The organism is Klebsiella sp. BDA134-6, from assembly GCF_015601345.1.
In the GTDB taxonomy this organism is placed as follows: domain Bacteria; phylum Pseudomonadota; class Gammaproteobacteria; order Enterobacterales; family Enterobacteriaceae; genus Klebsiella; species Klebsiella grimontii.
Map to the genome: position 1 here is coordinate 2,988,177 of NZ_CP064784.1, position 112,103 is coordinate 3,100,279.

Consider the following 112,103-nt stretch of genomic DNA (forward strand, 5'->3'; position numbering starts at 1 on the left):
GTTTACCAGCATGCTGGGGATGACGCTGGAAGGAATGGCTATCGACCGGGCAATGAGTCATCTGTTCGGCGAACCCTGCTATGTCTTTACGCAAACGCCGCAGGTCTGGCTGGATCATCAGGTGATGGAGAGCGATGGCGCGTTGACGTTTAGCTGGTACTGCATGGACAACGTACTGGAACCGGGCGCAGCTGAAGCGATGTTTAATGACTACTGCACCATCCTGCAGGCCGCCATTACCAACCCTGAAGGCCTGAAGACCATTGACAGCGGCATTGCCGAACACATTCCCCGCCGCCGCTGGCCGCTGAACGCGCAAACGGACTACGATCTGCGGGATATTGAGCAAGCGGCGCAGGAATACCCCGGCATCCAACAGGCCAGAGCGGAATTTAGCGAAAATGGCGCGTTAACCCTGGATATCGTTATGACCGAGGATCCGCCGTCCTCAGCGCCGTTATATGATAAGCATGATCTCGCCTCTCTGGCGCTGCCGTTGCCTGAACAGACGCAACTTGACGAGCTGGAAGCGACCTGGCGCTGGCTGGAGGCGCGCGCGCTGCAGGGGATCGCCGCCACGCTACATCGCCACCGTCTGTTCACCACCCCGGAGGTTGCCCACCCATTTGGCGAAATAGTACAGGCGCTGGGCGCGCAAGCGTCACACCGGCGCCTGCTACGCCAGTGGCTGCAGTGTCTGGCGGAAAGGGAATGGTTAGTGCGCGAGGGGGGTAGCTGGCGCTGCCGCATTCCGCTCAGCGACATTCCCGAGCCTCACGAGGCGTGCCCGCAAACCCACTGGAGCCAGGCGCTGGCGCAGTATCTGGGCGCCTGCATCGCCCGGCACGACGACCTCTTCTCCGGGCAGTGTTCGCCGCTGGAACTGCTGTTCAACGAGTCGTTGCGCGTAACCGACGCGCTGTATCGCGAAAACCCCGCGAGCGCTTGTCTGAATCGCTATACCGCGCAGATTGCCGCCCTTTGCGGCGCAGAACGGATCCTCGAGGTGGGCGCCGGAACCGCGGCCACCGCGGAACCAGTGCTGAAGGCCACGCGAAACACGCGCCTGTCATACCATTTCACGGATGTCTCCGCGCAGTTCCTCAACGACGCCCGAACCCGTTTCAACGATGAATCGCGGGTGTCTTACGCTTTATTCGATATCAACCAGCCGCTGGATTTTACCGCCCACCCCGAGTCGGGTTACGACCTGATTATTGCCGTCAACGTGCTTCACGACGCCAGCCATGTCGTACAGTCGTTGCGCCGATTAAAGCGGTTGCTGAAAGCCGGCGGACGCTTGCTGATCGTTGAAGCGACGGAACGAAACAGCGTATTCCAGCTGGCGAGCGTCGGCTTTATCGAAGGGTTAAGCGGATACCGCGATTTCCGCCGCCGGGATGAAAAACCTATGCTCACCCGTTCAGCGTGGCAGGAAGTGCTTGCGCAGGCCGGTTTTGCCAACGAACTGGCCTGGCCGCCGCAGGAATCGTCGCCGCTGCGCCAGCATCTGCTGGTCGCACGTTCGCCTGGGGTGAATCGCCCGGATACAGCAGCCATGAGCCGCTATCTGCAGCAGCGTTTTGGCGCCACCCTGCCCGCGTTGCAGATCCGGCAGCGAGAAACGTTATTTACTCCGCTATCGGCCCCGCCTGACGCACAGATTGCGCCAGCCGAATCGACACCGAGCTCCGGGGGAGATCCGGCGCTGGAAAAACAGGTCGCTGAACTCTGGCAAACGCTGCTGTCTCGCCCCGTGGCCAGACATCACGACTTTTTCGCGCTGGGCGGCGACAGCCTGATGGCGACAAGGATGGTCGCGCAGTTGAACCGCAGAGGGATTGCCAGCGCCAGCCTTCAGGATCTGTTCACCCATTCAACGCTCAGCGACTTCTGCGCCCATCTGCAGGCCTGTTCGTCAGGAGAGGAGAATCCTGTGCCCATTTGCCAGGGAGGTGGCGACGAAACGTTGTTTGTTTTCCATGCTTCAGACGGCGGTATCAGCGCCTGGCTGCCGCTCGCCAGCGCACTGAATATGCCCGTTTTCGGCCTGCAGGCAAAATCGCCGCAGCGTTTTGCCACGCTTGATCGAATGATCGATGAGTATGTTGCGAGTATCCGCCGCCAGCAGCCGCACGGCCCTTATGCGCTGGCGGGTTGGTCGTATGGCGCTTTTCTTGCGGCGGGCGCCGCGCAGCGCCTGGATGCCAAAGGCGAGCAGGTACGGCTGGCGTTAATCGATCCCGTGTGTCGACAGGATTTTCGTTGCGCAAACCGGACGGCCCTGCTGCGGCTGTTAGCCGAAGGCGATACGCCGCTGGCGCTGCCGGAACATTTCGATCGGCTGACGCCCGACCGCCAGCTTGCCGTCTTCATCGACCTTGCCAGAACGGCGGGAATAATGGCGCAAAACCTGACGCTACAGGCGGCGGAAGCGTGGATCGACAACATCGCGCATCTGCTGCGCTTACTGACCGAGCATACGCCGGACGAAACCGTTCCGCTCCCCTGTCTCATCGTGCATGCCGCGATGAGACCCGCGCGCTGGACGCCAGCGGAAACCGAATGGCAAACCTGGATAGACCGCGCCGACAGCTATGCGATTAAAGCCAGCCATTGGCAAATCATGCTGGAGCCCCCCCACGTTCAGACCTGCGCGCAGCATATCAAGCGCTGGTTCGGCGCAACCTCAACGCAACCGGAGAACACGTTATGATGCCGTCCGCCGCCCCTAAGCAACGCGTACTGATTGTGGGCGCTAAATTTGGCGAAATGTACCTCAACGCCTTTATGCAGCCCCAGGAGGGGCTGGAACTGGTTGGTCTTCTGTCCCAGGGAAGCGCGCGATCGAGAGAGCTGGCCTATGCGTTTGGAATCCCCCTGTATACCTCGCCGGAACAGATCGCCGAGATGCCGGATATCGCCTGTATCGTCGTGCGCTCAACCGTCGCCGGCGGGAGCGGAACCCAGCTTGCCCGGCACTTTTTGACCCGCGGCGTGCACGTGATTCAGGAGCATCCCCTCCACCCGGATGACGTCCGTTCTTTACAAGCGCTGGCGCAGGAACGGGGCCGCTGCTATTGGGTCAACACGTTTTATCCGCACGCGCGTGCGGGTCGCGCCTGGCTCGGGGATGCGCAGCGGTTACGTCGCAGCCTGGATCAGGCGCCGTCGGTTGCTCACGCTACCACCAGCCGACAGTTGCTCTACTCCACGCTGGATTTGTTGTTGCTGGCGTTAGAGGTTGATGCCGCCAGCGTGGAGTGTGAAGTGGTCGGTAGCTTTCGCGACTTTCACTGTCTGAGACTTTTCTGGCCGGCGGGAGAAGCCTGTCTGCTGCTTCAGCGCTATCTCGATCCTGACGATCCTGATATGCACAGCCTGATTATGCACCGTTTGCTGCTGGGCTGGCCGGAAGGTCATCTTTCGCTGGAGGCAAGCTACGGCCCCGTGGTCTGGTCATCCAGCCTGTTTGTCGCAGAACATCAGGCGAATGTTCGTAGTCTCTACCGCAGGCCGGAGATCCTGCGCGACCCGCCGGGTCAGACGCGCAGCGCGGCTCCCCTGAGCTGGCGTGATTGCTGCGAAACCGCCGGACCGGAGGGGGTCGGCAGGTTGCTACAGCAGCTGCGCTGCCATCTGGCGGGCGGAAATCTGCCGGCGGCCTGCCACTCCGCTCATCAGCTCGCGTTATCACATTTATGGCAGCAGATTTTACGTAAGACCGGCCATGCGGAGATCCGACATCTGACGCCGCCGCGTCACGACCGGTTACCGGCTTTCTACCGCCACGATGAGGAGTCCCGGTGATGCAATCTGCCATGTGTATACCGTTATGGCCCGCCCGCAACGCCAGTACGGCGCATCTGGTAATGTGCCCCTTCGCGGGCGGCAGCAGTAGCGCGTTTCGCCGCTGGCGAGACCACCCCATGGCGGAGATCGCGCTTTCCCTGGTGACCTGGCCGGGACGCGATCGCCTGCGCCATCTGGCGCCGCTCAGCAGCATTACGCAACTGGCGTCGCTGCTGGCGGACGAACTGGAAGAGAGCGTATTGCCTGACGCCCCGCTTTTACTTGCCGGGCACAGCATGGGCGCGCAGGTGGCGTTTGAAACATGCCGGCTTCTGGAACAACGGGGTCTTCCCCCACAAGGGCTGATTATTTCCGGATGCCATGCCCCTCATCTGCATTCCCGGCGCAGGCTCAGCGACCGCGAGGATGCCGACTTTATCGCTGAACTGATTGATATCGGCGGATGTTCGCCTGAACTACAGGAAAACAAAGAGCTACTGTCGCTATTTCTTCCTCTTCTTCGCGCTGATTTTTACGCTACTGAGCACTATCACTACGACTCGCTCGATGATTTCACGCCGCTGCGCACGCCTGCGCTGCTGGTATGCGGCAGCCGCGATCGTGAAGCCTCCTGGCCGGAGATGGAGGCCTGGCGTCCGTGGCTGAACCACATCGCAGGCGAGGTGGTGATTGACGGCGACCATTTTTATCTGCTGCAACAATCCAGGGCCTTTTTTAAGCAGATTATTCACCATTTTCCCCACGTATTTTCTGCGACGACCGCTTTGCAAAATCGGTCCTGCACTTCAGAAAGGTGACGCATGCACTCTTCCTTTGATTCTCTGATAAAACAGTATCCCTTCCCCATTGCTGAACAGCTGCGCCACTGGGCGGCTCGCTATCCCTCACGAATTGCTGTCGTTGATGCCAAAGGCTCGCTGACCTACAGCGCGCTCGATCTTCGGGTCGATGAGCTTGCTGCAGGGTTATACTCGCTGGGTTTGCGTCCGGGAGAACATGTGCTTATCCAGCTCCCCAACGGCAACGCATTTGTGATCCTGCTGTTCGCGCTGTTAAGACTGGGCGTTATCCCTGTTCTGGCGATGCCCTCGCAGCGGGCGCTGGATATCGACGCGCTGATTGCGCTGGCGCAACCGGCCGCTTATGTGATTCACGGAGAAAACCACGCGGACCTGGCCCGCCAGATGGCGCGCAAACACGCCTGCCTGCGGCAAGTTCTGGTCGCAAGTGAGACCGAAGGCGGCGATTTTACGCCGCTCTTCTCGCTGCGCGGCGAACGGCAGACGTGGCCGCAGCCCGATGCTGGCGCCACTGCGCTGCTGCTGCTCTCAGGCGGCACCACCGGGACGCCAAAGCTTATCCCGCGACGGCACGCTGACTATAGCTATAACTTCAGCGCCTCTGCCGAACTGTGCGGCCTTAATCCACAGAGCGTGTATCTCGCCGTCCTCCCCGTGGCGCATAACTTTCCGCTGGCCTGTCCCGGTATTCTGGGAACGCTTGCCTGCGGCGGAAAGGTGGTATTAACCGACAGCGCCAGCTGCGATGAGGTGATGCCTTTAATCGCGGAACAAGGTGTGACCCACGTCGCCCTGGTACCGGCGCTGGCGCAGCTCTGGGTGCAGGCCAGAGAGTGGGAAGACAGCGATCTCTCTTCGCTACGCGTCATTCAGGTGGGCGGCGCCCGGCTTGACCCAACGCTTGCTGAGCAGGTTATCTCGACGTTTGATTGTCCCCTGCAACAGGTATTCGGTATGGCGGAAGGCCTGCTCTGCTTTACCCGGTTGGACGATCCTCTGGTCACCGTTCTTCACAGCCAAGGGCGCCCTATGTCTCCCCTGGATGAAATTCACGTCGTTGACGAAGAGGAAAACGACGTTGCGCCTGGCGAAACGGGACAGTTATTAACGCGCGGTCCTTATACTATTACGGGCTATTATCGCGCTCCCGAGCACAATGCGCGGGCCTTTACCGCGCAAGGATTTTACCGTACTGGCGACAATGTCAGGCTCGATGAGGCGGGAAATCTGTACGTTGAGGGGCGTATAAAAGAGCAGATCAACCGCGCCGGAGAGAAAATAGCCGCTGCGGAAGTGGAATCGGTACTGATGCGTCTGGAAGACGTAAAGGATTGCGCCGTGGTCGCCGCGCCGGACACGCTGCTTGGCGAGCGGATATGCGCGTTTATCATCGCGCAACGCACTCCCTCTGACTATCAACAGCTGCGTCAAAAGCTGGTCCAAATGGGGATCAGCGCGTGGAAGATTCCCGATCAAATTGAGTTTCTGACCCACTGGCCGCTCACCGCCGTCGGCAAGGTAGATAAAAAGCGCCTGACGGCGCTCGCCATTGATCGTTATCGCCATTCAGCCCAATAAGCGCCCCGCTACCCGAAACAGGTGGAAATAAACCCGTTTCGGGTAGCAGTGCAATTAGAAATAGTTATCATTTTCAATTCACCATTGTCGGTATTTTGGCGTCTCGCCGTTTTTCAGGGATTCATCACAATGAAAATGACACAATTTTATCCTCTGGTTCTGGGGGGATTTTTACTCCCGGCCGCTGCTCATAGCCAAACCTCACAGCAAGACGAAAGCACGTTGGTGGTCACCGCCAGTAAACAGTCTTCCCGCTCGGCATCAGCCAATAATGTTTCTTCTACCGTTATCAGCGCGACGGAGTTAAGCGACGCGGGCGTTACCGCCAGTGACAAACTCCCCAGAGTGTTGCCAGGGCTGAATATTGAAAATAGCGGCAACATGCTTTTTTCAACGATCTCGCTACGCGGCATCTCTTCGGCCCAGGACTTTTATAACCCCGCCGTTACCCTGTATGTCGACGGGGTTCCCCAGCTGTCTACCAACACCATCCAGGCACTGACCGATGTGCAGAGCGTAGAGCTGCTGCGCGGACCGCAGGGAACCTTGTATGGCAAAAGCGCCCAGGGCGGGATCATTAACATCGTCACCCAGCAGCCGGACAGCACACCGCGCGGCTATATTGAGGGTGGCGTCAGCAGTCGTGACAGTTATCGAAGCAAACTCAACCTGAGCGGCCCGATTCAGGATGGCCTGTTATACGGCAGCGTGACTCTTTTACGCCAGGTTGATGACGGCGAGATGATTAACCCCTCGACCGGTAGCGATGATTTAGGCGGTACCCGTGCCAGTATCGGGAATGTGAAATTGCGTCTGGCGCCGGACGACCAGCCCTGGGAAATGGGGTTTTCCGCCTCGCGCGAATGCACTCGCGCTACACAGGATGCCTATGTGGCATGGAATGATCTCAAGAGCCGTACGCTGTCTCTTAGCGAGGGTTCACCGGACCCGTACCTACGGCGCTGTACTGACAGCCAGACGCTAAGCGGTAAATACGCTACCGATGACTGGGTTTTCAATCTGATCGGCGCCTGGCAGCAGCAGAATTATTCCCGGACCTTCCCTTCCGGCTCGTTGATCGTCAATATGCCCCAGCGCTGGAACCAGGATGTGCAGGAGCTACGCGCCGCCACCCTCGGCGATACGCGTACCGTGGATATGGTATTTGGGTTGTACCGGCAGAACACCCGCGAAAAGCTAAATTCCGCCTATGATATGCCGACGATGCCCTATTTAAGCAGCACCGGCTATACCACCGCTGAAACCCTTGCCGCCTACAGCGATCTGACCTGGCATTTAACCGAGCGTTTTGACATCGGCGGCGGCGTGCGTTTCTCGCATGATAAAGCCAGCACGCAGTATCACGGCAGCATGCTGGGAAACCCATTTGGCGACCAGGGTAAAAGCAATGACGACCGGGTGCTCGGACAGCTCTCCGCAGGCTATCTGCTGACCGACGACTGGCGAGTATATACCCGCGTCGCCCAGGGATATAAACCTTCCGGATACAATATCGTGCCAACCGCAGGTCTTGATGCCAAACCGTTCAACGCGGAAAAATCCATCAACTATGAAATTGGCACCCGTTACGAAACCGCCGACGTCACGCTGCAAGCCGCCACCTTTTATACCCACACCAAAGATATGCAGCTCTACTCTGGCCCGGTCGGAATGCAGACCTTAAGCAATGCGGGGAGAGCCAACGCCACCGGCGTTGAGCTGGAAGCGAAATGGCGGTTTGCCCAAGGCTGGTCATGGGATATCAATGGCAACATGATCCATTCCGAATTCACCAACGACAGCGAGCTGTACCACGGCAACCGGGTGCCGTTCGTACCGCGTTACGGCGCGGGAAGCAGTGTGAATGGCGTGATTGATACGCGCTATGGCGCACTGATGCCCCGGCTGGCGGTTAATCTGGTGGGGCCGCATTATTTCGATGGCGACAACCAGCTGCGGCAAGGCACCTACGCCACCCTGGACAGCAGCATTGGCTGGCAGGCGACGGAACGGATGAATATTTCCGTCTATGTCGATAACCTGTTCGACCGTCGTTACCGTACCTATGGATATATGAACGGCAGCAGCGCCGTCGCGCAGGTTAATATGGGCCGCACTGTCGGTATCAATACGCGAATTGATTTCTTCTGATCCAACGATGCAGGGATGCAATAATCGCATCCCTGCCATCACGGAATTTAACGCGTTGACGTCAGGAGAATGCCCGAACCCTAGCCAGCAACAAAATCTATATTGTCACTGGCCGGCCTTGAAGATAATTCCATCTGCCTGTAGCCCAAGGAATTCACCGCTTACTTCGTCGGAATAATCAGCACCTGGCCCGGATAGATTTTATCGGGATGCGTCAGCATTGGTTTGTTGGCTTCAAAAATACGTTGATACTCATTGGCGGAGCCATACATCGCTTTGGAGATGGCGCTCAGGGTGTCGCCGGATTTGACCGTGTAATAACGACTTTCCGCCCCGCTTTGCGTCACCTTCACGCTGTCATTAACCTGACCAACGCCGGTGACATTCCCTACCGCCACCAGAATTTTTTCCTTATCTTCTTGCGAACCGACATCGCCGGTAACCGTCGCGGTGCCGTCGTCCGCAACATCGATATTGACCTTTTCGGCGCCGGGAAGATTAAGACCATCAATATGTTTTTTCAGCTTGTCGGCCTTATCTTCCTTGCTGCCGCCGGAGACGGCGTCCCATATTTTCTCGCCCGCTTCTTTGACAAAATTTAATAATCCCATCGTTCCATACCTCCATTACTGTTTCACGATCGAATATTCATCGGAACGGTTAAGCCCATTTCCAGGATGTCGGTTGTGCTACCCCATAGCGGGCCAGCACAACCTGCCATCAAAGTATAATCAATAAGCGTCAACGTGCAGGATATTTGCCCGGCAATGGCAGGAAAGTCTGTATTCTGACCGGGCGACATGACATGAAATCTGTAGTTGACCCGCATCGTATAAGGCGTGTAGTTTTAAGCGGTTCCGTTAGTTTCTGGTTATTTATCTTCAACGAATAATAAGGTCAGAAAATGATTCATCCAGCCCGTTCAACAACGACACGTACCACCGCAACCTGCGGCGGCGTGTGCGTATCTGTGGCTGGAACCTGATAGAACAGAACCACACTCCCCGTTAAACCGGACGGGGACAAACAGCTCTCCGTTCATCACACACTGAATGGAGACACGCCCCATGATTTCATCTGAACATGCGCTAGTGATTATTGATATGCAGGAGGGACTTTTCCGCGGCCCTGCTTCCCCTCATTGCGCTGATGCCGTTCTGACAAATATTCTTCTGCTGATCGCTAAAGCCAGGCAGTCACAGGTACCGATCTTTTTTATTCGCCACGTCGGGCCTGACGGCTCCCCATTCTCTGCGAGCAGCCCGTTAACCAGGCTGATAGCTGAGCTGGATGTGGACGTTGAACGGGATATCGTCTTGACCAAAAAGTATCCCAGCTGCTTTCGCGACACCGAATTACAGCGCCAGCTTATGCTGAGAGGCGTGAAGCAGCTGGTGATTGCCGGGATGAAAACAGAGTTTTGCGTCGATACCACCTGCCGGGCAGCGCCGGAGCTGGGATTCACGACTGTGCTGATTTCTGATGCGCATACCACAATCGATAATCCCCATTTATCCGCTCATGAAATCATTGGCCATCACAACCGAACGCTGGCGGGTCCGTTTTTCGCACTTTCAACTGCGGCCGACTGGCGCTTTTGACGAACACCAGGCGAACAGCGGCTTTGCGTTATGTCGGGACGAGAAGCCGCAGGCCGGGATAACGCTGTAGCCAGCGTTTTTCCACGACGCGCTGGCGGAAAATAGCCAGCTTATGCTGCGCAAATACCGGCGTTGGCCGCAGACGGAGCTCAAAGAGATCGTCCAGCCCGTAGGGCGCGATAATCTCAATATGGTCTGTTCCTCCCATTCTGACCGCCATAGCCGTCGCGGTTTCAGGCCAGTACAGCAGCGCATTCTCCGTTGAGTGATAAGGTTGATGTCCGTTGCGTTGATGCATTCTTGCCTGATTTTTCACCGACCAGTTAAAGGCGGAATTTTGCTGGCTCAGCCTCTCTTCCAGCGCGCTATCGCAGGCGGAAGTCGCGCTTTTCGCGTCGAACCAGACAACATCCACATCACCCGAAACTGGCCTTAGCCCGTAGCCGTGCAGATGATCCCAGACAGCATCTCTGACAAAGCCGGCGCCAATCCAGCCATCGTTGAGTTCCAGCGCCTGCACAGCGTACAGCGCGTTCATTCTTATCGGGTCGTTTAACAACACGCTTTGCAAGAGGTCCTGATATTTCATGGTTTCCGTGTAAACGGCGATCGGTCCGCTAAGTGTATCAGCGTTCAGGAGGCGCCGCTTCAGGCGCCCCCTGTTATTCACCTCGCGGCTACGCTTCGTACGCGGCGTGATGGAAATCAATTTCCCACTGCAGTACATCGCCGTAAAGCGCCGACAGCGCCTGCTTTTCGCTTTCACTCAGCGTCATGGCGCAGCGGTCGAGTTCGTTCTTCAGCCAGAGAGCCTGCTGATAGAATGCGTCCTCGGCGTGCAATTCCACCCAGCAGCGCACGTCAGCATCGCTCTGCCGATGTTCGCTCGCCCGTCGGCACCAGAAATAATACATCCACTCCGCGCCGAACATCATCGTCACGATCTGCTCGTAGCTGCCCTCCCGGGCGGTTCGCAGCATACCGTCGCGAAAGCGCCGCACGCCGGGCAGATCGTCCGGATAATCAGCAGGAGTTATCCGCCGTTCTGATAAAACCTGTTCAAACCATGCAATCTGCGTGTCAACCAGAGCATTCAGGACGCCAATCAGCCAGCGCTGCTGATGAATACCTGGCGCCTTGCTGACTCCGAGGGCAAAAATCGCGATTGCCGTCGCGACGAAGTTGCCCTCAAACACCAGATAGCGGTTGAAGACGGCAGGCGGCAGACGATCCTCTTCGATATCCGTCACAAAACGGTGCCGCTGCATTGCCTGCCACACCGGCTGATGCTCGCGCAGCAGGCGTTCGCTAAACGCTTCCATTATGCCTCCTCCAGCGCGGCCTGCGCGATCGACATGAAATGCTTCACCCGGGCCAGTTCAACATCGTTCCACCACACGCCATCGACCTTCATCGTACTGGCCACGATGACCCCCTGAGTCCGCTCGAGGATCTGGCGCACGTTGGCTGGCGTCACCCCGGAGCCTACCAACAGCGGTAGTTCCGTCGCCGCGCGGATCTCGTCAATTTCCGCCATCGTGGCGCTATCGCCCGTACGCTGGCCGGTGGCGATCACCGCGTCAGCCTCGAAGAAATCGACGTCGCGCGTCAGCTCCTGAATCGAACGATCGGCAACGATGGCATGGCTACCGTGCTTGACGTGGCTATCGGCAAAAACGCGAATATGCTCAGCGCGCAGCATACTGCGGTAGCGCAGCGCCTTAGCCGCTGCCCCTTCAATAAACCCTTCATTGGCGATATAGGCGTTGGCCCACTGGTTTACGCGAACGAAATCGGCTCCGCCCGCCAGGGCGATAGCCATCGCCGGGATCGCCGCGTTCGCCAGGACGTTAATGCCCAGTGGCACAGCAAAACGCTCGCGCACTTTCTCAGTAATCACCGCCATCAGCGCGGAAGTTTCGTGACCAATATCCTCAGGTTTGGAAAAAGGAATATCCCCGTGATTTTCAATAATCAGGCCGTGAACGCCGCCTGAAACATAATTTTCAGCATCGCGAAGCGCGCGCTCAATAATATCACGGACTGATTTCCCTCGATATTTAGGCGCACCAGGAAAAGGATCGCAATGAATAACTCCAATAACCGCTTTGCTACGTAAAAAAATAGCTTGTATTGCATTCGTTTTTTCTGCTGAGATAGCAACCATCTTATCCATCCTGTTAAGGGAACACTATGCGTGTTTACGTTACCGGTAATATTACCGTAGATGAAACCTGGTCCATTCCGGATATACCGAAAAAAGGCGCTTCAATTCACGGCGTTAAAGTTTCGCAGGATATCGGCGGTAAAGGCGCGAACCAGGCGATTATATTAGCCCGCTGCGGAATAGAAACACGCTTAATTGCCGCCACGGGAAATGACAGCAACGGCGTGTGGATCCGTCAGCAGATAAAAAATGAACCACTGACCTTGCTACCCGACGGTCATTTCAATCAACATAGCGATACCTCGATTATTTTAAATAGCGCTGATGGCGACAATGCCATTATTACCACTACCGCCGCCGCGGATACATTCCGCCTGGATGACATCATTCCGCATATCGCGGATGCCGTCGCCGGCGATATTCTGCTGCAGCAGGGCAATTTCTCCCTGGACAAAACGCGGGCGCTGTTCCAGTACGCCAAAAGCCACGGTATGACGACGGTATTCAACCCCTCGCCCGTCAATTCTGACTTTTGCCACCTGTGGCCGCTCATCGACATCGCGGTGGTCAATGAATCTGAGGCCGAGCTGCTCCAGCCATACGGGGTGAAAACTTTAGTGATTACCCAGGGGGCCGCAGGTGCCTGGCTGGTCCAGCAGGGCCAGCGCCAGTTTTGCCCCGCCGTGCCCGCCGAGGCGCTTGATACAACCGGCGCGGGCGACACCTTCCTCGCCGTGATGCTGGCTTCCGCCCTGCTGCGCGACGTCGCGCCGGATGCGCTGGCGCTGGCGCATGCCAGCCGGGCTGCCGCCATTACCGTTAGCCGCCGGGGGACGCTCAGCGCGTTTCCCGGCAGCCATGAGCTCGCCGCCCTGTTAACCACGGGCGGCGCGCACTGACCTACTTAAACAGCGAACGGTAGGTATCGACGTTCGCTTTGGTTACCACCGTGGCCGGAACCAGAATGGTTTTCGGCACGGTTTTACCCGAAGTGATGCTGTTCAGCGCCTTCAGGGCTTCGGCGCCCATCTTTTCCGGGTCCTGCTGCAGTACAGCGGTCACGTAGCCGCCGTCAATACCGGAAATCGCCTTCGCCGTCAGATCCCAGCCAAACACTTTAATGTCCTTCTGGCGCCCCTGGTTTTCCACGGCGGCAATCGCGCCGAGCAGCGCGGGTTCGCCGGTGGCATATATCGCCGTCAGGTCCGGATTACCGGTGATCAGGTTTTCCGCCGCGGTCATTGCTTTATCCTGCACATTCTGCCCATCAACAACGTTAGCGATGGTGATCTTCGGATTGCTTTTCAGCGTCTCTTCGAACCCTTTCTGCCGCTGGTTCTGAATAGCCGAGTTCAGCGCGCCGACGATACCCAGCCGCGCCTGGCCGCCCATCTCTTTCTGCACGTAGTCCACGAAGTATTGACCAATAATTCTGCCGCCTTCAATATTATCAACGCCGACCTGGGCTGCCTGTGGCCCGGCCGGTAATACGGCATCAATCGCAATCACCGGAATGTTAGCGGCGGCGGCTTCTTTTACCGCGGGCATAATTCCGTTAACATCGATAGCGGCAACCAGAATGCCTTTAACGCCTTGCTGAATATAGTTTTCAATCGCGTCATTTTGCGCCACGGGATTATCGTTAGAGTTAAATATCACTAAATCTTTGCCGCTGGCTTTTGCCGCATCCTGCGCGCCTTTATTCATCAGATTAAAGAACAGCGCCTGCTGATTGATTTGGACCAGCGCATAAGTCGGAGCGGCCGCGCCGGCGGTAGAAATAAAACTCATTGATGCCAGCATCGTCGTGGCGACAGTAAGTAAACGTAGTTTTCCGGTGTTAAATAACATCATCAGTATCCTCGTCGGGAATAAGTGATAACCAGCAGAGTTCCGCGCCGCATGCGAACGCAGAAGGATTATTTTTTTGGCGGGCAAATATCGTCTATGTGGCCAGAACCATCATCGATCGTTCGGCGAATACCTGCTTAACTTCATTCCGGCAACCGGTCCGTGTCGGTGCGCGACTGGAATGACTTAAACGGGTTTGGGAATGACTTCCCGGATGATGCGGTAAACTGCCTATACAATTCTCCGCAGATTAAAATTTGTCAAGCATTTATTTATGGCGATTATGAGCGGAGAAATTGCTGTATCCACCGCGCTTAACTATGTTACAGATAGCCGATTCTGGCAGAAATGGCGCAGGAAATGAGTATAAAACGCGTATTGTTATCCGATGTCGCAAAGCTGGCGGGACTGTCGAAAGCCACCCTGTCGCGCTATATGAACAACAGTATTGTGCTGCCGCAGGACACCATCGACCGTATCGAAACGGCGATTCGCGAACTGGACTATCGCGGTAATAGCCTGGCGCGTCGTCTGAGCAAAGGCGGCAGCGAGACGCTCGGCCTGGTGCTCCCCGATATTACCAACCCCTTTTTTGCCGAGTTGGCCGACGCCGCCGAAGAGGCCGCCTCCGCCAGCGGTTATAGCCTGGTGCTGTGCATCACCCGCAATAATCCTGAAAAGGAGTGTCAGTTCATCCGCTGGCTGGATACCTGTCAGGTCGATGGCCTGCTGTTCACCACTAACCGCCCCGATAACGGCCTGCTGCGCAAAGAGGTCCAGCGTCACGAACGCATTGTCCTGCTGGATGAAGATATACCCGGCAGTACGGTGCCGAAGGTGTTTGCCGATAACGTTCAGGGCGGGCGGATCGCCACCGAAATGCTGATCGCCGCCGGACACCGCCATATCGCCTTCGTCGGCGGTCCTGACAAGCTGATGAGCGTCCGCGAGCGCTATCAGGGCTTCTGCACCGCGATGGAGCAGGCCGGTCTGAGCTGGCCGCCCGAATGGGTGATGTACGGCGACTACCAGCGCGAGTTCGGCCAACAGGCGCTGCGCTACCTGTTTAGCCAGCCGCTTCGCCCGACCGCCGTCTTCGCCGCCAGCGACTACCTGGTGCTTGGCCTGCTTGACGGGCTGCGCGCCAGCGGGCTTCAGGCGCCGGAGGCGCTGTCGCTGGTCGGCTTCGACGACGCCAACTATGCCGATTTCACCCAGCCGCGTATCTCAACTATCCGCCAGCCCGCCCGTGAACTGGGCCGCACCGCGGTGAATATCATGATGCGCCTGCTGAACAATGACCAGGATATCCCGGCAGAAACCCGCCTACCGGTAGAATGGATCGGTCGCGACTCAATCAAGATTTGTTAAGCGCGTCCCAAAATGGCGCAAAAGCGCCCAGTTTTGGCGCAAAAAACGATCAATTCACAATCTGTTCACTATAATCAGTAAACCGGTTTACCGGAATGTAACCAATAAAATCTATTGATTACATATGGTTAAGTTACAGGGCTGCTGTGTAGTTCCTGCCCTGGCACGGATGCTGCAACGTTCTTACTGGCGAACAAATATCTTACGTAGCGTTTGTCCTGACTGTGTTGGCGAGTGCTCTATTCCGCAGGTAAACCGGTTTACTAGCATGTAAACCGTGTCGGATAGCATCTCTCCCGCAGGATGGCGAACATTTTCCCGGCAACAGCGATGGGAGTTATCAGATGCAGCAGCCACACACTACCCCGCCAAGGGTGGAGATGATCAACATCACCAAGACCTACGGGTCGATACGTTCATTGCGCGGAGTCAACCTCGAGCTGGCTCCGGGCGAGGTGCTGGGCTTGGTGGGCGATAACGGCGCGGGGAAATCCACCCTGACCAAAGTACTCTCGGGGGCGGTGATCCCCTCCAGCGGCACGATTCGCATCGATGGCGAACAGCAGCATTTCGCTAATCCGGCCGATTCGCGCCGCTGCCATATCGAGATGGTCTACCAGGATCTGTCGCTGTGCGACACGGTCGACGTCGCGGGCAATCTGTTTATGGGCCGCGAGCCAATGAAATCGGTCCTCGGCATCCCCTTTCTCGACGAGGCCAAAATGCACGCCGACGCCCGGGAGATGCTTAAAGGTCTCGGGATCTCCATTCCGGATACCCGCCTGCTGGTGCGAAATCTCTCCGGCGGCCAGCGTCAGGCCATTGCCATCGCCCGCGCGGCGGCCTTTGACCCGAAAGTGTTGATTATGGATGAACCCACCGCCGCGCTGGCCGTCGCGGAAGTTGAAGCGGTGCTGGAGTTGATTCGCCGCGTTTCCGCTCGCGGCGTGAGCGTGATTCTGATTACCCACCGCCTGCAGGACCTGTTTTTGGTCTGCGACCGGATCATGGTGATGTACGAAGGTACCAACGTCGCCGACAGACGAGTGGCCGACACTAGCCTGAGCGATATCGTTAACCTGATTGTGGGCGAAAAATTCACCGCCCGCTCTGCGGCCGCACATTGAGGTAACAGGATGAGTATCATGAACTTAAGCAGTTCCCGCATGATCCAGCATTCGCTGCCGCGCCGCCTGCTGCATAACCACTCCGGCGTGGTCAGCATCGCGCTCTTTTTCGTTTTCTGCTGCGTGGTGTTCTCGCTGATCACCAGCAACTTTCTCACCGGCACCAACTGGCTCAACATTATCCGTCAGAGCGCCCCGCTGCTGATCGTCGCGACGGCAATGACCCTGGTCATTACCACCGGCGGCATCGATCTGTCGGTGGGTTCCACCCTCGCGCTGGTCGGCGCGCTTTCCGCTATCGCCCTTAACAACTGGGGACTGCCGTGGCCGGTGGTTTTGCTCGGCGGCTTGTTGCTCGGCGGCGTCGTTGGCGCCATCAACGGCTTCTTTATCGCCTATGAGGGCATACCGGCGTTTATCGTCACCCTCGCCACCCTGGCCGTGGTTCGCGGCATCGCGCTATTGGTCACCCAGGGCTACTCGATCCCGGTTCCGGCTGACAGCCTGTTTACCTTTATAGGCCGCGCGTGGGTTGTGGGAATCCCTATGCCTGCGCTGATCGGCATTATGATTTTGGTTATCGGGCACATCGTTCTCAACCATATGCGTTTTGGCCGCTACGTGACGGCTATCGGCGCCAACGCCGAAGGCGCGCGACGCAGCGGGATTAACACCAAAGCGGTCACCATGAAGGTCTATATCATCAGCGGCATGGCCGCCGCGCTGGCGGGGATGATTATCACCGCTCGCCTCGGCAGCGGCTCCTCCAACCAGGGCGAAGGTTTTGAACTGCAGGTCATCGCCGCCGTGGTGCTCGGCAGTACCAGTCTGTTTGGCGGCTTCGGCACTATTATCGGCACGCTGCTGGGCGCGCTGTCGATTGCGGTGATCCAGAACGGTCTGATCCTGTCGCATATTTCTCCGTTCTACACCCAGATTGCCACCGGCACTATTATCCTGCTGGCTATCTGGCTGAACACCCGCATTCTCAACCCGGCGCGCTCCGCGGCAAAAGGATAGCAGATGAAAGGATCAATTTTTCGCCATCCCGACCCGCTGCCGGTCGGCGTCAGCAGCGGTTACGTGATGACGGTGGTCGGCCCGCTGCCGATAAGTGAAATGGGCGTTACGCTGATGCATGAGCATATTCTGCTGGATGCCTCCGGCAAATGGGTGCCGCCCTGCTGCTGCAGCGATCGCCATCTTGCCGAAATGCCGGTGAAAATGGAAAACCTCGGCGAACTGTCGCTGAACCCGCTGATGAGCCGCGATAATTGTCAACTGTTTGACGTCGACGTCGCGATTGAAGAGCTGACGAAATATCGCGCCCTCGGCGGGGAAACGGTGGTCGATCCGACCAATATCGGTATTGGCCGCGATCCCAAAGCGCTGGCGCGTATCGCCCGTCTGACCGGCCTGAACATTATTATGGGCACCGGCCTCTATCTGGAACCCTCGCACCCCGAGTGGGTAAGAACCAGCAGCGTTGAACAGCTGACCGAGCGGCTAATCTACGATCTCGGCGGCGCAGAGGAGAAACCGGAGGTGCTCGCCGGGCTCATCGGCGAAATCGGTATCTCAAGCCGTTTTACCCCGGATGAGGAGAAATCCCTGCGCGCTGCGGGCCGGGCCAGCGCCGTGACCGGGGTACCGATCGAGGTCCACCTGCCCGGCTGGGAACGGCTGGGTCACCGTGTACTGGACATTCTCGAGCAGGAAGGCGCCGATCTGCGCCATACGGTGCTGTGCCACATGAATCCCAGCTTTGCCGATAAGCGCTACCAGCGGGAACTGGCGCAGCGCGGGGCGTTTCTCGAATACGACATGATCGGCATGAGCTATTACTACGCCGACGAGTCGGCGCAGTCGCCCTCCGATGAGGAAAACGCCCGCGCGATTCGCGAGCTGATTGACGACGGCTATATCCAGCAAATTTTGCTGTCGCAGGACGTCTTTCTGAAAACCATGCTCACCCGCTACGGCGGCCACGGTTACGGCTACATACTCAAGCATTTTGTTCCCCGCCTGCGGCGCCACGGCGTCAGCGGCGAACAGCTTGAAACCTTGATGATTGGAAATCCCCAACGGGTCTTTGGCGGATAAAAGGAAAGTCATAATGCAGAAAAAAATCTTACTGGTTGGGGAATCCTGGACCAGCACTTCAACACACGTTAAAGGCTTCGATCAGTTCGCCACCGCCACCTGGCATACCGGCGCGACGGATTTTCTGGCGGCGCTCGCGGACAGTGCCTACGCCATTACCTACATGCCCGCCCACGCGGCGGCGACAGACTTTCCGCTGACGCTGGACGCGCTGCAGCAGTGGGATGCGATTATTTTGTCAGATATCGGCGCCAATACGCTGCTGCTGCATCCGGACACCTGGCTGAGAAGCCGCCGAACCGCCAACCGTCTGACGCTTTTGCATGACTATGTGGCCGGCGGCGGGTCGCTGATGATGATCGGCGGCTATTACAGCTTCCAGGGAATCAACGGCGGCGCGCGTTATCGCCATACCGCGGTGGAGAAAGTGCTGCCGGTCCGCTGCCTGGCATGGGACGATCGCATTGAAACGCCGGAAGGTTGTTATGCCGAGGTGACGGAATCCCACGCCCTGTTCAACGATATTCCGGGCGAATGGCCGTGGTTGCTGGGCTATAACGAAGTAGAAATGCATCCGGAAGGCAAACTGCTGGCGACCGTGGCCGGTACCGGTCATCCGCTGCTGGCTATTCGCGAATATCAACAGGGTCGCTCGCTGGTGTGGACCAGCGATATGTCGGCACACTGGCTGCCGGAAGAGTTTGCCAAATGGCCCGGCTATCGCCAGCTGTGGATTAACTGCCTTGACTGGCTGACGGAACGTCGCTGATGACCACCACCCTTGAGCTCGCCCGGCAGCTGCTGGGCTTTAACACCATCAACCCGCCGGGCAGCGAAGCAGACTGCATGCGGTACTTTGCCGACTGGCTTAACGCTAACGGTTTTGCGGTTTCGCTGTCGTCATTCGGCGAGGAACGCTGCAATCTGATCGCCAGGCTCCCCGGGGCAACGCCTGGTAAACCGCTGGCCTTTACCGGGCATCTGGATACCGTGCCGCTGGGAAATGCCCGGTGGCAGTACGACCCTTTCGGCTCGCAGGTGGAAGACGGGCGTCTTTATGGCCGTGGCTCCAGCGATATGAAAGCGGCGATAGCGGCGTTTGCCGTCGCCTGCGTTCAACAGCGGGAAACGATCCGCGCCGGGCGCGGCGCGGTATTGCTGATTACCGGCGGGGAAGAGACCGGCTGCGACGGCGCGCGGGCGCTGATCGCCTCTGCGCCGTTGCCGGAAGTGGGCGCGCTGATCGTCGGCGAGCCCACCGCCAACTATCCGGTGATCGGCCATAAAGGCGCGCTCTGGCTACGCTGCGAAACGCGGGGAAAAACAGCCCACGGCGCGATGCCGGAACTGGGGATTAATGCTATCTATCTGGCGGCGGATGCGCTGGGTAAAATCCAACATTTTTCGCCGGGGGCGCCGCATCCGTTGATGAAGCAGCCCACGGTAAACGTCGGACGTATTGAAGGCGGGCTAAATATTAATTCCGTACCGGACCGCACGCGTTTCGATGTCGATATCCGCAGCGCGCCTGATTTACAGCACGCCATCATCCGCCAGCGGTTGATCACGCTGCTTGGCGAGAGCGTCACGGTGTCGACGCTGGTCGATCTGCCCGCGGTACTCAGCGAACAGGATCACGCATGGATAAAACAGGTATTTCAGCGCTGCCAGCCGCTGCACGATCGGCCGCTTGAGCCGCGGGTGGTGCCCTACTTTACCGACGCCTCGCTGCTGCTGCCTGCGATGGGCAACCCGCCCTGTATCATTCTTGGCCCCGGCGAACCCTCTATGGCTCATCAAACCGACGAATACTGCCTGGTCAGCCGGCTGGAGGAGGCTGAGCAGCTGTACGGGAACCTGATTCGCGACTGGATGGCGTAAACCGCCCGTGGCGAAGGCAGAAGATACGTGACAGCGTCACTTAACGTCGCTGTCGCGCGTTCGATCCGCCGCATGAAAAATCAGCGATTAGGGTTTGAATAATATCGCGGAATAACAGAGGATAACCGCCTCGTATCCGGAATATCTCATCGCCAGCAAGGAGGCGTTACCCTGTTCATGAAAATCAGCCCGCTGCTCATTTGCACCCTCTCTTTACTCCTTTCCGCCTGCTCGGGTAGTGCTTCTGCGCCGGACAGCACCGAAGACGCTAAAATATCGGCAGAAGCGGATAAAATACTTCGCGATTATCAAACGGGTGCAGATACTTCACCGCAGGCCAATGCCTCACGCTATCTGGCGCGGATCCAGGCGGCTGTCTTCGCTAACATAGACCAGCCGGCGTCCTGGCAAGGGCAAACATGCTCGGTGCGCTTAACGCTACAGCGTGACGGGACAGTGCAGAATCCAACGGTCGAGAACGGCGATCCGGCACTATGCGCGCAGGTGATGTCCGCGCTGAAACAAGCCAAAATCCCGCCTGCGCCAGACGAAAAAACCTATCAAACATTCAGTCATCCCGTTCTGGACTTCAGGCCCTGACAGCTCTTTGTGAAATCATTTCGCAGGGGCCATTCGGCCCCTGCATTATTGTCAGAACTCAATGCGCCCGCCGAAATTATAGCGCCGCCCTTCCAGCATCGCCGTCTGCCTGTAGGCGGTGGTGTAAACCGGATTTACATCAAACAGATTGTAGATCCCGCTCATCAGGGTGACGCGCTTAGTCAGGTGGTAACGCGCGCCTTAATCCACCAGCGCGTAGGCGTCCGTTGAGCTGGACTTGCCGATATCCGGCGATCTGCTGCGCCAGCTGGCCTTGGTCCATAGTTCCAGATCGGAAGTGGTGTTCCACGTCAGCGAAACGTTGGCCATACTGCTGGGGAAATCGTTTAGCGCATAGCCTTTATACTCACCGCTTTTCTGTTCGCTGTGGGTGTAGGTATAGTTGGCGTTTGCCTTCAGCGCTGCGGTCACCTGCCAGTCGCCGTTCAGCTCCACACCGTAGATCTGCGCATCACCGACGTTAATATATTGCGACACGCTATCGGCGGTATAGCCATTGTATTGGCACTTCTGGGTAGCCGATGAAGTACAGATGGTATGGTCGCTGATTTTATCTTTAAATTTGGTGTAAAAAAGGGTGGCGTCGAGCGCCAGGGCATCCCGCTGCCAGTACACGCCCAGCTCGGTATTGATGCTTTGTTCCGGCTTGAGATCGTCGTTGCCAATACCGATTTCAGAATAAGGATAAGCCCCGTAGACGCTGGTAAAACCGGCATTATTCTGGCGTAAATCCGGTTTTTTATAGCCGGCGGACACGCCCCCTTTCAGCGCCCAGGTTTCGTCAATGGTCCAGTTACCGTACAGCTTAGGCGTAACGTGATAACCGAAATAGCTATCATGATCGAGGCGCGCCGAGGTCGTCAGGGTAAAGTCCGGGACGATCATCCACGCGTCTTCCGCGAATACCGCCCAGCCGTGGCGGGTAATTTTACTGACCGGGGTGACGCCAGGCGCCTGTTTGTCGGCGATACCGAAGGTGTCATTCAGCTCGTTGCGCGTAAAGTTGACGCCTAACGTCAGCTTGTGATCGCCCAGCGTAAAGGTGTTCGCGCTATTGGCCTCAAAATTATTCTGCTTAATAAACTGCGGGTCCATGCCGGGCACGCGGTACTCCGTGCGGGCCTTTTCGTAGCTGATAAAGTTCTTCACCTCCAGCAGGTCATCACCGTACCAGGCATGCTGTGACAGCGATGCCGCATCGCGGTCAAAACCCCAGTACCACTCTTTATCATTATGGGTTTTCTCCTTATTACCTTTGGTGGCGTTCAGATCCCAGAGCTGGGTATCGGTTGGCGACAGAGAAATCGTGGCATCCAGATTTCCGGACTGATGTTTAACAAAACGTTCTTGGGTCGGGCTGTCATCGTCGCGACGGTCAAGATAATCTGCGCCCACGCTGACCCCGAGTTTACCCGGCACGACCGGCCCCATAAAGAAGGCGTTTGTCTGGTTAGTATTGCCGTATTCGCTTTTCTCCTGCAGGAAGTAATTATCCTCCAGCACCCCCGTCCATGTGTCGAGGTTATACGCCTTTTTGGTGATGACGTTGACCACGCCGCCAATAGCGTCAGAGCCGTACAACGAAGACATCGGCCCGCGAATGACCTCGATTCGTTCAATAGCGGCCAGCGGCGGCATAAACGCCGCTTCCGTCCCAATATGATGCCCGTAGGGACGAGATTCTCGGGTAGATTGCTTGATGCCGTTCACCATATACGAGGTATAGGTCGAATCCATACCGCGCATCTGTACATCGCCGGTCGCCAGGCTGCCGTGACCGTTGCCCACCAGCACGCCAGGCATCTCGCGCAACGCTTCGGTGATGTTTTGATTTGAGCGGGTATTCAGCGCCTTCTCATCGAGCACCGAGATCGTCGCCGGCGCCTCGCGCCTCTCCTGGCTGAATCCCGTGGCGGTCACTACCATCTGTTCTTCATTTACTACAGCGCCATCTGCGGCGAAGGCTGCCGCGGGTAGATTCAAGGCGAGCGCCACCGCCACGTCCAGGCGTGTTTTCATCGTCACAAAAAATCCTTAAAATTTAGTTAGATCAATCTTGAGAACGTAGTCAGCCAGGTTGCTTTTTTCGTCCTGTTTGACGCTGGCATAGAGCGTTCCGCCATCCGCTGAAAGCGCCAGGCTGTTGGGCATGGCCGCCGTTTTGATGGTGTGTTTAAGATGGTTGGTTTTCGCGTCGATGATGCTTATCGAGCGATCGTTACGATGGGTCACATAGATTTCATCGCGCCCGGCGTGATAGAGCACGGCGATGGAGTTTGGCGAAGCGATACGATCGACCAGCTTGCCGGAGTCCAGTTGCACCACCAGCACATCGCGGGTATTGGTATCGGCGATATATCCGACTCCGGCGACGGTGTTCAGGGCGATATTGAGGAAGTAGTGGTCAGATTCAGCCGGGTCAACCTTCACCCGGGAAAGCAGTTTCGACGTTTTGCCATTGAGGGTAACCAACTCCCCGTTGCCGGTCACCGCATAAACCTTTTCACCCGAGGTATCAACGGCAAACCCCACCGGATCAATGTTCTTCAACGTGTCAATCAGCTGCTGCTTGCGGGTATCGACCACCCAGAGCAGGCCCTGGCCCTTGCGCCCTATCCCTGACACATACAGACGCTGGTTTAGCTTATCCAGTACGACTTCACGGACGTGAGCCTGTTTCTCCGGATCTGAATCATCGCTTAGCTGAATAGTGTTAATCACCCTATTGGTCAGCGTATCCAGCAGCGTCAGCGAACCATCCAGCGCATTGCCCAAATACAGGATATGGTTTTCTTCATCCAGAGAGAGCGCAAAGGCGCGGCGTTCGGTGGCGATTTTCTCATCAATCCGCAGAGAATCCGCCGTCAGTCGAAAGACCAGCCCCACAGTTTTATCTTTATCAAACGAGGGTGCGGAAGCGGCATACAGCGCCTTCTGACCGTTATCATAAGCCAGCTCATAAACGCCGTGGCCGAGAGACTGAGTGAGGAATTCCCGCTCGCTGAAATCCTTAGCCGAGGCGGAGAGAGCATGCAGACAAAACGAAATGACCAGCGCGCGGCGCGCGACCTGCTTCAGAGATGCGGTTGACATGTAATTTTTCTTTACAGTAGTTTACGGAATGCAAACATTAATGAAAATAAATATCATTTGCAATTACGTTTACCTGCATCTTCCCTACCAATTTTTGTGTTCTGATATCAACCGCCGCTTTGTTGACGCCGGGAACCCGCCACTCTGCATTCAGCGTAATCAATAAAATCACGAGATAACCGGCTGTAAGATGCTGACTAATTCCGCCAGACTCCCGGCCTGCATCTTTTCCATCACCCTCGCCCGATGGACCTCCACCGTGCGTACGGCAATGTTCATCGCCTGCGCAATTTCCCTGTTCATGAGCCCTTTCACCACCAGCAGCGCAAGCTCCCGCTCTTTGGGCGTAAGCCGCTGATAGCAATCGACGACTTTTTTCTGTGCAAAGCGCTCGCCGGAGACCGCGAGCCCATGTTCCAGCGCCGCCTGCAGCGGCATTAGCGAAACCGGCTTTTGCAGAAAATCCACCGCGCCGCGTTTCATCTGCTCTACCGCCATCGGGACGTCGCCATGTCCGGTCAGAAAGACCACCGCCAGGGTACTGCCGCACTGGCGCAGCGCCTCATGTACTTCCTGACCATCCAGCGTCGGCATCCGCATATCCAGCAGGACAACGCCGGTCCGGTAGAGATCGGCCTGCGCGAGGAAGGCGTCCCCCTCTGCCCAGCACATTACCTCGTAGCCCAGGCTTTCCAGTAAAAAAGCACATGCCTGAGTCACCGCCAGGTCGTCATCCAGTAGATAAATTATCGCCATTGCCGCTCCGCGCTTCTTGTTGCATGAATGTCAGTACCACGGTGACACCGGGTTGCCCATCGGGTGCCGCTTGATTTGTCAGGCTTATCTCCCCCCGTCCATAGCGGACCAGCCGCTGACAGATAACCAGCCCAAGCCCCATCCCCTCTTGACGACTGGTCACAAACGGCTGAAACGCCTGTGCAAGCTGCGCTCCGGCGATACCGCCGCCGTTATCCTGCAGGACGATCTTCACGCCTCCGGCATCGCGAAGGGCGTCAATCCAAAGCATCTTCGCCCCGGCCTGCGCCGCATTGAGGATCAGATTCGCCAGCACCTGTTCAAGCAGCACCGGCGGTAAGACGAGCGTTAACGGGCGATCGACATCGCTGTTGAGCAACAGCCCGGGAAACTGCTGCGGCATTCGCAGCCACTGCCAGACATGGTCAATGGCCTGACGAACGCTGATGCGTTCCCAGGTCTCCGTGCGTCCCGGCTTCCCGTGCGCCTGGCTAACCCAATGGCGCAGGTTGCGCAGCGTTTCCGCCCCGCGCTGAGCCTGTTGATCGATATGGCCCAGCGCGGGCAGTAAGGGATGCTGCGGATCCTGTTTCTGCAAACGGATCGTGCAGCCCTGCGCATAGTGGCGGATAGCCGACAGCGGCTGATTTAATTCGTGAGCGAATCCCGAAGTCATTTCACCCAATACGCTCATCTGCCTCGCCGTTTGCAGCGCCTGCTCCTGCTCGCGCAGACGGATGGCGTTGCGTTCAAGCTGTCGCCCGCGTCGCCGCACCAGCAGCATCACCCAGATATAATTCAACGTCAGCAACAGCAGCGCCAGCCCGATGCCGCCCATGATTAACCGGTGCTGGATAAGCCAGCTTTTTACCTCAAGCCACAGCCGTCGCTGCTGGGGGTGCTGTTGAACTTCGCTCAGCAATGCTTCAACCTGGCGGGTCGACGCGGGCGCTCCCCAGTGAAAGGCGGCGTTAGCCGGGGCATTGAGCAAGGCGCGGGTCACCCGATCCGCCAGCGCGTCGCTCACCGCCGGAAGCGCGGCAAACGACCAGTCGGGATACAGCGGGGTGCTGGTTAAACAAGGCATCGCCGCTGGCCGCTCGATGACCGCGGTAAAATCACCTTTATCCACCAGCCCCTCATTAGCCATTTTTTCCAGCAGGCACACCGGCACAATCGCCGCCTGCAGCGCCTGTTCACGCAGCAGGTAGATCAGCGCGTCGGCGGGAAACCCGCTAAAGCGCAGGTGCAAATCGCGTTCCGGCCGCAGCCCGGCATCGATCAGCGCCTTATATCCCAATAAATAGCCGCCGAACGCCTGAGGATCGATGGCCCCTACCGTTTTGCCGATCAGATCGGCCGGCGACGCAATACCGCTGTCGCGACGAGTCAAAATAACGCTGCCGATCACGTTGCTTGTCCCTTGCGAAGAGCGCAAAGAGGCCAGCCAGCGCAGGGAAGAATGACTATTCAACTGGACAAACTGCGCCGGATTGGTCACCACGAACTGCACCGCGCCGTTATTGACCGCCTCCTGCATCTGCTGCAGATCGAGTGGCTGAATATGGAACTGCTGATCCGTTAGCTGCTGATTGAGCGCCACCTCCAGCGGCTGCCAGTGGCTGCGGGTTAAGACCTCGCCGCGCATGGCCAGAACGCCGATATTCCACGACGCCGCCCACCCGCTGCTATTCAGCAGGAGCGCCGTCACCAGCAGCGTCAGATGCTGCACCGTTTTCGCTCTCACTCGATTGTCCCTGTTCATTATGTTGTTTTAGATCAACAACCCGCCGGGTATGTGGTTAACCACAATAGAGCTGACCTCGCCGCGATTTTTACACTGTAAATCATCAACATTGTTTATTCATCACATGCAAAACAATGACGTGACAAATATTTCGTTATTGCCACCCGAGGGGAAAAAATGGACAGCAGTAAACGACAGTTTCTGGCGCAGTTGGGCGTATTGACCGCCGGCGCGTCTCTGGTGCCGCTGGCGGAGGCGAAATTTCCCTTTTCGCCAGCCCGCCGCGAAGGCGCCTCCCGACACCGCTATGCCATGCTGGTTGACCTGCGGCGCTGCATCGGCTGCCAGGCCTGCACCGTCAGCTGCGCAATTGAGAATCAGACGCCGCTGGGGGCGTTTCGCACTCACGTTAATCAATATCAGGTGCAGCTGGACGATCGGATCACCAACGTCCTGCTACCGCGGCTGTGCAACCATTGTGATAACCCGCCCTGCGTGCCGGTCTGCCCGGTGCAGGCCACCTTTCAGCGTCAGGATGGCATTGTGGTGGTGGATAACACCCGCTGCGTCGGCTGCGCCTATTGCGTCCAGGCCTGCCCCTATGACGCGCGTTTTATCAACCATGAGACGCAAACCGCCGATAAGTGCACCTTCTGCGTTCATCGCCTGGAGGCCGGGTTGCTCCCCGCCTGCGTCGAGTCCTGCGTCGGCGGCGCGCGGATCATCGGTGATATCCAGGATCCTCAAAGCCGCATCTCGCAGATGCTCGCTTTGCACCATGACGCCATCAAAGTGTTGAAGCCGGAAAACGCTACCGTCCCCCACGTTTTCTATCTCGGACTCGACGAGGCGTTTGTTACCCCGTTGATGGGAGATGCCCAACCCGCGCTCTGGCAGGAGGTTTGAATGACGCATACGTTGATGATCGAAGAGGTGCTGGCGCGTCCGCAAGAGGTGAGCTGGCTACCGTGGGCGGTGCAGTATTTCTTTTTTATTGGTATTGCCGCCTGCGCGGCGCTGTTTGCCTGCCTGCTTCACTGGCGCAAAAGACACGATGAAACGCTGGAAAGGCTAACGCTGCTGATTGCGCTGACCTGCGCGATTACCGCGCCGCTGGCGCTAACGGCGGATCTGCATCAGACCGCCCGCTTCTGGCACTTTTACGCCTACCCCACGCCCTGGTCGTGGATGCCATGGGGGGCGCTGTTTCTGCCGCTGTTCACGTTGTTTTTAGGCTGGTGGTTTGTGGCGCAGTGGATCAAACAGCTTTTCAATAAAAGTTACGGCGTCACCAAATGGGTTGCGCTTGCCAGCGCCCTCACGGCGGTTGGCCTGCTGGTCTATACCGGACGTGAAGTTTCAGTTGTTCTGGCCCGACCGGTCTGGTTCAGCTACGCCTTCCCACTGGCGATGTTCTTTAGCGCGCTGCAAACTTTTTTCGCCCTACTGATTGTGGCAACACGCGATGATTTTCCCCTTCAGCGGCGCCTGGCGCGGTGGCAGCTCTCGGCGCTGATCCTGCTGGCCGTGGTGGTGGCGATGTGGGTCAGCGGCGATACCCTGTCCGGCACCGCGATACGGCAATGGCTGGCTATCTCGTCTTCAGCCCGTCATTACGCCTTCGGCTGGTTTGCCTTCTGGTTGATGTCATTGGGCTTTGCTATTCATGCGCTGCGCTATTCGCTCAACCTCCCCCTTCGCGCTTTACAGGCCAGTAGCGCCATGGCCTTGTGCTGGCTGATGCGCTGGACGCTGCTGATTCAGGGGCAAACTATCCCTAAGTTTAATGCCCAGTTTAATCCCTATACCCTGCCGGTCGGTACCGACGGCTGGCTCGCAATCCTTGGCACCTTCGGCCTGTGGATTGCGCTGCTGATTATTGTAAGTGAAACCGTGAACGGACTCGCCAGGAGAAGGCAACATGACTAATTTAACCCGTCGTCAGTGGCTTAAAGTGGGCCTGGCCGCAGGCGGAATGGCATCTTTCGCCCTCAGCTATCGGGAGGTGGCAAAGCGCGCCCTTGACGGCCTGCTCAACGGCACCTCCGGGAAAGTGACCCGCGATCGTATCTTCGGCAACGCGCTGATCCCGGAAGCTCAGGTCAGTTCCGGCTGGCAGCCAAATCCGCAACAGGTGATTTCGATGACCCAGTGCTTTGGCTGCTGGACCCAGTGTGGCGTGCGCGTCAGGGTTGATAGCAAAGAAGGTAAAGCGCTGCGCATTGCCGGCAACCCGTATCATCCGCTCTCTCATGAACACCACATTGACGCCTCCGTTCCTTTTTCAATCGCGATGGCGCAGCTGGCGGGCGAAAGCGGACTAGACGCCCGCTCTACCGCCTGCGCGCGCGGTGCGACGCTGCTGGAGGGGTTGTACAGTCCATTGCGTATTCTTGAACCTATGAAGCGCGTCGGTAAGCGCGGCGAAGGGAAATGGCAGCGCATCAGCTTCGATCAACTGGTAAAAGAGGTGGTGGAAGGCGGCGATCTGTTTGGCGAGGGGCATGTTGATGGCCTGCGCGCCATTTATGCGCCGACAACGCCCATCGATCCAAAGCATCCGGGATTCGGCCCAAAAACCAACCAGCTACTGGTCACCAATACCAGCGACGACGGGCGCGATACCTTTTTACGCCGTTTTGCGCTGAACAGCTTCGGCAGCAAAAACTTCGGCGCTCACGGCTCCTACTGCGGGCTGGCCTATCGTGCGGGTTCCGGCGCATTAATGGGCGATCTGGATAAAAATCCGCACGTGAAGCCTGACTGGGACAACGTCGAGTTTGCCTTGTTTATGGGTACTTCACCCGCCCAGTCCGGCAATCCGTTTAAACGCCAGGCCAGACAGCTGGCCAGCGCCCGCCTGCGCGATGACTTTCAGTATGTCGTTGTCGCCCCCGCGCTGCCGCTCACCACGGTGATGGCAGACGATCGGGGGCACTGGCTGCCGGTCATCCCCGGGAGCGATTCGGCGCTGGCGATGGCAATGATCCGCTGGATTATCGAAAACCAGCGCTACAACGCCGACTATCTGGCAATACCGGGCGCACAGGCAATGAAGCTGGTCGGTGAAAAGAGCTGGACCAATGCGACACACCTGGTGATCGCCGATGATAAGCCCGGGCTGGCCGGGCAGCATCTAACCCTTGCTCACCTGAATGCGGAGGGAGCCAGCGAACCGGTGGTGGTTAACGAAAGCGGTGATGCTGTCGCCGCCAGCGGCTGCCGGCGCGGCGCGCTCTTTGTAACGCGCCAGCTAACCCTGCAGGACGGGCGCAGCGTGACGGTCAAAAGCGGCTTCCAGCTGCTGAAAGAGTCCGCTGAAAAGCTCACCCTGGCGGAGTACAGCCAGCAGTGCGGCGTCGCGGAAGATAAGATCGCGGCGCTGGCGGATGCCTTTACCCGTCATGGCCGTAAAGCCGCGGTCATTACCCACGGCGGCATGATGGCCGGCAACGGATTCTACAACGCCTGGGCGGTCATGATGCTTAATGCGTTAATCGGGAATCTCAGCCTGGAAGGCGGCGTGTTTGTCGGCGGCGGCAAATTCAACGGCGCGACAGACGGTCCGCGTTACAACCTGGAGAGCTTTGTCGGTAAAGTGAAGCCGAAAGGGCTCAGCATCGCACGCAGCAAAACAGCGTATGAATCCTCTGAAGAGTATCACCGCAAGGCGGCGGCGGGCGTCTCCCCCTACCCGGCCAAAGCTCCATGGTATCCGTTCGTCGCCGGGCAGTTGACCGAGCTACTGACCTCGGCGCTCGAAGGTTACCCTTATCCATTGAAGGCGTGGATCTCCAATATGACCAACCCGCTGTACGGCGTTCCCGGGTTACGGACCGTCGCTGAAGAGAAGTTAAAAGATCCGCGGCGCCTACCTCTGTTTATCGCTATCGACGCCTTTATGAACGAAACCACCGCCCTGGCCGACTATATCGTTCCCGATACCCATAATTTCGAAAGCTGGGGATTCAGCGCGCCGTGGGCTGGCGTCGCCAGTAAAGCCACCACCGCCCGCTGGCCGGTCGTCCCTGCCGCCACCGCAAAAACCGCTGACGGTGAGCCAGTGTCAATGGAGGCATTTTGCATCGCGGTGGCGAAGCGTCTTGATCTGCCCGGATTTGGCGAAAACGCCATTACCGATGCTCAGGGTAACCGCTATCCACTCAACCGGGCTGAGGACTATTACCTGCGCATGGCCGCCAATATTGCGTTTATGGGTAAAGCGCCGGTTGCCGAGGCCAGCAGCGAGGATCTGACGCTGACCGGGGTGCAGCGTATTCTGCCGGTTATTAGCCAGACCCTGAAAGCGGAAGAAGTGAGCCGGGTAGCCTTTATCTATTCCCGCGGCGGGCGCTTCGCGCCGGACAAAAGCGGTCGAGCGGAGAATAGCGTCGGTCAATTGTGGGAAAAACCGCTGCAAATCTGGAACGCGGAGGTTGCCGCCCATCGCCATGCCATCACCGGCGAGCGCTACAGCGGCTGCCCGGCATGGTATCCGGCCAGATTGTCCGACGGACGCGCTGTCGAAGCGCTTTTCCCGCGACAGCAGTGGCCGCTGAAGCTGATCTCATTTAAATCCAACACCATGGGCAGCGCCTCAACGGTGATCCCGCGCCTGCATCACCTCAAGCCGACCAACCTGGTGGCGCTGAACCCACAGGACGGCCGCCGTTTCGGTGTGGCGCATGGCGACAGAGTGCGCATATCCACGCCCGGCGGCCAGGTTGAAGCTGTCATTAGCCTGTTAAGTGGGGTGATGCCCGGCGTTATCGCGATTGAACACGGCTACGGGCATCGCGAAATGGGCGCGGCGCGGCACATCCTCGACGGCAAGGCTATGCCTGTCGCAGAGCAGGTCAAATCAGGTATTAACCTTAACGATCTGGGATTCGCGGACCCCACGCGAGAGGTGAGCAACACCTGGCTTGACTGGGTCTCCGGCGCGGCGGTGCGTCAGGGGTTGCCGGCAAGGATTGAGCGGGTATAGCCCCCATCGCTTCACTGTCCGAACAACTGAGACCGTTAGGTTTGCGGTTAGCCTCCTGAAACAAAACGAATCAGGTAAACAGCAAACCTACCGGTCATTCTCAGTTAAAACCTTTCCCGGCCAGGGCTGGCGTTGAAATTATTGAAGTTAGCCGATCATTTTAGAGGAAGATTGAATAATACATTGACGTTATTATCAATTTAGCATGACACAGCATTTTGAATATTCTTTTTAAGAACTAGCTAGCTAATTTCCAACGCAGTGTATGACTCCGGCCTTTGCCTGTTTTAATACTTATCACGACTCCCGTCATTTCCATTTGGCATAGCAAGTAGCGCATGCTGTAAATACTCGTATCCATTTCATTTGCAATCTCACGCGTCGTTAACTAGTCAAATTCCTCACTCATGACGCCACATCATCACCTCAATGGGGACATGCATTTCTCTCGAATTACCCTTCCCCCATCTCCAGCGCCTGCGACAGCGTCATAAAATTCTGCGGGGTTTCGTCCAGGTTGAGCTGCTGCAGTAGGTCGTTAAGATGCTCTCGCATCAGATCCTGGGCGCGAAGCGAATCCCCGGCCTTCAGCGCGGCAATGATATTGCTGTGTTCATCGCACTGACAATGCGTCGTCACATCCTGCTGATAGAGCATTACAATCAACGAACTCAGCACCATTAAATTATTCAGGATATCGCGCAGCACGTCATTATCCGCGATTCTTGCCATCAGCTCGTGGAATGCACCCAGCTCATAAACAATACGCCGCCGATCCTGCGCGTGCAGCGACTGGTGCTCGTTGTGCTGTTGACAGGCGATCTCTTCGGCGAAAAGCGCCATTTTCTCCGGCGTGATGCAGGACATAATCGCGCACTCGATGGCGTTACGGGCAATAAAAACCTCGCGGGCCTGTTTTGCCGTTGGCCGCGCAACCATTGCCCCGTAATTCGGTTCAATCGTCACAATCCCCTGGCCAGCCATCCGCTGAAGCGCGGTCTGCACATGATTACGGTTAGCCTGTAGCGCCTCAACAATTTGCGCTTCAATCAAACGCGTCCCTGGACGCAGCTTATGCTGCCCAATAGCCTGGGTGAGCGCTTCCACCACCCGATTCACTTCACGCTGCTTCGGCGTCAATTTTTCACTCATTTCGTTCTCTACCTTGGTTTACTCTCTGATCCAGACTCTTTTCCCACGAAAGTAGACTGCCTCAACGGCAGGCAAGCGCGCAACAACTTGCGCCGAACAGGCAGCATTCAACAAGATAAAACTGGCCTCATCGTTGAGTTTCGGCCATACCCTCTCGCCACTGTCGGCTAAAGGTAAACAATTGCCGGTGGCGATAGCCAGCGCCCGGCTCAGCTCAAACTCCGTACCGCGAGTATAAAGCCGCGCCCAGTCATGCGCTTTTTCCAGCATACTGGCCGAACCAAACGGCGACCAGTGATCGATAACGCTATCAGTACCACTTAACAACCGTACGCCGCGCTCGCGCAAAAACGGCAGCGGCATGACATCCTTGCCTATCGGCAGACAGGTCGCCAGCGATACGCCAAGCGCCGCCATCCTGCCTGCCAGTTCGCTAAGCTCCTCGCGATCAATTTGCGCCAGGCAATAAGCGTGGCTCAGCGTCAGCTTCCCTCGCAGCACCGGCTCCTGCTCCAGAGCATCCAGTAAATAGCGGATACAGGCAATGCCGGTGGATTTATCCTCATGTAGATGGTAATCAATACCCTTTCCCGCTTCGACGGCCAGTTCCAGGGTCGCCTCCAGCGAACGGACCATATCGCCATCGACTTTTGACGGATCCAGGCCACCGACCCACTCACACCCCATCGCCAGCGCTTTGCGCATCAGCGACAGCGAGCCTGAACGCAATAGCCCGTGCTGCGGGAACGCCACAATCTCACACTGTAACTGCTCCCGCCAGGGTTCCAACGCCTCCAGCAAATGCCGCAAGCTTTGCAGGCCGCTTACCGGCTCGATATTGCAATGACTGCGAACATAAGTTGTTCCCTGCTGCTGTAATAACTGAAGAAGCGCGTGGGTGCGCTGTACCGAGGTCGGTAGCAGCTCGGGCAGTATCTCCTGCTCAAGAGCGATCATCTCAAAGATGTCCTGCGCCCCGTTCTCCCGCGCCGCTCGCCATGGACCGCCATAAAAGGTTTTATCCAGATGGATATGCTCATCGCGGGTAACCGGCAGCATCAGATATCCTCTGCCATCCTGCGCCGCAACGCCTGGCAAGCGCTGCGTACCGACGTAAAGCGCGTTAATTCTGCCGTCGATAATATCGAGGGTAAACTCTGCGCATTCGGTTCCCTGCACAACGCCCTGACGACGAATAAAGCCCTGCTCAAGGCGCACGTTAGTCAATAAATAGCGCTCACTCATCGGCGTGCCTCCGCAGGCAGAGAGGAAAGGTAGACGGGACAATTTCGGTAAGCGGCGGGTGGTTAACCGTACGTTCCGGGTAGCTGTCCAGGAGATGGGCAAAAACGCGCTGCGATTCAGCATGCAGTTCCGCGAAGTCATAACCCGCCTGAACCAGACGGCCCTCCCAATATACCTTACGCCCGGCAATGATTGTTCCGCTAACATCGCGCCCGTTGCCGCTGAGCACCAGCGCGGCGATAGGGTCGAATATCTGACCTAATGCGGGCTGCGTCAGATCCACCACGATCATATCCGCCTGGCAGCCAGCAGCGAGCCGCCCCAGGTCGTCACGCCCCAGCGCCTGCGCTCCGCCAAGGGTGGCCATGCGGTAGTAATCGGCGCTGCTGGCAGCTGACATGTCGCCGGTCACGACTCGCGTCAGGATCGTACCCAGATGCATATTGCTGAACATATCCGGCGGGAATGTATCGGTGCCGAGCGCCATATTGACCCCAGCGGCCTTAAGCTGCGGATACTGTTCAAGATATTTTGCATGACGCCCGGATACCAGCGGACAGGAAACCACCGTCGCCCCGGAGCGCGCCAGACGCTCAATGTCCTGCGCTATTCGTGGCGCGCTGGGCTCAGCACCGCCCAGATACTGGCCGTGTGGTAACAGCATATGTTGGTTTAACAGCCCGGCGTCTTCCAGTACCTCCAGCGAACTCTTGCCATTATAGCGGCGAGCAATTTCGTTGATTTCCAGCTCACTCTGACAGCAGTGCAGACGCGTCGGGCAGCCTAACTCATGCACCAACCCGGCCAGTTCGCTGAGCCACTGCGGATCGCCACCTTCTATTCTGTCCGGTGCCAGCATTCCGCTGATGGTCGGAACGTCACGCTGCTGCAAACGCAGGAAAAAGCGTTGTGCGTCATCAAGGCCGCGTCTGGCCTGCTCGCGGTCTTCCCGACGGCTGAAGTGCCCTGCAGCATCGGTGACATAATATCCGGACATAAACGCCGGGCCGAGCCAGGCGCGCGCGCCGAGAGACTCGGCGACGTCCGCCGCATAAAGATATTCGTCGAAATCTTCCGCCCACTGGCGATAGAGAATTGACGTTATTGGCGCAAAGCTGGTAATCCCGTTGCGCAGTAGCTGGCTGTAAGCATAACGTTTGGCGAAATCGAGCTGTTCGCGGGTATACAGGTCGCGGCGTCGCCAGTCATCCGCAACGATCCGTCCTTTTTGCCAGCCAGGCTGATTATCAAACGCCAGTACGGTGGTATCTAAATCGCCCAGCGCGTCCAGGTCTATAAAACCAGGGCCAACCAGACTGTTGCCAACGTGAATCTCTTCATCAACAGGGCCCGGATAATCGTGGCCAACAAAGAGGATTTTATCTCCCTGATAGACCACTTCACCGTCGGCATACAGGCAGTGATCGCCCTCGCGGTAACCCACCACCCAGGCGGCGCAAATACGCGTTATTTTCTCACTCATCAAAACAGGCACTCCCCGTTTTCCGCTACCAGCACGCCGCCTTTAAACACTTTCCGCTCGCGCGGAGCTTCCACCAGCGCTTCCACCATACTGCGACCGGGGATCAGTACCAGGTCCGCGCGACAGCCAGGCTCAAGTCCGTAATGTTCCAACGCCATGACCCGCGCGCCGCCGTGGGTCACGCTACGGGCGGCGCGCGAGATTTCACTATCTTTACGCCAGCGGTAACGCAGACCCATAGTCACTGCCCGCTGAATCATATCGCCGTTACCGTAAGGGCTCCAGGTATCGCGTACGCCATCATTCCCGGCGCATATCGCAACCCCTACGCTATCGAGCAGTTCCCACGGCGGCACGGCAATATCGGCAGGCGCGGTTGTTGCAATGCTGACGCCCAGCTCTGCCATCTCTTCGGCAAATCGCTGCTGACGAGCGGGTTCCAGCATCCCCAGACAAAAACCGTGGCTGATGGTGACCGCATTCTGCTTCTGATAACGGCGAATAAACGCCAGGATCAGCTCAAGGCTAAATGCGCCGAGTTCACCGCGTTCGTGCAGATGAATATCGATTTTTTTATTATGCTGGCAGGCCAGTCTAAAAATGATATCCAGATGGCGCTGCGGGTCGCGGTCAAAAGCGCACGGGTCCAGACCGCCGATCAGATCCGCCCCCATTTCCAGCGCCCGATCCAGAAGGGCTTCACTGCCAGGGTTTTGCAAAATACCGCTTTGCGGAAAAGCAACAATCTCGATATCGACCTGCTGCGCCAGAATTCTGCGAGTCTCAAGCACCCCTTCAAGATTGGCCAGGCCAATTTCATTATCAATATCCACATGGGTACGGATAAACGAGGTGCCCGCGGCAATACCTCGCCGGGCGATACGCTCGGACTGGATCTGAGCATCGGGCATTCGTTCATGCCGATAGGCGCGTTCGTTGGCAATGATTGCCGCCAGATCGCGCGGAACGTCGTTGACGTACCACTCACGTCCCAGCAGCGTTTTATCCAGATGCGCATGACCATCCACCAGACCGGGAAAGACCTGATAACCGCGGCCGTCAACCACAGTCGCCTCTTCAGGAGGTTCCAGCTCTGCCGCTCGGGCGGCAATCTTTCCCTCCTCAAGCAGCAGATCAACGGGTGAAGAGCAGTCAAAAGGCGTGACGCCTTTAAGCAAAATGGTGGTCATCTACGATACCTTCGCAAGTGGAATAGAGGCGGAACCGGCCATCACTTCGATCGGGAAATGGCATTCCAGTTGATGATTATCGCTAAGGCTGTGCGCGGGCGGCATGGCCTGGTGGCACAGCGGTTTAGCATAGGGGCAACGCGGTGCGAACGCGCAGCCTGGCGGTGGCGCCAGCGGGCTGGGCGCTTCTCCGCGTATCGGTTCGCGCGCGCTGGATGGCGCATCAAACTGTGGGATAGCTGCCATCAACATGCGCGTATAAGGGTGCGCCGGATGGGTGAAGATCTCCTCTACGCTGCCCTGCTCAACCAATCTCCCGAGATACATCACGCCGACCCTGTCGGAGATATGGGAGATCACCGCCATATTATGGCTGATAAAAAAGTAGGTCAGGCCGTTTTCCCGTTGCAGTTTGCGCATCAGGTTGAGCACCTGGGCCTGAACCGACACATCCAGAGCCGATGTCGGTTCGTCGCAAATCAGAAAACCTGGCTGTGTCGCCAGCGCGCGGGCAATGGAAATCCTCTGGCGCTGGCCGCCGGAGAATTCATGGGGAAATTTATCCAGATCGCCGGCGGAAAGACCAACCTGGGTCAGCAGGTCGCCGCAGTATTCCCGAGCCTGGCGCGTGGTACCGACCTTTTTCGCCAGCACCAGCGGTTCCGCCAGCGAGCGGCCGATGCGCCAGCGCGGATTCAGGCTGGCATAGGGATCCTGAAAGATCATCTGGGTGCCATTTTGCCCCACAGTTCCAGCCATTTGCGGGCTGCGCCAGGCATAGTTTATTTCACCGGAGGCAGGTTGATAGAGTCCGGCCAGCGCACGGGCGACTGTCGATTTTCCGCACCCCGACTCGCCCACGATGCTGAACGTCTCTCCCTGACGGATAGAGAGACTGATACCGCGTACCGCATGCAGCGTTTTTTTCGCCGCCGGACGAAACAGCGACGTTTTTTTCTCCCGCCCCAGATTGAAGCGAATATGCAGGTCGCGAATGGTCACAACTTCCGGGGCCAGGCCCGACGGTTCGTTCATAGCGGTTCTCCTTGCGGATGAAAACAGGCCAACTCAGCCTGGTGTCGCTGCTGCATCTTTGGCTGGTGGTCGCGGCATTGCGAGCTGGCATGCAGACAGCGTGAATGGAAAGCGCAGCCCTGCGGCAGCGCATTCAGACGCGGCATAGCGCCATCAATTTGCGTCAGGTATTCGCGACGCTCGCTCATTGATGGAATGGACTGAATCAGTCCCCGGGTGTAGGGGTGTTGAGGATGACGAACCACCTGCGCGATCGGTCCGGTTTCAACAATCCGCCCGGCGTACATCACCGCCACTCTTGTGCACACCTCCGCCACCACGCCCATATCATGGGTAATGAGCATCACGGCGGTGCCGTGCTGTTCGCACAAACGACGCAGTACGCCCAGAACCTGAGCCTGCACCGATACATCCAGCGCGGTGGTCGGTTCATCGGCAATCACCAGTTGCGGGTCAACGCACAGCGCCAGCGCAATGACCACGCGCTGACGCATTCCACCCGAGAGCTGGTGTGGATATTGATCGATACGCTGACGTGGGCTATTAATTCCCACTTCAGTAAGCAGGGAAACCGCGCGCTCCCGCGCCTCGTTTGCCGATAAAGGAAGATGGGTACGAATGGTTTCTATCAGCTGCTGCCCGATGGTCAAAACCGGGTTCAGGCTGGTGAGCGGATCCTGAAAAATACAGCCTATTGCCTTACCACGCAGCAGGCGCCTGGCTTCTTCGTCAAGGTTATCGATGCGTCGATTGGCAAACCAGATTTCACCCGCCCGAATGCGTCCGGGACTTTGCAGCAACCCGGCAATCGCCGCACCAGTCAGGGATTTCCCCGCGCCCGACTCGCCGACCATACCGAGGATCTCTCCTGGCTGCATCGATAGCGTCAACTCATGAATCGCCTGGAGGTTGCCTTTGCGATGCAGGAATTCAATGCTCAAATTTTTCACTTCCAGTAACGCCTGTGGAGAAGCCGTCATTATCTTTCCTCTTTAGCGCAGCTTAGGGTTGAGCGCGTTGAGCAACCAGTCGCCGAGAACGTTAAACGCCAGCGAAAGTATGACCAACAGCGTGGCCGGGAACAGAACGATCCACCATTGCCCGGAAAAGAGGTACTGATTGCCTTCATTAATAAGTGTTCCCAGCGAAGGCTGGTCTGGAGGCATTCCGACGCCGAGAAATGACATGGTGGCTTCGGTGAGAATCGCGACACCCAGATGTAGGGTCGCCATCACCAACACCGGGCGCATGACGTTGGGCACAATGTGCGCCAGCATGATATGCAGATGGCTGCCGCCGCTAATTTGAGAGGCCATAACATATTCCCGCCCTTTCTCCAGTAAGGTCAGGCCGCGTACCGTGCGGGCGTACTGCATCCATCCGGTCAGAGCAATAGCGCCAATCAGGATAGCCGGGGCAAAATGGCCGATATACTCTTTCGGAATTGCCACGCGAGCCACCCCGCTGACCAGTAGCGTGAACATGATGGTAGGAATACTGAGCATAGCGTCAGCAAACCGCATGATCAGCGTATCCACGATGCCGCCGAAATACCCGCTCAGTACCCCCAACCCCACGCCAATAGCCACCGAAGCCAGAACGCTCAGGCCACCGATAATCAGCGAAATATTCAGCCCATAAAGCATCAGGGAGAGTATATCTCGCCCCTGAACATCGGTTCCCAACCAGAAGCGCGGATCGCCGCCACTCATCCATGCGGGCGGTAGTTCTGAATCCATTAAGTCAAAACCAGCGGTATCAAAAACATTATGCGGCGCAATCCAGTGGGTGAATAATGAGCAAAGTAAAATCAACATACAGCAGGTGAAAGCGATGACCGCGCTTTTACTTTTCCAGAATAGCCATAAAAAATCGCTATCAATAAAGGCGCGCCAGCGCGCTGCGATTCGGGGAGCCAGTTTTTGCCCGGCCGTCGTATTTGAATAATGACGAGTTTGCATCACGGTTCCTTATTGCGCACGCATACGGGGATCAATCAGATAATAAAGCAGATCGACGATGGTATTTATCATAATAAATATCAGAGCGATGAATAATAGGTAGCCAGATAGCACCGGGACATCGACATAGTTGATCGACTGAATAAGTAATAGTCCCATACCCGGCCATTGAAAAACGGTCTCAATCACTATTGCAAAGGCGATTAGCCCACCAATTTGCAAACCAATTACCGTGACAACCGGCAATAAGGCATTACGCAGCGCATGGCGAAACCAGATACGGTAATTCTCAATGCCGCGTGCGCGCGCAAATTTAATATAATCAGCCTTCATCACTTCCAGCATTTCTGTTCGTACCAGACGCATAATGATGGTAATCATCGACAGCGCCAGGGAAAGCGCCGGAAGCACAATCGAGCGCCAGCCTGATGCGGTCAGCAAACCGGTCGACCAGAAACCTATTTTAACGGTTTCACCGCGGCCGCTGGAGGGAAACCAACCCAGCCATACTGAAAACACGATAATCAGCATAATACCAATAAGAAACCACGGCAGCGAAACCCCAATCAACGAGAGAATTTGCACCCCCTCACGCAATAGTTTATTGCGCGTAATGGCGACCCAAACGCCAAGCGGAAAGCCGACTGCCAGCGATATTATGACCGCGACAAACACCAGTTCCAGCGTGGCCGGCAGTCGCTCCATAATCAGTTGAAAGACAGATACCTGGTTGTAATATGAAATGCCGAAATTACCGTGAAGTAAACGGGAAAGATAATGTAAGAACTGCACAAAAACCGGATCATTTAATCCCAGGCTGGCGCGTAGTTGCATTCGTTCTACTTCCGTGGCGCTTTCCGGCAGCATATTTGCCACCGGGTCACCAAGATACTGAAACAGAATAAACGAGATCAGCGCTACGCCGGCCAGTAACATCGCAGCCTGAAACAGCTTACGCAATAAAAAGAACATTATTGCCTCCGGATAAAAATTAATGTCTGCGCTGATAAACGGGGACCGACGCCATCGAATTACCCAGCAGGCAACCCGAAGATGTTTATCCCCAATGAATAAACGAGCAAGAAAAATTAATTATGGTGTAACGTTAGCGTACCACAGGCGCTGTACATTATCTGGCGTCTGTTTTAATTGTAGATTTTTACTCAGTGCCCATACCACAGGTTCGAAATGCATCGGTAAAAAAGGCAAATCTTTATTAGCAATTGCCACCGCCTGGCTAAGTAGCGCAATACGTTTTTTATTATCCAGCTCACCGACCGATTGATCGATAAGCTTGTCGGCTTCGCTATTGCTGTAGCGCGGAATATTAAAGGTTCCCATATTTTTGCCATCGTTAGTATGCAATAGCTGAACTGCGACGCTATAGGGGTCCATAATCGGCAGGTTTGCCCATCCTAACACCCCCACGTCGGTACGGCCATTGACCAGAATCGGATCGTAGACGCTGGCTGGATGGACGTTGAGGTTGGTTTTCACGCCAATCTTTGCCCAGAAGCTTTGTACCGCCTGGCACCATTGTGCCGCATTAATATAGGTGCCCTCAGGGCAATCAAAGGCCAGATTAAACCCGTTTGGATACCCCGCATCGGCCAGTAATGCCCTGGCTTTTTGCGGATCAAACGGGATATCCGGACTGCTGGCGGCGTTGTAACCCGGAATATCCGGCGCCAGATAGTTATTGGTGGGCTTTGTCAGCCCACGCATAACCTTCTGGGTAATCGCCTCGCGATTAATCGCCATCAGTAAAGCCTGGCGGACACGCAAATCTTTCAGCGGGTTCTCGGCTTTGTCATTCTTAGCATTGAGCTTATCGCGCATATTGAGGCTTAAATAGTCCACCCGCAGCGAAGGGCTGATCTGCATATTGATCCGGGAATTGCTCTGCAGGCGCGGAATATCCTGTAGCGGGACCGACGTCACCAGGTCGTACTCTCCCGCCAGCAGCCCTGACAGGCGCGTAGCGTCGGAGGTCACCGGTTTGAAAATAATTTTATCGATGTTGCCGCCGTGGGCCGCGTTCCACCAGTTCGGGTTACGCACCAGCACCATCTGGGTGTCCCGCTGGCGGCTTTGCAGAATAAATGGCCCGGTGCCGTTAGTGTTATTGGTAGCGTACCCCTCCGTTCCCTGGCTGATATCGGTTGGCTTGAGTGCGTTGTGCTCCGCCAGCCACTCTTTATCCATGATCATCACGCCGGTCAGTTCATTCAGCGCGATACCGGTTTTCTTCACCAGATGGATATCGACGGTATATTTGTCGACGGCCACGGCATCCTTAATCGTCGAAGCGTTAGCACGGATCCCTGATGCAGGGTCGGTCACCCGGGCAACCGAAGCGACAACATCATCGGCGGTAAAGTCATTGCCGTTATGAAATTTGACGCCTTCACGCAGCTTAAAACGAATTGTCGTATCGTCGGTCTGCTGCCAGCTGGTTGCCAGCCACGGTTGAATTTGCAAATTATCATCGCGCTGCACCAGCGCTTCATAGATATGGTTCTGAAAGGTTAATGCCTTGGTAGAGGCGTAGGCATCCGGATCCAGCGTTGGGATGTCGGCATCGGTCGCCCAGCGAACCACATTCTCCGCGCTCGCCTGCTGACTCATCAGTCCGATAACGCTTACAGCCAGCAGCGATAACACTATTTTTTTCATCATGCACCACTCGAGTTGTTTGCTAATAACATTGCTAGCAATTGCAATAACGATGCCAGGTCGTTTATTTTTGCTGCAATTGATGCGCAAGGATCCATTCGGCGCTGTCATTCCAGACGTCCATCATGGTTATCTCCCCGCCCTTCACTTCATAGCGGTCAAGATAGCGGTTTCCTTCAAACTCACGTCCGTCCGGCCAGCAACCATAGAGGGTGCCGGTGCAGTAGATCACCGTGTGATCGTCACCTTTCGCCATCCATTCGAATTCGCCGGGCTGTTTCTTAACCCAGCGGTAACGGTCAGCATTAAACGCGGTGACCTCATGGACACGAGCCATCCGCCGCTTACCGGTAAAGGTGATCTGCACGTTTTCCGCCATCAGCGCAGCGGCGCGATCGGGGTCCGGCGCCATTGACGCCTCCAGGAAGTTTTTTACAATCTCAACGGCCTGCTCATGTACGCTTGTCATTCTTCTCTCCTCAATGAAATGCACTGCTAAGGTTCAATTGGTGCGTTTACGGTGCAAACCTTGCTTCGTTATGAAGCCTCTGACAGATAGCGCGCGGCGATGTCACCCGGAGTGGTTAGCCAGACGTCATCGCACTGGGCGACCAGTCGCGTCAGGGTTTGCTTTAAGTGATAAAAACGGAAAGGTTGGCCAACGATATAGGGGTGCAGCGCAATGCCCATTATTTGCGGCTGCTGGCGGCTACGCTGGTGGAGCTCGCTGAACTGATCCTCAACCATCCGGCAAAAGGTCTCGATGGAGACGCCGTTGGGAATGATGGTCGGAATATCGTTGATTTCCTGCGGATAAGGTACCGACAGTAACGTTCCGCTGGCGGTTTGCATGGGGGTCGGCATATCGTCGTGCGCCCAGTTCAGGTTATAGCTGAACCCGTGGCGGTGAAGAAAATCAGGAGTCTGGTGGCTTTCAGAAATCCACGGAGAGAGCCACCCCGCAACCGGTTTACCCTGAAATTCACTCAACCGCTGCTGGCAGTAGCTAATCAGATGTTCTTCATCCGCCGGGGCCAGATCGCCCTGGCGCTGAGAGTTGGTGTGCCCATGAGCGATCAGTTCGCTTCCGGGCAGCGAAAGCCATCGATACAAAAGGTCCGGGCAGTAATCTAGAATGGCCGTGTTACTGATAACCGCAGGTGGAATCGTCAGTTCAGCAAACAGATCGGCCAAATACCAGGCGCCAACCCGGTTCCCGTAATCTCGCCAGCTATAGTTGAGAATATCGAGTTGATTTGCCGCCTGTGAGAGCTTCGCCCCCTCCTGACAGCCAAACGCGAAGTGTTCGAGGTTGATAGCCACATACAGTGCGAGCCGTTTCCCTCCCGGCCAGCTGACTGCCGGAGTATCCGCGGCAGAACGCCACGGGAAACGCTGGTGATAGTTAAGCTCCCAGAGGATGTCAGGTGTCGGCATAGCGATATCTCTTGTTCAGGGGGTGATAGTGGGTTAACAGCAACATCTGTACCAAGATAGCATTATTGCTAGCAATGAATGCAAAATGAGAAGATTTCATACCCGCAGAGGAAGTGGTGTTATTTGTCTTGTTCCTTGTTATTCTGCGGAATTGTTGCCCAGGCGACTATTATTCAGCGTACTGATTATCCAGAGGCTGGCCTGATCGCGACACTGTTGTTGCCGATTCATTATCCAGTTAGTAAAAACGGAGAACGGCAAACTTATTTACGCCTGCCATGCAGGTGTTTTTTCACAGGGAGAATGACCGTGAGATTTGCATCAGTCCCTTTTAATCAGAATCAGGTGGGTTGGCCCCTGAATGAGATTGACCGTCAAATACAACCGCAGCTGAGCGGCGACATTAAAGCCGACTGGGTGGTTATCGGCTCCGGCTATGCCGGCGTAAGCTTTGCCCGCAGGCTAGCCAACCTCAATCCGCAGCTGAACATCGTGCTCATCGACGCCGAATGCGCCGCGACCAGCTCCTCGGCCCGCAATTCGGGCTTTATCATTGGTCTGCCGCATAATATCGGCAGCTCTACCGCCGAGCTGAAAAAAGCGCAGGACTACCGCGCCCTGCTCCAGGAGGGGATCCGCCTGCTCGATGAAACGGTGACCGAGCACCAGATTGAGTGTGAGTGGGAAAACGTCGGGAAATATCACTGTCAGATAGATCCCACCAGCGAAACCATCATGCAGGAGTACGTGGATAATCTGCAGCTCATGCAAGAACCTTACAGCATGCTAAACAGCGAAGAGCTGTTTCAGAAGTTAGGTACACGGATTTACAGTAAAGGTATCTATACTCCCGGCTGTATTCTGGTGAACCCGGCAAAGTTAATTGCCGGACTCGCGCGCCATTTGCCGGATAATGTGACGGTTTACCACCAGACCCCGGCGCTGGCGATAAATAGCGAAAATGGTGGCATCCGTGTCACCACCCTGCAGGGCACGATCCGCGCAGGTCAGATCATGCTGGCCACCAATGCACTCTCCCGCGAACTCTCTCCAACAATGACTCGCCAGGCGTCGATGGCGACCTATGCCAGCATCACCGCTCCGCTTAGCCCCGAGCAGCGTCAGCGTCTGCCGGCGATGCAAAGCTGGGGACTAACGCCGGTGAACGCGATCGCTGGCGCTACGCTGCGCTATACCCACGATCATCGTTTTCTGATCCGCCAGCATGTCGATCCTGCGCTGCGCGGCATGATTACCGCCGGACAAACCGCCAGGGCGGCGCGGCAGCATCTGGCGCTATTTCGCAATGCGTACCCGCAGCTGCAGGATGTGCCGCTGGAGCGGACCTGGTCCGGGACTATCAGCGTGACCCGCAACGGCGCGCCGGTCTGGGGAGAGCTTGCGCCGAAGGTATGGACAGCCGGAGGCTGTAACGGCGCCGGGGTATCCAAACAAACCATCGCCGGGACGCTTCTTGCCGATCTGGCGATGGGGCAGGACAACCCGCTGATCGCCGCCATGCAGTCGCTCGGCCAGGCAAACTTTATGCCGCCATCCCCATTCCTGGATGTCGGCGTAGCCGGGGCGTTATTGAAAGAGCGCTATATGGGCCGTAAAGAAACGGCCATGTAGTCTCCCGGGAGGGGGACACACAGGTTTCAGCAGCATAGCTGAAACCTGTTGGTCGGTTAGTCAGGGATGGTTTCCCCTTTACGCAGGGTCAGGACTTCAAATCCATCGGCTGTAACCGCAACGGTATGCTCCCACTGCGCGGACAGCTTTTTATCGCGGGTGACCACCGTCCAGCCATCTTTTTTGGTTTTAATTCGGCTGTCGCCCTGATTCACCATCGGTTCAATGGTAAATACCATCCCCTCTTTAAGCACGGCCCCGGTCCCCGGCGCGCCATAGTGCAGCACCTGGGGATCTTCATGCATCTCTCTCCCGACGCCGTGGCCGCAATACTCTCTGACCACGCTATAACCGTTACTTTCGACATAAGTCTGGATCGCATGGCCGATATCGCCCAGCGTCGCGCCCGGCCTGACAACCTTGATCCCTTTCCACATCGCTTCGTAGGTTTTCTGCACCAGCCGACGGGCCAGCGGCGAAACGTCGCCAATCAGATACATTTTGCTGGAATCGGCAATCAGCCCCTCTTTTTCCAGCGTAATATCCACGTTCACAATCATGCCGGATTTCAGATGTTCGCTCTCCTTTGGCATACCGTGACAAACCACTTCATTAATCGACGTATTCAGCACATAGGGGAAATCATACTGCCCTTTGCTGGCGGGGCGTGAATGCAGATCGTTGACGATAAAATCCTCCACCCGGTTGTTGATGGCCATGGTGGAGATCCCGGGCTGAATAAAGGTATCCAGCATGTCGAAAACCGAAGCCAACAGCTCACCTGCTCGGCGCTGTCTGGCCAGTTCGTCCGCGGTCTTAATGGGAATTGATAGCATTGATCACCTCCAGCAACCGGTCAGAGCCGGACTTGAGCATCATCAGCTTGATTTGCTGATGGTTAAGTTCGGGATAGAGTTCGCTCATCATACCCAGACGGATCCAGTACTCCGCCTGGGCGTTGACCGAACGCGACATCGCCTTACTGGCGTCACGAATATCGTCGTGCAGCAGGTCGGAAATTTTTACAATGCCCATTTATACGTACCGTAACGTTTTATATATGTTTCGTATATTACGCCACCGCGATCAAGCTGACAACGTTTGCCGTCAGAAAGCAGAAAACGGGGTTGCGGTTTTTATCACCTGCGCTAAGGCTGGTTAACGTTCACAGCCACTATCTGGATGTTCCGAGGTTCAACAACGGTGCCTTTCGTCGTCACAAATGCATTGTGGACGACGTCCCCGCTCTCTTTATCCATCAGCGCAATATGAGGTTCATCATGCAGGATATTTTTATGCCCCCACGCCATCAGGGAAAACAGGATCGGCGCCAGGCTGCGGCTTTTTGGCGTAAGGATGTACTCATAACGTTCGCGCGCCCCTTCTTCCTGATAGGGCGTTTTGCTCAGTAAACCCAGTTCCGTCATTTTCTTTAACCGGTTTGCCAGCGTCTGTTTTGGCATTTTTGTATGCGAGCGGATCGTTTCAAAGCGGGTCACGCCGTATAAAGCCTCTCTTAAAATCAATAAAACCCATTGATCTCCCAGGATTTCCGCTGCCGCAGAAAGTCCGCAAAGCTCCGGTAACAGGTACGGAACTGAATTATTTTTTGACATGTTCGTTTTCGCTCTCTAACCTGAGTATGAATTTTAGACCTAGATTACTAAGGAGAATACAATGCCCTTCGTCAATGTACAAACCATTAAAGGAATGATGAATCCGGAGCAAAAAAAAGAGCTCTTACGCCGCATGACCGATCTGATTGTCGAAATTGAAGGGAAAGGCGATCCCGAATTCCGTCGTTCAGTCTGGGTTCGCATTGATGAGCATGAGCCGGAACAGTGGAGTCTGGGCGGCATGCAGCCCACGGCTGAAGCGATCGCGGCAAAATTTTCATCGCCTAAGGCGTCATAACCTGATGGCGTTTTAACGCGTCATCCCTGCGGGAAATTGCGGACAACTTTTATGTCCGCTTTTACGCCGCCCGACGCACGCTCAAAAACGGCCATAAACCGACGCTCCGGGGCTTATTTTACGGAACACACCACGGTCGCATGATCCCACCATGGGTTCTCATTGACGTTCACCTCAAGCACATCAAAATGTTCATTGCGGATCTCGTCCAGCAGAGCCTGGAGCGGCCGCAGCGTACGCCAGGGTTGACCCTCTTTGAGCAAATGATGGCGAACGGGATCATAAGCGGCCATGTCTTCGGGGTGACGCGGAGTTCCGCACATGGAACCGATGACAAACCGTCCTCCCGGCCTGAGCAATCTTCTGACTTCCGCAAAGCAAAGATGCCGGGCTTCGTCAATCAGGCAATGCGTACAGCTGCCATCGATAATGAGCTCAAAGGTCGCATCCTGGCACTGATGAATATGGCAGACATCCCCGACAAAAAATTGAGCCGCGAGCCCCGCTTGCTGAAAACGATTTTCTGCCCAGCGGATCGCGGTTGCAGACAAATCTATCCCCCACACGGAATAGCCTCGTTCAGCAAAATACTGCGCTGCCATAGCGCCATTCCCGCACCCCAGTTCAAGGACTGGCGTTCCTGCCTGGGGAAAGTACTGCTGTAAATCAAGCCAGCTAAACACCCGCTCCTGTTGTGTCTTGGCCCTTAAATAACCCTCGCCAGCCCAGGCGATGGCGCCATTTTCCAGCAGCTGCCGATACTTTTTTTCATAGGGATTCATCGTAAAGACGCCTTTTTTTAGCCACAACGCACGCCACTCTACTCTCTATCGCGCAAGAAGAGATCCCCCCGTTTTTAGCGACTCCCCGTTACCTTGGGCAGTAATTGCTCAATCACGCTGATGATGCTTCTGACCCGCTGCGGAATAAAGCGGGCGTCAGGGTAAACCGCATAGAGGAAGCGATCGGGTAATCGCCAGGCGGGTAACACCGGCACCAGCCTCGCGGATTGCAAAGCGTTGGCTGCGAGGGGCAACTGCATGCCACCAATGCCAATACCGGACTCCAGCGCCTGCAACAGCGCTTCGCTGGTGTTAGCCCGAAACACGGTATTGACTTTCACATCGACCGTTTTATCACCCGAGACCAGCCGCAGCGGCGCGTCCTGCGCGATGCCGCTGAAACGTACGTGCGGATGGGCAGCCAGTTCGCTCACGCAATGCAGTTCTTTAAAACCCGGGGCGGCAAATAGCGCGGTTTCAATACGCGCCAGCACGCGCGCCGCATGCCCTTGAGGCGGTTCACTGCTTAACCGCAGCGCGACATCCACCCCTTCCGTAACCAGATCGGCAATACGGTCATCAAGCGAAAGCGTCAGATGCAGCCCGGGGGTCATTTTCTGCAGCGCCAGCAGATGCGGCAAAAAGATCTGTCCCAGACCGCTCGGTAGCTGCACATGTACCCTGCCTTGCCGCTGACTATCGCTGGGGTTTAAGCGCCTTTCAGCGTCGCGCATCGCTTCCAGCAAAAGCTGCATATCGCGCCGGTAGCTTTCCCCCTGCTCGGTCAACGCCATCGCCCGCGTCGTTCGATGCAGCAAGACCACCCCGAGCTCCTCCTCCAGCGCCGCGATCTGCTGGCTGACTGCGGATTGTTTCATCCCGCACTGGCGGGCCGCCGCCGAAAAAGAACCCGCTTCGACGACGCGCAGGAAGGTGGCAATGGCGTTGAGCTTATTATTCATTTAATGATTCTTCTTATAAGTACCATCGATTTTATGGGGTATTCGTGAAATAAATAATATATCACACTGCCTCCGTCCCCCATCTGGAGAAGCAACGTGAATAAGAAACCGCAACCCAGGATCGCGCTGGTCGCCGGCGCCAGCGGCATTGTAGGCAGACAGCTGGTCAAAACGCTGTTGCGCCATCGGTGGGAGGTTATTGGCCTCAGCCGCCATGCATCGCCCCACCCGGATAACATTCCCGTCATCAACGTCGATTTACTCGATGCGCGGCACAGCGCGCAGAAACTGCAATCGCTCAACGGGATCACCCACATTTTTTACAGCGCATGGGTGAACGCCGCGAACTGGACGGAAATGGTTGAGCCGAACGTCGCCATGCTGCGCCATCTGGTCAGTAACATTGAGAAAACCTCACCGCTGCGGACGGTAAGCCTGATGCAGGGATACAAAGTCTATGGCGCGCATCTTGGTCCGTTCAAAACCCCGGCGCGAGAAAGCGATCCCGGCGTACCCGGGGCCGAATTTAATGCCGCTCAGCTCACATGGCTCAGCCAGTTCCAGCGCGGAAAAACGTGGCGCTGGAATGCGCTCAGGCCTGGCGTGGTCGGCAGTACGATGCCCGGCAATGCCATGAATCTCGCGCTGAGCATCGCGCTCTACGCCTCGCTGTGTCGGGCGCAGAATTTACCGCTGCGCTTCCCCGGTTCGGAACAAACCTGGCACAGTATCGTCGATCATACTGATGGCGGATTGCTGGCGGATGCCACGCTGTGGGCCGCCACCTCGCCGCAGGCGGAAAATCAGGCGTTCAACGTCAATAACGGCGATCTCTGGCGCTGGTGCGAGCTGTGGCCGCGCATCGCCGACTGGTTTGAACTGCCCTCCGCGCCGCCGGTCAGGCTCTCCTTTCATCAGCTGTTTGTTGATTACCGCGCGCAGTGGCGCGAACTGGCCAGGCAGGATCTGGTAGAGGCGGATATTTTACGGCTCAACGACGGTACGTTTGCCGATTTCGTCTTTAGCTGGAACTACGACATGTTTGGCGATGGCAGCAAACTACGCCGGGCGGGCTTCACGGAAATGCAGGCCACCGACGACATGTTTTTCCGCCTGTTCGCTCAGCTGAGAGCCGCACGCCTTATCCCCTGAAACAGCATGCTTTAACCGTCAGCCATCGTCGCGCGAGCAATCTACGATTCAGTTTTTCGTCCCTTCCTCGCGCTTCGACCGCTGACTTACCCCCCGCTTACGATTAATCATAAAACGATAAAAGTTTATTGTAAAACAATAAACACCAGGATAATCTGCGCGCACTTTCACCGACACAATTGCCAGGAGAGGCAAGTCATGGACAGAAGAATGCTGCGCGGGGGTTTACTCGCAGGGGTGCTGTTGTGCACACGGGCGATGTCAGCCGAGATCTCCGGATTTGCCGGGCTGGGAGCGTCGGTTGCGCCACTCTATTCGGGATCCAGCCGCTACGCCCCCGGACCGCTGCTGACGGCTGGAGTGACATGGCGGAGTCAGGACTTTGGTACGTTTGCGCTCACCAGCAATGACTTCAACTGGGATCCGGCGCCGAATTCCCCCTTTTCCATGAGCCTGCAGGTGACCAGCGACGGCGGGCGCAAAGAGACCATTAACTCCCCTTTTTCCGCCAGGAAAAATCATGACCTACGTGGAATGGGCGATCTTCCTGCCACCGTAATGGCCGGAGTGCGACTGCGCTACCGGCAGGACGGCTGGTCCGCGTGGGCCAACGCTCTAACCGCAACGCAAAAACGGCATTACGGCGGTGAAGCGCTCGGCAACCCTGTAACCGCTTCAAGTGGGGCTGAAATGACCCTGTTGCGCTGGCGTGACGGCGCGCTCGCGGTCGGTGGTGATATCACCTGGGCCAGTCGCGGGTATCTACAGGGGCACTATGGCATCAGCGCGCGTCAGGCAGCACAAACCGGGTTTCCTCCCTATTCACCCTCTGCCGGATGGCAAAACGGCGGCGTTTATAGCGAACTCACCTGGCATCTGACCGACCTTCTCTCTGCCGGTTTTAACGGCCGCGTCGAGTACTTATTTAGCGAGCCGGGTAGAAGCCCGCTGGTGCGCAGTCGGGTCCAGTACACCCTGTCTTCACTGCTGTTATATTCATTTTAAGGAGAAAATATGATCGGGTATCGTTATCGCAGAGACCGGCAAATTCTGTGTTCAGCCCTGGCCTTTATCGCCATGATTGCGACAGGCATTTACTTGCAACCCGGTTTCCGCCCATTGACCGCGGAGGTTTCCGGGGACAAAGCGCTGGTTGCCTTTTTAACGCCGCTGCTTAAAGGCGCGCACGGTCACGTCGCCGCCGCGCTCATCACCCCAGATGGCGTTCGCTATGGCCTCTGGGGCGCTGATTACGCCAGGCAATATGAGATTGGCAGCCTGACCAAAACCATGACCGCCAGCCTGCTGATCGATGCCATCCAGCGCGGAGAAGTCACGCCAACGACGCGGGTCGGCGAGCTGGTGCCGGAACTTGTCGGTCCGGCGAGGGACATCACCCTCGAGGAGCTGGTATCGCATCGATCCGGTTTGCCGCCGTTCGCCGCTTCGCTTACGCAAAAAATCGCCATGCTGACCGCCATCGTTAGGCGAGAAAATCCGTGGCGCTACGACCGTGAGGACCTGCCGAAAATGATTAATCTGGCGCGGATACCGACGGTTAAAATTTTCGATTATTCCAATTCGGGGTTTGCACTGCTGGGGTTGGCGCTGGAACGCGCCTCGCACCGGCCCTTCGCACAATTGCTGGAACAGCGCCTCTTTGCGCCGATCGCGATGAGTCATTCACTCGTGGCGCAAGAGACGACGCCGCCGGATGCAGCGTTTGCTCCGGGCTGGTCAGCTTCCGGTTTACGCGAAGCACCGTGGATTTCAAACGCTTTCTCGCCCGCGGCCGGGGTACGTTCCACCATTGCCGATATGACGAAATACGCCCAGGCGCTTTTGGCGGGAAAACTGGCCGGAAGCCAGGGCATGACGCCGCGGTTTGCGACCGACGATCCCGACTCACGGGTAGGCTATTCATGGTTCACCACCCAAATCAAGGGGCGGGATATCATCTGGCACGACGGTCAGTCAGCGGGCTATGCCGCCGTCATGGTCTTCGACCCCGAGCGTAAAATCGCCGTCGTAATCCTCTCGGATACCGCCTGGTCTGTAATTGCGCCAGCCATCAAACTCCTGCTCTCCACGCCATCCGCCGTTAAGGAAAACCAATGAACTGGATTAATATGCTGTGGGCGATATTGACGCTACTGTCAGTGGTGGTCTTTATTTCCGGAAGCGGGTTCGCGCAGCGCAAAATACGCTTTATTAATTATGTTCTCTTTACGTTCATCGTTATTTATATTGCCGAGTCATTACAAACGATCGATAACCTCAGCAAGCCAGGCTATCTGATGCGGATGTTGACCTGGACAATACAGGCGTCGTTTATCGCCATCAGTCTGTTCGATGTCTGGCAGCGTCCGTGGTTTCACGTCCCGACCCGCCGGGCGGCCGGTCTGCACGTTGTCTTATCTCTGATACTTATGTCATGCTTAGGCGTGCTGTTTCTGTAATCGCGCCATTGTTCAGGAAGGTTAAAGGTGAAAAACACTCGCAACAAACTTAGTCTGTTCTTACTGGCTGGAATATTACGGCTATTTTTTATTCTGGCCCTTATTACGCCTGCGTGGATCTATTTTACCGGCGAATCGTATTTCCTCGCGAATATGCTGCAATTTGCCGAGGTTCCGCTCGGTAATGAAAGCGGTCTGACGGCACCAACTTTTAAACTGCTGGCGCTGCTGGTGCTTCTCTATTTACCCGCAGGGTTGTTCGCGTGGGCAATCTGGCAGGGGATCCGCGTCACTCAATACGTCAGAAAGCGCACCATTCTGAGCCTCGACCTGGCGCTGAGGGTACGCAAAATAGCGCTGGCGATGCTGGGGATGGGGATCCTGCTGCCGCTGTTTCGCTTCCTGGTGCCGCTGGTTTTTTACTGGCCGCACCCCTACACCCAGATCGTTCTTTTGCTGAGCGATTTTGTTCTGCTGCTGACGGGCGGCTTGTTATTTGTGACGTTTCACTCCATGCTCGAAGGGATCAGAGCGGAAAATGAGAATAAGGAGTTCATCTGACTATGGCGGTAGTGGTTAACCTGGACAAATTGCTGGTGGAGAGAAAAATGACGTCCAGAGCGCTGGCGGCCTACGTAGGAATTACCGAGCAGAACCTGTCTTTGCTCAAATCCGGAAAGGTGAAAGGCATCCGCTTCGATACGCTGGCAAAAATCTGCCAGGCGCTGGAGTGCCAGCCAGGCGATATTCTCGCCTGGGAGGCGGATTAACGTCCTTTTTCGATCGTGCAGGCCCACTGCGGGCTCATACTGCTCTGGCTGGTGGCGATTTGCAGCGACAGGCTGGCGTCAAGGGTATGCGTGACGCTGTATTCAAGCACCACATCATCCAGATCGCGGGCCACCCGTTCAATTCGAAACAGCGGCACACCCGGTTTAATATTTAACAATCCTGCCGTGCGGCTATCGCAGCACACCGGCGCATAGCGCTCCGTGGCGTTGGCCGGTGAGTAACCGAACGTTTCCCGCAGCTGCTTATACAGCGATCGGCTGCCGTCCACGTGGCTAAGATCGTTATAGATACGGCCATTGAGCCACGTCAGCACATGGCCAACCGGCCGATCTCCCTGCACTAACAACCGTTCCAGACGCATCAGCTGGCAGCCTAAATCCAGCCCCATTTGCTCCGCCACCTGGCGGTCGGCCATGGTCGAAATCAGCGACAGAACTTCCACGGCTATCTCGCCCGGCGGGGCAAAGGTCGTCAGTACATCCGGGAGGTCGGTGTAGTATTTCTGCAGCGCATCGCGGTTGATAAACGTCCCTTTCCCCTGCTCGCGGTACACCATGCCAATACTGGCCAGCGAATCTATCGCCTGTTTAATGGTGCCGCGCGCCACCTTAAACTCCCCGGCGAGCAGCAGTTCGCCCGGGAGCTTATCGTCATAGGTAAAAGAGAGGATCCGCTGCAGGATAACGTCTTTTATCCTTAAATAGAGAGGGAGTCCATCCGACTCAAACATACTTGTGCTCCAACTCAGAGGTAGTGTATCTGGCTCCTGTAAGCGCTAAGTATATCCTGATTTATCGCCTGATTACCGTCTATGTTTGCGCTGGCGAGAATGGGCGGTATATGCTCATTTTCCAGCATGATTTCGCATATCCGTAATACCAGGCTGTTGGCGATGGCAGCGCCCATGATGGTAGAGAGCGGTGCGGCTTTTTGCGCCATCCCCGGCAGGCTCACCGCCGCATCACCATACTCGCAGTGGTTATCAATGGTGATATCGGCCACATCCACCAGCAGTTTGCCGCTGGAGTGGCGAGAGGTCACGCGCGCCGCCGTCGCCAGACTGGTAATCGCGATAACCTTTGCGCCGCAGGCTTTCGCCGCCAGCGCGACGTCAATGGTAATGGCATTCCGCCCGGAAACCGAGTGGATCAGCAGCGTATCTTCAGCCCTTAGCGGCGACTGCTCCACCAGTACCCGGCCGAGGTTTTCCACATTTTCCACCGCGCTGGTGAGGGTTAACGGCCTGACGTTAAGCATTAGCGCAGGGGTAAAAAGCGGATTGATGATGGCCAGACCGCCCGCGCGATAGCTCATCTCCTCCGCCAGAATCCCGGCGTGGCTGGCGCCAAAGACGAAGATGTTGCGCTGCCCCATAATGCTGTGGGACATGATTTCCGCCGCCCGGGTGAGTTCATCGGGGCGCTGCTCAAGAAAAGCCAGCTTCTGGCGGATCTGACTGTAGTACTGTTTCAGTGCCTGACTCATAGACTTCCTCCCGATATCAGAACGCCAGCAGGCGGGTTAAAAGATGAATGACCGGCGCGAGGACAAACATATCGCTGTCGCCTGCCCATAGCGCGGTATCCGGGATCGTATGGTCGATAAAGCCGGTGACGCAGAAATACTGCCCCCAGGCGACCACGGTGGAGGTGATAAACCCCGCCAGCAGCGCGCCTTTATAGCCTCCGGTAATATTGCCGAAGACCCCCGCCGTCCCGGCGTGAAAGAAAATCACGATCATGCTGGGAATAAAGACGTAGCCGGTATAGCGGCCGATCAGGGTCAGCCACAGCAGCGAGCCGACAAAAGCGCCGACAAACCCCAGCACCACCGCGTTTGGCGCAAAGTTAAACAGTATCGGGCAATCCAGCGCCGGTTTTGCGCCGGGGACCAGCCGCGAGCCGATGCCGTTAAACGCCGGCACCATTTCGCCAATAAACATCCGTACGCCAAGCAGCACCACGGCGATGCCGCCGGTAAACATCAGCGATTGTTTGAGGGCATAAATGTAGAAACTCAGGTCGCCCGATTGCGCCAGGATCTCCGCCGCTTTCGGCGTGCCTTTTATCTGCAGAATAAAGGTGCCAATAAAGAACAACAGCGCCATGGTTAACGCGGTCACCACGTTGGAATCGCGCAGAAAACCAAGTTTTTTAGGAACTTTAATATCCTCGGAGCTGATTTTGTTGCGGGCAAATATCTGGCCGAAAATCGCCCCCAGCAGCGCGACCGAGGCGGAAGTATGCCCCAGCGCCACGTTGTCGTTACCGGTGATTTTCCGCACCCAGGGCTGAACCAGCGCGGGCTGTAGGGTCCAGTAGAGCCCCATAATCACCGTTAGCATCAGCGTCAGCTGCACCGCTGAAATAGCGGGCTCGGTGTTCACCATCACCCCGGCAAAGATCATCGTCGTCCAGAACATCATATGTCCTGTCAGGTAGATGTATTTAAAGCGCGTCAGCCGGGCCAGCAGCAAATTAATGGCGAATCCGCCGGCAATGGCGATGGTCACGCTGCTGCCGTAGCGTTCGCTGAAGCGCGCCTGGCCAATAATATTGGTCAGGTTCATCGAGCTTAGCCCGAAGACTTCGGTCCAGATCGGTTGAAATATCAGCAGCGCGGAGACGATAATCCCGGCCCCCGCGCCGATGATCAGAAAGCCCAGAATGCCCTTCAGGGTGCCGGACACAATGTCCGCCAGCGATTTCTTTTGCAGCACCAGGCCCAGCAGCACAATCAGGCCAATTAAGATCGACGCTTCACCAAATATATTGATGGTGATCCAGCGTAGCACGCCAAGAAACTCGCTCATGACGGCTCTCCCGCGGGCAGAATGTTCGCCTGGGTCAGCGCCGCAGTAATTTCGGCGTTATCGATATAGTTGTTCACCACCACCACCGGACAGGACAGATGCTTAAGGTTATCTATCAGTTCCGCGTTGGTTATCACTACATCGGCGTTGGCCGACGCGGCGGAAGAGACATCCATATGTTCCACGGAGGCCTGAATCCCGTGCTGTTTTAACACCGCCTCAACGTTCATTTTTAAAATCAGGCTGGAGCCCATACCTAAACCACAGACTGTCAGAATTTTCATCGCTATTCACTCCGTGTTAATCACGCTACAAACGCTGCGAGCCGCTGGCTAGCAACTGATAAAGTTGTTCTGGGTCGCGAGAATGCATCAGGGTATGCAGGTTATTTTCATCGCTGAGTACGGTCACGATATGCTGGATAAGGTGGATATGCGCATCGCTGCTGGTTGCCGACAACCCCAGCACCACCTGTACCGGATCGTTTTCCGCATGACCAAACGCCAGCGGTTCGTGCAGCCTGATCGCGCTGATCTGCGCTTTCCTCGCCCCCTGCTCCGGGCGGGCATGCGGCAACGCCAGTCCGGGGGCAATGACAAAATAGGGGCCCAGCTCGCGGTAGCTATCGACCATTGCCTGGACGTACTGCGGGCTGCAGGCTCCCGCGCGACACAGCGCCTCCCCCGCCTCGCGGATGGCCTCTTCCGGGCAGTTGGCCGCACAGTCGACGTTTATTGCCTGACGATCAATCATAAGAGGCTCCTTGCGCTAAATGCTGGCGGATGGAAACCAGCGTGGTTTCCAGCGCACGCTGGACAAACGCGCGCCCTTTATCTTCACTGGCGGCAGTCGGATCGCCCAGCACCGCATAATCAGAGAACGCGGTCCAGGGTATCGGCTGATAGCGAAAATTCTGCGGAAAATCAGGATAGTGTTGGCGAGCTTCTGTCATGTTGACGAATTCCGGCGCCAGCGCCAGCATCAATGAAGTCTCGATTTCGTCGGCATGCATATAGCCGGGATAAGCCACCGCCGAGGTTTGCCGCTTTTTTACCTCCTCATCCATCCCCGCCCAGCTGTAGCCAAGCAGCGTGATGCCCTGCTCCTTAAGCTGGCGGGAAGCGGCTTTAATGGCGTCGAAATTACCGTAATGCGCGTTAATCACCGCCGTGGTGGTGATACCGTAGCTGGCCATGTTTTCCGCCAGCGACACCAGCAGCGAGGTCAGCCGTCCATTACCGATATCAATCGCGCCCGCGTGACCGCGCAGAGACCAGACCTGGCTGTAGGAAACAACCGGCAGGCTCAGGGCGCACTCGCCCAACTGTTCATCAATCAGCGCGCAGAATCGCTCGGCGAGCAGGTTATCGGTGTCCAGCGGCAGGTGGTCGCCGTGCGGTTCGACGGCGCCGAGCGGCAATAAGGCTATCCGCGCCTTTTGTAGCGCCCGCCGGGCCTCGCGTTCGTTTAAATGATGCAGCTTCATCACGCCTCCTCAGGCAAAAGCGAGGTAACGAGCCGGGTTGTCGACGAAGAAATCGTGCAGCAGCGCTTCGCCGTCAAATCCAGCTTCCCGCGCCTCTTCAAGGAATCTTGGTCGCCAGTCGCTAAGGATAAACTTCAGCCCTAGTCCCCCCTTGCCGTAGTGGGCGCTCATTGATTTACGGGCAAAATCACCGCCGATTAAGATCTGTTTTTGATAACCCCGCTGGCACAGGGCCAGGATGGCCTGGGTGCGGATATGCTCAGGGTGATATTTGATGCGGCTGATACCGTCGAAAGAGAGAAACGCCCCGGTGTTGGCGATCTGACGGTGCAGCCATGGATCAGGGTTGCGATCCATATGGGCAAAACATAAGCGGGATAAATCCAGCCCCCATTTTTTGAAGATCCGCGCCTGCTCGAGTCCCATCGTCCCCATTTCCGTATGGCTGTGCATCGGCGCGCCGGTGCGCTGCTGGGCGCGAACGATAACCTCCATGGTTTTTTCTTCCAGCGGGGAAATGGCGTTATAGCCGGTGCCGCATTTCACCACGCCGGCCCGATGTTCGGTGCCCTCTATCCCCTCAGTGACCTCGCGACAGACGTGTTCAACCAGTTCATCAACCTCTGAATGTTCAATCCATTCGGCAAAAGTCTGCGCTGAGCCCGGCCGCTTGCTGCTCCAGAGAAAACCTTTGTTGAAACCGGCGGTGGCGATGATATGCAGCTGCTGGCGCTGCGCCATGGCGGCGACGGCTGCAGCCTGACGACCATAGTCCGGCGCGGTGGCGTCATAGATGGCGCTGCCTCCCGCCTCACGAAAGTCGCTTAATTCACGCTCTGATGCCTGCGGATCGTCGAGTAACAGATCGTCATCCTGACGCTCGGCCCAATAGGGCGGAATACAGTAGATATGGTCGTGGCTGTAGGTGACGCCCAGCTGATGAGCGGAAATATCCCCGTTTAACGTTCGAATGATGCCCATGTTACTTGCTCCCAGGAACGGATAAGAAGGTGCTTTCAACATAGGTCCACCCCACTTGACCAGTCAAGTGATCAAGTTCGCATCAATCATATTAAATTCTTATCTGTGAGGTAGGTCGACATTAACATTTATGTGACGTTGTCACATAAATAGATTCGGGCTAAAAAAACCGTTACTCATGGAAAAACATACGTATTCCGGTTGAGGTAATTAAATTTATGTTACTTAAATTCAATGGGATACACACTCACAAAGCCAATGCATTCCTGACTAATAATCCATGGCTTTGATTAAAATGTTTAATTGAATGAATCGACAAAAAGAGTATTGTTAAAAACAATGATGAGCGGAGATAAATAAATGTTACGAGATTTTTTGAAGGTAGAAAAAGAGGATCGTCTGGTGGAACAGCAGGACGCTAGTAGCGGTAAAGCGAATTCAACCGATGTCACCGAGTGGATTATTGTAAATAAAAATGGTGATAAAAAAGGCCGGGTGGCGTTATTCAATCAATTTACCACCCGTCGTTCCTATTGCGTGAATTACCGCATCACCCAGTTTGATAATAGCGGCAAAGTGGTTGTCGACCGGCTGGCGGAATCAATCTGATCCCGGGAATCGTTATCACGCCTGTGTTCCGCGCCTTTAGCCCGGCCCGTCGCTGGCGGCGGCCAGCAGCGGCACAATCACATCGCTGAGCGGCGTGGGAATATGGTAAATACGACCATACCGCTGCACGACTCCGTTGCGAATATCCCACTCTAGCGGCAGCCCGGCCTCGCGGTCGGTGAGGATTGAGGTACTTAAGTCCGGAGGCGCGCGATGGAAACCGGCGAGAATTTCCTGCACTACGCCATCGTCCAGGCTGGCGCCTGCGGCGCGCGCCACCGTCAGTCCTTCCTGCAGATAGGCTAAAGCCAGCGCCGTGATATCATCGCGGGCAAACATCCCTGCCCGCCTCCCCGTCAGCACCATCAGACCAGCGACCGCATTCTGCAGCAGTTTGCGCCACGCAACGGAGAGGAAATCAGCGCTGACGTCCACTTCACAGCGGGTGTCCCGTAGCGCATGCTTCACCCGTTCAGCCCCCTGAACATCGGGCAGCGTCAGCCGCGGTTTCGCCCGCAGCCAGACTGACGCTTCCGGTTCACGCTGTGCCGGGAACCAGACGACCGATGGCAGCACGGTCGCTTCCGCGACGTAAGGCGCGAACTGCGTCTTTTGTTCAACGCCGTTCTGGAGCACGCATACAACCGTGCGATCGTGGCAGAGCGCTTTCAGCCACGGCGCAATCGCCGCAATTTGCGTTGCTTTTACCGCCACAAAGACCAGGTCTACCGGCGCGGCGACCGATGCCGGTTCCGTCACGACGGGGCCCGGCACCACAATCTTCCCGCCATCGAAACGCAGCGACAGCTGCGGGTGCGCACGGCGGCCGCATACCAGAGGCGTACGGCCTACCTCGTGCAGCGCAGCGGCGATGGTGGTACCAATTGCGCCCGGGCCTATCAGCGCAATGGTAGGTTCTTCAACTGTCATCTATGCCTCCAGGCCGCATCCGGCCCCTAAGATTTCATGGTTACGTAACATAAACGCGACTTCGTTCGCATTACCATTTTTTTCATATGGGTAATCTGAATGTGTGTGTCAGCGTACACACTTATCACCATCAACAAGGAAGGTACATGTTTCCAGAATACAGAGAGCTAATTTCTCGATTGAAAACCACGCACCCGCGCTTTCAGTCGCTATTCGAAAAACATAATGCACTCGATCACGACATTTCCCGCATAGAAGGCGTCGACGGTAAAGGATACAGTCTCGAGCTTGTACATATGAAGAAAGAAAAACTTCTGTTGAAGGATGAAATGCTGAAAATCCTCCAGCATGAAAGCCTGAATCAGGTCTGATATGTGTGCAAGGCCGCCGGGTGGCGGCCTTTTTTATCCCGCAGCTACGCGCGGATAAACGCCAGCAGATCGGCGTTAATGACATCGGCGTGCGAGGTATGCATACCGTGCGGAAAGCCGGGGTAAATTTTTAGCTGGCTGTTCGGCAGCAGCTTATCCTGCAGTATGGCGGCGTTTTGATAAGGCACAACCTGATCGTCATCGCCCTGCAGCACCAGTACCGGCAGCGTAATGGCTTTTAAATCCTCGGTCTGGTCGGTTTCAGAAAACGCCTTAATTCCATCATAATGCGCCTTCGCGCTGCCGGTCATGCCCTGCCGCCACCAGTTCTGAATGGTGCCCTGGGACACCTCCGCGCCATCGCGGTTAAAGCCATAGAACGGACCGGACGCCACGTCGAGATAAAACTGCGAGCGGTTGGCGGCCAGCGCTTTGCGAAAACCATCAAATACCTCGATTGGCGTACCGCCAGGATTGCTCTCCGTTTTTACCATCAGCGGCGGAACCGCGCTGATAAGCACTGCTTTAGCCACTCGTCCCTGCGGCTGACCATACTGCGCAACGTAGCGCGCGACCTGCCCGCCGCCGGTGGAATGCCCGATATGCACGGCATTATGCAGATCCAGATGCTCCGCCACCGCTGACGCATCGGCGGCATAATGGTCCATATCATGACCTTCACTGACCTGATCGGAACGACCGTGACCGCGTCGGTCAATCGCAATCACCCGGAAGCCTTCTCCCAGGAAAAACAGCATCTGGTTATCCCAATCATCGGCGCTTAAGGGCCAGCCATGATGAAATACGATTGGCTGCGCCTCCTTCGGGCCCCAGTCTTTAAAGAAGATATTGACGCCGTCTTTGGTTGTCACAAATGCCATGTTACAAACTCCTCTATAGAGAAAACAAGGCTGCGGGCCTGACGCCTGCAGTTGGTCGGGGGTAAAGGCTGGATGTTCTGTCCGGTGACGATAGTGTCTCGTTAGGTTTGAAAATGACCTGGCTGGAAAAGTGTAGATGATTTTCGCCGATACGGGAGGCCGGTTGACAGATAATCCTCAGCGGACAGCAATAGCTGCATATCGCGACGCAATGAAGCTGTCCATATCCTGGACAGCTTCATTCATCATACTGAAGTGAAATAACGATCGGTTTAATTTACGCGCTGCGCCTACTCAGCAGACCGGCTGATAGTCACCATCGCAGCGCCCGGCTGGTCAAGCGATTTAAGCCCCTCGACCACCCGGCCAAGCTTTACCAGCCCCGGCGAGTGGTGAAAATCCTCGCGAAAAATGGCCAGATTGCCCCACGGCGCGTAATAGGCGATGTCGCCGCGCCGTGGGGTCATTGAAGCGCCAGAATCCGCACGGCGCAGTTTCGTCGGCAGCCAGGCGATCTTTTCCGTTGAACCATAATCCTCAAGCTTCACCGTCATCGGCAACTGCGCCAGGAACGCATTAGCCGCAGCGCTCTCATCCAGCAAGCCGACGACCGTGACGCCTTTAAATACAAACTCAATCTTCACCGCGTTCTCCCTGCCGGCGGCGGATGCCGCGCCCGTCATCATGATCAAAATGGATAGCACCGCACCGAGCGTTTTCAGCATCCGCTCACCCTACCAGGCCGCGAGCGCGCAGGACTTCACTGACCACCGCTACTGCTGAAAAGGCGTTTGGCCAGCCGGCGTAGAAAGCGGCATGCGCAACGACCTCTCCCGCCTCTTCCGCGGTGAGGCCGTTATCCATCGCCCGGTTAAGGTGGTAGCCAATTTGCGCGCTTTGCCCGGCGGCAATCAGCGCGCTGACCGTCACCAGGCTGCGGTCGCGCGGCTTCAGCCCCGGTCGCTGCCACAGGTCAAGAAACAGCGGTTGCGTCGTAAACTTCACCAGTCCAGGGGAAATCGCGCCGAAGTTCTGTTCTACGGTTGTTGAACGCTGGTTTTCCACCGCCTGATTAAGAGGGAGTAGCTCCGGGGAGGCAGCAGCCAACTGCTCGCGTCCAATACCGCGCGCAAGAAAAATATCTTTCATCACCGCAACGGCGGACATCGCGCTGGGCCAGCCGGAATAAAAAGCCAGATGAGTGACGATCTCAGAGATTTCAGCCGCTGCGACCCCGTTATTCAGGGCAAGATCAACGTAATGTTTTAGCTCCGCAGGCTGGTGACGGGCGATAAGGATCGCGACGGTCACGATGCTGCGATCGCGGCGCGAGAGTTCGTTTCGCGCCCAAAGATCCTCTGTCAACACCTCGTTACCGAAACGGGCAAGCGCCGGCGCGACGGATTGAACATCTTCAACGGACAACAGGGTTGGGCTAAATGGCGCCATTTTTTTACCTCTTTTTTCTTCAGCCAGGACGGGAGCGCCCAGCATCAACGACATGGCGGCAGCGGCAATAAAAGCTTTCACGATAAATTCCTCATCGGCATATTAATTCGTCAGCCTTTCCACCAGCTGGCGCTGGTACTCAGGAAGCCGGCTGCGGCTGGCATTCTCAAAAGCCAGCGGGGGAAGCCAGGTCATGCCCGCGTGCAACGCGCTGGCCTTCATCGGCGTAAAGACGTCGGCCAGGCTAACGCCGATCCGCCCGGACTCGCCGTAGGTGGATTCGCCTCCCGCGGCCGTCGTGACGATCATCATCTCTTTGCCCTGCCATATTCCCGGCCCTACGCTGCCCCAGGTATCGTTCAGCCAGGCCTTCATCATCGGCGTGATGTTGAACCAGTGGGCCGGGAAAATAAAAACGACGCGCGCGTGTTCCCGCATAAGCCGTCGCTCTTCATCGGCATTGATGTTTCGGCTGTCAAAGCCGTAAAGCGCTTCGAGATTGCGTACGGTCACGCCGGGCACGCTTCGCGCAGCGTCCTCCAGACCGTTGGTCATGACCGATTGGCCAGGATAAGGATGAGAGACAATAACCAGCGTGTGAGCCTCTGCGGCACGGCTGGCAGGGGTAAAGCTAAACAGAAACGCGGTGACGGCCAAAAGCCAGAACAGACCGGGAATACAGCGGTAAGAATAGTTCATCAAACTCTCCTTCTCTTTTGCCACAGGGTAAGGCGCGGAATAAGAAGGAGCCAGCCCTCGCTATCGAATGGGGCTGTGAGTTATTTTCATCAATCGGGCTACAGACCCAGCGGTTTCATTTCCCGCACAAGGGAGATTAACAGGCGCAGCCCGGTGGGCACCTGATGACGGCTGGAGTAATAGATATAGAATCCCGGTCCGTATGAGGCCCAGTCAGTCAGCACCAGACGCAGGCGCCCTGCGCTGACGTGCTCTGCTATCAGCGGTTCTGGCAAGTACATCAGGCCGAACCCCTGCAGAATGGCCACCACGCCCGTCTCCGCCAGATCGACCGTTAACAGCGGCGGCACTTTGACGGTGAGCTGCTCTTCGCCACGCTCAAACTCCCATTTATAAATCCGGTTATTTCCCAGACGATTGCTGACGCAGCGGTGCTGGTGAAGATCGTTGGGATGCAGGGGCTCGCCAAAGCGGGCAAGATATTCCGGGGATGCCGCGACCACCCAGCGTACATCGGCGGACAGACGCTGCGCCACCATATCTTCCGGCACGGTTCCGCCATAGCGGATCCCTGCGTCAAACCGCGCTTCCGTCACGTCAACAATGCGGTTGCTGGCCACGATATCCAGCTCAATATCGGGGTAACGTTCAGCAAAAACAGGCAGGATCGGGGCCAGCAGCAGCGTGGCCGCCTCAACGGCGACGTTGAGACGAATATGACCCGCCGGCGAATCGCGGAAGGGGTTGAGCTGTTCAATCGCGACATCGATTGAAGCGAGCGGCTCGCTTACCGCGTTGACCAGGCTTTCGCCGGCCGCCGTCAGAGAAACGCTTTTGGTCGTGCGGTTCAGCAGACGCACGCCCAGTCGCGCCTCAAATCCCTTGATAGCGTGGCTCAGCGTCGATGCGCTCACCCCAAGTTCAACGGCAGCTTTACTAAAATTCTGATGGCGTGCGATGGCGCAAAAATAGATAAGGTCGGCCATATCGGCACGGTTCAAATTCATACGGCCTCGCTAACGTGGTAAAAGATAAGCTAAAAAAACGGTACCTTAATGTGATGCCGCATCGCGGCGATCGTCCGCGAAGGAAAATCACAGACCAGGATGCACGAGTAACCTGCCGGGCAGGTAGGTTTATACTACAGGCTTCAGCCCTGATAAACTGTCCATCCGACCGGAGATAAACCCAATTTATCCGCCAGAGGCGCATTTATGTTACCTGATTGCGATAAAGCCATCGTCCTGCTGCATGAAATCTACGGCATCAATGCGCATATTCAGCGAACCGCCGCGACCTGGCGCAGCCGCGGCTTCGATACGTACACGCCAGCGCTTTTTTCTCACTCTGCGCCGTTCGCCTATGAGCAGCAGGAGCAGGCCTGGCGCCACTTTTCTGATAACGTCGGATTTGATACCGCCGCCATTGTGTCACTGCTGGCCGAGCTTAGAGCGAAATACGGCACGCTAATCCTTATCGGCTACAGCGTGGGCGCCACCTTAGCCTGGCTGGCCGCGAGGAGCGGACTCTGCGACGCCGCGGTATGCCATTATGGATCGCGGATCCGCCTTTACAGCGACGTTGCGCCCCCCTGCCCGACGTTTGTCATCATCGCCCGCGATGAACCGGCATTCGATCCCTGCGTTATGCAAAACGAGCTGGAGAAAAATCCCTCCGTGACCAGCCGGATGTTCAATGCGCAGCACGGCTTTTGCGATGCCGACAGTTCAGCGTGGGATGCGCGCCTTGCGCAGCAGGCTGACGAGGACACGCTGCGGTTTTTAACGCTTATTTAGCAAAGACAGGAGGCCTGATGCATCAGGTATTTCACTGGATTAACGAACCCGCGACATGGTCGCAAGACGAAGGCGTACTCAGCGTAGTCACCGATGCGCAAACCGACTTCTGGCGCGAAACCTGGTACGGATTTGAACGCTTCTCCGGCCATATCTACGCAACGGAGGCCGTAGCGGATTTCACCTTTCAGGTGCGGGTCCGCGCCGATTTCAGCACCCTGTATGACCAGGCGGGGCTCATACTTATGCAGGACGCACAAAGCTGGCTCAAGGCCGGTATAGAGTACAACGACGGCGCGCCCGCTATCGGCAGCGTACTGACACAGGGAAAATCAGACTGGGCGACCGGTGTTTTTCCAGGCGACCCCGGAGAGTTCTGGCTGCGCCTGACCCGTCGGGGGGAAGCGCTGCGCCTGCAGTACTCTACTGATGGCCGTCAGTGGCCGCTGCTGCGGCTGTGTCCCTTTCCCCGCGGAACGGTAAAGATCGGCGTCATGTGCTGCACGCCGCAGCGTAGCGGACTACGGGTTAATTTCCACGATATAGCGCTGCTGCCGCCAAACGAGAAAGATCTGCACGACCTGAGCTGAGTCGCCGCCCCACGCGCAAGGCAAAATCGCGGAATAATCGCGATGAGGGTATGATTTTTAGCCCCCAGGCCTGCATGATCTTCTCCTTGCTGCTAGATTGGCATCGACCTTCAAACCAACAATGAGGAGGAGCCATGTTTTCTTACATCATGCTCGGCACTAACGATCTGCCACGCGCGATTCGTTTTTACGATCCGTTGATGGAGATGCTGGGGCATCCGCAGAGCGGTCGGAGCGATGAAGGCGCATCGTGGGGGACATTCAGCGGAAACCGCACCATCGGGCTGTGCGTTGGCAAACCGTTCAACCAACAGCGAGCGACGACGGGTAACGGCGTGATGGTGGCCCTGAACGCTCGTTCGGTTGAGCATATTCAGCAGTTGCATCAGCTGGCGCTGAATCTCGGGGGAACAGATGAAGGCGCCCCTGGCCACCGCCCGCAGTACGGTGAAGGTTTCCACAGCGCCTATGTCAGAGATCCGGACGGCAATAAGCTGGCGTTTGTGTATTACGCAAACGCAGGCTAAGCCCGCAGACCGGCAAGTAAAGGCAGGGTTAGCGCATGAGCGCATGGCGAAACCCTGCGCGTTGCTGAATATCGCGCCGGGCCCGAGCCGCCAGGTTCCGCCTGTTTCGCCTTCGGCGCTCATCAGTCATTCACGGCGCGCCCACGAGAAAAGCATTTTCAGCCCGTTGCCGTACAGCTGCGGTCGTCTCTGACTCAGCCTTCAGTAAACATGCCCGACGTAAACGCCGCCCGCATCGCTTCGATCTCGCCCGCCTGCGTCGCGTTTAATGCCGCCAGCATATTGCAGGTAAAATCCACAAAACCAACCCCATTGGCGGTCACCAGGTTGCCATCGCGAACCGAAGGCACGTTTCGGTAGCGCGCAGCGCCGCTGTAGGCGGAGCCTGCTCTGTTCTGCAGGTAGGCCAGCCCGTTCGAGGTGTGGTCGACATCATTGAGAAAGCCGTGCGCGCCGAGGAATGCCGAAGCGTCGCATATCGCGCCAACCACGATCTGCCGGGCCAGCGCTTGCTCTACCAGCGGCACCACCCGCCGGGCCTCCTCCCCCCACCAGTTCATACCGCCCACCAGCACCAGCGCGGCGTAATCATCGGGTATCGTCTCGAAGGTATAATCCGGCAGGCAACGGACCCCGCCAATAGACATCACCGGCCCCGCATCCGCGGCAACGGTCCTGACATCATACTGCGGCTCCCATATGCCAAATCCCCGGCGCAGCCCTGGCGCCAGCAGGGCAAACTCCCAGTCGGCATACTCCTCGATGAGCACAAACAGCACTTCTTTACGCGTATCCATAAATCTCATTCTCACCCTGGTCAACAGAATCAGCCGTCGCAGCATCCGGCCAGCTCTTCGCTGTCGCGATCGTTACTCTCGCCGTGCCGCCGCTATAAACTGTATAAATGCACAGTAATGAAGGCAAGGTTAATTTTCCCCTTATGGTAATTCGCAGTGATTTTTGCGAGCCTGCTCCCCGGATAGAAACACTACCCGGGGGCATTGGCTATCGTCTTCTGCGCTCCGGGTCTGCAGACAACGGAATACGCCTGTGAGCGAGAAGAACCTCCCTCGTGATGTACAGCGTATATCCTTCCGGCCTCAGTCTGGGCGATCGCAACGCCTTCAGCGTGATGCCGCTGATATCTCCCGACGCAAGGCGTTTACGGACCGCGCTACCGCTAAGGCGCAGCTGACTTCGTAGCACCGACAGCAGGCTGGTCTGAAAGGCCCGCGCAACGATGACCTCCACTCTCACCTGAGAAGCGCGAACAAGGTTGATTCGCCAGCGCTCCTTGACCACGAATTCAGGCGATCCCGATGGTGACGCGCGATTACGCCGCAGCACCAGCAGATCGTGAGAATAGGCCTCAACGGCAGATTTATCGTTAGCGCTAAATCGCTCGTAGAGCTGCGGATTGATTTTGCTGACCGGTAAACGAGAGAACAGGCTGATGTTCCAGGTATACGCGCAGCGGACGCACTGATAGATACTCCAGACATCGAGCATTTTTTTTTGTGAATTGACCCGGAAGGCGCCGGATGGGGTGAAATCCTGCTGCCCATGACAGGCGGGACAGCGCTTGCTAATCAGCTGGTAGCCCACAGGGCTGACGTTCCATGTGACTTTCATGGTGAACCTTTTTTAACCCATACAAAAGCGGATCCGCCGATAACGGACCGTGATTTTTGCGATGTGAAAAATATTTAATTAATACTTTTCAGTGGGTTAAAGAAAGATTTCCAACACGACTACCCTGTCTTACCGCCAATGGATGGGCCTAAGCGTAACAAAGCGGCTCAGGGTAAAAGTATGCATTAAATCAATAAACACTTGGAATTCATTCATAAACAGCATTGTTTATCTTCTGTTCACAAAACGAGAAGCGGCTCACTGATCAAACAAACCTAAACGTTTATGTTTTGTCTCATAAACGTTTAGGTTAAGGAAATAACCGTTTATATCACGGGTAATTTTCATAATTGCAGAGAGCGAAAAATGCGAAAAGCGACGATGCGGGATGTGAGTGAGGCGACGGGGTTTTCAATGTTCACCGTCTCACGCGCGCTAAACGGTGGCGATGGTGTCGCTGATGATAGCCGGGAGCTGATTTTAAAAGTGGCGCGCGAGCTCGGCTATGTCCCTAACCGTGCGGCACAGGCGCTACGCCGTTCGAGCAGAGATTCGGTAGCGGTGATTACCGCCCATGCGTCGAACTCTTACTACCTCAACCTGATGTCCGGGATTCAGCAGATGCTGCAGCCTTCGCAGTGGACCGTGGTGCTTGGCGATATCGCGGTAAACGGGATCTACGACCGGGCGCAGGAAGATCGCATGATTAACCGCCTGATCGAATCGCGGATGGCCGGGATCATTTCGACGGTGACGCTCCAGCCGGAGAGCCTGAGCCTGCTGGCGAAATGGGATATTCCGGTGGTCTTCGTTGACTCTCCTCCTCGCGGCGAGCACAACTTTCCCAGCGTCACAACCGACAATTACCATGCCAGCCTGCTGGTGGGGAACCATCTGGCGCAGCACGGCAATAAAAACTGGCTGTTGCTGATCTACCCGGACCGCTGGACCACGCGTTTTGAACGTGAGCGCGGGATCCGCGAGGCCGCTGAGCAGTGCGGCGCCACGCTTGAGGTTGTCGAAACGGAGAACGATGCGCAGTCGGCTGCGGACACCCTGAGCCGGTACCTGGACCGGCAGACATCGCTGCCGGACGCGCTAATTGCCGGTAACAACCCTATTCTGCTGGGTTCACTTAAACAGCTTCAGCAGCGCCAGATAGCCATTCCCGGCGATATGGCCCTTATTGCCTATGACGAATTCGACTGGGCGCCGCTATTGAATCCTCCGCTCACGGTGCTCAATGAAAACAGCGAAGAGATTGGCAGACAGTCGGCTGAAATGCTTATCCAGTTAATTAATCCGGAAGCAAAAGGAGAAATTAATACCCAGCGTAAAGTTCCCGCCGAGCTGGTTATTCGCCAGTCCTGCGGCTGTAGAAAATGAATAACCATTAAAAAAGAGATGATTGAGATGGCTGACAACCGGTAGCCCCAACGGCATTGTACGGGCCGACAGACGTTGCTCTTGCGGTTCTGTCCCTCCCGGCCAAAAAGCGGGCTACCCGGTGCGAAACAATTTTGCCGCCACTCTCTCATCATTTTAGCGATGTAAATAACGGCTGAAGTCATCAGTCGCAATTAAAAAAACAACATCAGGGGATTATTTCTGAGGCATCCCCACACCTGGCCGTACGTCATACCACAAGAAAATGAAAGGAGCAGAATATGACCAAACTTCGCAAAGCATGGCTGGCTGTCGCGGTTACCGCGGTAATCACCACCATGACAGGGTTTATTCCCGCAGCCAGCGCCGCGCCGCAGGATGGCAAAAAAATCTCCCGCATCGGCTTAATGGTGCAGGACATGTCCAACCCCTTCTTCTCCGCGATGGAAAGGAACGCTAAGCAGGCCGCGGCGAAAATCGGCGCCACCCTTAACGTCCAGGATGCGCAGGTGGATCTGGCAAACCAGAACACGCAGATTGACGCGTTTATTCAGCAGAAAGTGGATCTCATCATTATTTCCGCCGTCGATGAGTCCGGGATCGAGCCGGCCATTCAGCGCGCAAAAGCCGCCGGAATTATCGTTATTGCGGTCGATACGCCCGCTAAAGGCGCAGACGCGGCGATCATGACCAACGCCATCCAGGCCGGGGAAACCTCCTGCGAATACCTGTTCAGCCAGATGGGCGGCAAAGGCAAAGTGCTGCTGGTGGATGGCACGCCGATTCAGACCATTATCGACCGCATCAAAGGCTGTAAAAACGTCGCACAAAAATACCCGGATATCAAAATTGTCGGCCAGCAGGCATCGCGCAACGACCGCGCTTCCGGCCTGATGGTGACCACCGACATGCTCACGGCCAATCCTGACGTCGCCGGTATTTTCGGCATGAACGATCCTTCCGCGCTCGGCGCGGTACTGGCCGTTGAACAGGCGGGTAAAGCCGGCGCGATCAAAGTTACCGGCGTCGACGGTAGCCCGGAAGCGGTTGAAGAACTCAAGCGCAGCGGCTCGCCGTTCATCGGCACCGCGACGCAAAACCCGGGAGAAATGGTGCGCCAGGCCATCACGCTGGCTCAGGATATGGTCGACGGCAAACCGATAGCTTCCCGTACCGTTTTAATCCCAAGCGTACTGGTCACCCGCGATAACGTAGGTAGCTATCCGGGTTGGTAATCACATCGTCACTCTAAGAAGCAACAAACGGGATGACCCTCAGGTTCATCCCTGAGGGCAAAGACAATGGCCGACATATCATCACCTCCCTTACTCAGGCTGGAAGGGATTTCAAAACGCTACGGCGCGACGCTCGCGCTGAACAACGTACGCTTTGATTTATTTGCCGGAGAGGTCCATGCCCTGATGGGGGAAAACGGCGCGGGTAAATCCACGCTGATGAAAATCCTCTCCGGAAACGAGCAGCGCGATAGCGGCGTTATTTTTATCGATGGACAAGAGATTGATATTCGCACGCCCCGGGACGCGCGCAAATATGGTATCGCCATTATCCACCAGGAGCTGAACACGGTGCCGGATATGACGGTGGCGGAAAACCTGTTTCTCGGCCAGGAGCCAACCTCTTTCGCCGGGATTCTCGATCGCAAACGGATGCACCGGGAGGCCAGAGAGAAGCTGAATCGGATTAACGCGGATATCGACCCGCAGGCGCCGCTCGGATCATTGAGCATCGGGCGTCAGCAAATGGTGGAGATCGCCCGCGCCGTCAGTGAAAACGCCAAAGTGCTGGTGCTTGATGAGCCGACCGCCGCCCTGTCGCGGGCGGAGACGCTCCAGCTCTATCGATTGATCGCGCAGATGCGCCAGGACGGCGTCGGCATGGTCTACATCTCGCACCGCATGGAAGAGGTATGGCAGCTGGCAAACCGGGTCACGGTCTTCAGGGACGGAACGTGGATCGGCACGGAAAACCTCGGCAACGTCTCAACCACCGATATCGTGCGCATGATGGTCGGCCGGCAAATCGTCGATCTCTATCAGCACGAGCCGCGTACGCCCGGCGACGTCCTGCTGGAAGTCAGGGATCTGGCAGGCAGTGCGACCGGCCCGGTCTCCTTTGAGGTCAGCGCGGGCGAAGTAGTGAGCATGTCCGGTCTGGTGGGCTCCGGGCGAACCGAAGTTGCCCGCCTGCTCTTCGGCGCCGATCCGCGCAGCCAGGGAAGCGTGCGCCTTGCCGGCAGGGAGAGCCAGCCGTCAGACCCCACCGCCGCTATTGCCGACGGTATTGGAATGGTGACCGAAGACCGTAAAACCCAGGGACTGTTTCTCGGTCATTCGGTTGAGCACAACATTGATATCAGCTCGCTGGATCACTTTGTCGCCGGCGGCGTGGTTAAACGTAAAACCATCCGCGCTGCCGTCCTGGAGCAGATGCGCAGGCTGCGGCTGCGGGAAAACGCCGTTGAACTGCCCGTCAGCGCCCTGTCCGGCGGAAATCAGCAGAAAGCGGCGCTGGCGCGCTGGCTGCTGCGCGACTCGAGGTTGCTTATCCTCGATGAACCAACCCGCGGCGTGGACATTGGCGCCAAAAGGGAAATTTACGAGCTGATAGACAGACTCGCTCGCGCCGGCAAAGCCATCCTGGTGATCTCTTCCGATTTGCCAGAGGCCATCGGCATCAGCGACCGCGTGCTGGTCATGCGCGGCGGGCGAATCGTCCACCAGATCCCCTCATGTACAGCCACGGAAGAAGAAGTAATGCTGCACGCAACAGGAACCTTTACCAGTCAATCCGGAGAATGCCATGGACAACAATAAACCTGTGACGGAACTGCCGGTCAAAGCGTCGTTTGATTTTGCCAAATGGTGGGACCGGGTGGGGATCTTAATCGTCCTGCTGGTTTTGCTGATCCTCATGTCGACCTTCGCGCCAAACTTTAACCGCGTCGATAATCTGCTGAATATCGCCCGCTCGATTTCCGTCAACGCCATTCTGGCGGCGGGCATGACCTTCGTCATTTTAACCAGCGGTATCGATTTATCCGTCGGGTCGATCGTCGCCGTTTCCGGCGTGGTCTCGGTGGTGGCGGCGATGGCCGGGATCCCCGCGCCGCTGGCGATTCTGGCCGGGGTTGGCGTTGGCGCGCTCTGCGGTCTGCTTAACGGCGTGCTCACCGCCTATCTCGCCCTCGCGCCGTTTATCGTCACCCTCGGGACAATGACCTTCCTGCGCGGTATGGCCTACACCATTACTGAAGGGCAGCCTATTGTGTCGAGTAGCCTTAGCTTCCGCGAGCTGGGCAACGGCTATCTTATCGGGATTCCCATCCCGGTCATTATCATGCTGGTGGTTTACCTGCTGGCGTGGTTCATTCTCGAACGCACCCGCTTTGGCCGTCACATTTACGCCGTCGGCGGCAACGCCCAGGCCGCCCGCCTGGCCGGCGTACGGGTCAAGCGCGTGCTGGCGGCGGTGTATATGATTGCTGGCGTCTGCGCGGGCCTGGCGGGCATTATCTTCGCCGCCAGGGTGATTTCCGCCCAGCCTACTGCCGGAACGGGATATGAGCTGGACGCCATTGCGGCCGTTGTCCTGGGAGGTACCAGCCTCGCCGGTGGGCGCGGGCGAATTATCGGCACTCTGATTGGCTCGATAATACTTGGCGTACTCAGTACCGGTCTGATTCTGCTCAGCGTGCCCTTTTTCACCCAACTCTTAATCAAAGGCATCGTCATCATACTCGCCGTGGCGATTGACGGACTGAAGCAGCATCCGGAACTGTTTACCTTCTGGCGGAAAAAAGAGATCGCCCGTCCCCGCTAGCTTTCCCTGACGCTTTGTCTATCCGCCGCATCGGCGGCGGGTTTTCGTTTGCTTAAAATCTGATGGAGTAAACCCCATGACATACCACATTACCCTGACGGATCCGATGAATGGCCCCCGGGATCGCGAACCGATTACGTTTACCCTCCCTGAGAGGCTAGCGGAACCCCTGTGGTGGGCCATTACCGGTGAAGACGAGCGGATCCTTTGCCAGCGTCTCGAACATGAATCGTCGACAAGCAGTACCGCTTTTATCGCGACGGTCAGCTTCAGCGGTACCTTTAAGATGCGGCTTGAGCGGCCGCTCACGGCAGCTGAAGTCGATGAAATATCCGGTATCCAAACGCTGCCCGGCCGGGAGAGCGACTGTTTTGTGCGCCTCAATACCGGCTGTTTCGATCTGGAAATGTGTCGGGGAACCGCTCAGGGCGTCGGTTCATCAAAATGGGGGCTGCGCCATTTCCGCGCTCTGCAGGACGGCGTCGAACTGCTTCCTTCGGGGAATAATGCCATCGGCGGTTTTTACGGTCCGTTCTTTACCCCGGAGAACGGGCTGATTAACCCGCCGGAGCATACCGTCGTTGATATTGAGATCGTTGAACAGGGTCCTGTCTATCATCACTACCGCATGCGCGGCGCGATCCCCGACGGATTATTACCGGAGCTGCGCGGTAAGCGCTTCGCCATCGACTGGAAATTTAGCTGGAACACGCCCTGGTTTCAGCGGCGCTACTGTGTAGATGATTTTTCGACGATCATCAACGGCCGTTCAGTGACCAACAAGATCACCGTCGGCGACGAATTTGAGAGCGGCCCGGGAAAACTGCTGTTCGATCGCTTCGCGGCGTACGGGGGCACCCGCTATCGTGCGGGCGACCCCTACGCCGAAGAGCTGGTCGCCATGGTGGCCAATACCGTCGCCACGTCGGAAAATCAAAGCCCGAAATTTGCCGAATTCCGCGAACAGCTCGCCGATATGGCTTCTGCCCACTGGGATCTCTACTGGCGGATGTTCTGCCGCTGGGAGCACGTGCTGGATGAAGCGGAGATTCGCCAGCGGCTGAGTCAGGTGCGCGCCCGCGCGCATCTTCGGGCCGATCTGACCGAGCGGGAATGGCTGCTGACCAACTCGCCCGTTAACGTTTCCGCTGTCGCGGATGAAACCATCTTCCCCGGGCCGGCCAGTAAAACCGTCGAGTACGATTCGGCGAGCGGCCGGGCGATGATCTGGTGGACCTCCCGCCCCTCCGGCGCGTTTCAGATAGTCCAGCGCCGTCAGTCCGGATGGGTTAACTGGGGCAGCAACGGCGAAAATGAGTGTCCGGAGCTCCCCGTCGGCGTCGAGATCAAGACCGCCTGCGGGATCTTCGCCGACAACTGGATGCAGATAGCCGATCGGCTGGAAACCCCGCCGGTAGTCACGGTTCGTAAAGGAGATAACTGATGATCCTCTGCTGCGGAGAAGCCCTCATCGACATGCTGCCCTGCCGGAGCCGTGAAAATGCTCCCGCCTTTACGCCCTGCGCCGGCGGCGCGGCGTTCAATACCGCCATTGCCCTCGGGCGCCAGGGGGTGGCGGTCAGTCTGTTTTCCGGTTTATCGGACGATTTTATGGGTGACATGCTACGCCACACGCTTGACGCCTCCGGCGTGGATTATTCGCCCTCAACCCGCGCGCCGCTGCCTACCACTCTCGCCTTCGTCAGGCTGGTAGGCGGTCAGGCCCGCTATACCTTTTACGATGAGAATAGCGCCGGTCGAATGCTGACCGAAAACGACCTGCCGACGCTCGGGGATGACGTCTCCGCCGTTCTGTTCGGCTGCATCAGCCTGATCGCCGAACCGTGCGGCAGCATTTATGAAGCGCTGATGGTAAGGGAAGCACCGCGTCGGGTGATGTTCCTCGACCCTAATATTCGTGAAATTTTCATCCCGGACCGGCAGAAACACCTGGCGCGCATGATGCGGATGATCGCGCTGGCGGATATCGTCAAGCTTTCCGATGAGGATCTCGCGTGGTTTGCCGAACCCGGCGAAGAACACGAGGTAATACGCCGTTGGCTGGCGCTGGGGCCGAAGCTTATCGTGGTCACCCGCGGGGCTGACGGCGCTGATGCCTGGACCGCTGATTTTCATCTGCATGTGCCCGCTATACGCGTAGCGGTGGCCGATACCGTCGGCGCGGGTGATACGGTGAATGCCGGTATTCTCGCCAGCCTCTCGCAGGCCGGGCTCCTGGAGAAGGAGAAACTAGTGACACTGTCACGTGATCAGGTGCGCCGCGCGGTCGATCTCGGTATGCGCGCCGCCGCGGTGACGGTTTCGAGGCCAGGAGCTAACCCGCCCTGGGACCATGAACTCTGATGCGGCAGAGACCAGGACTGTAAACAACGGAAAGCCGGATGAGGGTCTGTAACCGCGCGTATCAACGGACCCTTATCATTAGTATTTATGGATATGATTTCTATCCCAATTATTGAATGAAAGCTAAACCAGCTTCATTTATTCATAGGTTATTGCCGACTAATCCATTAGTATCAGGCAATTAGATCGGCACTCAATTTTTGCCCTTCTCGCTAATGGACATCAGGGACAGGAGGTCAATCATGAAAATGAATCAATGGTTTGTACGTTTGCGTAATACTCCCATTCCGCAGCGCAAGCTGCATCCGGCGAAATGGCTGACGCTGCTCGCCTTTCTGCTACTGCTGGCGCAGCTGGCGGTAGAGTCTTTGCTCTCAGTATAAGCACAATCAAAATGGGCGTTAATATCAAAACTCGCCAGCATCGATAAGATAAAACTCAAATTTAATTCGTGATAAACATCTCAGTTTATCAACAACGGCTAGACAGAAAGAACTCTGGCATGCTAGTAATTAATTCAAGCAAGGGAACGGATTTAAATTAAATGCCATTTAAACCCTACCCATAAGGCTGAAAAATTAATTGATAATGGTTTGGATTACTGAACGATTATCAAAAGGGTAAGTGAATCGAAGGCCCTCAGAGACGAAAGTCTCTGAGGGCCTTTTTGTTTTTTTTCTATCTCAGGAGTCAAAAAATGTCTAAAGAACGTCGTCTCTCTCGTATTTTCGCAAAAGATGGTAAATCCGTCACGCTGGCGCTGGATGGCTACTATTTTTCAAGCAAAACAAATGGTATTGATAATACGATAAATCAGCTTCCGGCCCTTGTTGAAAGCGGCCTGGACTGCGCGCTGGTCACTTATGGCATGTTGAAAAATTTCCGCGAAGTTTTCAATTGCGTTCCCGTTGTATTACGCGTCGATAGCACAGTGAATATTTTTGATAATACCGTTCCCGATACCACACCCGTCTTTTCCATTGAGGATGCGCTGAAAGTGGCTGCGGAAGGCGTGGTGTGCATGACCTTCCCCGGCGCATTTAATGAAGAGAAAACGCACATCATGGCGATGCAGCTGGCGCAGGCCGCCGATCGCTGGAACGTGCCGCTGATCGTGGAATCCCTGCCGTACGGCTATCCCGTGACCAGCGACGACTCCAACAACCCGTCCGTTATCGCCGCCTCGGCCCGCATCGCCGTTGAGCTGGGTGCTGACGTGATCAAAACCCGCTTCACCGGCACCGAGGACGACCGCCTTATCGTCGAAGCGGCCGGCGTGCCGGTGCTGGCGCTGGGCGGCCCGAAAACCGGCATCGACGGTTATTTTAAATTTGTGCAGCACTGCATGCAGGTGGGTGCAAAAGGCGTAGCGGTGGGTCGCAATATCACTCAGGACCCACAGCCGGCAAAAGTAGTAGCAGGTCTGAATGCCATCATCCATGAAAATGCGACAGCGGAAGATGCCTACAGCCTCTACATGGCTAAATAACATCGGATATTAATATGCTCTTAAATAACACCATCATTCCTTCAATCAGAAAATATAAACATTTTGAACAGGCGCTGGCCTGCGCATCAGAATACGTACTGCTATCCGAAGCGAATATCGGCAACCTGCAATCGTTGATCGGTAAATGTCATCAGAGTGGCAAGAAAGTGCTTATTCACCTCGAGCTCTTGGGTGGTTTTAAACCTGACCAGGCGGGAATTAGTTTGCTCAAAAATTACTACAAGGTTGATGGTGTTATTTCGTCCAATCTCTCGGCCCTACGCTATGCCAAAAAAGAGGGATTGTTAACTATCTTTCGGGTATTGCTCATCGACTCACGTTCGCTGGATTACTCCATCGATATTGTTAAGCATAACCCGCCAGATGCTATTGAAATCTTACCTGCTGAATATGCCTGCCAGTGTCTGGAATTGATTAGCCGGAATTTAAAAGGCTTTGATGTGATATTCATCGCCGGAGGCTTTGTTAAGCGGAAATACCTTGTAGATAAAATTTTCCATGCCGGATTTAAAGGCATTACCACCAGCGAACCCGGTTTATGGTAACGCATAAGGAGTCCACGCGAATGAAACAACACTATGTCATGGGCATTGATAACGGCGGCACCGTTACAAAAGCGGCGATTTACGATCGCGCCGGCAACGTGGTGGCCAGCGCGTCGAAGTCAACGCAGATGCTGACCCCGAAGGAATTTCACACCGAGCGAGATATCAACGAACTCTGGGCGGCTAACGTCGAAGTCATTAAAAAAGCCATCGCGCAGTCGGGTATCGACGCCGGCCAAATCAAAGGCGTAGCGGTAACCGGTCACGGCAACGGGCTGTATATGGTGGATGAAACCGGTGCCCCGGTGCGCAACGGAATTATCTCCACCGATAGCCGGGCTAAAGCCTGGGTAGAAAAGTGGTACCGCGACCCGACGTTTGTTAGCGATATTTTGCCCAAAACTATGCAGTCTATCTGGGCAGGTCAGCCCATCGCCCTCCTCGCCTGGCTGAAAGAGAACGAGCCGGAAACGCTGTGTAAAGCGCGCTACATTTTCATGGTCAAAGATCTGATTCGTTTTTATCTGACTGGCGAAGCCTTTCTCGAACTTACCGATATCTCAGGGACTAACCTGATCAACGTTCGCGACCGCGACTATGACGCCTCGCTGCTGGCCTGGTGGGGACTCGGCGATCTGCGCGATAAACTTCCGCCCATCAGGCTCTCCACCGATTGCTGCGGCTACATTACCGACGACGTCGCGCAGCTCACCGGTTTGTGTGCCGGAACGCCGGTCTCGGGCGGGGTGTTTGATATCTCGGCGTCATCCGTCGCTTCCGGCATCAATACCCTGGATAAGCTGGCGATTATTACCGGAACATGGAGCATCAATGAATACGTGACCGACCATCCGGTTATCGACCAGGATCTCTTTATGACCTCGATTTATCCGATTGAGGGCAAATGGTTAATTACCGAGGCCAGCCCCACTTCCGCCAGTAATCTGGAGTGGTTTATCAATAACTTTATGGAAGGCGATCGCACCGCCGCCGCCGTACGGGGATCGTCAGTCTACGATCTATGCAATGATCTGGTCTCCACGACAACGCCCGCCGAGAGCCACCTGCTGTTCTTCCCGTTTGTCTTCGGTTCCAACACCATCCCGGACGCCTCTGCGGGGTTTATCGGCCTGAATAGTTTCCATAAAAAAGCGCATTTTCTGCGCGCAATTTATGAAGGGGTCGCTTTCAGCCATCTGTATCACACCGAACGGTTACGCAACATCAACCCTGCTCTCAGTCGCACCATTCGGATTGCGGGCGGCGTCACTAACTCTGCGGTCTGGCTGCAGATATTCGCCGACATTTTCCAGTCCACTCTGGAGATTGTCGACGTGAAAGAGCACGGCACCCTGGGCACCGCGATGACCGCCGCGGTGATGGTTGGCTGGTTTGATGACGTCTTTGCCGCCTCAAATGAGATGGTTCACGTTTCGCGAACGGTCACGCCGAACCCGGACAATAACAAGGTCTATCAGGATAAGTATCAGCTCTACAAAAATCTACTATCGGAAATGCAGTCTCCGTGGAAAAGCTGCAGTAACTACATCACGCATTAAGCGAGGAAAGTATGGATCTGAATTTACACCACCGCACGGCTATCGTTACCGGAGGCGCTACGGGCCTCGGCAAAGAGTTTGTCCTTTCACTCGCCCGAGAAGGGGTCAACATCTGCTTCACCTATATGCGTGATGAGGAGCGCCCGGAACAGCTGATTGCTACGGTAAAAAGTAGCGCCAGCGTCGAAATTATTGCGGTGAAAACCGATCTTTCCGATGAGCAAAGCCGGGAGAATCTGTTCGCGACCTGCATTGAGCGGCTGGGGAACGCCGATATTCTGGTCAACAACGCCGGGATCTGGCTAAGCGGCTACGTCACTGAAATCACCCAGCAGGAGTGGGACAGCGTGATGAACATCAACCTGAAGGCGGTGTTCCACCTGAGCCAGCTGTTTGTCAACCACTGCCTGGCGAAAGATCAGGCCGGCAGCATTCTGAATATCACGTCTCAGGCGGCCTTCCACGGTTCGACCACCGGTCATGCACATTACGCGGCCAGTAAAGCGGGCCTGGTGGCATTTTCTATCTCGTTGGCACGCGAGGTGGCGAAACAGAAAATCAATGTCAACAACATCGCCGTCGGCATTATGGATACCGCGATGATCCGTAAAAACATTGAGCAGAATCCTGACTATTACGTCAGCCGTATACCGGTGGGCCGGGTGGCCCAACCGCACGAAATTGCCGACATCGGCGTCTTCATGGTCTCACCGAAAACCAGCTATATGACGGGAGCGACTCTGGATGTCACCGGCGGTATGTTGATGCGTTAATTTATGGAGAATGATTATGAAATGTCTGGCAATTGCCGATCTGTTTATCAATGCAGCGATGATGGACACGGGTCTGAAAGCGCTGAAAGATAAAGGTATTACAGTGGAAGTGCGCGAATGGTCGCATGAGTCGATTGAAAAACTGCAAGAGGATAATTTACTGGTTGAACAGCAAGGTTCTGAGGCGCTGGCGCTGCCTGCCGCTCTGCTTCAGGGTGCTGAGGAGACGGAGATCCTGATAGTCCAGTTCGCCCCGGTTAACGTGGCGGTATTCGACAAGCTGCCAAAACTTAAATACGTTGGCGTGCTGCGCGGCGGCATTGAAAACGTTAATCAGGCGGAGGCAAAAGCGCGCGGAATTGAGGTGATGAACACGCCGGGGCGTAACGCCCGCAGCGTGGCGGAGTTTACCGTCGGCATGATTCTGGCGGAAATGCGCAATATCGCCCGCTCGCACGATGCGCTGCGCGATAAGTTCTGGCGTAAAGAGAGCCCTAACCACCGGGCCATTCCTGAACTGGGCGGCAAAGTGGTAGGTCTGGTCGGGCTGGGGCATATCGCGCAGCTGGTGGCCGGCTTCCTGCGCGGTTTCGGCAGCGAGATTATCTTTTACGATAAGTACGTCCCCGGCCATGACAGCTATGAAAAGGTGGATACTCTCGACGAGCTGGTTCGCCGTGCGGACGTGATTTCGCTGCATGCCCGCATGACTCCGGAAACGGAAAACCTGATCAACGCCCATCATTTTGAATTAATGAAGGAGAGCGCCATTATCGTCAACACAGCGCGTTCCGGATTAATTAATGAAAGCGATCTGATCGCCGCGCTGCGGGACGGTAAAATCATGGGCGCCGCCCTCGACACGTTTGATGATGAACCGCTGCCGGACAATAGCGCGTTTTATTCGCTGAATAACGTCACGATAACGCCGCATATTGCCGGCAGTACTATTGATGCCTTCAGCAATTCGCCGAAGATTTTTTCTGAGATATTGCTGAAGCAACTCGGTTAAATATTAAAAGAGCCGCTTAAGGTTTTTTCTACGGCCCATTGGGCACGGGTTCGCTCGCGCCCAATTCGGTCGCCTTTTAAGGAAATATTATGGATATTATCAACAGCATTATTAGTCTGGGGGCATCAGTGATGATGCCAGTAATATTCTTTATTATCGCACTGTGCTTTGGGGTTAAAATCGGCACCGCATTTAAAGCCGGGATGCTGGTCGGTATCGGCTTTGAAGGGGTGGGACTGGTGATCGGCCTGCTCTTAACCAACCTCGGGCCGGCGTCGCAGGCCATGGTTGAACGCATCGGCCTGCACCTGACGGTGGTCGATACCGGCTGGCCGACCGCCTCCACTATCGGCTGGGGCTCGCCGCTAATGCTGCCGGTAGTCGTGGGATTTATTGTTATTAATATTGCCATGCTGCTGCTTAAATTAACCAAGACGGTAAATATCGATATATTCAACTACTGGATTTTCCTGATTATGGGGTCGGTCGTGTATGCCGGCACCGGTAACTACTGGCTCTCCGTAGGCATTACCTTCGGCATATTTATCTTAACCCTGCTGGCGGCGGATTTAACCGCACCGTATTTGCAAAAAAACTATAATCTGCAAGGGATATCATTCCCCCATCTTACCTGTATAACCTACGTACCGTTTGGTATTGCCTGTAACTATATTATTGATAAGATCCCACTGATCAATAAAATTAATTTCGACCCGGAAAGTATTAATAAAAAATTCGGCGTCTTCGGGGAGCCACTCACTCTGGGCTTCGTGCTGGGGCTGCTGCTGGCCTTCCTGGCAGGGTACGATGTCTCGGCTGCGGTATCGCTGGCGATTAAAGTTTCCGCCGCCATGCTGCTGCTACCGAAAATGATCGAAATTTTAGTGCAGGGCCTGCTGATCGTGCGCGATGCCGCGGAAGCGAAGCTGAAAGCGAAATTTCCCAACCGCGATTTCTATATCGGCATGGATACCGCACTGCTTATTGGCGAACCTTCGGTGCTGGCAACCGGGCTGCTGCTGATCCCTATGGCGGTGGTGCTGGCGATTATTCTGCCAGGCAACCGCGTGCTGCCGTTTGTCGATCTGGCCTCCCTGATGTTCCTGCTGGCGATGGTAACGCCTTTTTGTAAACGTAATATGTTCCGCATGTTTATCACCGGCACGCTGGTGGTCACCTGTATTTTGTACGTCGGAACGGATATTTCGCGGGAATACACCCAGGCGGCGGTCAACTCTAATATTCCTGTGCCGGAGGGGATGGCAGAAATTACCAATATCGTTGGCGGAGCCACCACGCCGGTGGGCTGGCTGGCGGTGAAGTTCGGCGAGTTTTTCACTACCGCGCCGTAAATTCTCTCTCTTCTCACTCTGCCCGGCGCGGGAAACGGCGTCGGGCTTTTTTCGCCGCGCCCGCCATTAAAAATGCCTGCCAGGAGGGTAAGCTGGCAGGCATGGCACAATAGACGTCTGTGCTTAGAACTGGTAGGTCATACCCACGGCAACGATGTTGTCGGTACTGATTTTGGCATCGTTGGTGAATTTCGTGTCATCCAGCAGGTTGATTTTATAGTCCACATAGGTAGACATGTTCTTGTTGAAGTAGTAAGTCGCGCCTACATCAACGTATTCAACCAGATCCTGGTCGCCATAGCGGCCCAGATCTTTGCCTTTTGATTTCAGGTAGGCAATGGACGGACGCAGACCGAAATCAAACTGATACTGAGCAACCACTTCAAAGTTCTGCGCGGTATTAGCAATATAGCCGCTACCGAACTTCGTCATATTGCGGGTTTCAGCATAGGTGGTCGCCAGGTAGAGGTTGTTGGCGTCATACTTCAGACCGGCCGCCCATACTTCTGCTTTCTCGCCGCGGGCGTATGCGTTCGGATTGTCGCGACCCGCTTTAACCTGCGCATCGGTACGATCTGATGCCGCGTAGGCTGCGCCTGCGGCAAAACCTTCGTACTCATAGGTAGAGGCCAGACCCCAGCCATCGCCATGCTGCTTAGCCAAATCGCGACCGTTGCCCTCTTCTTTACCCTGATACTGTACGGCGATATTCAGACCATCAACCAGCCCGAAGAAACCGTTGTTACGGTAGGTAGCAACGCCGGTGGTACGCGCGGTGGCGAAGACGTCGGTCTGGGTCCAGGTATCACCGCCGAACTCCGGCAGCATATCGGTCCAGGCACCGATATCATAGGCAACGCCATAGTTACGACCGTAGTCCAGAGAACCAAATTCGCCAAACTTCAGGCCGGCAAACGCCAGACGCGTTTTGTCGCCGGAGTTGTCGCCTTCAACGTTATTGGCGCTGAAGTTATATTCCCACTGGCCGTAGCCGATCAGCTGGTCGTTGATCTGCGTTTCACCTTTGAAGCCCAGACGAGCATAGGTCTGATCGCCATCTTCTGACTTATCGCTGGAGAAATAATGCAGGCCGGTCACTTTCCCATAGAGGTCGAGTTTGTTTCCGTCCTTGTTATACACCTCAGCTGCCTGCACGGTTCCTGCAGCAAGAAGTGTAGAGACGGCCACTGTTAGTAATTTTAATTTCATATTATTTCGTCCCTAACTATTAATAGAATATCAAATCTCAGATACCTTCTGAGCGAGACCATTATGCGATAATTCGCAAAGAGACTTGAAATTAAAAGTTCCGAATTTTTATACCAAATACCATAATTGTGACGAAAACGGTGGTTGTTAATTGATGTGCATCAATTACTCCCCGCTTCCATTGGCAAATATTCTGAATAACGTCTTACGTAACCCAGAGATACAGAAGGTTTAACCAAAATATATAAATTATCATAAGGAAATTCTAATGATTAGATAAATTAAAGATTGTAATTTGTTAAAATATATAAAAATCAGTAAGTTAAAATTTAACCAATCACGCATTAATGTTTATTCATAAATGCATTGATTCACCTGAACAGCTCTTAATGAGTATATTCCGATCCTTCCCAGCAGATAAATTATAGTACTGAGATTACCATATTGCGTTATTGAAAATTCTTTACAAAAACCGTAAAAATTATAACATAGTGGTTTAAGATATGTTTAACACTTCTGTGAAAGGGATATCAGAGGCCCTATTTCAGGGGATAAGTTTAACTATGAATAAATACTATCAATAAATAGCGCATGGAGATTGTCACCCGTTTGATAAGCCGCTGACGCGCCGGGAACGTCTTAATCTATATCAGGGATAAAAAAAGCTGGCGCGGAGCTGCCCCCGCGCAATGCCTCGATTACAGGGTAAAACCGCCGTCACCCACTTGCGCCCGGGCGTACCACTTCATTAGCTCGGCAGTTCCCGGCGCGTTTTCAGCTGGCGCCCACGGGGCCGCGTCTTGCTCAGTAACAGGCTGGTAACCACCGTATTTAACCTCAAAAATTACGCCGCCCTTATCCATCGACAACACGGCATGCCAGGTACCCGCCGCCATCTCCAGCACCTTACACTCTTCGCCTAACACCACGCGCTCGATTACGTTGCCAGCATCATCAAAGGTCAACACCACAAAGCGTCCGCTAAGGGATGTCAGCAGTTCAAAAGTGTGCGGGTGACGGTGAGGCCGAACATAGGTACCCGGCTCCATAGCGACGGCCAGGCGTTGCACCGGATCGCTTAAATCAGGGTGGAAATTACGATGGGCACGTAAACGAGGCGAAGCTGCAGCCTGTTCGCTTTGTTGCTGGAGGTCACTCAACGTCATTTGTTTCATATAAGCCTTTTTTTGTATTTGGGCAGCTTACGACAATCAGCTCGTCGTAAGACTTGATGCCATTTTCAACAGACGATTAGCCTCGCCGCTCGCGGAACACATCGCTGTGCGGATTATAGACGCTGATGCCGCGGTCCCAAAGCGCCAGAGATGGCAGAACAGATTGTCGTGGGGATCCGTTTTCCCCCTGCCCTCGATATAAGGCTTAGAATAGATGACATGAAAAAGAGTGACTTTGTGAGTACGCTCCTTAACAATCGCGGCAGGCGGAAAAATAAGATGAAAGTGCGAAGATAAGGGTATGGTCGCGCATGCAGATGAAGCAATTAATCCGGCGTGAATTTATCGAGCAGCGAAAAAGCGTGTAAATAATTAGACAGCGCCAGTAGCGCATGAAATGAGTTAAAACCAAACTTCTCAATTAATCTTCTTTTATAGCTGCTGTAGGCCTTGGGCGAAATGCCGAGCAGCTCTGGGTAATCTTTTGCCAGTACGGTAAATTTCATAATAAAAATATACTGAAATTCTCTCTCTGTTAACGTGATGTCCTCTCCCACGGGGATGCCATCAGTCACTCTGGCGATAATACTGGCGATATGTGCGGTGCGTCTTTTGTTTATCAAACAAATGATATTACCTTCAACCCGGAAACAAACAAAACTCTTTTTCATTTCAAAGCTGTTTATCAAAAAATGAAACTGCGCGCAGCTGCTGGATGCGTACTTTGTTAAGCACAAATCGACCAGATTCGCTTTTCTGACCGATTTTATGTCGTTTATTTTCAGACGCATGGCTCTTTTAAAAAAATGATTATGGCTGAAAATAGTTAACATTCCTTTCCCTCATGAAAGTGCAATCATCCTTTATAGAAATGCGTATAATAGGCGCCATGGGGATATACCCATGAGTGAAGTGGGTGAATTATAAGTTTGTTTAATATTTATTGTCCAGACGAGTGAATTTCAGAAAAATCCCTGCGAAATGTAAACCATGGGATTTTCACAGGCCCGGAGACAGCACTTATACCCACGCTTACTTTAGGATTTTTCTTACCAGGCGTCGGTTAAAGAGAAAGTAGCAGCATATCACTCTGTGATAAAGACGATACTTAACAAGTAACGTTGAAATATTTAATTTATCAAAATATAAAACTATCAACGGAGGAGATTGCGCATGAACCGAAGCGCATGCGCGCACTGACTTCCGGGCAGTGGTTTGCCCTTCGTTTAAATCTGCGCCAGGAAGCGACCCGGCGCGACTCAGTTTATGACCGGTTTCTGGCCAGCAAAATAATAATAAACAGTCCGCCGATGCCGGCCGTAATGATCCCTATAGGCAGCTCCTGCGGAGCCAGCAGCGTCCTGCTGACAATATCGCCGCCGCACAGTAGCACTGCGCCCCACAGGCCGCATAAAGGAAGCAGCAGCAGATGTTTTACGCCAGAAAAATAGCGGCACATATGCGGCACCATTAGGCCGATAAAACCGATCACTCCGGTCAAGGCCACCAGCAGCGATGTCGCCAGGGCGCAGCAGAAAAAAACCTCCATTCGCAGGCGGCTCACGTTGATGCCCAGCGACCGCGCGGTCTGCTCGCCGGCCAGTAAACCATCCAGCGAGCGCCAGCGTAACAGTACGAACCCGCCGAGAAACAGCAGACTGAATATGGCATACGGTAAATTATCCCAGCGCGCCAGACCGAGCCCTCCCAGCGACCAGAACAGTACCGAACTGGCGGCCCGCTGATCGCCGGAGAAAATCAGATAGCTGGTCAGCGCGCCGAATAAAAAGGAGATCGCCAACCCGCAAATCACTAAGTGCTCGGCGCCGCGCTGCTTTTTAAAATGAAACAGCAGCATCACCGCCACCGCCGAGCAGAGGCCGCCAACAAATGCCGACACCGGCAGCGTCAGCGCGCCAAGCCGTTCGCCAAATCGGGTGATCACCAGCACCGCGCCCGCCGATGCGCCGGAGGAGAGACCAAATAAAAAAGGATCGGCCAGATCGTTGCGGGTGGTGGTCTGTAAAAGGCCGCCCACGATGGCCAGCACGGCGCCCGCCAGCACTGAGAGCAGCGTTCTTGGCACGCGTAAATCAATGACAATACGCCCAATCATCTCCGATACCGGCACATCCAGCAGCCGCAAGGCTCCAAGAACCTGGGCCAGCGATAGCGGTACGCTCCCATTGGCAACACTGAGCAACATCAAACCGGCTAACAGCGGCAGCGCGCCCCACATTGCCCAGCAGTAACGATATGGAGTGCCCTTCATTGGTTAGCCGCTGGATACAGCGCATGAGCCAGCTTTTCCGCCGCATTGATATTCGCCGGACCGGGCGTCAATTCAGCATATTGCAGCTTCAGGTAGCGCTGCTGCTTCACCGCCGGTGTCTGCTTCATTAACGGATGATTTTCGAGGAAACGGCGCAGCGAATCAGCGCCGCTGCCGGTCTGATAATCGAGAAGAATAATAAAGTCGGGCTCCGCCGTCGCCACGCTCTCCCAGGAGGTGGTTCCCCAGCTCATCTCCAGGCTTTCCATCACGTTTTTCCCTCCGGCCGCTTCAATAATCGCGGTCGGCATGGCATACCGCCCGCTGGTAAAGGGCTTATCTTCGCCAGAGTCATAGACAAACACTTTCAAAGGCTGTACGCCCCGCGGCGGTTTAGGCAACGCGTTCAGCGCTTTCTTCCAGCCGTCAACCAGCGTCTGGGCCTCATGCCGCTTGCCAAAGATCTTGCCCAACGTCAGCTCATCGTTGTACAGCAGGTCCATACTCGCTTTACGTTTATGCTCCGCGGTAAAGACGCAGCTCTCACTCAGCACAAAGGTTTTGATGCCGTATTTATCGAGTACGGAAGGCGTGATCTCGCCGCCGACCTTCATGCCGTAATTCCAGCCTGCGAAAAAGAAATCAGGATTCACCGCCAGCAGCGTTTCCAGCGAGGGATATTTTGGCGCCAGCTCGGGAATTGCTCCCATCTGGTGTTTAAATTCCGGGGTCATTTTGTACCACCCGGTAATGCCGGTTAAGCCCACGATGCGGTCCTGCAACCCGAGAGCAAAAGCCATTTCAGACATATTAAGGTCGTGTACAACCGCCCTTTTCGGCGCCTGGGTGAATGTCACCGGCGTTCCGCAGCTCTCAATAGTGACGGGGAAATCAGCCGCGCTTGCCGCTGAAATGGAAAGAACCGCCATAATGCCTGCAAACCCTTTTTTCATGCTTCGTTATCCTTCAATAATGTATTACGCATAGCCTGGAACCTCGAAAATCCGCAGCGCTTTCCCCGTTTCGGGATGCGGTACGGTAAAGCTGGTCAAACCAAAGACCGGGTAAAGCCGTTCTGAAACCAACACGCGCTCCGGCACGTCCCAGGCCAGGGCGCGCCCTTGTGATAAAAGCAAAACCCGGTCGGCAAAGGACTCAATCAGGGACAGATCGTGCAGTACCGCAACGACCGTGATCCCCTGGCTTTTCACTAATGCCAGCAGTTCAACCCTGGCATGCGGATCAAGGTGGTTGGTCGGTTCATCCAGCAGCACCAGTTTTGGCGACTGGGCCAGCACCCGCGCCAGCGCCGCCCGCTGTCGCTCGCCGCCGGATAACGCGGAGAGCGAGCGCGTGCGCAGCTTCTGCAATCCCGTATCGTTAATCGCCCGGGTTACGATGCTTTCATGTTCGCGCCGTGACATATCCCGGGCGTGGGGAATACGTCCAAGAGCGACATAATCCTCAAGCGCCAGACGCATATCGGGGGCGTCGTTCTGCGCCAGTACGGCTATCTGCCGGGCCCGCTGCTGCCGGGTTAAGGCGGCGACGGATCGGCCATATAAGCGAACGTCGCCCTCCCGCACCGTCAGTTCATGATCTATCGCGCGCAATAAAGAAGTTTTTCCGCTGCCGTTCGGGCCAATGACCGCCAGACACTCTCCTTTACCGGCACTAAAATGAATGTCGGCGAGAATTTCCCCGCCGCCGGGACGCGGCAACGATGCGATACTGACGCTAAGTACCGGATCATTGGTCGTAACACCCTTTGTCAAACTCTCCTCCATTAGCCGTTCTCCCTCGCTCCTGGGTACGGATTAGTGAAACGCGTTCTCTTGTTCATTTTCACCGCAGAAAATAGATGATAATCATTATCATTTAAAAAGAAAGGTGAATAGTCACAGATTTTATAATGTTTTATTTATTATGTTATAACATAACAATTATAAGCAGTGATTTGCAACTGCTCTTCGGGGCTGGCCAGAGCGAAGTGCCAAAACATTGGGAGTTGTGTTCAACGCGGCGCTGTGGTGTATTGCTGCAGCCTTCAACGGATTTGCACAGGAAATGTCAGGATGAAAACGGTAGAGTTTTTGCTTTATACCCTTAAACCGGGTTCCGGGAACGATTTTCACCGGATAATGAAAGAACAAAGCGCGCCCTGCCACCGTGCCGCCGGCATGGATATCGTCTCCTTCGGTAATTCAGTTGATGATAACGACGCTTATTATCTGATACGGGCCTATGACGACCTGGCGCATTTAAACGCTTCCCAGGCGCGCTTTTATAGTAGCCCCGCCTGGCGCGAAGGCCCGCGACAGGCCATTATTGATAGGATCAGCGTCAGCGTAAAAACGGTGATGGTGCTGAGCGACAGCGCGATTGATGGCCTGCGAAACGGCTGACCTCCAGGGTCGCTGGCGTGGCCCAACAAAAAACGCGGTCTCTTTTGCTGTCGCAGATATTCTAGGACCTGGGCAAAATGCGGCTGCCGTGCCTGCCCCCGCCGCCACCATTAGTTCTGATTCATCGACTCAAGAAAACCCTGCGGCGTATTGTCACCCAGTTTCTTTTGCGCCCGCCCCTGGTTCCACAGCGTACACAGCCGCTGCAGCGTGGCGTCAGGCTCATCCAGCGCCGGGATAATATCGGCTAATCGTTCGCTAAGCTGTACCGCCCCGCACTCCTCCGTCATCACCGTTACGCATGACAAATCCGCGCGTATCGGCTCGAAGCCCTTATGAGCATAAGTCTCAAGACATTGTATCTGCGCCGGACAGGCGTTCAGCGCCTCGGTGAGCCAGCTATCCACCAGCGCGGGAGAGATCCCGCTATAGATGCGGCCAAAGCACCAGCCGCTAATCGGCTCCTGCGCCCACAGCAGATGATGTTCACCACCATCATCCATCGACAGCGCCAGTTGGCGGTAGTGCAGCGTCAGGGTATCAGCGCGCATCCCTGCCTTTAACGCTTTCTTTCCCTGCGGCGCGGCGTTTTTCCGCCCTTCATGGGCCGGGCGTAGATAGCGGTTCAGGGTGGCCCGGGAGATGGCGATGCCCAGCCCCTCATTCACCATAAACAGCAGCTCATCCAGCGGCGCGCGCAGCGCATCGCGCAGGGCGTTTATCAGGATCTCCTGCTCTTGTCTCAATACCTTGTGTATCAAATGCGGCGTAGTGTGGTTATCGGAAATCTGGCTGCGGTTGCGCCAGCGGCGTACCGTAGTAATGGAAATCCCCAGTTCCTGCGCCAGTTCCCGGTCGCTTTTGGTCGACTCCTGGAGATATTTTCGCGTTCTGGGGGTGGTGGTAGCATTAGCGTGCAGCTTAATTTCCATACGATCCTCTAAAGAAAATATAACCAATCATATGAGATATATATTATTGCAGAGAATACAATGTGAACCGCTTCACCTTTCAGCCCACCGCTTTCTCGCATAATCCGCCATAGATAGCACACACAGCCCCTGTCGATCTTGTACGGAGTTCACAATGAACAATGTTCTGGGATTTCTTGAAGCCAAACTGATGCCGCTGGCGGCGAAAACCGCTCAGCAGCGTCACCTCGGCGCTATTCGCGGCGCCTATGTTTCATTCATGCCTTTTATTATTGTCGGTTCCATTCTGCTGGTGATCTCGTCGTTCCCCAACCAGAGCTATCAGCAGTTTATGGCCAGCACCTTCGGCGCCAGCTGGAGCGCGATTATCGAAATTCCGTTCAACGCGGTATTTTCCACGATGTCGCTGTTTATCAGCTTCCTAGTGGCCTATCGTCTTGCGGAGCACTACGGCGATGACCGCATCTCCTGCGGAATCCTTTCGCTGGTGGGGTTTCTGATCCTCACGCCGTTCATTAAGGTCGCTGAAAACGGCGGCATCACGGTGATCCCCGTGGAATGGATCGGCACTAAAGGATTATTCGTCGCCATGATCGGTTCGCTGCTGTGGACCGAACTGTTCTGCTGGCTTAAGCGCAAGAAGCTGGTGATTAAGATGCCGGACGGGGTGCCGCCCGCGGTGCAGGAGTCGTTCGCCGCGCTAATCCCGGCGCTGCTGGTAATGATTCTGATCCTGGCGATTCGTATCGGGTTTGAGCACACCCACTACGCCACCATCCACCAGTTTATTTATGAAGTCGTCGCCTCGCCGGTACGCCATTACGGTACCTCCTACTTCGGCGCGCTGATGACCGTTTTCAGCATTACCATTCTATGGTCGGTTGGCATCAACTCCGGTTCGATGATTAACGGCATTATTCGTCCGCTGTGGATGGAAAATCAGACCGATAACATCGCGGCTATTCAGGCTGGCGTCACTCCGCCGCACATTATTACCGAGCAGTTCTTCGATATGATCTGGATGGGCGGCGCGGGCGCGACCCTGTCGCTGGTGATCGCGATGCTGATTTTCGCCCGCAGCAAAAATATGCGCGAGGTCGCCCGCCTCGGCGCTGGCGCTTCTATCTTTAATATCAACGAACCGATCCTCTTCGGCCTGCCGGTGATCATGAACCCGATCATGCTGATCCCGTTTAATCTCGTGCCGCTGGTGCTGGTGACGGTACAGTACGCGGCGATGAAAATTGGCGCGGTGGCCGTCACCACCGGGGTCTTTATTCCCTGGACGCTGCCGCCGGTGATCAGCGGGTTTATCGTCACCGGGCATCTTAGCGGTAGCGTGATGCAGATCCTCAATTTGCTGATTGGCGCCATGCTGTACCTGCCCTTCATGCGTATCGTCGATAAGCAGTATCGCGCGGCAGAAATCACCGCCCGAGCCGAAACGGACAACACGCTTTCTAAACAGGAGTAAACCAATGTGGGGAATGATTGCCACCTGGCGAATGGCGCTGGAAGGCGTAACCGAAGCCGCGACGGCGCTGGCCTCTGGCGCTGACACCGCCAGCGCCGTGGTCAATGCGGTGGCGGCGGTAGAAGATTTTCCGCTGTACAAATCGGTAGGCTACGGTGGTTTGCCAACGGAAAACGGCGAGGTCGAACTGGATGCGGCCTTTATGCATGGCGATACCCTGGCTTTCGGGGCAGTCGGCAACCTGGTGGATATCGCCAACCCGGTGAAAGTCGCCCACGCCCTCAGCCGCCAGCGCTATAACAGCCTGCTGGTTGGCCAGGGCGCCCGTGAGTGGGCCATAAGCCAGGGCTTCGCCACCAAATCGATGCTGACCGAGCGGGCCATGCAGCACTACCGCAAACGCTGCCGCGAAACGCTGGATAAAGGCCTCAGCCCCTACGACGGCCACGATACCGTGGGTATTATCGGTCTCGACAAACAGGGCTCCATGAGCGTCGCCACCTCCACCAGCGGCCTGTTTATGAAAAAGCGCGGGCGGCTGGGCGATTCGCCGATTATCGGCTCAGGCTTCTACTGCGATAGCGAGACCGGCGCCGCCACGGCTACCGGCGTCGGTGAAGATCTGATGAAAGGCTGCGCCAGCTACGAAATCGTCCGGCGCATGGCCCAGGGGATGACGCCACAGCAGGCGGCGGACTCAGTTGTCTGCGAGCTGGAAGACAAACTGATGTCACGCTTTGGCCGCGCGGGCGATCTTTCGGTGGTGTGCATGAACCGCCGCGGCGAATTCGGCGCCGCCACCAATATCAAAACCTTCTCCTTTGTCGTCGCCAGCGCGACCCAGCCGCTCACCGTATTTTGCGCCGAGCGCGTACAGGAGAAAACCCACTACCGTCCGGTGGACGACGAATGGATGCAGGCCTACGCCGCACGCATTCGCGCCCCCATCGAGGAGTAAGCCATGCTGGATTACCGTTTTATCAACCGACTGGATAGCGCCAGCCATGGCGCGCATCTGGTGACCTGGCCCGGCAGTACGCTGTTAACCCTGGCCCCCCTTAATTCAAGCTCCCTGCTCGCGGAAATGGTGGAACAGGCCGCCCGCGGCGAGGTGGCGGATACCCGCTTCGGCTGTTCCCCCTTCGCCCGTATCACCCTTATTCCGCGACCGCTGTGGCAGGATACGCTGAACGATGGCCTGGGCGAGGCGCTGCGGCCGCTATGCAAAAAGCCGGTGAGCGAAGCGCTTATCCTCGACTGTTCGCTGGAACAGAGCAGCGGCGCGTTAACCAAAGCGCTGCGCGAACTGTTTAACCTCGACTGGCAGCTTGATGATTTAGGCCTGCATCAGGTGAAAGCCGTCAGGCCACGCCTTCGCCAGCTCGCCCTCTACGCCCTGCCCGAACAGCGGCCGGCGCTGGAAACCCTCGTGCGTCAACAACAGGCGATCGCGCACGGCATGATTGCCGCACGACGGCTGGCAGATCTGCCTTCAGAACAGTGTACCCCGCAGTACGTAGTGGAAGAGGCCCGGCGTCTGTGCGCCGATATTCCTGCTCTGCGCTGCGAAGTTCTGGATGAAAAAGCGATTGTTGATCAGGGTCTTGGCCTGCTGCACGCGGTGGGGAAAGGGTCCACGCGTCCGCCGCGCCTGCTGGCGATACATTATGATGGCGGCGGCGATGACCCAGTTCGCTGCTACGTCGGTAAAGGCGTCACCTTTGATACCGGCGGACTGTGGCTGAAGGAAGGCGCCGGGATGTACACCATGAAGTACGATATGTGCGGCGCAGCCAACGTCCTCGGCCTGATGCTGAGCATTGCCGAACTGGGGCTACCGGTGCGGGCGATGGGCGTTCTCGCGCTGGCGGAAAACGCGATTGGTCCCGACGCCATGCAGCCGGGCAGCGTCGCCCGGGCCTGCAACGGTCTGACGGTAGAGATCAATAATACCGACGCCGAAGGTCGGCTGGTGCTTTCCGACGCCATTGCCTGGGCCAGCCAGCGGTATCCGCAGGCGCGCTATATTATCGACATGGCAACCCTGACCGGCGCGGTGGTTAAAGCGCTGGGTTACGAGTTAAGCGGTTTGATGACGCAAAACGAAACGCTACGGGCGGCATTGACTCAGGCAGGGATAAAGAGCGGAGATGAAGTCTGGTCGCTGCCGCTGGATAGCAGGCTGAAGAAACAGACTGAAAGCGCCATCGCCGACCTGTGCAATACGCCGGGCAATAATGCGGCGATCAGCGCTTCCGCCGCCTGGCTTTTACAGCATTTCTGCCCGCCGGAAATCCCCTGGGCCCATCTCGACGTCAGCGGCACGGCGCTGTGGCGCGAAAGCGGTAAAAGCGTCGCTTCCGGCCGGCCGATTCCGCTGCTGATTCAGCATCTGCTCGATGATATTGAAGAGAGTTAACACCCTCCCCGGAGGCGATGCTGCGCATCTGTCCGGGCTACGGGTTACCAGCAATCTGCAACCCTGTAGCCCGGCTAAGCGCAGCGCAAGCCGGGAAGAGGCCGCAGCAATGCCACGTCACAGCATATTCCCCGGAGGCGGTGCTCGCGCACCTGTCCGGGCTACAAAATCAGCAGGATCCGTAACCCGGAAAATATCCTACTCCTCGCTGACTACCGGTTTGACTCTTACCGCAAACAGCACAATCACCATGGCGCTGACCAGCAGCACGCCGCTGCCGACAAAAACGCCGCTCGCGCCGTTGAGATCGAACACCGCCCCGCCGCCTGCCGCACCGGCGCTAATCGCCAGCTGAATAGACGCCACCAGCAGACCGCCGGCGCTTTCAGCTTCATCCGGCACCGTGGTGGCAAGCCAGGTCGACCAGCCCACCGGCACCAGGCCAAAAGCAAAGCCCCACATCGCCACCAGCAGACCATCCAGCAGCGCCACGTGACCGAACGCCACCATCATCAGCGCCAGCACGCTCATTGCCAGCGGCACCAGCGCCAGCGTCAGGCGCAGGCTTCGGGCTAACAGATGTCCGGCAATCGACGTTCCGATAAAGTTCGCTACCCCAAAACCGAGCAGGATCAGGGAAACCCCTTCGACGCTGGCCTGAGCCACGGTTTCAAGGAACGGGCGCAGATAGGTAAAGAAGGCGAAGTGGCCGCTGAAAATCAGGATGGTCGCCAGCATCCCGCCAATCATACCGGGACGGCGCAGTACCTTAAACAGCGTAGCGAAGCTGCCGGCGCTCTCCGGACGCATGGAGGGCAGAACCCACAGCTGCCAGAGCAGCGCAACCACGCTCGGCAGCGCACAGATAAGAAACACGTTGCGCCAGCCGATCAGCGCGCCGAAATAGCTGCCCAGCGGCGCGGCAACCACCGTCGCGATTGAAACGGCGGAAAAAATAATCGCCAGCGCTTTCGGCACCATCGCCGCCGGGACCAGGCGCATGGTGGTCGCGGTCGACATCGACCAGAAGCCGCCGATGGCGATTCCCAGCAGCAGACGCCCCAGCAGCAAAAACTCCAGCGAACCGGCGAAGGCCACCATCATGCTGGAGATAATTTGCAAAACCGAGAAGAACATCAGCACCCAGCGGCGGTCAATATTTCGCGTCGCGGTAGTGATCAGTAGCCCGGTCACTAACGCCACCAGCGCCGTCGCGGTCACCGCCTGCCCCGCCATACCTTCGCTAACGCCCAGGCTTGCCGCCATCGGCGTTAACAAACTGGCAGGAAGAAACTCGGCGACAATCAGGCCAAACACCCCCAGCGCCAGCGCATAGACGGCGCGCCACGCGGGCCTGGCGTTAGCCTGGCTCTCTTCAGCTGCAATGCAGGAACTCATAAACATCTCTCCAGAACAATTAACATTTCGTTAAGGTTAAGCGCTTCTGTTCGGACGATCTATGATGCATACTCCTTGATTATTGATAATTCGTCCGGGAATGATGTTATGACTCAGCACGCCCTCGATCTCACCAGCGAACTCCTGCGCGGCATGCGCCTGTCCGGCGTCAACTACCGGCGCATCGAAACCTCCCGCCCGTTCGGCGTCGAGTTCGGCTTCGTGCCCGGTAAAGCGCAGTTCCACTTTATCAGCCGGGGGCCGGTACTGCTGCGTATGGTCAGCGGCCAGCGCCTGATGCTGCAGAGCGGCGATGCGTTGTTTATTCCCAACGGCGATGGTCACGTGCTGCTCTCCGATGACCAGGCGGCGGTGGTGAACGTGTCCAGACTGCCCAGCGAACCGGTCTGCGACTCGGTAAGCTGCGTCAAAAACGCGTGCGACGACGCGAAAAACGACAGCGCCATTATCTTCAGCGCCTGTATGGACTTTGAACTGGGCGGCATGCAACCGCTGGTCAAAGCGATGCCCGAGGTGATGCTGGTTAGTAGCCTGCTGACCAGCCGCCCGGAGATCCCGCCGATGCTGGCGGCGATGGAACGAGAAAGCCTCACTCGACAGGCGGGCTACGCCGGCATTCTGGCGCGGCTGGCGGATGTGGTCGCCGCGCTGATTGTCCGCGGCTGGGTGGAGTGCGGCTGCGGCAACGCCACCGGCTGGGTGCAGGTGCTGCGCGATCCTAAGCTGGCCAAGGCCATTTACGTGATGCATCAGCAGCCCGGCATTAACTGGAAAGTCGAGGATCTGGCCCGCGAGGCGGGAATCTCGCGTTCGGTATTTGCTGAACGCTTCCTCTCCGCCACCGGCACCACGCCCGCCCGCTATCTGGCCGAGCTGCGTATGCGCCTCGCGGTACAGTACATTTCCCATGAGGGTCAGGCGCTGGAAAAAGTGGCCTTCCGGCTGGGCTACAGTTCGCATGCCGCCTTCAGCCGCGCCTTTAAACGCATTATCGGAAAAGCGCCGGGCGCGCTGCGCGACCCGGCGCGGGAGCAAGAGGCTTAGCGCTGTCCCAGTTCACGGGTCCGTCTGACCGCCGCCAGTACGCTACGCTGAAGCCCGGCGGCAAAATCGCTGTTGTTCAGTTCGTACAGACCGTGGATCCCGACTCCTGCCGGGGAATTATTGATATCCAACAGCTGGCGCGGATGCTTCTGGCTTCGGCGCAGCATCTCGACCGCGCCGAGCAGATTTTCCAGCACCGCCTCCATTGCCTGGGGTCGCGACAGCCCCGCCAGCACGCCGGCGTCGGTAAAGGACTCGATAAAATAGTAGATATAGTTGGGGCCCGCGACGGCAAAACCGGTAAAGATATCGATCAGCCGTTCAGGCAGATACAGTACCTTACCGAAGCCGCACAGAAACGGTTCGATTTCCGCCGCGCTGGCGTGCGCGTTTAAGGTCACGCCGCTATAGCCAAATCCGGTATCGGTCAGGGTATTGGGGATCACCCTGGCAATCGGCGTGGCCTCGCCAAACAGGGAGGCCAGCTTTTGCAGGGTCACTCCCGCAATCAGAGAGACCACCGTCGTCGAGCCGTTAAGCTGCGCGCGTACGCGGCTCGCCACCGCCGCCAGATCGTCCTGCGGGCGGATCCCCAGCACCAGCAAAGAAGCCTCGCTCGCGTCCCCGTTGCCCGACAACCGATAATGGGTATACAGATGCTCGACGCGCGCGCTGTCGATATCCTCCAGCGAGATCGCGTCCGCATGCAGCGCGCCGTTGCTTAATGACGCGCGAATAATTGCCTCCGCCATCTGTCCGGCGCCGATAAAATGGACCTTTGCCATGGTTCCTGCTCCTTATTCAAAGAGATATTCGCCGTTGCCAACGCGAAAGCGCCGGCCTTTCAGCGCCGGGTCGGCAACGCGAAACACCAGTTCAGTCAGCTGGTTCGCCGCGCCGTGGCGGAAGATAAACTCACGGCCGCCCACCTCCAGTCCGAGTTCGCCATGCGGGGAAAAACCAAACAGCCGCTGCCAACGGTCGCGTACCGTCCGGGGGTTGTGAACCGCAAAAACCGCGCGCTGCAGCTCTATCTCCCCCAGCGGATGCGGCGCAGCGAGACCCTGGGCCTGCAGGCGGCTCAACCGGACGTCATCCTCTTCCCCCCATTGCAGAACGAACGGATAGACCAGGCCCTCAAAGTCGCCGTCAATGGTGAAGATCCGCCAGCTGATAACGTTGCCCTGCGGATCGTTGCGCTGGCCATCGACGATCGGCGAAACCCGCAGTCCCTGTTGATGTAGCTCCGCATGCGTGCGCGCAATATCGTCGCTACGCAGCGCCACCCGATACAGCGCTTCATTTTCCGGCAGCAGCCGTGAGGCATCCCGGGAGAGTAAAAACGTCTCTGCGGCGCAAAGCAGCTCTGCGCCATCGGCAATCGCCAGAAATTCGATATAGGTCAGGCCGAAATAGCTCAGCGCATTCCGGGTCCCCCAGCCTGGATGGCGCCCACCGGCCACCGCTTTGAGCTTTTGTCCGCTCAGCGCCTCTATCGCCGCTTCAGGCTGATTAACGAACTGGACCGCGTGGTCCCACGTTAAGGTTGTCATTCTCCCTCCCGCTCCTCTGCCTGATAAAAACGCAGCCGACAGGCGGCATCACCGCGGGCCAGCGCGGTCTGCACCTCTAAATGCAGCCCCGAAAACGCATCGGTTAATGCATGATCGCCTTCCATGCAGATATCGCACAGCATCGCAATTTCGCTGGCGCCTCGCCCCTGCTGCTGCCAGCAGTTGACATAAGGACAGTAGTGAAACAGCACGATAAACTCGGCCCGGCCGATGCTGACGGGTTCCATCTCATAAACCTGAGATTCCAGACCGCGGGTAAACAGCCCGGCAAACTCCTGCAAATCCCGTTCATTCTCCATTTGTGCGCGGATCTTATGCCCGAGATCGCGGCCATAATGGCGTATTGCCTCGCGAGCAAAATCATCGGCGATCTGGCGCTGTCGGCTTTCGTCCAACAGATAACCGATTGTTGCCGCGCGTTTTTCAGTAATGGCGCGCAGCGCCAGGGTCACCTCATCGTTTAAGGTGGCGGCGTTATGCGCCGGTTCCGAACTTATTGGCGTCATGCGCTTATTCCCAGTCGGTATTCACTTTCACATCGCTGGCGCCCGGCAGGGCGTACACATCTTCGGCGTACCATTTCCGCGAGAGCTCAGCGAGCGTGCCGTCCTTTTTCAGGGCAACCAGCTGCGCGTCAATCGCTTTGATCAGCTGCGGGTCGGTATTCTTTTTATACAAATAGACGTTAGGAAACAGGCCGACGGAATCCGAAGCTTTCAGATTAAGATTTAGCGCCTTATTTAGCGCCAGCAGCGCGCCGATGGGATAAATCGCCGCATCGTATTCTCCGGAGGCCACGGCTTTGAAAATATCGGCGGCGGACTGTTCGCCGTTGGGCTGGAGGTTAATTTGTTGGCCCGGATGTTTTTTATTGTAGTTTTCAATCACCGTATACCGGGCGTCGGAGGTGTGGATCGGCACTAGCTTTTTCTTACCGCTGGCGAGATCGCCAAGGTTATGAATATCGCTCTCATCGTTACGCACGATCAGACGCAAATCGCTGATCCCGGTCGGTTCGCCGGAGTGGTCATATTTTTCTGCCCGCTCTTTGGTGAGATAAAAGTGATCCGCCGCGAGGGTATAAGCGCCGGTTGATAGGCCGACGATCATCGCGTCGCGCGAGACCGCATTAAAATGAAACGTATAGTCGGTTAACCGCTGGTCCAGCACCTTTAACAGGTCACCATCGTAACCGGTAATATTGTTGTTATCGTCAACAAAGCTAAAGGGAAAACCGTTAGCATTGACGACCACCTCAACCGTTTTGGCATTTGCGCTTTTCTCAACCGCCTGCGCGCCGTTAATTCCCATTGCTAACGCGAGCGAACTCACCAGTAATATGTTATTTTTCAAAATACTTTCCCCAAAATGATAACCGTGGACCACTCTTTTGTCCGTTTCCTTGCCAGCGGGCGCTCAGAAACGTTTCTGCACTGCGCAATGCTCTGGCAATCGCCAGGCACAGCAGGATATAAATCACCAGCACGACGCAATAGGCTTCGACAAAATGAAACCCGCGCGCGGCGGCGATATTGGCTTTCGCCATCAGATCAATAACGGTGATGGTGTAAACCAGCGAGGTGTCTTTAATCAGATCGATCAGCACGCTGGTAAAGTTCGGCAGCGCGGATACCGCCGCCTGCGGCAAAATAATGCGTCGGAACTGCGTGAACCCGCTTAGCCCAATTGACCATGCGGCCTCCCGCTGCCCTTTATCAACCGCGTTCCACCCGGCGCGAAAGGTTTCAGCGAAATAAGCGCTGAAAATCAACGATAGCGCGGTGACCGCCGCCGCCAGCGGCGAGAGTTTATAGCCGAACATAGTGTCCTGCGGGCCGCCAAACAGCCCGATGGCCACCCACGGCCAGACGTAAAAGAAGAAATACAGCATCACCAGCACCGGGACCGAACGGCCAAAGGAGAGGAATACCTTCGCCACAACCTGAACGCCCGGAATCTGACGAATAATCGCCCACGCCAGCGCCGCGCCCAGCAGCGTGGAAAACAGCAATGATAATAATGTTATCGCCAGCGTGACCGGCAACGCGCTTAATATAAAAGTAAAATTATCCCGAATGAACGCCAGGCTAAACATGTTTATCTATCACTCCAGCAGGAACTGATATTTCTTTTCAATACGAGTAGTTAAATAGAGAATAAAACTATTCAGCACCCAGTAGACGATAATAACGCTAATAAAGGCCGCTACCTGTTTAGCCCCATAGCTATTTTGCGAAATCTTTTGCGCGCGACCAAAAATATCAACAATGCCAATAATATTGACCAGTGATGTCATTTTCACCAGGTTAATTAAAAGATTACCAAACACCGGGACGGCAATAATGAATCCCTGAGGGAATATGATCCGCCGCAGCCCGGTATGCCAGGGGATATTCAGGCTGGTAATGGCCTCTTTCTGGCCGCTATCCACCGCGCCCCACGCTGAACGCATCATTTCAGCAAAATAAGGGCTAATGCTGACCGAAATAGACAAAACCGCAAAGGTGGTATCGCTAATCAGCAGCGGCGGCAGCGCCAGCGCGGTGAGTATTAATTTGCCGCCGAAGAAAAACAGCAGGATCAGCAGCGCCAGGGGCGCGCCGCGCAGAATGTCAGTATAGGCGTTTGCCGCCGCTCTGAACGGTTTAAAGCGGCTAAATTGCAGCAACACGATCGGCAGCGCGATCGTCAAACCAAGGAGCAGCGACGCCAGCGCTATCCCGAGGGTCACGGGTAGGTTTTCCAGCAGCTTCGGCAATATCCCGGCAATATCCTGCCAGCTAAACAGCGGGTGATTGTTCATCTTCAGCCTCAGGCGTGATAGTGCAGTTGCGCAAGGAAGGCCCGGGTGCGGCCCTGCTGGGCTGCGCCAAATATCTGTTCCGCCGGGCCCTGTTCGACAATCTCGCCGTTTTCCATAAATACCACCCGGGAAGCGACCTGGCGGGCGAACGCCATTTCGTGGGTGACGATGATCATTGTCTGGCCCGCGGCGGCAATGGTCTGAATAAGCTCAAGCACCTCACCCACTTTTTCAGGATCCAGCGCCGAGGTCGGCTCATCCAGCAGCAGCACGGCGGGGCTCATCGCCAGCGCGCGCGCAATTCCGATACGCTGCTTTTGGCCGCCGGAAAGACTGTGGGGATAGTGGTCTTTTTTATGCAGCAAACCCACCTGCTTTAAAAGCCGCTCAGCAATATTGAGCGCCTCCTGACGCGGACGTTTTTTAGCGTAAATCAATCCTTCGGTAATATTTTGCGCTGCGGTGAGATTGTGAAACAGATTCCATGACTGAAAAACCATGGCGGTTTTACCGCGTAGCTTTTCAATTTCTTTTTTCCCCGCCGTTGCGCAATCCAGCACCACATCATCTATTTTTATTTGCCCGCTATCGGCGGGCTCTAAGAAATTAAGCGTACGCAATAACGTGGTTTTTCCTGAGCCGCTGGGGCCAATAATGCAAATAATCTCACCGGAATTAACGCTAAGCGATACCTCTTTTAGTACTCTTTCCCCGGAGAAACTTTTACTAATCTTATTGAGAGTCATCATAATGTGATAGTCGTGAATGATTTAAAAACCGCCGCTTATCGGCGTTGATTGCTGTGTAAAAACTATATTGCCGGGGTTCAGACGATAGCAAACAAGAAAATAGTCTATGGAAAGTTAAAAAATAACTTTTTATATATTTGTTATGACAATGAGGCGGGATTGTAATCAGATTTTCTTAGCAAAACAGGATGGCGTAAACCGCCACTAATCTTTCAAATTTACTGAACAATGAGAGCAAATTGTTTCGATTTTCATCATCACCATGTCGGCCTATCATTTATCACATCGGGGCAACAACGCTCCAACACTGATAAAACACTTAAGGAATACGACCATGAAATCCATCAAAACTTTCGTTGCAGTTGCCGCTCTTTCCCTGATCTCTTTCGGCTCTTTTGCCCAAAGCATCAGCGCCAGCGCGTCCACTCTGGACCGCGCAGAAGCCAAAATTGCCGCTCAGGCCGCAGAACAAGGCGCGTCCTACAAAATCACCAGCGCGCAGTTCAATAACCGCGTACATATGACCGCTGAGCTGACGAAATAAACTCACCCGTCATACTTCAAGTTGCATGTGCGTTGGCTTTGTTACTCGGCCTTCGGCCTCGCCCCTCCGGGGCCAGCGCAAGCGCTGTTCAAGGCATGAGTGCCTTGTCCTGCAACCCGAATTATTTAGGGTATATAACAACATTGCCGGGCCGCCGCAAGAAACAGGCGACAGCGACAACACGATGAAATAAGGAACACAACATGAAAAATATCGGCGTAGTCACCGCACTGCTTCTGGCTGCTACACTCTCGTCCGGCGCGATGGCCGCAGAGAATAGCTTTGCTAGCCCGGAGGCAGGTTCAAATATCGATACGTCTGTGCATCAGAATCATATAGATGTCAGCCATGCCTTTGATAAAGAGAGCCTGACCGCAGGCAATCTTCAGTAACACACAGCGCAAGGCGCGCGCGGAATTATCCGCTGCGCGCCTTACTTTTTCTGCCAGTGAGCCCACGGATTATCCGCCGGAGCGTCCTCTTTTGCCGTCTCGGCAGTGGACAGCGAATCGATATACAGCGCTTCCACCTCTTTACGCGCCCACGGCGTGCGGCGTAAAAACTTCAGACTCGATTTAATGCTCGGATCGCTTTTAAAGCAGTTAATGTTGATGCGTTTCGCCAGTTCGGCCCAGCCATATTGCGCGACCAGCGCGTTTAATAGCGCCTCAAGCGTGATGCCGTGCAGAGGATCGTTTGGGTGCTGCATTGCGTCTTTTACCTGAATTAAAAATTTTGCTCACCATACTGGCTCCCGACGCCAATCGCAACCGCCCCGCCTCTCCCTTATCCAAAATTCGCAAAAGCACAGAACCCTCCCCGGTCATAAATTAGAAAAGAACGTTATTGGTTGAATATTTTCGCTTAAGGCAAGCTGGCTTCAACCACCCGACTGAGGAATCGATCATGCGCTGTTGTTGTCCCCGAACCCTGGACCTGTACCGACGAAAACATCTGAATACCGCCTTCGGAGAACACAATGAACGCGACAACTTTACCGATACTGGATCTGGCCCGCTACGCGGATCCCGCTGAAAAAGCGGCGTTTCTCGCCGACCTGCGCCACGCCGCCCGCGATATCGGCTTCTTTTATCTGATCAACCACGGCGTTGATGAGTCGCTGCAGCAGGCCGTACAGCAGCAGTCCCGCGCTTTTTTTGCCCTTCCCGACGCTCAAAAGCAGAGCGTGGCGATGATTCACTCCCCGCATTTTCGCGGCTACAACCGCGCCGCGTCGGAATTAACCCGCGGTCAGCCCGACTGGCGCGAGCAGTTTGATATCGGCGCCGAGCGTCCGGCGCTTCGGCTTGACGAACACGCTCCCCGCTGGCAGCGCCTGCAGGGGCCGAATCTCTGGCCAGAGGCGTTGCCCTCGCTCAAACCAACGCTATTAACCTGGCAACGGGAAATGACCGAGGTGGGGATCACCCTGCTGCGCGCCTTCGCCGAAGCGCTGCGCCTGCCGCTGGATGCCTTTGATGGCCTGTACGGCGAAAAACCCAACGAACATATCAAGCTAATCCGTTATCCCGGCCAGCAGGAAACCCAGAGCGCCCAGGGCGTTGGCGCGCATAAGGACTCCGGTTTCCTCAGCTTCTTGTTGCAGGATGAGCAGAAAGGATTGCAGGTCGAAGTCTCCCCCGACCGCTGGATTGACGCCACCCCGCTGACGGGCAGCTTTGTGGTGAATATCGGTGAACTGCTGGAGCTGGCGACCAACGGCTATCTGCGCGCAACGGTGCACCGGGTCGTTTCGCCGCCCGCCAACCAGCAGCGGCTGTCGATCGCCTTTTTCCTCGGCGCCCAGTTGGATGCCGTAGTCCCCGTCTACACGCTGCCTGACGAGCTGGCCCGCGAAGCCCTCGGACCGGATAGCGACCCGCAAAACCCACTGCTGCGCGAGGTGGGCTGGAACTACTTGAAAGGGCGTCTGCGTTCGCATCCTGATGTCGCCGAGCGCTACTACCAGGATGTTTTTCGCGAACGCGCCGAGCAATTGATCGTGTAGACCCTAATAATTCGGGTTGCAGGACAAGGCACTCATGCCTTGAACAGCGCTTGCGCTGGCCCCGCAGGGGCGAGGCTCATGGATGAGCCGAGTAACAAAGCCAACGCACATGCAACTTGAAGTATGACGGGTATAAACATAACAACAGACACAAGGAATAAGATGATGAAATATGCCGCATTTAAACTGGCAGGGGTTGCACTGTCTCTCTCTCTGGCATGGACTTCCGCCCATGCCGCCGCGCTGCGCGTCGCCGCGGACCCGGTGCCGCACGCCGAAATCCTTAACTACATTAAAAAGATCGATCCCAGCCTCGACCTGAAAATCGTCGAACTTACCAGCGGCGTTAACGCCAACGAACTGCTGGCCAACGGCGACGTCGATGCCAACTACTTCCAGCACGTGCCCTATCTGAAAGATCAGGAGAAAGCGCTGGGCAAAACCTTCGCCGTCGCGGCGACCGTGCATATTGAGCCGCTGGGGATCTATTCGCGCAAACATAAAGATTTTAAATCGCTGCCCGAGAACGCCACCGTGGCGGTACCGAACAACACCACCAACCTGAGCCGCGCGCTGTTCCTGCTGCAAAATCAGGGGCTGATTAAGCTGGCGGCAAAATTCACCGACCCGGCGACCACCCTGGCGACGCCGAAAGATATTGTGGAAAACCCGAAACACCTGAAAATCCTTGAGATTGAATCACCGCAAATCCCGCGATCGCTGGACGATGTCGACCTGGCGGTGATTAACGGCAACTACGCGCTGGAAGCGGGCCTGGTGCCTGCCAAAGATGCGCTGGGTCTTGAGAGCGCGACCAACAACCCGTACGCCAACATTCTGGTGACAACGCCGGCGCTGGCGAACGATCCGCGCATCAAGGCGCTGGCCAAAGACCTCACCTCGCCGCAGGTCGCCGAATTTATTCGTAAGCAGTATAACGGCTCGGTGATCCCGGTTGCCCCTCAGTCATGATTGAGATTGTCGGGCTGAGTAAAACCTATGCCGGAACAGGCCGACCGGCGCTAAACGATGTCTCTCTGCAAGTGCCGAAAGGAGCCGTTTACGGCATCCTTGGGCGCAGCGGCGCAGGCAAAAGTACGCTGATACGCTGCCTGAATCTGCTGGAGCGGCCCACGTCGGGCCGCATTATTGTGAACGGGAACGATATTACCCGGATGGATAAAACCGCGCTGCGCGAGTACCGGCTGCGCACCGGGATGATCTTCCAGCACTTTAATTTACTGCACGCCCGCAGCGTCGCCGATAACGTCGCGGTGCCACTGGAGATAGCCAAAGTGCCGAAAGCGGCGCGACAGGCGCGGGTGACGGAGCTGCTGGAACTGGTCGGGCTGGCGGATAAAGCCGCCGCCTTTCCGTCACAGCTTTCCGGCGGCCAAAAACAGCGCGTGGGGATCGCCCGCGCGCTGGCCGCGCGGCCGGATGTGCTGCTGTGCGATGAGGCCACCAGCGCCCTCGACCCCGAGACCACGGCCTCGGTACTCAGCCTGCTGGCGGATATCAATCAACAGTTGAACCTCACCATCGTGCTGATCACCCATGAGCTGGACGTGGTGAAAAACCTCTGCGACCACGCGGCGCTGCTGGAGCATGGGGAGATTATTGAAAGCGGCAGAATCGCCGATTTGCTGGTGGCGCCATGGTCGCGGCTACGGCAGTCGCTGCTACACGATCCTCAGGCGGAGCGGGATTTCCTTGCCCGCCACGGTTTTCACGGGAGGCCATTATGCGGAGTAGCATGAGTTGGGAAGATCTCTGGCCGCTGCTATTTCAGGGCACGGTAGATACCGTTTATATGGTCGGCCTGGCGGCGCTGTTCACCGTGCTGCTCGGGCTGCCGACCGGGGTGCTGCTGTTTGTTTCGCGCCGCAATGGCCTGGCGCCGATGCCGAAGCTCAACGCGGTGCTGGGCGCGATTATCAACTTTGGTCGTTCGCTGCCGTTTATCGTGCTGCTGATCGCCCTGATCCCGTTCACCCGGCTGATTATTGGCACCACCCTCGGCAGTACCGCCGCGGTGGTTCCGGTCACCATCGGCGCCTTTCCGTTCTTTGCGCGGCTGACGGAGAATGCGCTGGATGAAGTGGATTACGGGCGTATCGAGGCGATTTTATCGATGGGCGGCAACATCTGGCACGTGATCTTTAAATCGCTGCTGCCGGAAGCGCTGCCGACCCTGCTGGCAGGCATCACGCTGACCATCGTCATGCTGATCGGCTTCTCTTCGATGGCGGGCGTGATTGGCGGCGGCGGGCTGGGCGATCTGGCCATTCGCTACGGCTATCAGCGTTTTAATAACGAGGTGATGGTCGGCACAGTGCTTATTCTGGTCGCGCTGGTGCAGGGCGTGCAGATGGCCGGCGACCGTCTGGTACGCGGCCTCGCCCACCGGCGTTAACGCTAAGCGGATGGCAGCGCGCCATCCGCGATTAAAACCCGCATTCGTTGACCAGAGTCCGAATCAGCTCCGCCGCCGGCAGCTCGCGAATCAGGCTCACTCCCTGCCCGGCCCAGTGCGCGCCGTACTGACGGTCCCCCTGCGCTTTCGCCGCCGATGCCAGCGCCTTCCCGGCGGCGTAAGCCACGGGATATGCCGGAATCAGAAGCGGATCGTTTATTTCACGCCAGCCGTTAACCAGACATCTCGCCGGGCGTCCGGAAATGGCTGAGGTTAAAACCGTTTGCCCGTCAGACGCGCTTTTAAGGGCCTCACGGTATCCGCTATCCGTGGACGATTCAGGGCACAGCAGAAACGCCGTCCCCAGCTGCGCCCCGTCTGCGCCGAGGTTCATCACGCTGTTCACTCCCGCGCCGTCCATGACGCCGCCTGCGGCGATAAGCGGAATATCAATGCGCCGTTTAAGTGTCTGAACCAGGGTAAAGGTACTCATCTGCCCGTCGGGCCCCTGGGGATCAAAGATGCCACGATGGCCGCCGGCCTCGTAGCCCTGCGCCACCACCATATCGATTCCCAGCTCTACGGCCAGCTGCGCCTCTGCCACGCTGGTGGCGCTCGCCAGGGTAACGATGCCTTTTTCACGCAGCCGGTCAACGACCGCTCGCTCCGGAACACCAAAATGGAAGCTGACCACCGCCGGAGTCAGATCGAGCAAAAGCTCGGCCATCCGGGGCTGCTGCTGAAAACTCAGGTAGATTTCCGCCAGCGTCTCCGGCGGAAAGCTGCCAAAGCGCGCAAACTCAGGGCACAGTCGCGCCAGCCACTGCGCTTCACGCTGCGGGTCCCTTATCGCCGGAGCGTGGCAAAAAACGTTGACGTTAAACGGACGGGTGGTTAAGCGCCGGGTCTGGTTGATGAGCGCCTCGGCCTGCTCCACCGTGGACGATCCCAGCCCCAGCGAGCCGAGCGCGCCGGCATCGCTAACCGCGGCCGCCAGCTCCGGCGTCGACACGCCGGCCATCGGCGCCTGAATAATGGGATAATCAATATCAAGCTGCTGCGTAAGCCGGTTGCTCATGGTGTGCCCTGATGAAATTTGTGCGTTGAGGTAATTAAAATCTCTTTTAGAGATGATAAGATCAATATTATTTTCAAATTAAGAATAAAAGTATGAACCACACCACATTACAGATTTTCAAAACGGTGGCGGAAGAACAGAGCGTCACCCGCGCGGCAAAGCTGCTGGGTCGGGCGCAGTCCAACATTACAACCCGTATTCACCAGTTGGAAGAAGAACTGGGCGTCGAGCTGTTTGCCCGCGGTAACAAGAAGATGCTGCTGTCGCCCGCCGGGGAACGTTTTTTGGCCTATGCGCTGAAAATCCTCAGCCTTGCCGAGGAGGCCCGGCAGGCTCTGCACCCCGCCACGCCGGGCGGCAATTTACGCATGGGGGCGATGGACGCCACCGCCGCCAGCCGCCTGCCGCCGCTGCTTAGCCGGTTTCATGCCCAGTGCCCGGAGGTGATACTGACGCTTAAAACCCAGCCCAGCCGCCAGTTGACGCAGCAGGTGCTGGACGCCGCGCTTGATTGCGCGCTGGTATGCCTGCCGCAGGGCGCTTCCCCCGCCGAAGACCTGGAATATCTGCCGCTCTTTCAAGAACAGCTGGTACTGGTGCTTCCCGCGGATAGACAATGCTTTCGCTTTGCGGCCTTCGCGGAGGGCTGTACCTACCGGGCAATGGGCGAAGCGTATCTGGCGCAATCCGAGGAGGCGGAGAGCGAGATCCAGGACGTCGGCTCCTATCACGCGATGATCGCCTGTATCGCCTCCGGCGGCTATGCCGGCATACTGCCGCAGAGCGTGCTCGATACCCTGACGCTGCCCGAAGCAAGCCTACAGCGGCCGGTTGGTCAGGCGATCACCCAGCTTATCTGGCGTAAAGGCTACGCCTCCCCGGCCCTGGAGAAGATGCGCCAGCTTCTAATTTCAGCCTCCGACCTTTGACCCGCGCCGCCCCCCGGCGACAACCAGCGCGGCGGCAACCACCAGCGCCCCTGCTGCCGCGCAGAGTGAAGGATTAAACGACCCGCTGCGCTCATACAGCGCGCCGGCAACCAGCGGGCCGACAATTTGCCCGACGCCGTAGGTCGCGGTCATGGCGGCAATCATATTGAACGAGACCAGATGGTTAAGACGCCTTCCCTGCGGCAGCGCAATAGTCACCGTTCCCATAAAGGTGAAACCGACCAGTAGCGCGCTCAGCAGACAAAATGGCAATGCGTGGCTCCACGCCGGGAGAGTGACGCCGACGGCCTGAATCAGCAAATTAAGGGTGAACGCGCGGCGGTAGCCAAGCCTGATGACCAACCGATGCCAGATAAAGCACGAGGGCACGGCGGCAAGACCGAAAATGGCCCAGATCTGCACCGGATCGATAGCGTTCAGCGAGCCGCTGAGAAACAGCGGCAGGTAGGTGGCGGTGATGATGTAGCCGAAGCCGGCCAGGCCGTAAACCAACAGTAGTTTCCACGCTTCACGCGCGCGGCCTTGCGCCTGCGGGTCCTGTACGCCTGCAGGAGGTTGATAGGCAATAAGATAGTCTGCCGGGCTCAGCAACAGGCGCAGCGCCAGAATGAAAAGCGTGCCGGCGCTTATCGCGCACAGCAGCCATATTTGCTGGCTGGAGAGCGCCAGGGTCTTGCCCAGCGAGATAAATTCCGCCGATAAAAATATCCCCATTCCGACACCGGAATACAGTACCGGTGCGCCGTTATGGTGCTTCATATGCTGCAGCAGCCACAGAGAGGCGGCAATCAGCGTCACCGCGCTTAACAGCCCGGCTATTCCGCGTACCGCGATAATGGCCAGCGGCGAAACCAGCCAGCCGAGTAACGCCAGGCACAGCAGTGTGAGCAATACGGAAAGCAGATTTAGCACTCTGGCATCCGCGGGCCTGGTTTTCGCCAGCAACAGCGCGCCGGCCAGGTAACCCGCGTAGTTGGCCGAAGCGGCAAGGTTGCCTTCGCGCAGCGAGAGCACCTGCTCGTTCAGCATCAGCGGCAGGATCCCGGTATAGGCGAAGCGCCCGTAGCCCATGCCAATCATCAGCACCGCCGAACCGGCCAGCGCCAGCAGAAAGGCCTTTAACCCCGGCCTGAGTTCAAAAACGTTCACCCGCCACCCCCACTGTTATTCTCAAAAAGAGAATTAAAAGCACATATAATTCTCTTTTTATTATGATGACAGTCAACCCAACGCGCAAGCGACGCATGGGCCTGTCTGCCGATGACTTTACGGGGAGTGTCGGGAAACGCTTCGCCGGGCGACGAAGTATGGCGTGAGGGCTGGACGTCCATGTCCAGCACGTTTTAGCGGTGGCTGAGGGCCAGTTTGGCGGCAAACAGCATAAAGACGCCGCCGGTTGCCCGATCCATCCAGCGAATAAAGGTCGGCGTTTTCAGGAGACCAGCGGCGTAACGGCTGGCCAGAATTAGCGTTAACGACCAGAGCGTACCAATCACAACATGTATAGCGACCAGCAGAAATGTCCAGATCGTTGGCGAGTGGCCCGCCGGAATAAACTGCGGCAGGAAAGAGACATAAAATATCCCCATTTTCGGATTCAGCACATTGCCCAGCATCCCTTTTAAAAACCAGTTGCTGGCCGACGGTGCGGCTATTTCCTGACTGTTAAAGTGGCTGCGCGGTTTGAGAATTAACTGAATGCCGAGCCAGCATAGATAGACGGCACCGCACCACTTTAGCAGGTCATACGCCAGCGCCGACGCCGCCAGCAGCGCCCCGAGGCCGAAGGCCACCACCGCGCCCCAGATAAAACACCCCGTATCAATGCCCAATGCCGCCTGAAAGGCCTTTTTTCCGCCCTCAACGGTGGAGGTGCGCAAAATGAGCGCGGTATCAAGACCCGGGGTCAGCGTGAGCAGCAGCGCGGCAAAGGAATAAGCAAGAAGGGAATCTACGACGGACATTTTCTATCTCCGAAAGCGAAGATTTTAGATATACCGCGTTGAAGACGCAATCATTGATATTTTCTTCGCCGGGCGCGTCCCGCTTTGCATAAAGCTTTTCGCGACAAATCTCTGGCGCCAAAGCCGGTAAAGTCATTTGACGGCGCGTTTATCAGCACAGGTTTTTATGACGCTTAACCAAATACGCATCGCCAGACCGGTCTCCGATCTCTTACTCTGTAGCAACATGTACTGCTACGGCCTTGGGCTCGAGCAAATCGCACAGTTTGCCGATCGTGATGGCTTTAGCGAGGTAATGATCGGACGCCGCGATCTTAGTTGCATCTTAAATTCACCCACTGCCATCATCATTCAGTGGCGCCCTTTCCGGGCACCTCTGTTATTTTTATGCCTTCCTGTGAATTCCTATATATTTTTGATTTGACGGGTTGGGGTAAAAGTCTTTCTGCTATGTTTTGATTTATCCCTTCGTATCCGGAGAATGTTGAGTCAGATTGCCGATCATTCAGTTACGTGCATAAAGCGGAGCATCTGGAAGCAGAATCGAAATGATGCAGTGGTGGTCAGTTTTTTGAAGAGTGCACAGAAGAGTATGTTACACCTGACATATATGCGCGGCGGTGTAAAATAATTCCGTTATCTGAATAGACTGTAAATCTGCACAAAAACAGCAAAAAAGATTAAATCACTTCCAATTAAATGCCATCTTTCACTGCAAGAAAACGTATTGACTCAGACTTGAACAAATACTGTTACGCTACAAAAACGCTCCCTTATCGCAAAACTGGCTTTATACGAAGAGGAAACTATCAGGTCAAGCCTGACTTTATTTATGTTCTGAGGTTAAAAAACTTCACCATCATTGATATATATAGTTCGCGTTCAACACCATCCCATAGTAATATTTTAGCACAATCCCTATGCCATATATTCGATTGCGCATTAGGCAAAGAGAACTTCGCGCCAGCGACCAGTTTAGCGTTTTATCACCATAAACCTTATTAATTTTCGCTGGTGTCTTCGAGTTTACCTTTAATATTCTCAT

At 56.2% G+C, this 112,103-nt stretch carries 115 protein-coding genes and 2 pseudogenes (2 of these 117 cut by a window edge); 56 read left to right on the plus strand and 61 right to left on the minus strand.

Annotated features, from left to right (window positions below):
• The 5 genes from irp1 to fyuA all read left to right on the plus strand — a co-directional run.
• Window positions 1–2,716: the final stretch of a yersiniabactin polyketide synthase HMWP1 gene (gene irp1, locus IYV58_RS13725; protein WP_195729080.1), read on the plus strand. 6,749 nt of this gene lie to the left of the window's left edge; the window shows 2,716 of its 9,465 coding nt (coding positions 6,750–9,465); the start codon falls outside the window, past its left edge; its stop codon occupies window positions 2,714–2,716.
• A complete protein-coding gene (locus tag IYV58_RS13730) occupies window positions 2,713–3,810 on the plus strand; it encodes a Gfo/Idh/MocA family oxidoreductase (protein ID WP_087828117.1) in 1,098 nt (365 codons plus the stop codon). The genes irp1 and IYV58_RS13730 overlap by 4 nt, the downstream gene beginning before the upstream one ends.
• On the plus strand, window positions 3,807–4,610 hold the full coding sequence (locus IYV58_RS13735) for a thioesterase II family protein (RefSeq protein WP_049114802.1): 804 nt from the start codon (window positions 3,807–3,809) through the stop codon (window positions 4,608–4,610). The genes IYV58_RS13730 and IYV58_RS13735 overlap by 4 nt, the downstream gene beginning before the upstream one ends.
• Window positions 4,611–4,613: 3 nt before the next feature.
• On the plus strand, window positions 4,614–6,191 hold the full coding sequence (gene ybtE, locus IYV58_RS13740) for a yersiniabactin biosynthesis salycil-AMP ligase YbtE (protein ID WP_049123096.1): 1,578 nt from the start codon (window positions 4,614–4,616) through the stop codon (window positions 6,189–6,191).
• Window positions 6,192–6,320: 129 nt separating this feature from the next.
• Entirely contained in the window at window positions 6,321–8,342 is a 2,022-nt protein-coding gene (fyuA, locus tag IYV58_RS13745) for a siderophore yersiniabactin receptor FyuA (RefSeq protein WP_112165036.1), read from the plus strand.
• Window positions 8,343–8,503: 161 nt separating this feature from the next.
• Here fyuA and lysM read toward each other — a convergent pair whose 3' ends face one another.
• Window positions 8,504–8,953, minus strand: coding sequence for a peptidoglycan-binding protein LysM (lysM, locus tag IYV58_RS13750; protein ID WP_004120310.1), 450 nt, complete (start codon window positions 8,951–8,953; stop codon window positions 8,504–8,506).
• A 456-nt stretch (window positions 8,954–9,409) separates the two neighbouring features.
• Between lysM and IYV58_RS13755 the strand changes: the two genes are divergently transcribed.
• Window positions 9,410–9,943 carry a cysteine hydrolase family protein gene (locus tag IYV58_RS13755; RefSeq protein ID WP_195729081.1) on the plus strand — a complete coding sequence of 178 codons (534 nt, stop codon included), beginning with the start codon at window positions 9,410–9,412 and terminating at the stop codon, window positions 9,941–9,943.
• Between the two features lie 28 nt (window positions 9,944–9,971).
• Here IYV58_RS13755 and IYV58_RS13760 read toward each other — a convergent pair whose 3' ends face one another.
• The 3 genes from IYV58_RS13760 to IYV58_RS13770 all read right to left on the minus strand — a co-directional run bounded on the left by IYV58_RS13760 (window position 9,972) and on the right by IYV58_RS13770 (window position 12,110).
• On the minus strand, window positions 9,972–10,532 hold the full coding sequence (locus IYV58_RS13760) for a nucleotidyltransferase family protein (RefSeq protein WP_004120305.1): 561 nt from the start codon (window positions 10,530–10,532) through the stop codon (window positions 9,972–9,974).
• Window positions 10,533–10,620: 88 nt separating this feature from the next.
• Window positions 10,621–11,265: a TenA family protein gene (locus IYV58_RS13765; RefSeq protein WP_004120304.1), complete on the minus strand. Its 645-nt coding sequence runs from the start codon at window positions 11,263–11,265 to the stop codon at window positions 10,621–10,623.
• Window positions 11,265–12,110 carry a BtpA/SgcQ family protein gene (locus tag IYV58_RS13770; RefSeq protein WP_142481890.1) on the minus strand — a complete coding sequence of 282 codons (846 nt, stop codon included), beginning with the start codon at window positions 12,108–12,110 and terminating at the stop codon, window positions 11,265–11,267. The genes IYV58_RS13765 and IYV58_RS13770 overlap by 1 nt, the downstream gene beginning before the upstream one ends.
• Before the next feature lie 26 nt (window positions 12,111–12,136).
• Between IYV58_RS13770 and IYV58_RS13775 the strand changes: the two genes are divergently transcribed.
• Entirely contained in the window at window positions 12,137–13,009 is an 873-nt protein-coding gene (locus tag IYV58_RS13775) for a PfkB family carbohydrate kinase (RefSeq protein ID WP_142481889.1), read from the plus strand.
• Window position 13,010: 1 nt separating this feature from the next.
• On the opposite strand, the gene IYV58_RS13780 is transcribed toward IYV58_RS13775, so the two are convergent.
• Entirely contained in the window at window positions 13,011–13,964 is a 954-nt protein-coding gene (locus IYV58_RS13780; protein WP_004120298.1) for an ABC transporter substrate-binding protein, read from the minus strand.
• A 345-nt stretch (window positions 13,965–14,309) separates the two neighbouring features.
• On the opposite strand from IYV58_RS13780, the gene IYV58_RS13785 reads away from it, so the two are divergent.
• The 7 genes and pseudogenes from IYV58_RS13785 to tolA all read left to right on the plus strand — a co-directional run bounded on the left by IYV58_RS13785 (window position 14,310) and on the right by tolA (window position 21,043).
• Window positions 14,310–15,332 (plus strand): LacI family DNA-binding transcriptional regulator, encoded by a 1,023-nt coding sequence (locus IYV58_RS13785; RefSeq protein ID WP_004120296.1) that lies wholly within the window; start codon window positions 14,310–14,312, stop codon window positions 15,330–15,332.
• 380 nt (window positions 15,333–15,712) lie between these two features.
• Window positions 15,713–16,459, plus strand: a complete 747-nt coding sequence (locus IYV58_RS13790; RefSeq protein WP_162626010.1) for an ATP-binding cassette domain-containing protein — start codon at window positions 15,713–15,715, stop codon at window positions 16,457–16,459.
• Between the two features lie 18 nt (window positions 16,460–16,477).
• On the plus strand, window positions 16,478–17,479 hold the full coding sequence (locus IYV58_RS13795) for an ABC transporter permease (RefSeq protein ID WP_162625997.1): 1,002 nt from the start codon (window positions 16,478–16,480) through the stop codon (window positions 17,477–17,479).
• A gap of 3 nt (window positions 17,480–17,482) precedes the next feature.
• Window positions 17,483–18,562: a phosphotriesterase family protein gene (locus IYV58_RS13800; RefSeq protein WP_004120289.1), complete on the plus strand. Its 1,080-nt coding sequence runs from the start codon at window positions 17,483–17,485 to the stop codon at window positions 18,560–18,562.
• Between the two features lie 13 nt (window positions 18,563–18,575).
• Complete coding sequence (locus IYV58_RS13805) at window positions 18,576–19,331, plus strand: glutamine amidotransferase (protein WP_049115263.1); 756 nt, start codon at window positions 18,576–18,578, stop codon at window positions 19,329–19,331.
• Window positions 19,331–20,474, plus strand: a pseudogene (locus IYV58_RS13810) (M20 family metallopeptidase). Before IYV58_RS13805 ends, IYV58_RS13810 begins: the two are co-directional and overlap by 1 nt.
• A 146-nt stretch (window positions 20,475–20,620) precedes the next feature.
• Window positions 20,621–21,043 carry a cell envelope integrity protein TolA gene (tolA, locus tag IYV58_RS13815; RefSeq protein WP_369893844.1) on the plus strand — a complete coding sequence of 141 codons (423 nt, stop codon included), beginning with the start codon at window positions 20,621–20,623 and terminating at the stop codon, window positions 21,041–21,043.
• Between the two features lie 51 nt (window positions 21,044–21,094).
• On the opposite strand, the pseudogene IYV58_RS13820 reads toward tolA, so the two are convergent.
• The 4 genes and pseudogenes from IYV58_RS13820 to ttrS form a co-directional block, all read right to left on the minus strand.
• Window positions 21,095–23,083, minus strand: a pseudogene (locus IYV58_RS13820) (TonB-dependent receptor domain-containing protein).
• A 15-nt stretch (window positions 23,084–23,098) separates the two neighbouring features.
• Window positions 23,099–24,157: a 7-bladed beta-propeller protein YncE gene (locus IYV58_RS13825; protein WP_049115258.1), complete on the minus strand. Its 1,059-nt coding sequence runs from the start codon at window positions 24,155–24,157 to the stop codon at window positions 23,099–23,101.
• A gap of 168 nt (window positions 24,158–24,325) precedes the next feature.
• Complete coding sequence (ttrR, locus tag IYV58_RS13830) at window positions 24,326–24,913, minus strand: tetrathionate respiration response regulator TtrR (protein WP_004120256.1); 588 nt, start codon at window positions 24,911–24,913, stop codon at window positions 24,326–24,328.
• Window positions 24,888–26,660 (minus strand): tetrathionate respiration histidine kinase TtrS, encoded by a 1,773-nt coding sequence (ttrS, locus tag IYV58_RS13835; protein ID WP_112165025.1) that lies wholly within the window; start codon window positions 26,658–26,660, stop codon window positions 24,888–24,890. Before ttrS ends, ttrR begins: the two co-directional genes overlap by 26 nt.
• 177 nt (window positions 26,661–26,837) lie before the next feature.
• Here ttrS and ttrB point away from each other — a divergent pair, with 177 nt between their 5' ends.
• From ttrB to ttrA, 3 genes are read left to right on the plus strand one after another with little or no spacing between them, the layout of a single operon-like run.
• Window positions 26,838–27,566, plus strand: a complete 729-nt coding sequence (gene ttrB, locus IYV58_RS13840; RefSeq protein ID WP_142471247.1) for a tetrathionate reductase subunit TtrB — start codon at window positions 26,838–26,840, stop codon at window positions 27,564–27,566.
• Window positions 27,567–28,589, plus strand: coding sequence for a tetrathionate reductase subunit TtrC (gene ttrC / locus IYV58_RS13845; RefSeq protein ID WP_195729082.1), 1,023 nt, complete (start codon window positions 27,567–27,569; stop codon window positions 28,587–28,589).
• A complete protein-coding gene (gene ttrA / locus IYV58_RS13850; RefSeq protein WP_195729083.1) occupies window positions 28,582–31,647 on the plus strand; it encodes a tetrathionate reductase subunit TtrA in 3,066 nt (1,021 codons plus the stop codon). The genes ttrC and ttrA overlap by 8 nt, the downstream gene beginning before the upstream one ends.
• A 238-nt stretch (window positions 31,648–31,885) precedes the next feature.
• Here ttrA and IYV58_RS13855 read toward each other — a convergent pair whose 3' ends face one another.
• The 12 genes from IYV58_RS13855 to IYV58_RS13910 form a co-directional block, all read right to left on the minus strand.
• Entirely contained in the window at window positions 31,886–32,020 is a 135-nt protein-coding gene (locus IYV58_RS13855) for a hypothetical protein (RefSeq protein ID WP_227499465.1), read from the minus strand.
• A gap of 80 nt (window positions 32,021–32,100) precedes the next feature.
• Window positions 32,101–32,799: a GntR family transcriptional regulator gene (locus IYV58_RS13860; RefSeq protein WP_004120246.1), complete on the minus strand. Its 699-nt coding sequence runs from the start codon at window positions 32,797–32,799 to the stop codon at window positions 32,101–32,103.
• A gap of 18 nt (window positions 32,800–32,817) precedes the next feature.
• Window positions 32,818–34,044, minus strand: coding sequence for an amidohydrolase (locus tag IYV58_RS13865; protein WP_154901951.1), 1,227 nt, complete (start codon window positions 34,042–34,044; stop codon window positions 32,818–32,820).
• Entirely contained in the window at window positions 34,037–35,527 is a 1,491-nt protein-coding gene (locus IYV58_RS13870; RefSeq protein WP_142446552.1) for a chlorohydrolase family protein, read from the minus strand. Before IYV58_RS13870 ends, IYV58_RS13865 begins: the two co-directional genes overlap by 8 nt.
• Window positions 35,527–36,717 (minus strand): amidohydrolase family protein, encoded by a 1,191-nt coding sequence (locus IYV58_RS13875; protein ID WP_049115253.1) that lies wholly within the window; start codon window positions 36,715–36,717, stop codon window positions 35,527–35,529. Before IYV58_RS13875 ends, IYV58_RS13870 begins: the two co-directional genes overlap by 1 nt.
• Window positions 36,718–37,752: an ABC transporter ATP-binding protein gene (locus IYV58_RS13880; RefSeq protein WP_004120237.1), complete on the minus strand. Its 1,035-nt coding sequence runs from the start codon at window positions 37,750–37,752 to the stop codon at window positions 36,718–36,720.
• The gene (locus IYV58_RS13885) at window positions 37,749–38,732 is read right to left on the minus strand and encodes an ABC transporter ATP-binding protein (protein WP_142468281.1); all 984 of its coding nucleotides are present in this window, start codon (window positions 38,730–38,732) and stop codon (window positions 37,749–37,751) included. The genes IYV58_RS13880 and IYV58_RS13885 overlap by 4 nt, the downstream gene beginning before the upstream one ends.
• 12 nt (window positions 38,733–38,744) lie before the next feature.
• On the minus strand, window positions 38,745–39,713 hold the full coding sequence (locus IYV58_RS13890) for an ABC transporter permease (protein ID WP_195729084.1): 969 nt from the start codon (window positions 39,711–39,713) through the stop codon (window positions 38,745–38,747).
• Between the two features lie 9 nt (window positions 39,714–39,722).
• On the minus strand, window positions 39,723–40,685 hold the full coding sequence (locus IYV58_RS13895) for an ABC transporter permease (RefSeq protein ID WP_004120231.1): 963 nt from the start codon (window positions 40,683–40,685) through the stop codon (window positions 39,723–39,725).
• Window positions 40,686–40,805: 120 nt separating this feature from the next.
• Entirely contained in the window at window positions 40,806–42,389 is a 1,584-nt protein-coding gene (locus IYV58_RS13900) for an ABC transporter substrate-binding protein (RefSeq protein WP_049115281.1), read from the minus strand.
• 64 nt (window positions 42,390–42,453) lie between these two features.
• Window positions 42,454–42,858, minus strand: a complete 405-nt coding sequence (locus IYV58_RS13905; RefSeq protein ID WP_004120225.1) for a nuclear transport factor 2 family protein — start codon at window positions 42,856–42,858, stop codon at window positions 42,454–42,456.
• 68 nt (window positions 42,859–42,926) lie between these two features.
• A complete protein-coding gene (locus IYV58_RS13910) occupies window positions 42,927–43,826 on the minus strand; it encodes a polysaccharide deacetylase family protein (protein ID WP_004120223.1) in 900 nt (299 codons plus the stop codon).
• A gap of 309 nt (window positions 43,827–44,135) precedes the next feature.
• Between IYV58_RS13910 and IYV58_RS13915 the strand changes: the two genes are divergently transcribed.
• Window positions 44,136–45,458: an NAD(P)/FAD-dependent oxidoreductase gene (locus IYV58_RS13915; RefSeq protein WP_123829352.1), complete on the plus strand. Its 1,323-nt coding sequence runs from the start codon at window positions 44,136–44,138 to the stop codon at window positions 45,456–45,458.
• A gap of 56 nt (window positions 45,459–45,514) precedes the next feature.
• On the opposite strand, the gene map is transcribed toward IYV58_RS13915, so the two are convergent.
• From map to IYV58_RS13930, 3 genes are all read right to left on the minus strand, one after another.
• Complete coding sequence (gene map / locus IYV58_RS13920; protein WP_049115250.1) at window positions 45,515–46,294, minus strand: type I methionyl aminopeptidase; 780 nt, start codon at window positions 46,292–46,294, stop codon at window positions 45,515–45,517.
• The gene (locus tag IYV58_RS13925) at window positions 46,275–46,493 is read right to left on the minus strand and encodes a ParD-like family protein (RefSeq protein ID WP_004102160.1); all 219 of its coding nucleotides are present in this window, start codon (window positions 46,491–46,493) and stop codon (window positions 46,275–46,277) included. Before IYV58_RS13925 ends, map begins: the two co-directional genes overlap by 20 nt.
• Window positions 46,494–46,606: 113 nt before the next feature.
• On the minus strand, window positions 46,607–47,074 hold the full coding sequence (locus tag IYV58_RS13930; protein WP_112164990.1) for a winged helix-turn-helix transcriptional regulator: 468 nt from the start codon (window positions 47,072–47,074) through the stop codon (window positions 46,607–46,609).
• A gap of 61 nt (window positions 47,075–47,135) precedes the next feature.
• Between IYV58_RS13930 and IYV58_RS13935 the strand changes: the two genes are divergently transcribed.
• The gene (locus tag IYV58_RS13935; RefSeq protein WP_004120210.1) at window positions 47,136–47,372 is read left to right on the plus strand and encodes a tautomerase family protein; all 237 of its coding nucleotides are present in this window, start codon (window positions 47,136–47,138) and stop codon (window positions 47,370–47,372) included.
• A 113-nt stretch (window positions 47,373–47,485) separates the two neighbouring features.
• Here the strand turns inward: IYV58_RS13935 and IYV58_RS13940 are convergent, their stop codons facing one another.
• The gene (locus IYV58_RS13940; protein WP_004120206.1) at window positions 47,486–48,154 is read right to left on the minus strand and encodes a class I SAM-dependent methyltransferase; all 669 of its coding nucleotides are present in this window, start codon (window positions 48,152–48,154) and stop codon (window positions 47,486–47,488) included.
• A 74-nt stretch (window positions 48,155–48,228) separates the two neighbouring features.
• Window positions 48,229–49,116: a LysR family transcriptional regulator gene (locus IYV58_RS13945; protein WP_004120203.1), complete on the minus strand. Its 888-nt coding sequence runs from the start codon at window positions 49,114–49,116 to the stop codon at window positions 48,229–48,231.
• Between the two features lie 96 nt (window positions 49,117–49,212).
• Between IYV58_RS13945 and IYV58_RS13950 the strand changes: the two genes are divergently transcribed.
• The 6 genes from IYV58_RS13950 (at window position 49,213) to IYV58_RS13975 (ending at window position 53,497) form a co-directional block, all read left to right on the plus strand.
• Window positions 49,213–50,268 (plus strand): SDR family oxidoreductase, encoded by a 1,056-nt coding sequence (locus IYV58_RS13950; RefSeq protein WP_123829351.1) that lies wholly within the window; start codon window positions 49,213–49,215, stop codon window positions 50,266–50,268.
• Between the two features lie 198 nt (window positions 50,269–50,466).
• Complete coding sequence (locus IYV58_RS13955; protein WP_112164986.1) at window positions 50,467–51,273, plus strand: MipA/OmpV family protein; 807 nt, start codon at window positions 50,467–50,469, stop codon at window positions 51,271–51,273.
• Between the two features lie 9 nt (window positions 51,274–51,282).
• A complete protein-coding gene (locus IYV58_RS13960; RefSeq protein ID WP_004120200.1) occupies window positions 51,283–52,386 on the plus strand; it encodes a serine hydrolase domain-containing protein in 1,104 nt (367 codons plus the stop codon).
• A complete protein-coding gene (locus tag IYV58_RS13965; RefSeq protein WP_004120199.1) occupies window positions 52,383–52,727 on the plus strand; it encodes a hypothetical protein in 345 nt (114 codons plus the stop codon). Before IYV58_RS13960 ends, IYV58_RS13965 begins: the two co-directional genes overlap by 4 nt.
• 27 nt (window positions 52,728–52,754) lie before the next feature.
• Window positions 52,755–53,288, plus strand: coding sequence for a DUF2975 domain-containing protein (locus tag IYV58_RS13970; protein WP_004120198.1), 534 nt, complete (start codon window positions 52,755–52,757; stop codon window positions 53,286–53,288).
• Window positions 53,289–53,290: 2 nt separating this feature from the next.
• The gene (locus IYV58_RS13975) at window positions 53,291–53,497 is read left to right on the plus strand and encodes a helix-turn-helix domain-containing protein (protein WP_004120193.1); all 207 of its coding nucleotides are present in this window, start codon (window positions 53,291–53,293) and stop codon (window positions 53,495–53,497) included.
• Here IYV58_RS13975 and IYV58_RS13980 read toward each other — a convergent pair.
• From IYV58_RS13980 to IYV58_RS14010, 7 genes are read right to left on the minus strand one after another with little or no spacing between them, the layout of a single operon-like run.
• The gene (locus IYV58_RS13980; RefSeq protein WP_195729085.1) at window positions 53,494–54,249 is read right to left on the minus strand and encodes a GntR family transcriptional regulator; all 756 of its coding nucleotides are present in this window, start codon (window positions 54,247–54,249) and stop codon (window positions 53,494–53,496) included. The two genes, IYV58_RS13975 and IYV58_RS13980, sit on opposite strands and share 4 nt — an antisense overlap.
• A 14-nt stretch (window positions 54,250–54,263) precedes the next feature.
• Window positions 54,264–55,004: a sugar isomerase domain-containing protein gene (locus IYV58_RS13985; protein ID WP_049115241.1), complete on the minus strand. Its 741-nt coding sequence runs from the start codon at window positions 55,002–55,004 to the stop codon at window positions 54,264–54,266.
• A 16-nt stretch (window positions 55,005–55,020) separates the two neighbouring features.
• On the minus strand, window positions 55,021–56,331 hold the full coding sequence (locus tag IYV58_RS13990; RefSeq protein ID WP_004120183.1) for a PTS ascorbate transporter subunit IIC: 1,311 nt from the start codon (window positions 56,329–56,331) through the stop codon (window positions 55,021–55,023).
• A complete protein-coding gene (locus tag IYV58_RS13995; RefSeq protein ID WP_004120180.1) occupies window positions 56,328–56,615 on the minus strand; it encodes a PTS sugar transporter subunit IIB in 288 nt (95 codons plus the stop codon). The genes IYV58_RS13990 and IYV58_RS13995 overlap by 4 nt, the downstream gene beginning before the upstream one ends.
• A gap of 25 nt (window positions 56,616–56,640) precedes the next feature.
• Window positions 56,641–57,084, minus strand: a complete 444-nt coding sequence (locus tag IYV58_RS14000) for a PTS sugar transporter subunit IIA (RefSeq protein ID WP_049115240.1) — start codon at window positions 57,082–57,084, stop codon at window positions 56,641–56,643.
• Window positions 57,077–57,817: a creatininase family protein gene (locus IYV58_RS14005; protein WP_004120173.1), complete on the minus strand. Its 741-nt coding sequence runs from the start codon at window positions 57,815–57,817 to the stop codon at window positions 57,077–57,079. The genes IYV58_RS14000 and IYV58_RS14005 overlap by 8 nt, the downstream gene beginning before the upstream one ends.
• Before the next feature lie 9 nt (window positions 57,818–57,826).
• Window positions 57,827–58,798 (minus strand): phosphotriesterase family protein, encoded by a 972-nt coding sequence (locus tag IYV58_RS14010; protein ID WP_004120170.1) that lies wholly within the window; start codon window positions 58,796–58,798, stop codon window positions 57,827–57,829.
• A 360-nt stretch (window positions 58,799–59,158) separates the two neighbouring features.
• Here IYV58_RS14010 and IYV58_RS14015 point away from each other — a divergent pair, with 360 nt between their 5' ends.
• Window positions 59,159–59,407, plus strand: a complete 249-nt coding sequence (locus tag IYV58_RS14015) for a hypothetical protein (protein ID WP_004120166.1) — start codon at window positions 59,159–59,161, stop codon at window positions 59,405–59,407.
• Window positions 59,408–59,443: 36 nt separating this feature from the next.
• On the opposite strand, the gene IYV58_RS14020 is transcribed toward IYV58_RS14015, so the two are convergent.
• The gene (locus IYV58_RS14020; RefSeq protein ID WP_004120163.1) at window positions 59,444–60,337 is read right to left on the minus strand and encodes an oxidoreductase; all 894 of its coding nucleotides are present in this window, start codon (window positions 60,335–60,337) and stop codon (window positions 59,444–59,446) included.
• Between the two features lie 146 nt (window positions 60,338–60,483).
• Between IYV58_RS14020 and IYV58_RS14025 the strand changes: the two genes are divergently transcribed.
• Entirely contained in the window at window positions 60,484–60,708 is a 225-nt protein-coding gene (locus IYV58_RS14025) for a YdcH family protein (RefSeq protein ID WP_004120160.1), read from the plus strand.
• A 44-nt stretch (window positions 60,709–60,752) separates the two neighbouring features.
• Here the strand turns inward: IYV58_RS14025 and IYV58_RS14030 are convergent, their stop codons facing one another.
• The 5 genes from IYV58_RS14030 to IYV58_RS14050 all read right to left on the minus strand — a co-directional run bounded on the left by IYV58_RS14030 (window position 60,753) and on the right by IYV58_RS14050 (window position 64,744).
• A complete protein-coding gene (locus IYV58_RS14030) occupies window positions 60,753–61,589 on the minus strand; it encodes an alpha/beta fold hydrolase (RefSeq protein ID WP_195729086.1) in 837 nt (278 codons plus the stop codon).
• 290 nt (window positions 61,590–61,879) lie between these two features.
• Window positions 61,880–62,314 carry a cyclophilin-like fold protein gene (locus tag IYV58_RS14035; RefSeq protein ID WP_004120155.1) on the minus strand — a complete coding sequence of 145 codons (435 nt, stop codon included), beginning with the start codon at window positions 62,312–62,314 and terminating at the stop codon, window positions 61,880–61,882.
• 4 nt (window positions 62,315–62,318) lie between these two features.
• Window positions 62,319–63,119 (minus strand): carboxymuconolactone decarboxylase family protein, encoded by an 801-nt coding sequence (locus tag IYV58_RS14040; protein ID WP_142446557.1) that lies wholly within the window; start codon window positions 63,117–63,119, stop codon window positions 62,319–62,321.
• Between the two features lie 21 nt (window positions 63,120–63,140).
• Window positions 63,141–63,737 (minus strand): NAD(P)H-dependent oxidoreductase, encoded by a 597-nt coding sequence (locus IYV58_RS14045; RefSeq protein WP_142446558.1) that lies wholly within the window; start codon window positions 63,735–63,737, stop codon window positions 63,141–63,143.
• A gap of 98 nt (window positions 63,738–63,835) precedes the next feature.
• Window positions 63,836–64,744 (minus strand): LysR family transcriptional regulator, encoded by a 909-nt coding sequence (locus IYV58_RS14050; RefSeq protein WP_004120145.1) that lies wholly within the window; start codon window positions 64,742–64,744, stop codon window positions 63,836–63,838.
• Between the two features lie 207 nt (window positions 64,745–64,951).
• Here IYV58_RS14050 and IYV58_RS14055 point away from each other — a divergent pair, with 207 nt between their 5' ends.
• The 3 genes from IYV58_RS14055 (at window position 64,952) to IYV58_RS14065 (ending at window position 66,650) form a co-directional block, all read left to right on the plus strand.
• On the plus strand, window positions 64,952–65,533 hold the full coding sequence (locus tag IYV58_RS14055; protein WP_142446559.1) for a dienelactone hydrolase family protein: 582 nt from the start codon (window positions 64,952–64,954) through the stop codon (window positions 65,531–65,533).
• Window positions 65,534–65,550: 17 nt separating this feature from the next.
• A complete protein-coding gene (locus IYV58_RS14060; RefSeq protein WP_172879895.1) occupies window positions 65,551–66,123 on the plus strand; it encodes a DUF1349 domain-containing protein in 573 nt (190 codons plus the stop codon).
• A gap of 134 nt (window positions 66,124–66,257) precedes the next feature.
• Window positions 66,258–66,650, plus strand: a complete 393-nt coding sequence (locus IYV58_RS14065) for a VOC family protein (RefSeq protein WP_004120137.1) — start codon at window positions 66,258–66,260, stop codon at window positions 66,648–66,650.
• Between the two features lie 194 nt (window positions 66,651–66,844).
• Here IYV58_RS14065 and IYV58_RS14070 read toward each other — a convergent pair whose 3' ends face one another.
• Entirely contained in the window at window positions 66,845–67,447 is a 603-nt protein-coding gene (locus tag IYV58_RS14070) for a DJ-1/PfpI family protein (protein ID WP_049115228.1), read from the minus strand.
• Between the two features lie 208 nt (window positions 67,448–67,655).
• Window positions 67,656–68,282 (minus strand): DUF1062 domain-containing protein, encoded by a 627-nt coding sequence (locus IYV58_RS14075; RefSeq protein WP_142468291.1) that lies wholly within the window; start codon window positions 68,280–68,282, stop codon window positions 67,656–67,658.
• 366 nt (window positions 68,283–68,648) lie between these two features.
• Here IYV58_RS14075 and IYV58_RS14080 point away from each other — a divergent pair, with 366 nt between their 5' ends.
• From IYV58_RS14080 to IYV58_RS14140, 13 genes are all read left to right on the plus strand, one after another.
• Window positions 68,649–69,668, plus strand: coding sequence for a LacI family DNA-binding transcriptional regulator (locus tag IYV58_RS14080; RefSeq protein ID WP_195729087.1), 1,020 nt, complete (start codon window positions 68,649–68,651; stop codon window positions 69,666–69,668).
• Window positions 69,669–69,949: 281 nt separating this feature from the next.
• Complete coding sequence (locus IYV58_RS14085) at window positions 69,950–70,903, plus strand: ABC transporter substrate-binding protein (protein ID WP_004120119.1); 954 nt, start codon at window positions 69,950–69,952, stop codon at window positions 70,901–70,903.
• 66 nt (window positions 70,904–70,969) lie between these two features.
• Window positions 70,970–72,502, plus strand: a complete 1,533-nt coding sequence (locus tag IYV58_RS14090) for a sugar ABC transporter ATP-binding protein (protein WP_004120117.1) — start codon at window positions 70,970–70,972, stop codon at window positions 72,500–72,502.
• Complete coding sequence (locus IYV58_RS14095) at window positions 72,489–73,508, plus strand: ABC transporter permease subunit (protein WP_112164970.1); 1,020 nt, start codon at window positions 72,489–72,491, stop codon at window positions 73,506–73,508. The genes IYV58_RS14090 and IYV58_RS14095 overlap by 14 nt, the downstream gene beginning before the upstream one ends.
• A 76-nt stretch (window positions 73,509–73,584) precedes the next feature.
• The gene (locus tag IYV58_RS14100) at window positions 73,585–74,952 is read left to right on the plus strand and encodes a hypothetical protein (protein ID WP_049115224.1); all 1,368 of its coding nucleotides are present in this window, start codon (window positions 73,585–73,587) and stop codon (window positions 74,950–74,952) included.
• The gene (locus IYV58_RS14105) at window positions 74,952–75,872 is read left to right on the plus strand and encodes a carbohydrate kinase family protein (protein ID WP_195729088.1); all 921 of its coding nucleotides are present in this window, start codon (window positions 74,952–74,954) and stop codon (window positions 75,870–75,872) included. Before IYV58_RS14100 ends, IYV58_RS14105 begins: the two co-directional genes overlap by 1 nt.
• 242 nt (window positions 75,873–76,114) lie before the next feature.
• Window positions 76,115–76,255, plus strand: coding sequence for a hypothetical protein (locus IYV58_RS14110; protein WP_004120108.1), 141 nt, complete (start codon window positions 76,115–76,117; stop codon window positions 76,253–76,255).
• Window positions 76,256–76,569: 314 nt separating this feature from the next.
• Window positions 76,570–77,361: a class I fructose-bisphosphate aldolase gene (locus tag IYV58_RS14115; RefSeq protein ID WP_004120106.1), complete on the plus strand. Its 792-nt coding sequence runs from the start codon at window positions 76,570–76,572 to the stop codon at window positions 77,359–77,361.
• A gap of 14 nt (window positions 77,362–77,375) precedes the next feature.
• Window positions 77,376–77,927: a glycerol-3-phosphate responsive antiterminator gene (locus tag IYV58_RS14120; protein WP_004120104.1), complete on the plus strand. Its 552-nt coding sequence runs from the start codon at window positions 77,376–77,378 to the stop codon at window positions 77,925–77,927.
• 20 nt (window positions 77,928–77,947) lie between these two features.
• On the plus strand, window positions 77,948–79,486 hold the full coding sequence (locus tag IYV58_RS14125) for an FGGY-family carbohydrate kinase (RefSeq protein WP_195729089.1): 1,539 nt from the start codon (window positions 77,948–77,950) through the stop codon (window positions 79,484–79,486).
• Between the two features lie 11 nt (window positions 79,487–79,497).
• A complete protein-coding gene (locus IYV58_RS14130; protein ID WP_004120092.1) occupies window positions 79,498–80,259 on the plus strand; it encodes an SDR family NAD(P)-dependent oxidoreductase in 762 nt (253 codons plus the stop codon).
• 16 nt (window positions 80,260–80,275) lie between these two features.
• Complete coding sequence (locus tag IYV58_RS14135; RefSeq protein ID WP_004120090.1) at window positions 80,276–81,271, plus strand: 2-hydroxyacid dehydrogenase; 996 nt, start codon at window positions 80,276–80,278, stop codon at window positions 81,269–81,271.
• Between the two features lie 89 nt (window positions 81,272–81,360).
• A complete protein-coding gene (locus IYV58_RS14140) occupies window positions 81,361–82,623 on the plus strand; it encodes a PTS galactitol transporter subunit IIC (protein ID WP_004113196.1) in 1,263 nt (420 codons plus the stop codon).
• Window positions 82,624–82,746: 123 nt separating this feature from the next.
• Here the strand turns inward: IYV58_RS14140 and ompC are convergent, their stop codons facing one another.
• The 6 genes from ompC to IYV58_RS14170 form a co-directional block, all read right to left on the minus strand.
• On the minus strand, window positions 82,747–83,832 hold the full coding sequence (ompC, locus tag IYV58_RS14145) for a porin OmpC (RefSeq protein ID WP_004120086.1): 1,086 nt from the start codon (window positions 83,830–83,832) through the stop codon (window positions 82,747–82,749).
• A 698-nt stretch (window positions 83,833–84,530) separates the two neighbouring features.
• A complete protein-coding gene (locus IYV58_RS14150; protein ID WP_004120085.1) occupies window positions 84,531–85,007 on the minus strand; it encodes a WbuC family cupin fold metalloprotein in 477 nt (158 codons plus the stop codon).
• Window positions 85,008–85,333: 326 nt separating this feature from the next.
• Window positions 85,334–85,840: a helix-turn-helix domain-containing protein gene (locus IYV58_RS14155; protein WP_049115219.1), complete on the minus strand. Its 507-nt coding sequence runs from the start codon at window positions 85,838–85,840 to the stop codon at window positions 85,334–85,336.
• Between the two features lie 431 nt (window positions 85,841–86,271).
• The gene (locus tag IYV58_RS14160; RefSeq protein WP_195729090.1) at window positions 86,272–87,279 is read right to left on the minus strand and encodes a FecCD family ABC transporter permease; all 1,008 of its coding nucleotides are present in this window, start codon (window positions 87,277–87,279) and stop codon (window positions 86,272–86,274) included.
• Window positions 87,276–88,232 carry an ABC transporter substrate-binding protein gene (locus IYV58_RS14165; RefSeq protein ID WP_087828142.1) on the minus strand — a complete coding sequence of 319 codons (957 nt, stop codon included), beginning with the start codon at window positions 88,230–88,232 and terminating at the stop codon, window positions 87,276–87,278. Before IYV58_RS14165 ends, IYV58_RS14160 begins: the two co-directional genes overlap by 4 nt.
• A gap of 24 nt (window positions 88,233–88,256) precedes the next feature.
• Window positions 88,257–89,066 (minus strand): ABC transporter ATP-binding protein, encoded by an 810-nt coding sequence (locus IYV58_RS14170; protein ID WP_004120077.1) that lies wholly within the window; start codon window positions 89,064–89,066, stop codon window positions 88,257–88,259.
• A 288-nt stretch (window positions 89,067–89,354) separates the two neighbouring features.
• On the opposite strand from IYV58_RS14170, the gene IYV58_RS14175 reads away from it, so the two are divergent.
• Window positions 89,355–89,684 (plus strand): NIPSNAP family protein, encoded by a 330-nt coding sequence (locus tag IYV58_RS14175; RefSeq protein WP_004120075.1) that lies wholly within the window; start codon window positions 89,355–89,357, stop codon window positions 89,682–89,684.
• A 110-nt stretch (window positions 89,685–89,794) separates the two neighbouring features.
• On the opposite strand, the gene IYV58_RS14180 is transcribed toward IYV58_RS14175, so the two are convergent.
• Window positions 89,795–90,616, minus strand: a complete 822-nt coding sequence (locus tag IYV58_RS14180; RefSeq protein ID WP_123829343.1) for an XRE family transcriptional regulator — start codon at window positions 90,614–90,616, stop codon at window positions 89,795–89,797.
• Between the two features lie 154 nt (window positions 90,617–90,770).
• Here IYV58_RS14180 and celB point away from each other — a divergent pair, with 154 nt between their 5' ends.
• The 3 genes from celB to IYV58_RS14195 are packed head-to-tail and all read left to right on the plus strand — an operon-like array spanning window position 90,771 to window position 94,509.
• On the plus strand, window positions 90,771–92,090 hold the full coding sequence (gene celB / locus IYV58_RS14185) for a PTS cellobiose transporter subunit IIC (RefSeq protein ID WP_087828143.1): 1,320 nt from the start codon (window positions 90,771–90,773) through the stop codon (window positions 92,088–92,090).
• A 4-nt stretch (window positions 92,091–92,094) separates the two neighbouring features.
• A complete protein-coding gene (locus IYV58_RS14190; protein WP_004120069.1) occupies window positions 92,095–93,048 on the plus strand; it encodes a N(4)-(beta-N-acetylglucosaminyl)-L-asparaginase in 954 nt (317 codons plus the stop codon).
• Between the two features lie 3 nt (window positions 93,049–93,051).
• Window positions 93,052–94,509, plus strand: coding sequence for a leucyl aminopeptidase family protein (locus IYV58_RS14195; RefSeq protein ID WP_195729091.1), 1,458 nt, complete (start codon window positions 93,052–93,054; stop codon window positions 94,507–94,509).
• A 198-nt stretch (window positions 94,510–94,707) separates the two neighbouring features.
• Here IYV58_RS14195 and IYV58_RS14200 read toward each other — a convergent pair whose 3' ends face one another.
• Window positions 94,708–95,907, minus strand: coding sequence for an MFS transporter (locus tag IYV58_RS14200; protein ID WP_004120066.1), 1,200 nt, complete (start codon window positions 95,905–95,907; stop codon window positions 94,708–94,710).
• 108 nt (window positions 95,908–96,015) lie between these two features.
• On the opposite strand from IYV58_RS14200, the gene IYV58_RS14205 reads away from it, so the two are divergent.
• Entirely contained in the window at window positions 96,016–96,972 is a 957-nt protein-coding gene (locus tag IYV58_RS14205; RefSeq protein WP_004120065.1) for an AraC family transcriptional regulator, read from the plus strand.
• On the opposite strand, the gene IYV58_RS14210 is transcribed toward IYV58_RS14205, so the two are convergent.
• From IYV58_RS14210 to IYV58_RS14240, 7 genes are read right to left on the minus strand one after another with little or no spacing between them, the layout of a single operon-like run.
• Window positions 96,969–97,757, minus strand: coding sequence for a pyrroline-5-carboxylate reductase family protein (locus tag IYV58_RS14210; RefSeq protein ID WP_195729092.1), 789 nt, complete (start codon window positions 97,755–97,757; stop codon window positions 96,969–96,971). The genes IYV58_RS14205 and IYV58_RS14210 overlap by 4 nt on opposite strands.
• Window positions 97,758–97,769: 12 nt before the next feature.
• Complete coding sequence (locus tag IYV58_RS14215) at window positions 97,770–98,525, minus strand: VOC family protein (protein ID WP_004120062.1); 756 nt, start codon at window positions 98,523–98,525, stop codon at window positions 97,770–97,772.
• A complete protein-coding gene (locus tag IYV58_RS14220; protein ID WP_004120060.1) occupies window positions 98,522–99,052 on the minus strand; it encodes an L-2-amino-thiazoline-4-carboxylic acid hydrolase in 531 nt (176 codons plus the stop codon). The genes IYV58_RS14215 and IYV58_RS14220 overlap by 4 nt, the downstream gene beginning before the upstream one ends.
• Window positions 99,053–99,056: 4 nt before the next feature.
• Window positions 99,057–99,899, minus strand: coding sequence for a transporter substrate-binding domain-containing protein (locus IYV58_RS14225; protein ID WP_032741830.1), 843 nt, complete (start codon window positions 99,897–99,899; stop codon window positions 99,057–99,059).
• The gene (locus IYV58_RS14230) at window positions 99,889–100,641 is read right to left on the minus strand and encodes an amino acid ABC transporter permease (RefSeq protein ID WP_142468299.1); all 753 of its coding nucleotides are present in this window, start codon (window positions 100,639–100,641) and stop codon (window positions 99,889–99,891) included. The genes IYV58_RS14225 and IYV58_RS14230 overlap by 11 nt, the downstream gene beginning before the upstream one ends.
• Window positions 100,642–100,650: 9 nt before the next feature.
• On the minus strand, window positions 100,651–101,349 hold the full coding sequence (locus tag IYV58_RS14235; RefSeq protein ID WP_049115626.1) for an amino acid ABC transporter permease: 699 nt from the start codon (window positions 101,347–101,349) through the stop codon (window positions 100,651–100,653).
• Between the two features lie 8 nt (window positions 101,350–101,357).
• The gene (locus IYV58_RS14240) at window positions 101,358–102,098 is read right to left on the minus strand and encodes an amino acid ABC transporter ATP-binding protein (protein ID WP_049115624.1); all 741 of its coding nucleotides are present in this window, start codon (window positions 102,096–102,098) and stop codon (window positions 101,358–101,360) included.
• A 334-nt stretch (window positions 102,099–102,432) separates the two neighbouring features.
• Between IYV58_RS14240 and IYV58_RS14245 the strand changes: the two genes are divergently transcribed.
• Complete coding sequence (locus IYV58_RS14245; RefSeq protein WP_004120044.1) at window positions 102,433–102,642, plus strand: YdgH/BhsA/McbA-like domain containing protein; 210 nt, start codon at window positions 102,433–102,435, stop codon at window positions 102,640–102,642.
• A gap of 203 nt (window positions 102,643–102,845) precedes the next feature.
• Window positions 102,846–103,034 (plus strand): hypothetical protein, encoded by a 189-nt coding sequence (locus IYV58_RS14250; protein WP_004120040.1) that lies wholly within the window; start codon window positions 102,846–102,848, stop codon window positions 103,032–103,034.
• 41 nt (window positions 103,035–103,075) lie between these two features.
• Here IYV58_RS14250 and IYV58_RS14255 read toward each other — a convergent pair whose 3' ends face one another.
• Window positions 103,076–103,351, minus strand: coding sequence for a VF530 family protein (locus IYV58_RS14255; protein WP_004120037.1), 276 nt, complete (start codon window positions 103,349–103,351; stop codon window positions 103,076–103,078).
• A 270-nt stretch (window positions 103,352–103,621) separates the two neighbouring features.
• Between IYV58_RS14255 and IYV58_RS14260 the strand changes: the two genes are divergently transcribed.
• The 4 genes from IYV58_RS14260 (at window position 103,622) to IYV58_RS14275 (ending at window position 107,066) form a co-directional block, all read left to right on the plus strand.
• The gene (locus IYV58_RS14260) at window positions 103,622–104,650 is read left to right on the plus strand and encodes an isopenicillin N synthase family dioxygenase (RefSeq protein ID WP_087828146.1); all 1,029 of its coding nucleotides are present in this window, start codon (window positions 103,622–103,624) and stop codon (window positions 104,648–104,650) included.
• A 165-nt stretch (window positions 104,651–104,815) separates the two neighbouring features.
• On the plus strand, window positions 104,816–105,622 hold the full coding sequence (locus IYV58_RS14265) for a MetQ/NlpA family ABC transporter substrate-binding protein (protein WP_142469086.1): 807 nt from the start codon (window positions 104,816–104,818) through the stop codon (window positions 105,620–105,622).
• Complete coding sequence (locus tag IYV58_RS14270) at window positions 105,619–106,410, plus strand: methionine ABC transporter ATP-binding protein (protein WP_075208541.1); 792 nt, start codon at window positions 105,619–105,621, stop codon at window positions 106,408–106,410. Before IYV58_RS14265 ends, IYV58_RS14270 begins: the two co-directional genes overlap by 4 nt.
• On the plus strand, window positions 106,407–107,066 hold the full coding sequence (locus IYV58_RS14275; RefSeq protein ID WP_162625996.1) for a methionine ABC transporter permease: 660 nt from the start codon (window positions 106,407–106,409) through the stop codon (window positions 107,064–107,066). The genes IYV58_RS14270 and IYV58_RS14275 overlap by 4 nt, the downstream gene beginning before the upstream one ends.
• Window positions 107,067–107,097: 31 nt before the next feature.
• Here IYV58_RS14275 and IYV58_RS14280 read toward each other — a convergent pair whose 3' ends face one another.
• On the minus strand, window positions 107,098–108,144 hold the full coding sequence (locus IYV58_RS14280; protein WP_195729093.1) for an NAD(P)H-dependent flavin oxidoreductase: 1,047 nt from the start codon (window positions 108,142–108,144) through the stop codon (window positions 107,098–107,100).
• A gap of 92 nt (window positions 108,145–108,236) precedes the next feature.
• Between IYV58_RS14280 and IYV58_RS14285 the strand changes: the two genes are divergently transcribed.
• A complete protein-coding gene (locus IYV58_RS14285) occupies window positions 108,237–109,073 on the plus strand; it encodes a LysR family transcriptional regulator (RefSeq protein ID WP_195729094.1) in 837 nt (278 codons plus the stop codon).
• Here IYV58_RS14285 and IYV58_RS14290 read toward each other — a convergent pair.
• Together IYV58_RS14290 and IYV58_RS14295 are read right to left on the minus strand one after the other, a co-directional pair.
• Window positions 109,056–110,243: a YbfB/YjiJ family MFS transporter gene (locus IYV58_RS14290; protein WP_195729095.1), complete on the minus strand. Its 1,188-nt coding sequence runs from the start codon at window positions 110,241–110,243 to the stop codon at window positions 109,056–109,058. The two genes, IYV58_RS14285 and IYV58_RS14290, sit on opposite strands and share 18 nt — an antisense overlap.
• Before the next feature lie 194 nt (window positions 110,244–110,437).
• On the minus strand, window positions 110,438–111,058 hold the full coding sequence (locus IYV58_RS14295) for a LysE family translocator (protein ID WP_142468305.1): 621 nt from the start codon (window positions 111,056–111,058) through the stop codon (window positions 110,438–110,440).
• A gap of 226 nt (window positions 111,059–111,284) precedes the next feature.
• Between IYV58_RS14295 and IYV58_RS28595 the strand changes: the two genes are divergently transcribed.
• Window positions 111,285–111,482 (plus strand): hypothetical protein, encoded by a 198-nt coding sequence (locus IYV58_RS28595; RefSeq protein WP_375293856.1) that lies wholly within the window; start codon window positions 111,285–111,287, stop codon window positions 111,480–111,482.
• A gap of 577 nt (window positions 111,483–112,059) precedes the next feature.
• Here IYV58_RS28595 and IYV58_RS14300 read toward each other — a convergent pair.
• Window positions 112,060–112,103: the final stretch of a MarR family winged helix-turn-helix transcriptional regulator gene (locus IYV58_RS14300; protein WP_004120012.1), read on the minus strand. 454 nt of this gene lie beyond the right edge of the window; the window shows 44 of its 498 coding nt (coding positions 455–498); its start codon lies off the right edge, out of view; the stop codon is at window positions 112,060–112,062.

What these genes read in the sequence shown, in the direction of transcription:
- IYV58_RS13880 (WP_004120237.1), bottom strand. Translation starts at nt 37,752, where the DNA reads ATGAACGAACCGTCGGGCCTGGCCCCGGAAGTTGTGACCATTCGCGAC.
- IYV58_RS13860 (WP_004120246.1), bottom strand. Translation starts at nt 32,799, where the DNA reads ATGAGTGAAAAATTGACGCCGAAGCAGCGTGAAGTGAATCGGGTGGTG.
- IYV58_RS14275 (WP_162625996.1), top strand. Translation starts at nt 106,407, where the DNA reads ATGAGTTGGGAAGATCTCTGGCCGCTGCTATTTCAGGGCACGGTAGAT.
- IYV58_RS13960 (WP_004120200.1), top strand. Translation starts at nt 51,283, where the DNA reads ATGATCGGGTATCGTTATCGCAGAGACCGGCAAATTCTGTGTTCAGCC.
- IYV58_RS14060 (WP_172879895.1), top strand. Translation starts at nt 65,551, where the DNA reads ATGCATCAGGTATTTCACTGGATTAACGAACCCGCGACATGGTCGCAA.
- IYV58_RS13770 (WP_142481890.1), bottom strand. Translation starts at nt 12,110, where the DNA reads ATGGTTGCTATCTCAGCAGAAAAAACGAATGCAATACAAGCTATTTTT.
- IYV58_RS14250 (WP_004120040.1), top strand. Translation starts at nt 102,846, where the DNA reads ATGAAAAATATCGGCGTAGTCACCGCACTGCTTCTGGCTGCTACACTC.
- IYV58_RS14240 (WP_049115624.1), bottom strand. Translation starts at nt 102,098, where the DNA reads ATGATGACTCTCAATAAGATTAGTAAAAGTTTCTCCGGGGAAAGAGTA.
- IYV58_RS14030 (WP_195729086.1), bottom strand. Translation starts at nt 61,589, where the DNA reads ATGGCATTTGTGACAACCAAAGACGGCGTCAATATCTTCTTTAAAGAC.
- IYV58_RS14170 (WP_004120077.1), bottom strand. Translation starts at nt 89,066, where the DNA reads ATGGAGGAGAGTTTGACAAAGGGTGTTACGACCAATGATCCGGTACTT.
- IYV58_RS13885 (WP_142468281.1), bottom strand. Translation starts at nt 38,732, where the DNA reads ATGACGGCTTCTCCACAGGCGTTACTGGAAGTGAAAAATTTGAGCATT.
- IYV58_RS14025 (WP_004120160.1), top strand. Translation starts at nt 60,484, where the DNA reads ATGTTTCCAGAATACAGAGAGCTAATTTCTCGATTGAAAACCACGCAC.
- IYV58_RS14080 (WP_195729087.1), top strand. Translation starts at nt 68,649, where the DNA reads ATGCGAAAAGCGACGATGCGGGATGTGAGTGAGGCGACGGGGTTTTCA.
- IYV58_RS13990 (WP_004120183.1), bottom strand. Translation starts at nt 56,331, where the DNA reads ATGAGCGAGTTTCTTGGCGTGCTACGCTGGATCACCATCAATATATTT.
- ompC (WP_004120086.1), bottom strand. Translation starts at nt 83,832, where the DNA reads ATGAAATTAAAATTACTAACAGTGGCCGTCTCTACACTTCTTGCTGCA.
- ybtE (WP_049123096.1), top strand. Translation starts at nt 4,614, where the DNA reads ATGCACTCTTCCTTTGATTCTCTGATAAAACAGTATCCCTTCCCCATT.
- IYV58_RS14045 (WP_142446558.1), bottom strand. Translation starts at nt 63,737, where the DNA reads ATGAACTATTCTTACCGCTGTATTCCCGGTCTGTTCTGGCTTTTGGCC.
- IYV58_RS13825 (WP_049115258.1), bottom strand. Translation starts at nt 24,157, where the DNA reads ATGTCAACCGCATCTCTGAAGCAGGTCGCGCGCCGCGCGCTGGTCATT.
- IYV58_RS14090 (WP_004120117.1), top strand. Translation starts at nt 70,970, where the DNA reads ATGGCCGACATATCATCACCTCCCTTACTCAGGCTGGAAGGGATTTCA.
- IYV58_RS14265 (WP_142469086.1), top strand. Translation starts at nt 104,816, where the DNA reads ATGAAATATGCCGCATTTAAACTGGCAGGGGTTGCACTGTCTCTCTCT.
- IYV58_RS14085 (WP_004120119.1), top strand. Translation starts at nt 69,950, where the DNA reads ATGACCAAACTTCGCAAAGCATGGCTGGCTGTCGCGGTTACCGCGGTA.
- IYV58_RS13930 (WP_112164990.1), bottom strand. Translation starts at nt 47,074, where the DNA reads ATGTCAAAAAATAATTCAGTTCCGTACCTGTTACCGGAGCTTTGCGGA.
- IYV58_RS13900 (WP_049115281.1), bottom strand. Translation starts at nt 42,389, where the DNA reads ATGAAAAAAATAGTGTTATCGCTGCTGGCTGTAAGCGTTATCGGACTG.
- map (WP_049115250.1), bottom strand. Translation starts at nt 46,294, where the DNA reads ATGCTATCAATTCCCATTAAGACCGCGGACGAACTGGCCAGACAGCGC.
- fyuA (WP_112165036.1), top strand. Translation starts at nt 6,321, where the DNA reads ATGAAAATGACACAATTTTATCCTCTGGTTCTGGGGGGATTTTTACTC.
- IYV58_RS13945 (WP_004120203.1), bottom strand. Translation starts at nt 49,116, where the DNA reads ATGAATAATAAGCTCAACGCCATTGCCACCTTCCTGCGCGTCGTCGAA.
- IYV58_RS13775 (WP_142481889.1), top strand. Translation starts at nt 12,137, where the DNA reads ATGCGTGTTTACGTTACCGGTAATATTACCGTAGATGAAACCTGGTCC.
- IYV58_RS14195 (WP_195729091.1), top strand. Translation starts at nt 93,052, where the DNA reads ATGCTGGATTACCGTTTTATCAACCGACTGGATAGCGCCAGCCATGGC.
- IYV58_RS14270 (WP_075208541.1), top strand. Translation starts at nt 105,619, where the DNA reads ATGATTGAGATTGTCGGGCTGAGTAAAACCTATGCCGGAACAGGCCGA.
- IYV58_RS14180 (WP_123829343.1), bottom strand. Translation starts at nt 90,616, where the DNA reads ATGGAAATTAAGCTGCACGCTAATGCTACCACCACCCCCAGAACGCGA.
- IYV58_RS13790 (WP_162626010.1), top strand. Translation starts at nt 15,713, where the DNA reads ATGATCAACATCACCAAGACCTACGGGTCGATACGTTCATTGCGCGGA.
- IYV58_RS13795 (WP_162625997.1), top strand. Translation starts at nt 16,478, where the DNA reads ATGAACTTAAGCAGTTCCCGCATGATCCAGCATTCGCTGCCGCGCCGC.
- IYV58_RS13875 (WP_049115253.1), bottom strand. Translation starts at nt 36,717, where the DNA reads ATGACCACCATTTTGCTTAAAGGCGTCACGCCTTTTGACTGCTCTTCA.
- IYV58_RS14125 (WP_195729089.1), top strand. Translation starts at nt 77,948, where the DNA reads ATGAAACAACACTATGTCATGGGCATTGATAACGGCGGCACCGTTACA.
- ttrB (WP_142471247.1), top strand. Translation starts at nt 26,838, where the DNA reads ATGGACAGCAGTAAACGACAGTTTCTGGCGCAGTTGGGCGTATTGACC.
- IYV58_RS14135 (WP_004120090.1), top strand. Translation starts at nt 80,276, where the DNA reads ATGAAATGTCTGGCAATTGCCGATCTGTTTATCAATGCAGCGATGATG.
- IYV58_RS14280 (WP_195729093.1), bottom strand. Translation starts at nt 108,144, where the DNA reads ATGAGCAACCGGCTTACGCAGCAGCTTGATATTGATTATCCCATTATT.
- IYV58_RS14230 (WP_142468299.1), bottom strand. Translation starts at nt 100,641, where the DNA reads ATGTTTAGCCTGGCGTTCATTCGGGATAATTTTACTTTTATATTAAGC.
- IYV58_RS14005 (WP_004120173.1), bottom strand. Translation starts at nt 57,817, where the DNA reads ATGAAGCTGCATCATTTAAACGAACGCGAGGCCCGGCGGGCGCTACAA.
- IYV58_RS13975 (WP_004120193.1), top strand. Translation starts at nt 53,291, where the DNA reads ATGGCGGTAGTGGTTAACCTGGACAAATTGCTGGTGGAGAGAAAAATG.
- IYV58_RS14155 (WP_049115219.1), bottom strand. Translation starts at nt 85,840, where the DNA reads ATGTTAACTATTTTCAGCCATAATCATTTTTTTAAAAGAGCCATGCGT.
- IYV58_RS14140 (WP_004113196.1), top strand. Translation starts at nt 81,361, where the DNA reads ATGGATATTATCAACAGCATTATTAGTCTGGGGGCATCAGTGATGATG.
- IYV58_RS13965 (WP_004120199.1), top strand. Translation starts at nt 52,383, where the DNA reads ATGAACTGGATTAATATGCTGTGGGCGATATTGACGCTACTGTCAGTG.
- IYV58_RS14285 (WP_195729094.1), top strand. Translation starts at nt 108,237, where the DNA reads ATGAACCACACCACATTACAGATTTTCAAAACGGTGGCGGAAGAACAG.
- IYV58_RS13995 (WP_004120180.1), bottom strand. Translation starts at nt 56,615, where the DNA reads ATGAAAATTCTGACAGTCTGTGGTTTAGGTATGGGCTCCAGCCTGATT.
- IYV58_RS13955 (WP_112164986.1), top strand. Translation starts at nt 50,467, where the DNA reads ATGGACAGAAGAATGCTGCGCGGGGGTTTACTCGCAGGGGTGCTGTTG.
- IYV58_RS13925 (WP_004102160.1), bottom strand. Translation starts at nt 46,493, where the DNA reads ATGGGCATTGTAAAAATTTCCGACCTGCTGCACGACGATATTCGTGAC.
- IYV58_RS14130 (WP_004120092.1), top strand. Translation starts at nt 79,498, where the DNA reads ATGGATCTGAATTTACACCACCGCACGGCTATCGTTACCGGAGGCGCT.
- IYV58_RS14010 (WP_004120170.1), bottom strand. Translation starts at nt 58,798, where the DNA reads ATGGGCATCATTCGAACGTTAAACGGGGATATTTCCGCTCATCAGCTG.
- IYV58_RS14215 (WP_004120062.1), bottom strand. Translation starts at nt 98,525, where the DNA reads ATGACAACCTTAACGTGGGACCACGCGGTCCAGTTCGTTAATCAGCCT.
- IYV58_RS14165 (WP_087828142.1), bottom strand. Translation starts at nt 88,232, where the DNA reads ATGAAAAAAGGGTTTGCAGGCATTATGGCGGTTCTTTCCATTTCAGCG.
- IYV58_RS13985 (WP_049115241.1), bottom strand. Translation starts at nt 55,004, where the DNA reads ATGAGTCAGGCACTGAAACAGTACTACAGTCAGATCCGCCAGAAGCTG.
- IYV58_RS14110 (WP_004120108.1), top strand. Translation starts at nt 76,115, where the DNA reads ATGAAAATGAATCAATGGTTTGTACGTTTGCGTAATACTCCCATTCCG.
- ttrC (WP_195729082.1), top strand. Translation starts at nt 27,567, where the DNA reads ATGACGCATACGTTGATGATCGAAGAGGTGCTGGCGCGTCCGCAAGAG.
- IYV58_RS14210 (WP_195729092.1), bottom strand. Translation starts at nt 97,757, where the DNA reads ATGGCAAAGGTCCATTTTATCGGCGCCGGACAGATGGCGGAGGCAATT.
- IYV58_RS14020 (WP_004120163.1), bottom strand. Translation starts at nt 60,337, where the DNA reads ATGACAGTTGAAGAACCTACCATTGCGCTGATAGGCCCGGGCGCAATT.
- IYV58_RS14000 (WP_049115240.1), bottom strand. Translation starts at nt 57,084, where the DNA reads ATGATTGATCGTCAGGCAATAAACGTCGACTGTGCGGCCAACTGCCCG.
- IYV58_RS13940 (WP_004120206.1), bottom strand. Translation starts at nt 48,154, where the DNA reads ATGAATCCCTATGAAAAAAAGTATCGGCAGCTGCTGGAAAATGGCGCC.
- IYV58_RS13890 (WP_195729084.1), bottom strand. Translation starts at nt 39,713, where the DNA reads ATGCAAACTCGTCATTATTCAAATACGACGGCCGGGCAAAAACTGGCT.
- IYV58_RS14050 (WP_004120145.1), bottom strand. Translation starts at nt 64,744, where the DNA reads ATGAATTTGAACCGTGCCGATATGGCCGACCTTATCTATTTTTGCGCC.
- ttrA (WP_195729083.1), top strand. Translation starts at nt 28,582, where the DNA reads ATGACTAATTTAACCCGTCGTCAGTGGCTTAAAGTGGGCCTGGCCGCA.
- IYV58_RS13730 (WP_087828117.1), top strand. Translation starts at nt 2,713, where the DNA reads ATGATGCCGTCCGCCGCCCCTAAGCAACGCGTACTGATTGTGGGCGCT.
- IYV58_RS13760 (WP_004120305.1), bottom strand. Translation starts at nt 10,532, where the DNA reads ATGAAATATCAGGACCTCTTGCAAAGCGTGTTGTTAAACGACCCGATA.
- IYV58_RS14150 (WP_004120085.1), bottom strand. Translation starts at nt 85,007, where the DNA reads ATGAAACAAATGACGTTGAGTGACCTCCAGCAACAAAGCGAACAGGCT.
- celB (WP_087828143.1), top strand. Translation starts at nt 90,771, where the DNA reads ATGAACAATGTTCTGGGATTTCTTGAAGCCAAACTGATGCCGCTGGCG.
- IYV58_RS13800 (WP_004120289.1), top strand. Translation starts at nt 17,483, where the DNA reads ATGAAAGGATCAATTTTTCGCCATCCCGACCCGCTGCCGGTCGGCGTC.
- IYV58_RS13895 (WP_004120231.1), bottom strand. Translation starts at nt 40,685, where the DNA reads ATGTTCTTTTTATTGCGTAAGCTGTTTCAGGCTGCGATGTTACTGGCC.
- IYV58_RS14095 (WP_112164970.1), top strand. Translation starts at nt 72,489, where the DNA reads ATGGACAACAATAAACCTGTGACGGAACTGCCGGTCAAAGCGTCGTTT.
- IYV58_RS14205 (WP_004120065.1), top strand. Translation starts at nt 96,016, where the DNA reads ATGACTCAGCACGCCCTCGATCTCACCAGCGAACTCCTGCGCGGCATG.
- IYV58_RS14065 (WP_004120137.1), top strand. Translation starts at nt 66,258, where the DNA reads ATGTTTTCTTACATCATGCTCGGCACTAACGATCTGCCACGCGCGATT.
- IYV58_RS13755 (WP_195729081.1), top strand. Translation starts at nt 9,410, where the DNA reads ATGATTTCATCTGAACATGCGCTAGTGATTATTGATATGCAGGAGGGA.
- IYV58_RS13785 (WP_004120296.1), top strand. Translation starts at nt 14,310, where the DNA reads ATGGCGCAGGAAATGAGTATAAAACGCGTATTGTTATCCGATGTCGCA.
- IYV58_RS14100 (WP_049115224.1), top strand. Translation starts at nt 73,585, where the DNA reads ATGACATACCACATTACCCTGACGGATCCGATGAATGGCCCCCGGGAT.
- IYV58_RS14055 (WP_142446559.1), top strand. Translation starts at nt 64,952, where the DNA reads ATGTTACCTGATTGCGATAAAGCCATCGTCCTGCTGCATGAAATCTAC.
- IYV58_RS13765 (WP_004120304.1), bottom strand. Translation starts at nt 11,265, where the DNA reads ATGGAAGCGTTTAGCGAACGCCTGCTGCGCGAGCATCAGCCGGTGTGG.
- IYV58_RS14200 (WP_004120066.1), bottom strand. Translation starts at nt 95,907, where the DNA reads ATGAGTTCCTGCATTGCAGCTGAAGAGAGCCAGGCTAACGCCAGGCCC.
- IYV58_RS14175 (WP_004120075.1), top strand. Translation starts at nt 89,355, where the DNA reads ATGAAAACGGTAGAGTTTTTGCTTTATACCCTTAAACCGGGTTCCGGG.
- IYV58_RS13935 (WP_004120210.1), top strand. Translation starts at nt 47,136, where the DNA reads ATGCCCTTCGTCAATGTACAAACCATTAAAGGAATGATGAATCCGGAG.
- tolA (WP_369893844.1), top strand. Translation starts at nt 20,621, where the DNA reads ATGAAAATCAGCCCGCTGCTCATTTGCACCCTCTCTTTACTCCTTTCC.
- IYV58_RS14105 (WP_195729088.1), top strand. Translation starts at nt 74,952, where the DNA reads ATGATCCTCTGCTGCGGAGAAGCCCTCATCGACATGCTGCCCTGCCGG.
- IYV58_RS14220 (WP_004120060.1), bottom strand. Translation starts at nt 99,052, where the DNA reads ATGACGCCAATAAGTTCGGAACCGGCGCATAACGCCGCCACCTTAAAC.
- IYV58_RS14260 (WP_087828146.1), top strand. Translation starts at nt 103,622, where the DNA reads ATGAACGCGACAACTTTACCGATACTGGATCTGGCCCGCTACGCGGAT.
- IYV58_RS14245 (WP_004120044.1), top strand. Translation starts at nt 102,433, where the DNA reads ATGAAATCCATCAAAACTTTCGTTGCAGTTGCCGCTCTTTCCCTGATC.
- IYV58_RS13980 (WP_195729085.1), bottom strand. Translation starts at nt 54,249, where the DNA reads ATGTTTGAGTCGGATGGACTCCCTCTCTATTTAAGGATAAAAGACGTT.
- IYV58_RS13805 (WP_049115263.1), top strand. Translation starts at nt 18,576, where the DNA reads ATGCAGAAAAAAATCTTACTGGTTGGGGAATCCTGGACCAGCACTTCA.
- IYV58_RS14160 (WP_195729090.1), bottom strand. Translation starts at nt 87,279, where the DNA reads ATGAAGGGCACTCCATATCGTTACTGCTGGGCAATGTGGGGCGCGCTG.
- lysM (WP_004120310.1), bottom strand. Translation starts at nt 8,953, where the DNA reads ATGGGATTATTAAATTTTGTCAAAGAAGCGGGCGAGAAAATATGGGAC.
- IYV58_RS14070 (WP_049115228.1), bottom strand. Translation starts at nt 67,447, where the DNA reads ATGGATACGCGTAAAGAAGTGCTGTTTGTGCTCATCGAGGAGTATGCC.
- IYV58_RS14255 (WP_004120037.1), bottom strand. Translation starts at nt 103,351, where the DNA reads ATGCAGCACCCAAACGATCCTCTGCACGGCATCACGCTTGAGGCGCTA.
- IYV58_RS28595 (WP_375293856.1), top strand. Translation starts at nt 111,285, where the DNA reads ATGTACTGCTACGGCCTTGGGCTCGAGCAAATCGCACAGTTTGCCGAT.
- IYV58_RS14035 (WP_004120155.1), bottom strand. Translation starts at nt 62,314, where the DNA reads ATGCTGAAAACGCTCGGTGCGGTGCTATCCATTTTGATCATGATGACG.
- IYV58_RS14120 (WP_004120104.1), top strand. Translation starts at nt 77,376, where the DNA reads ATGCTCTTAAATAACACCATCATTCCTTCAATCAGAAAATATAAACAT.
- IYV58_RS13905 (WP_004120225.1), bottom strand. Translation starts at nt 42,858, where the DNA reads ATGACAAGCGTACATGAGCAGGCCGTTGAGATTGTAAAAAACTTCCTG.
- IYV58_RS13865 (WP_154901951.1), bottom strand. Translation starts at nt 34,044, where the DNA reads ATGAGTGAGCGCTATTTATTGACTAACGTGCGCCTTGAGCAGGGCTTT.
- IYV58_RS13870 (WP_142446552.1), bottom strand. Translation starts at nt 35,527, where the DNA reads ATGAGTGAGAAAATAACGCGTATTTGCGCCGCCTGGGTGGTGGGTTAC.
- IYV58_RS13780 (WP_004120298.1), bottom strand. Translation starts at nt 13,964, where the DNA reads ATGATGTTATTTAACACCGGAAAACTACGTTTACTTACTGTCGCCACG.
- IYV58_RS14015 (WP_004120166.1), top strand. Translation starts at nt 59,159, where the DNA reads ATGTTACGAGATTTTTTGAAGGTAGAAAAAGAGGATCGTCTGGTGGAA.
- ttrR (WP_004120256.1), bottom strand. Translation starts at nt 24,913, where the DNA reads ATGGCGATAATTTATCTACTGGATGACGACCTGGCGGTGACTCAGGCA.
- IYV58_RS14075 (WP_142468291.1), bottom strand. Translation starts at nt 68,282, where the DNA reads ATGAAAGTCACATGGAACGTCAGCCCTGTGGGCTACCAGCTGATTAGC.
- IYV58_RS14295 (WP_142468305.1), bottom strand. Translation starts at nt 111,058, where the DNA reads ATGTCCGTCGTAGATTCCCTTCTTGCTTATTCCTTTGCCGCGCTGCTG.
- IYV58_RS14115 (WP_004120106.1), top strand. Translation starts at nt 76,570, where the DNA reads ATGTCTAAAGAACGTCGTCTCTCTCGTATTTTCGCAAAAGATGGTAAA.
- IYV58_RS14235 (WP_049115626.1), bottom strand. Translation starts at nt 101,349, where the DNA reads ATGAACAATCACCCGCTGTTTAGCTGGCAGGATATTGCCGGGATATTG.
- IYV58_RS13910 (WP_004120223.1), bottom strand. Translation starts at nt 43,826, where the DNA reads ATGCCGACACCTGACATCCTCTGGGAGCTTAACTATCACCAGCGTTTC.
- IYV58_RS14190 (WP_004120069.1), top strand. Translation starts at nt 92,095, where the DNA reads ATGTGGGGAATGATTGCCACCTGGCGAATGGCGCTGGAAGGCGTAACC.